This is a genomic window from Lutibacter sp., from assembly GCF_016342705.1.
Taxonomy (GTDB): Bacteria; Bacteroidota; Bacteroidia; order Flavobacteriales; family Flavobacteriaceae; genus Lutibacter.
Genome location: NZ_JAEINV010000002.1, coordinates 57,672 through 173,014, shown reverse-complemented (window position 1 = coordinate 173,014; position 115,343 = coordinate 57,672). Strand labels below are relative to the sequence as shown.

Genomic DNA, 115,343 nt, shown 5'->3' with positions numbered 1-115,343 from the left:
AGAAAAGGTGAAGGAGCTATGAGTTTAGCGAGAGGATTTTCATATGCAGGTGTTAAAAATTTGATTGTTTCTTTATGGAAAGTGAATGATAAAGCGACTGAAATATTAATGGCTGATTTTTATAAACAGTATAGGAAAATAAATAATAAAGGCGAGGCTTTACATCTTTCTAAATTGAATTATTTAAATGATGATAGTATTGCATCAAATAAAAAATCACCCTATTATTGGGCAAGTTTTGTTTCTATTGGAGAGGTAAATTCTAACTATAATCCAGTGTATAGTTATTGGTGGATTATAGGTTTTGGTTTTATTTTAATAATAGCATATTTTCTTTTTAAAAAACCTTAGTTTTGGTGCTACTTTAATATTAAATATGTTAGAGAGAATAATTTATAAAAATTACAATGAAATTAAATAGAATTCTTATAAGAAAAGGGTACGCCACTATAAAACTTAAAAAAATTAATACTAACCATTTTGAATTAACAGCTATTTTAAATGGTGTTAAAGGACGGTTTATTTTAGATACTGGCGCATCAAACTCTTGTATAGATTTAGGATTGGCTGAAAAATTTAAATTACAAGTGGAAGATTCTGATACAAAAGCCGCAGGTGCTGGGGCAATTGGAATGGAAACCAAAATTTCATCTCAAAATCATATTCAAATAAAGGATTGGAAATACCAAAATTTTAATGTTGTTTTGTTTGATTTAACGCATGTGAATACCGCTTTAACCGAGCATAATGCAAAACCTGTTGATGGGATTATTGGCGCGGATATTTTAGAAAAAGGGAAAGCAATTATAGATTACAGTAGTAAATGTTTATACTTAAAAAAGTTAGTATATAAATTTTAACTTTTTTTGGTATTTATTACATAAGTTACAATTCCGCCTACATAAAACATATGATGATTTATTCCGTTTGCGACTGATAAATCAAATGCAAAATTATTAGAAAAATTGTATCCACCACCAATATTTAGGTTGTGTGAAATTAGTTTATGATTGGTAAAATCTCCAAAATTTTCAGCAAAAAAATGAATTTTATCTGAAAGTTTGTAGGTAAAATTTGCAATATAAAATCCAGATTTAGATGCGTCTGTTTCAATTGCGTAACCAAAATTATAATTAATTGATAATTTTTCTGAGAGTGTATTTGAAAAGTTTAAAGAACAAATTTTTCCTAATTTACTTAGTTTAAATTCAGAATCTGTTGGTAAAATGGCTCTAATCATAATGGAAGCCTCGGGAAAGCTGTTTTTTTCTTTCCATAAATTTATTGAAAAACCTGCCTGAATATCATCAAACTTATTTAAAGAATGTATTAAGTGATCGTTTTCCCATAATTCTTCTTTAATTATTGGTGTGTTTATTTGAAATTCAAATCCTTTTAATAAGCCAATTCTAAAAAGAGCACTTGGGATACTCCATGATTTCATTTCCATAGTCTCTTCTTTTTGAATGGTATACAATGATTCTATTTCAAATTGCAGGGTATTTTTGTTAATTGCTGCAGATGGTTCCACTGTTTGAGAAATAGCAGTGTAATTTATTGTAATTAGGACTATAAAAACGATGCTAAATTTATTCATACTAATCATTATGTAATTTAAGTTACAAAGCTATTTATAATTAGTCTAAATAAAAATGACATTTATCATGGAAAACAAAAAAGCCTAAACATTACGTTTAGGCCTTCCATTACTATCATAAAGTTTGGTTACACTTTATAATTCTAAAGCTTTTTTAGGATTGTTATCCATTAAAATTTCTATAGGATTTTCCAATGCTTCTTTTACAGCAACTAAAAACCCAACAGATTCTCTACCATCTATTATTCTGTGGTCATAAGATAAAGCAACATACATTATTGGTCTAATTACAACTTCGCCATTTAAAGCAACTGGTCTTTCAACAATATTGTGCATCCCTAAAATACCGCTTTGAGGAGGGTTTATAATTGGAGTAGATAACATAGATCCAAAAACACCACCATTGGTTATAGTAAATGTTCCTCCAGTCATTTCATCAATTGTTATTTGTCCATCACGTGCTCTAATAGCTAAACGTTTTACTTCATTTTCAACACCTCTAAAGGTTAAATTTTCAGCATTTCTAATTACAGGAACCATTAAGCCTTTTGGACCAGAAACGGCAATAGAAATATCTTGAAAATTGTGCGCTATTTTGTAATCTCCATCTAACATGGAATTTACGTCTGGGTACATTTTTAATGCTCTTACCACTGCCAATGTAAAGAAACTCATAAAGCCTAATCCAACATTGTGTTTTGCTTTAAATGCGTCTTTAAACTCGTTACGTAAATCAAAAATTGGTTTCATATCTACTTCGTTAAAAGTAGTTAACATTGCAGTATCATTTTTTACTGAAACTAAACGTTCTGCAACTTTTCTTCGAAGCATTGAAAGTTTTGTTTTTTCAGTATTTCTAGTTCCGCCAGTTGGTGTACCCATACTTGGCACAGCTTTTACTGCATCATCTTTTGTGATTCTTCCATCTTTTCCAGTTCCAATAACTTCAGAAGGTGTAATTCCTTTTTCAGCTAATACTTTTTTAGCCGCTGGAGAAGCGCTTCCGCTTGCATATGTTTTTTCAATAGGTGCTGAAGTAACTGATTTTTCAACTTTTGAAGTTTCTGTAATTATTTCTTCTTTTTTAGGAGCAGCACCTTCAGGTCTTTTTCCATCTAAATCAATTAAACAAACAACTGAACCTACAGCAACAGCATCACCTTCTGCTGCTTTAAGAGTGATAATTCCACTTTCTTCAGCAGGTAATTCTAAAGTAGCTTTATCTGAATCAACTTCAGCAATTGGTTGATCTTTTTCTACATAATCACCATCTTGAACTAGCCAAGCTGCAATTTCTACTTCCGTAATAGATTCTCCCGGAGAGGGAACTTTCATTTCTAAAATCATCTTATTTAATTTTTTATTTCAAATTCATTCTAAAAGAAAGGATTTGAATATGCTTATTTTTATTCGTTAGTTGTTTCAAATACTTTATCAATAACACGTTGGTGTCTTCTTTTAAATCTTGCTGAAGAACCTGCCGCAGGAACCGCATAAAATGGTTGCGATGCAACTTCTAAATGCACCAATCTAAATCTTTGCAACATAAAACTCCAAGCACCCATATTTTCAGGTTCTTCTTGTGCCCAAACATAATTTTTTGCATTTGGATATGATGCAATTATAGCCTTTAATTTATCTATTTGCAACGGAAATAATTGTTCAATTCTAACCAATGCTACATCATTACGTTCTAAAGTTGTGCGTTCAGCTAATAAATCATAATAAAATTTACCGGTGCAAAATACTAATTTAGTTACATTATTTTTATCAATAGTGTCATCAATTACTTCTTGAAAACTTCCGTTCGCAAATTCATCTAATTTTGAAACTGCTAGTGGGTGACGCAATAAGCTTTTTGGTGTAAACACAATTAATGGTTTTCTATAATCACGCTTCATTTGACGGCGCAATAAATGATAGAAATTGGCTGGCGTTGTACAATCTGCAACAATCATATTGTCTATGGCGCATAATTGTAAAAAACGTTCCATACGAGCTGATGAATGTTCTGATCCTTGCCCTTCATAACCGTGCGGTAATAAAACTACCAAACCATTTTGCAATTTCCATTTATCTTCTGCAGCGGATAAATATTGGTCGAAAATAATTTGAGCTCCATTACTAAAATCACCAAATTGCGCTTCCCAGATAGTTAATGTATTTGGATTTGCCATTGCGTAACCATAATCAAAACCAAGCACTCCATATTCAGATAATAAGGAATTAAAAATGGTCATAGTTCCTTTTTTATCAGTTACGGTATTTAGTAAATTAATTCGCTCTTCAGAAATTTCATCTCTTAAAATGGCGTGTCTATGACTAAAAGTTCCTCTTTCAACATCTTGCCCAGATATACGCACATCAAAACCTTCTTGCAATAAACTTCCATAAGCTAATGTTTCTCCCATTCCCCAATCAATAGCATCACTTTCAAAAACCATGTTATTTCTATCCATTAAGATTTTTTCAGCTTTTCTTAAAAACTTAAGGCCTTTTGGAACGGTAGATACGGTTTTTGCAATATCCTCTAATTTAGATTTTGGATATGATGAATCTTCAGAAATTAGCATGTCATCTATATCTCTTCTGGTAAAACCTTCCCAAGCATCTTCCATAAATTCTCTTATATTGGAAGTTTCAGTTTCTTTAGCTTTTTGATATTCTTCTTCTAATAAATTTTTAAAATCGTCTATAGTTTTATTTAAATATGAAATATCAATAGAGCCTTCTTCAATTAATTTTTTAGCATAAATATCTCTCGGATTATCATGTTTTGCAATTGCTTTATATAAATTAGGTTGCGTAAATCGTGGTTCATCACCTTCGTTATGTCCATATTTTCTGTAACCTAGTAAATCAATAAAGATATCACGTTTAAATTTCATTCTAAAATCTAAAGCTAACTCAATTGCGTGCACCACTGCTTCAACATCATCTGCATTTACGTGTAAAACTGGTGACAAGGTTACTTTAGCAACATCTGTACAATAGGTGCTTGAACGCGCATCTAAATAATTAGTTGTAAAACCTATTTGGTTATTTACAACTACGTGGATTGTACCACCAGTTGAATAACCATTTAATTTACTCATTTGTATAACTTCATATACTAAGCCTTGTCCAGCAATAGCAGCGTCTCCATGTACAATAATTGGTAATAATTTAGCATTATTGCCTCCGTAATCTTTGTCAATTTTAGCACGAGAAATTCCTTCAACAATAGGGCCGACTGTTTCTAAATGTGAAGGGTTTGGAACTAAATTCATTTTTAGTTCTTTATTATTTCGTAGTGTTTTATAGGTGGTTAAACCTAAATGATATTTTACATCACCATCAATAGTTTCGTCTTCAAAATCTTTTCCTTCAAATTCACTTAAAAGTTCATGGATAGGTTTTCTAAATATGTTTACCAAAGTATTTAATCTTCCTCTATGTGCCATTCCTAGCACAAATTCATCTACATCATAAATTTCAGCTGCATTTCTAATCACAGCACTAATTGCCGGAATTAAAGTTTCTCCACCTTCTAATGAAAATCTTTTTTGACCAACATATTTGGTTTGTAAAAAGTTTTCAAAGGTTACTGCTTGCGTTAACTTTTTTAAGATGTATTTTTTTGATTCTGTTGAATAATTAGGATGGTTTGAGTTTTTTGTAAGCTTACTTTGAAACCATTTAATTTCTTCAGGATTACGAATATACATGTATTCAACACCAATAGAATCGCAATAAATGGTTTCTAAATGTTTAATAATATTGCGTAATGTGTTTTTGCCCGATCCAACTAACTCTCCAGCATCAAAAACTGTTTCTAAATCTTTTTCAGATAAGCCAAAGTTTTCAATTGCTAAAGTTGGTGTATATTGTCTTCTTGCCCGAACTGGATTTGTTTTTGTAAACAAATGCCCTCTAGTTCTGTAACCATTAATTAAGTCAATTACTTTAAATTCCTTTAAAACATTTTCAGGAACCTCAACATTAATAGTATTTGTTTGTGTTGCGTCTGCTTGCGAATATTTTTCGTTAGCAAAATCATATCCCTGAAAAAAGCTTCTCCAGCTAGGTTCAACAGTATCAGGATTTATTAAATACTGGTCATAAATATCGGCAATAAAGCCAGTATGCACAGCATTTAAAAATGAAAATTTATCCATAGTATTTGTTAGTAGTCTATATGTATTATTTTACTGGGTAAAAATACAATTTTTAGGATAATAACCATTTTAATTGATTTATTTTTGAAATAATTATATTTTTATCAAAAAACCACACTTGTATATAAAAATGTGTTTTTAAACGGGGTTTTTTTAAAAGAATTAATAACAAGTTACTAAAAAAAGGATAATTTTTTATTGATGTTTAAATTTAGTTTTCAATTACTTACAGATGATTTTTAAAAAAGATTAATTTTTTTATTAAAAATTGTTGCAGAAAAAAGAAAACCTTGTATATTTGCACTCGCAAAAGAGAATAAATTCCTCCTTAGCTCAGTTGGTTAGAGCATCTGACTGTTAATCAGAGGGTCCTTGGTTCGAGCCCAAGAGGGGGAGCAACTTTTGTTAAAGCCTTACTAGAAATAGTAAGGTTTTTTTTGTTTATAACAGTTACAAACACTTCATTTTACTTGTTATTATTGCATTGTATGCATTCATTGCATCTAAACTTCTCAGAATACTAAAATGCCAACTTGCCAACTTTTTTGATAAAAAAAAGGTGCCCTATAAGGTGCCCAACTTTTTTAAAAGGTGCCCCATTTTTTAATTCACCACAAAATAATACATTATGAAAATTACAATAAGATTTTATATAGATAAAACCAAGATAAATAAAAAAGGAATTTGTCCAATATTATGCAGAATCACCTACAATAAAAGTAGAAAAGAATTCTCAACAGGGTTATTTATAAAACCTGAATATTGGGATAGTGGTCATCAAATTGCTGCACCACCCAATGATGAAAATAATTACATCAATACACAACTAAGCCTTATTAAAAGTAAAATTAATAAGGCTTTTTTAATGCTCCAAATTCATGAAAACAGCTTTATTGTAGAGGATATTTACATGCTGTATAAAGGCAAGAAAATAGCCAAAGAACACAGTGTGTTAGAAGTGTTTGAAAGTTACTTAAATATGCTTAAAAAGCTTATTGGGATAGATTTAAAACAGGTAACTTGGAATAAATTCCATTATGTTAGAAACAATGTAAAATCCTTTATAAAATGGAAATATAAAATCAATGATTTCCCATTAAAAAAATTGACATTACAGTTTTTAATAGATTTTGAATATTATTTAAAAGTTCAAGAAAATCAAAAGCAAATTACTATTAATAAATCAATCCAAAGGTTTAGAAAACCAATAAAGGTTGCGTTGTCAAAAGGCTATTTGGAGAGAGACCCATTTATGTTGTATAAAACAAAAAATGTAAAAACTGAGATTGTGTTTTTATCTGTAGATGAATTAGAAACATTAGAAAAGCACCAATTTGCACAATCAAGATTACAATTGGTGAAAGACTGGTTTGTATTTAGTTGTTATACAGGTCTAGCTTACAATGAAATTAAAAATCTAAAAAAGGAGCATTTAGTGAAAGGTTTTGATGGTATGAGTTGGATAGAAATGATAAGAGAAAAAACACAAAAAAATATTGCAGTTCCAATATTGCCAAAAGCACAAGAATTAATTGACAAGTATGCTGATACTGATTCTAAGTTTGTATTTAGTGTTGTAAGTAACCAGAGGTATAATTCCTATCTGAAGGAAATTGCACCAATACTTGGGATTAACAAAAGACTGACAACTCATACAGCAAGAAAGACATTTGCCAGTACAGTATTGTTGTATAATGATGTACCAATGGAGATTGTAAGTCAACTTATGGGACATAGTAGCATCACTATAACAGAGGATAGTTATGGCAAGGTAGTCCAAAAGAAAGTTAGTGAGCAAATGAAGAAATTAAATGATAAGTTAAAATAATTTATTACATTTGAAATGCAGGTTATTTTTCCTGCAATCTTTTTCATAGCAATTTTACCACCTCCTAAATGGGGGTGGTTTTTTTATGACCTAGAGAATAAGAAGCCCTCATAGTCATTAAAGAGTATATAAACCATATAATTAGATTATTTTCTAAAAAAACTCTAGAAATTCTATAATATTCTAGCAAAGAAATTAAATTTGAAGTAAAGGATTTAATTTTAAATTAATATGGAGAATAGCCAAGGCTTTAAAGTAAAGGATTTAGATATTGTATATAGAAAATTTTCAAAAGAAGACTTTAGTGAATCTGAATTTACAGTAGTTGAAAATGAAGTTACCCCAAATAGTGAAGGATATGTTAGTGATGAAATTCTTCAAGTAGTTGAGGAAAATATAAATGAGGAAAATTCTGTTGTAATTAATGCTGCAACTGGACAAGGTAAAACTACAGCTGTTTTTAAAGCAATAAAAAAGCATTTTGAAGAAACTAATGATATCATTGTTGTTGCAGTTCCATTAAGGTCTTTAGTAAGTAAGTATGCTGAAAAAATTAGAAATGAAATTTCTGATGATGCAGTTGCTACAATATTTGATTTAGAAAATTCAACAAATATTGGTCATTTTAATTGGATTATAAGCAGAAGGATTCATATTGTTACTGTAAACTTGTTATTAAGGAATTCAGGAGATTTTTTTGAACAAAAAGAAATTAAGAAAAAATACCTTAATGATTTTATTTTGAGAGCTAATCAAAGAAATAGAAAATTAGTTTTCTTCTTTGATGAAATTCATTCAGCTATACACAATTTTACTTCTGAAAATATATTCTCTTTTTTAAAATTTCAGTCAATAACTAGAAAAATTTACTACATAAGTGCAACATATAATGAAGCTTCATTGATGGTTGTTAGGATGCTTTCAAATTTAACTAAGTTTAATATTCTCTTAATTAATTCAGACAGGAAAAGGAAACCAAAAGCTGAATTACACTTATTAATAACCCCTAAAAGATATTCAGGGAATAATACAATGGAATTAATGTTGATTTTAAAAAGTATTATTACAGAAGCAATAACTAGTAATACTCCATTAAACATATTAACTTATACAAGAACATTGGCAAAATCATTTGTTGGTGAAGGGAATAATAAGTTAGATGATTATGTTTTTTCAATTTTCAAGGAATTTAATGTTTTGGATAAATTAAAACTACATGTAAGTAAACCTTCCAATATTTTATCTCAAGATTCAACTGAAATAAATAAGAATAATATCAATATTGGTACAACATTTAATACAGGAATTGATATTACCAATGGAACTTTTATTATTGTAATGCCTGACTCAACTGTTTTAGGTGACTCACTTGGTAAATATGGAATATTTACAGATGGTGTAAATTCTATTTTTCAAGCAATTGGAAGAATGAGAGGTGAAGGCAAGATATATGTGGTGATGGGAAAAACTAAGAACCTAATATATCCAGTAAGAACAAATTATGCAATTGATTTGGAATTATCACAATATCATAGATTTAAGAATCACTATAAATCTTTTCCATATGAAAGTAATGATGATTCTAAAATTTTGAAAAAATATTATAATAAGAAGTACACTAAAACTGAAAATGAAATTAATAATTATCAAATTTTAGATTCAAATAGAGGAATGGGTCTAACATTAAGATATCCATCTTATCTTGAGTGGGTTATGGAATATGCACAAAAATATTTAACCTTAGAGTACTTATTTTATGGAAAATGTTTAACTCCAATTGTTATATGGTCAGCTATCCATAATCAGTTTCATAATTGTAATCTAAAAAGTATTAATCTATCATCTCCAAGAGTGGATTTTAACTCTCAAACCTTATTAGATGATTGCAATAGATTAATAAATGAACAATATCTAATAGAAATGGGAGAAATGGAATTGGAAGATGGTTCAGTATATACTGAAATAGTAGATGGGTTTGTTCCAGAACTCTATAGATTGCCAGATTTAGAAGTATTTAAATTGTTGAAGTACCTTTTTAATGATAGAACAATTTATATTGATGGTCAAGAATTGGGAAAAGGAGTAAATGTAAAACTTAAATCAATAATCCTTCAAATAATAGGAACCAGAAAAAAGGGTATTATTTCATATGATAGATATAATTATTTATTAGATTTAGTTAGTTTTTCAAAAGATATTAATCTACTTGATGCAAATAATTATGAATTTAGAAATGAAAATTTAGTTGTCCTTGGCAAAGAATTAGAGCTTCAAGTTGAAATGTTGTATCAATTTTTAAGGACAAGAGATTTTATTTACAAAGAATATAAATCTGATAATTTAAAGGACCAATACAGAAGTATTCTAGAAGAAATAGTTAAAATATGTAGGCTTATTAAAAATGAAGATGAATTTATTTCATTGAATGCCTTTGATTTATTCAGAAAAATTAATATTGGTTTCATATATAAACAAATCTATACTGTATTATTTAATGTTCGAGAAATAAACCCTCCTTTAAGAGGGGTAAATTTAGATGAAAATGGGACTAGGGGATTGGTTTTAAGATTAAATGGGAGAAAGGAATACAACACATTGTCAAATGGAATTAATAGTTTTTATTGTCCTATTTATATAGAGTCTTATCTTGAAACTCCATTTGGTAAAGTGAAAAAGTGAATTAATATTAAAAAAGAATCAAAACCATTTTGTGATATCCACTTATATAGGTAGATATCACAAAATGGTTTCAACCTGCTAATTTTTAGCAGGTTTTTTTATGCCTAAAAATTAATAACAATAAATATAAAAATTATGAATTTAAGACAATCAACTAGAAGTAATGCTAAGATGAAAATGGCATTACAAGCTCCTAGTGGAGCAGGAAAAAGTATGTCAGCTTTATTGTTGGCAAAAGGATTAACCAATGACAATCTATCAAAAGTAGCTGTCATAGATACAGAAAATGGAAGTGCTGATTTGTATGCTCATTTAGGCAATTATAATGTGCTATCAATGTCACCACCATTCACTCCTGAAAAGTATATTGAAGCAATTGATATTTGCTTAAAAGGAGGAATGGAAGTTATAATAGTTGACTCAATAAGCCATTGTTGGGATTACTTAATTGAATATCATTCTTCAATGCCAGGAAACAGTTTTACAAACTGGGGGAAAATTACTCCAATGCAGAATAATTTTATCAATAAGATTTTGCAATCAGATGCTCATTTTATTGCAACAATCAGAACAAAACAAGATTATGTATTGAACAATAAAAATGGAAAAATGGTTCCAGAAAAAGTTGGGTTAAAAGCTATCCAAAGGGATGGAGTTGATTATGAATTTACCTTGGTATTTGACATCAATATAAATCATCTAGCTGTTTGTTCAAAAGACAGAACTGGAATGTTTGCAGATAGACCTGAATTTATAATTACAGCTGGAACAGGAAGAAGAATTAAAGAGTGGTGTAATAATGGAACTGACCTAGAACCTATTAAAAAGCAAATTAAAGCTTGTGGTACATTGGAGCAATTGAGAGCATTATACACTGCTAATATAGCTCATAAGGATTCATTAATTAATGAGTTTCAAAACCAACAGGAGGTACTTAAAAATCAACAAATTATTAATATTAATAAATTCAGTCAAAATGGAACTTCAAGTAGTAAATAGGAATAGGGAAGTAGTAAATCAGCTCCCTCATAGTTTAAAAAAGATTATAATTGAAAGTGATACTCAAAGCCCTCATAGTGGTTTAAAGAGTAGTAATTCATCATTTATTGAGGCTAACACAATTCCTGTTAGCCTCAATCATTTAAGGCAAGATTGTACAATTCCAGTTTTTAGTAAAGACAACGAATGTACAATTAGTCATCAGGAGTTTATTGAAGCAATGTTTAACAGTGTAGGGAATGTATTTCTAGACCAACATATAGCTCACCCAGAAATTAGAGTTTCACATCAAATTAAAGGGAGAATTCCTGAAGCCATTAGAAAACCAGTAAAAGAGCTACTTCCATATGAGAAGACAATTTACTATGAAAGAATGGCTGTTACTATAGACATTCCTAGGGTAGTTAAAACCATAGGAGGGAATGATTTATCCCTATCTGTAGGGGGTGTTAGGGCATATAACCAAGAAAATCTTTATAGCAAGAAAACTATAGAAAAATTCAAGGTGTTTATTGGATTTAAAAATTCAGTTTGTACTAATTTGTGTATTTCTACTGATGGATTTTTAGAAGAAATAAGAGTTGGGAGTATTGAAGAGTTACAACAGAAAATGATAACCTTATTTTCAAGTTATGATGCTGAGAAGCATTTACATCAAATGCAAGAGTTGGAACAACAATATTTAACAGAAAAACAATTTGCTCAAATTTTGGGAAAAGCTAGATTATACAATCATTTACCCAAAAGTAAAAAGCAGGAATTACCTCAATTTACTTTTAATGATGGACAACTCAATACAGTTGCTAAAGATTACTATGAGGATGAAAGTTTTTGTAGAGATGACAATGGGAATATAAATCTCTGGAGTTTATACAACCTCTTTACAGGTGCAGTAAAGAGCAGCTACATTGATTCCTTTTTGGAAAGAAATGTGAATGCTCATACGTTTACCAATTCTGTCTCTGAAGCTTTAAAAGGTAACAGAGATTACCATTGGTTTTTGAGTTGATTGATTGAATGTCCTATATCATTTTTTGATATAGGACTTCTTTTAAAAGTATTATTTTCTTTGGGTTAATTAATATATTTTTGTAAAATTAAATTTTAAAAATGAGTAAAAAAATAAATATTAAAGTTGTTGAATTATTTGCAGGAGTTGGAGGCTTTAGATTAGGATTGGAAAATAGTAATGATAAAGTAGATGACAAAAAATTTGATATTGTTTGGAGTAATCAATGGGAGCCTTCTACTAAGATACAGCATGCCTCTATTGTTTATGAAAACAAGTTTGGAAAAGAAAACCATAGTAATAAAAACATTTCAGAAGTTAAAACTAAAGATATTCCTGACCATGATTTATTAGTTGGTGGATTTCCTTGTCAAGATTATTCAGTTGCTACAACTTTAAAAAACTCTAAAGGACTGCAAGGTAAAAAAGGTGTCCTATGGTGGGAGATATATAGAATTCTTAGTGAAAAAAAGAAAAAACCTAAATATCTTTTTTTAGAGAATGTTGATAGGTTATTAAAATCTCCTTCAAGTCAGAGAGGAAGAGATTTTGCTATTATGTTAAAATCTTTAGATGATTTAGGTTATGCTGTGGAATGGAAAGTAATCAATGCAGCTGATTATGGAATGCCTCAAAGGAGGAGAAGAATTTTTATTTTAGCTTATCTTAATACCACAAATCTTTATAAACAATTAAATAAATCTGATAAAGAGGATTGGGTTTTAAAAAATGGAGTATTAGCAGAAAGTTTTCCTGTAAGTTTTCAAAAGAACTTATCAAGGTTTAATTTAAATCAAGAGGTTCAAGAAATATCAGACAACTTTAATAAAGGTGGAAAATTATCACCTTTTGAAGTAGGAGGACTTTTTGTGAATGGAGAGGTCTTAACAATGAAAACATCAGCAGAATATGATGGTCCTTGCACCCATTTAAAGGATGTTCTTATTAATGTTAATCAAGTTCCTCAGGAATATTTTATTTCTGAAAAAGAATTTGATAAATGGGAATATTTAAAAGGGGCAAAGAAAGAGATTAGAGAAACAAAGGATGGTTTCAAATATAATTATGGAGAAGGAGGTATGATATTTCCAGACAATTTAAATAATTCTTCAAGAACAATTATAACAGGAGAAGGAGGTAAATCTGCATCAAGATTTAAACATGTGGTAAAAACTAAAAAGGGATTAAGAAGGTTATTACCTATAGAGTTAGAAAGACTCAATATGTTTCCAGATAATCACACAGAACTTGATGGAATAACTGATACTAAAAGGGCATTTTTTATGGGAAATGCTTTAGTGGTTGGAGTGATTGAAAAAATTAGTGAAGTACTTTTGAATAGAATTAATTAATTTTTGGGTAAATTGTTTTGGCTATATTTTTCTCTATTAAAAATTTTAATCTTAATTGAAGATTAATAGGTTCTTCTTTTAAATGATTTGAATAAAAAAGACAGCCTTGAGTTTTATCATTTAACTCAGCTATGGCTGTCTTTTTTAATTTTTTGTTTGAGGCTCTTATTTCAGTTTGATAGTTAAATAATTTTTCTTGGGTCAATCCAATTGAATTTAAATAGTCAATTAATTTTTTTCTGTCAACACTTGTAATTTTACATTTACTAATTCCTTTTGATAAATCTTTTTCATCATTTGCATAAATTCCTGTTATAAGGAAGTAGTGTGTTGTTATTTTATCATCATCAATTAACCAACCTAGTTTGTTATAATTATTTTTTAAATAGGATAATTCAAAAGTAAATGTAGGAAGGTCACTATTTACATAATCTAATTGTGCTTTTTCATCAATATAGAATTTTGTATCATTTTTTTCATAAATTAAATCTACACCCCTATGTTGTAGGTCTAAATCATTGATTCTTATAAGATATAAATTTAATTCTAAATAAATTTCATCCAAATATTTACCTAAAACCTGTTCTTTATTTAAATCCCTTTTAAAAAAGCTCATTTTGATTGTTTCTTACAATTTTTCCAATTTTTTTTCTTTGTGCAAATTGCTCATGTTTGACTAAAAAGGTTTTAGGAGAAGTTAGACCAATAATTAATAAAGGAACAGTCAATAGGTTTTGTAGTGGAGGAAGGTAATCCAGGAACTTTTCAAAAGTACCTATAGCTCCATCAAATCCCCCTGATGATTTCATTTCATTAGTTGCAGTGATTATTATCCCTATTTTTGTTTGAATAGCTTTTTCTACATGATTTAATTCACTTGCCAATACAGGTTTAATTAAATTCCAGGCAATTACAGTGGAATGGTTAAATGCAACTTCAATTGAAATATCTTGTTTTGCAAAATCTAATCTCCAAGTTTCACCTTGGTATTCAGTATCTTGAAAAATTCCAGATTCACTATTCCAATCTTTTTCAATAAATTTCTCTTTTAATAACTCATTAATTGCCTTTGAAATACTTTTTGGTGTTCCTTCAATATGTTCACTACCATATCCTTCATGTTTATTTATTATATCTTCTTCAGATATTCCATCAAGAACATTTAAAAATTCTGTGTATTGTTCAATAAAATCAGGTTCATTTAAAATGACTTCTGCATGTCTAAAAGAATGGGTTATATATTCCATAATTAGTATTTTAAAAGCTTTTATTTATTATCATTAAGGTCTGTTATTGCTAAAACCATAAACCCTTCTAATGTATACCTTCTGTAAAATTTCATAAAAGCCATAAAAAAAACATATGACATTGCAGCAATTATTAATAAGATTAGTATTTTAATTTTATCAAATGAGGAATATAAAATTACATGTTGTAAAAAATACCAAAATAAAAGATTTAATAATAAAGAAATAGTTCTTGTAAAACCATATAGAGCTACATAATTATTAAACTTTGATTGATGATTTATAGAGTTTTCATAAGTGTAATGCAAAACAATTCTAAAAAAATCAGCATTTTTCCCTGACCCATTTTCAAATCCATTTTTTGATGTAATTCCAATTTTTTTAGCTAATAAATTAATTTTTATTTTTATTATTTTAGCCAGATTATTATCAATATTTTTATGATAAAATGCCTTAAACCCAAACCAATTTCCAAGGAAATAATCTAAAAAAGCAATTGGAAAAATAAACAAAATCATTATTATTCTCCAAAATCCTTTTAAAAAAGAACCTTTAAAATTCCAATATTTTTCAATAGAAAAATTAAGAAGGTACTTAGAAGGGTAACCATATCTCCAAATAGAGTATTGCTCTACAGATATTGAAGAAATAAAACTTAACAAATGTCCAAGGACATATGATGTTATTAAAAATAAAATTCCAATTTCTAAATTTGGCTCATCAATAGTATTAAATAATTTTTCAAAATTTATAATATCACAATTCTTAAAGTACCTAATTATATAAAATGAATAAAGGAACAATGCTCCTGGAATAAAATAACCAAGAAAATCATATACTGAGAATGGGTTTTGTTTCATAGCATTTTTTTAAAAGTTAAATTTAATAATTTAAAATTTTAAATATTAAACTTAATGAGGTTTTGTTTAATAAATTTAGTTTTTGATTTTTAATTGATAACTACCTTTTACATTTCTATTGTAAAAACTTCCAAAAGATTCAGCTTGTTTAAAGTTTTCCCAAACTGAAATTGGAACATTTTGATAGATGTATTTAGTACTTCTAATTTTAACTAGTAAAAATCCAATCTTTGAATCACAGCTATAAAATGAAGCACTTTTAATTAATGAGCTTCTTGAGGTGTTTACTCTATCTTCAAAAGTGAAGTTTGTTGATTTAACTTCACTTACAGCTTGTTGGTAACTGTTAAATTGTGTAGGCAATTCATTGCAAGATTGAGAATTACAGGAGAGCAGATTTAGAATTACACCTATAAGAGCTGAATAAAGATGAACTTTTTTAATTTTCATTTGATAAAGTTAAATCTATACATTCTCCATATAAAGTATAACTGCCAGCATCTATCTCTGTCTCAATTTCATACTCATCAAGTTCTGCATCTTCAACAGTTTCTCCAACAATTGTATAATCTCCCATATATTTATTTATAAAAATTCCTTTTTTAATATGAGTAGGTTTACATATAAAAGTGAAATTCATATAATATTCTAGTATTATTCTATTATTCCCATTATTAGGGTGTTTTGAAATTTCTTTATCTCTATGTTCAAGTATTACATCTATTGTTTTTTTATCAGCTTTTAATGCACAAAAATAATGAGCAGGGTATTCTCCCATAGATATTTCAAGTAAGTATTGATTGTTTTCAATTTTTTCAATGTCAAGAATCTTTCCTTTTCCAATTATTAATTCTTCATTTAACACCTCTTCTAATTCAAATGAATAATAAGATGTTAATTCTCCAGCAGTTAATTCTTTAGCAGAATATTTTTTTATTAATTTTTCAACTTGAGATTTTTGAATTTCCTTTTGAATTTCATATTCTTTTTCCTTATTTTTCTTTTCTGTATTACAAGATGTAATTAATATACTAACAAGTAAAATGTATAAAATGGTTTTCTTCATATTTATTTTTTTTCTTCAAATTCAAATGTGTTCACTACTTCTTTGAAAATATCAATCCATTTATCCTTACCTTCAAGACCTGTTGTCAATGAAATAATTACTTTTTCATTTATATTAAAAAATTGATATGTTTCCATATAAGATAAATATCCATTTATTTCACCTACATAAATTGAATTAATATAAGACATTCCATTTATATTTCCTGTTGCAGAAGGAAACACTTCAATAACATCCAAACTAAAAGGTAATGTTTTCAACTCTTTAACCCCTTCTATTTTAAAATATTCATCAAATTCAACTAAGTCAGCTTTAGACATTTTAAAGTTCCTTTTAGGGAAAGAATTAGAGTCAATTTTAAAGTGTTTAACTAATATTCTAGTCACATCTTCAGTAGCAGATATTTCTTGATTATCTGTGCCCTTTGGTTGGAAAATAAGTTCTGATTTACCTATTTTTACAACCTGATTTGGGTTGTATTCATCTCTGAGTCCATCCATTAATTCATTATATACAGAATCACCACCCCTTATTTCTAAAACATTAGGAATAGATATTTCAATAGCATTGGGTATTTCATACTTTTGCCAATTACTAGTACAACTTATTAAAAAAAAAGTTAGGTTTAAGACAGCTATTATATTTTTCATTATTAATTAAGTTCTATTATTTTTGAATTTTCTATTGTTCCATCTTTATATAAAACTCTAACTTGGAGACTTGTATAACCTACTTGTTTTAATTCATTAATAGCACCTAATTCTGCATAACTATTAAACATTTCTTGGGACATACCTACTGCTTTACTTCTATAAAAGTTTTCAGCTTGAATATATGGTATATTTTCTTTTATAGCTGATTCCTCTACAGAGACTTCAATAATAAATGTATCATGATACATAGAATAGTGTATTAACTTATCACCATCTTCATTTAAATTTTTATTATAATTGTATTTAACTAGAGTATCATTAAGTTTTGAGGTCACTATAGTTTTAGTAATAGCTACTCCAATTATTAAAAGTAGCAAAGAGACAACTATAACTCTTTCAGTAATTCTATTTTTCTTTGTTCTTTCTCCTTTTGTTTTTAAAAATATTATTATCCCAATTAGACCTGGTACTCCTAGAAAGAATCCTATTGAAAAAGCTTTCCATTTAGACCTATTTCTAATTTCAGCTATTTTATATGCTGCTATTCCTGAAACTAAAAGAACCAATCCAATGATTAAATAATTATTCATAAATAAGGAATGCCCACCTATAAAGTACTGGTATATTAAGAAACTAATTGATAAAATAATTACAACAGCTACAATATAAGTGCTTGATGAATTTTTTGATAATATTTTTTGGGTTTTAATATCTCTAATTTTATTGATTATTGTAGGTTTTATTTTATTTAAAGAGAATCTATTTTCAATAGATTGAAAATTAACTTTGACATTTGATAATATATTCATTTGTGAATCTTGACTCTTACTTTTCAAAATTTTCCCAAGAAATGAAAAAGTCATATCATAATAAATAGTTCTACTAAAAAACACTAAGATTGCTAAACAACAAAGGGCTAGTATGAAATTATATTCAAAATATTCACCTAAATAGAAAAAATCCTTATTCAAGTATTCTTTAATTAATTCTGCTTGAAATGCATTATCTTTAGTAGACATTATTCCCTTTAATATGCGGCTTGGTTGTTTAAATAAATAACCAAGAAAAATACTGAATAGTATAGTTAAGATAAAAAAAAATTTATTTTTCATTTCACTTTTTTGGTTTTAAATCAAAGAGATATACTTACTAATTAAGTTATAAGGTGTGTCCATATTAAAAGGATTGAAATAGGATTTCATTTTACGTATGGATTTCATAACAGCTTTAAAATTAAGTAGTTTGGTTGAAAAGTAATATGACTTTTATCATTTACCCAAATTTACCATTTATCATTGAGTTTGCTTTACGGGAAACCATAATGCTGTAAAATAAACTACTTGTAACTCAGAAATTTTTTATAATAAAATTTTTCTAGAAGCATTATGTTTTTACAAGTGTCCTTAGTAAACAGCCCCCACCCATTTTAGGGGTTGTCATCCCCCTGCCACTTTATGGCTAAAAGCAAATTTTCAGGGCTGATAAAAAAACCTACCTAGTGCAAGACCCTAACCATTTCAAGCCCCTAATAAAGTTTAGGTAGGCAACTCAAACATAGTTCAATCAAAAAAATTCATAGCATATAAATAAATCAAGGTGATAGTTGATGACTTTAATGCTTGAAGCATCAATAAATATTAACTCAAAAATTAAATTAATTATGGTAACAGTAACAAGTTATGACAGAAGGTCATCAGAAGATGGTAGAGAATTTTTCACAATTACATTACAAGGTGGTGTTGAAATTGTAAAGTCTGCAAATGATAAAGTCTATATGACTATAAGAAAAACAAGTATTCCATCAACATTTGATGAGAATGTTTGTGCTTCATTGATAGGTACACAAATGCCTGGAGATATAGAGAGGGTAGAATGTGAAGCCTATGAGTATGAGAACAAAGAAACAGGAGAAGTTGTTGTTTTACATCACACTTACGTTTATGTGCCTGAAGTGAAGAAACAAGTTGAAAAATCTGTATCTCAATCACCTTTAGTTCCATTCTCTTTGAATGGGCAATCAGTATTTGCTGAAGCTTAAAAACCATTTTGTGATATTTAGCTATATAGGTAAGTATCACAAAAATGTACAAATGAATGTCTTATTACAAAAGTGATAAGGCATTCATTTTTTTTATGTGTACCAAGCCCTAACCTATTGATTTTAATAGGTTTTCAAAAACACTAAACTCCTATAATTTTATAATATATAGCCAAATCTAGAAACTATGAAAACAAATAATATTGCTGAAATCCAAATAAGTTATTCACCAACGATTAAAAAACAATTCAGAATTAAAATTACAAATAGTACTAATGCTTATGAATCTTTAATTCATACTTGGGATAAAAATATTATTGAGCTACAAGAAGAGTTCAAAATAGTATTGCTTAATAATTCAAATGAAATATTAGGCATTCACAACCTATGTAAAGGAAGTACAAGTGGCGTTAATGTAGATATGAAATTGCTTTTCGCAGTAGTTTTAAAATCTTGTGCAACCTCAATAATTGTATCACATAATCATCCAAGTGGTAAACTAAAACCTAGTGAATCAGATATTGCAATAACTAAAAAGATAAAAAGAGCTGGAGAGCTGTTAGACATTAAATTACTTGACCATTTAATTGTAACAAAAGATGGATTTTACAGTATGGTGGACAACAATAATTTTTAAACCGTTATTCATTTTAAACTTAAAGATTATTAAGATTGGGTGTTTAATGTGATATATATCTTATTTAATCTATGAGGAAGTATTGTTACTTGGGGTTAATTTTGTTTTACACAGATTTGGTTTATTATAATTATTCATCTTAAATTTATTATTGAACCAAAATCTCTCATAGTTTTTAAAGAGATATATAGATATTTTTCAATAAATTTATCCATAAAAATGATATGAAAATAATTATACCTCAAAAGAAATTTATGCCATTTATTTGGCTTTACTATCCATTTAAAAAGGAAGAAATTATTGAGCTAAATGAAGATGTAAATTGGAAATTACTATCAAATAATGAATCAGTAAAATGGGATTATCATTTAATAAAAGAATATGAATCATTTTGGGATTGGGATGCATTAAAGGATAATAAAGGTGTATTCAAAAGAGTTTCATTACACCTTCTTTTTACTGATAGAGTTGAGCCCATAAAATGCAATTGTGAAATGCAATTAGATAATTGTGATTGTGTTACTGAATATGATATTTGGGGTTTGTATTATAGGTCAAGAGCAGATAAGTATTTTAATGTAGGATATGAGAAATATGGGGCTGATATAAATAGATTCAAAATTGTAACTCAAAATTTCATAGGTTTTGAAAGATTAAAAATGATATTGAAAATGGAATCTAGTGGAGATGTAAGTTTTATATTTGATTAATGGTTCAAATTTGATAGAGTTGTAGATGGAGAGCTTATATATTTATGGTGTCTTATATTTGAAATCCTTTATTTATTTAATTTATTTTTTTTGTCAATTATTTTATAAAATCACCCTATTATGTGTCTAAAATTATTAAGAATGGGTAAGAAAAAGGAGTAACTAATTATTTTATAGGTATAACTAACTGTTTAGCAAAAGTATATGTAGCTTGGTTCGAGCCCAAGAGGGGGAGCAAAACAGGTCTTAACATTCATTTGTTAAGGCTTTTTTGTTTCTAAGACATTTAGTTTTGGAACATTTTTTTATGCGCAAGATTTGAGCAAGGTTTTGGTTGAAATTCCTGTTTTATTAGATTCTATGATCCCTTTTCTTACTTATGTCATCTATCAAAGCAAAAAATACTTCCCTATAATTACTGCTTATAGGGATCTCTTTATCGTCAATTACTACACAGTGCTTTTTGACCGTTTCTATATGTTTTAATGCTACAATGTAGGATCGATGTATTCTTGAAAAAAATTCTTTTGGAAGTAATTCCAATACTTCAGATAGTTTATAGCGAGCCAAAATAGGTCGTTTATCGGTATAAAAAGTCACATAATTACCGTCACTTTCTATGTATTTAATATTTTGAATAAACAATTGATGAAATTCTGATCCGCTTTTAATAAAAATTGTTTGTTCAGAGATATCATGAGAAATTTCAGAGCTTGAAGTTGTTATCGTGCTGTTTTTTTCTAAAAGCTGTTTTGCTTTCATAACTGCCTGAAGCAGCCTGTTAAATTCAATGGGTTTTAAAAGATAGTCAACTGCTTTAAGCTCATAACTTTCCAAAGCATATTCTGAATACGCTGTAGTAAATATAATAAGGGGTGAATTTTGCAAAAACTTAGGAAAGCTAATTCCTGATAATTTTGGCATATTTATGTCTAAGAAAATAAGATCAATCGTATGCTGTTGAAGATATTCAAGCGCATCCAATGGATCTCTAAAAGATTTCTTTAAGGTCACAAATGGTATGCTGCTTAAATGAAATTTAAGTACATCAATAGCAGCGGGTTCATCATCAATTATTACACAGTTCATACGAATGGTTATTCAAGTTGCAGAATAAGTAAAGATATAAAATATCCCTTTTCTTCTTTAGTTTCCAAGGTATACGTATTTGGGTAAAGAATGGAGAGTCTCTTTTTTAAATTATCAAGTCCGAAACCAGAGGGTTCATCTGTTAAACCATAAGCACCTTGATGTATGGTATTGGTTACTTTAAAATATAACTCTTTTTGCACTACCTCTAATGATATATCTATAATAGATTTTGTTTTAGGATCAATACCATGTTTAATCGCGTTTTCAACAAAAGGAATAAGCAACATGGGACTTATTTTAACAGAATTTATAGCTCCTTCAATATTAAAATTTATGAATACTTTGTCGTCTTCCGCAATTCGTAACTGATAAACCTGAATAAAATTTTTAAGGTGATGAATCTCTTTTTCCAGCGCTACCTTATCCTCATTTGTTTCATAAACCATATAACGCATCAACTCTGCAAGTTTCGCAATGCCATCAGCCAATTCCGGTACGTTATGCTTTAAGGATTTGGCATAAAAACTATTTAAAACATTAAACAAAAAATGAGGGTTGATTTTAGATTTTAAAAAAGCCATTTCTGTGGAAAGTTTTTCTTCAAGCAAAACCCTTTTCAGTTTTTCATTTTGTATCCAATATTTAATAAGCGAATAAGACAATGCAACCAATAAGATGAAAAAACCAATCACTGAATTATAAAGTAAATACACCACAAAAGATTCACTCGCAGAGGAGAAAAAATTTGCCAGATAGCTATAATCTAAAATACTTTCAAATAAATTAATAAGTATGAAGCCACCTGACAAAGAAATAATCAATGCCTTAATTTTTTTCAATCGCAAAAATTTTGGAACCAAAAAAAATGAGGTTGCATAAAAAACGACTTGGTTCATAAGCATCCCAAAAAGGAGGGCAACCCAATAAGGGCCTCTATCTTTCCTGAAATCACCAATAGTAGAAGTGTAGTTTAAAATTAAAAAGTAACCTATTCCCCATACTAAAATATGAATTATGGGTTCTATATATTTTTTCATATTCAATCGTTTCTTTGTCAAAAATAGGGATTAAAATAATCTAAAATTTTAAATGGGACAAAAGATGTCATTATTGTGGCCAAATCCCATAGTACTGTGAAGTTCGTCTTTTTTCACACAATTATGGGTTTCTATCACAGCAAAGAAGGCAACAATCACTTTCATTTTAGGGAGTCATTTATACATTCTAATATTGCTTCAAATTAATTATTAAATCATAAAAAATGAAGAAAGCAGTTGTACTATTCATCACATTAATCTTAGGAATTAATTCCTTTGGACAATCAACCTCCAACAAAGAATTAGAAAATAATATTGATGGCTTATTTGAAAGTTATTCTTATTATAATCGCTTTATTGGAAGTGTTTTAATTAGCAAAGACAACCACATCATTTATCAAAAAAGTTTTGGTTATGCTGATAAAAAGGGACATAAAAAAAATACTAAAACATCGATATTTAGCATTGCCTCACTTACAAAATCATTGACAGCTGTTGGAGTTATGAAATTGGTAGAAGAAGGCAAATTGACATTAGAAACACCTGTTTCAACCTATTTCCCAGATTTTATGCCTGACAATTCAAAAGACATAACAATTCAACACTTGTTAAATAACAGTTCTGGTATGGAGGCCAATATTGGCAGAACAGATGACAATGGAAATGGATTGATGCCAGAAGAAACTCTAATAACCTTTGATGAACTTTTGGAAAAATTTAAAGATTCTAAACTTAAATTTGAGCCAGGAACTGGTTATGATTATAATAATTTTGGATACTTACTTTTAGCTAATATCATTGAAAAAGTAAGCAAACAATCTTATGCTGACTTTATGGAACAAGCAGTCTTTAAACCTGCGGGAATGAAAAATACAAGCATTGCTTTTTTCAATTCTTTAAATCAAAAAGCACAACCGTATTTAGGTTTAGGGATGACTGAATTTGAAAAATTCAATGCACCTTTCCATCCTTCTTGGCTTGTGGGAGCAGCTGATATGAATTCAACCACTGTGGATTTATTAAAATTTATGCAAGCCTTAGATAATGGGATATTATTAAAATCAACATCCGTGAATAAAATATATACCGCTACACAAGCAATAGGCGTTAATGAAATGTTATCTGGCTTGGGCTGGGTTATTGACCATAAAGGAGATGAAAAATGGATATACAATAATGGCTTGCTTCCTGGTTATGCATCTGTAATGGGTTCGTTGTCAGAAAGAAATATTAAAGTAATCATCCTTTCCAACGCGACTTCTGTAAATCCGGTTGCAGATGAGTTTCAAGGTGAGGTTACTTTTGTCCCTGAAATTACCGATAAAATTATTGCACTGTTACAAAATAAAAGCATAGAAAATTTACCAACACCAAAAACTAATATAGTCAATAGTATCGTTGATGAAACTAAAAGCTATCAGTTGGATAATGAACACTCACTTGTCTTAAAAAATATAGGAAACACCTATTTATTAGAAACAGTTGGTGCAGCACCTTGGTCGGTTTTTACGTACGCTTTTTCAAGAAATGCAAATGAACAAGATGCCTCCAGTGAAACTGCTTTGTTTTTTGCGAATGCAATGAGCACTCAAAATTTTGAAGGACTTATTAATTATGCGAATGATCAAATGAAAGGGTTTTTAGGTACAGAAGAAGGTTTAGGCCAATTAAAAGGAATGTGGGCGAATTTTTTACAACACGCCGGTAAATTTATTTCATATAATATTTATAAAATTGAAGGAGATGAAGTTAAAAATGTTCATATCAGATTTCATTTTGAAACAGTTGATATTGGAATTGTGTTAAGTATAAATCCTGACCATAAAATACAAGGAATGTTTATGGATGATTCCGTTAAAACAAATCATATTGACAAGGTATATTTAATTCCAATAAGTAAAAATGAATTTTTTATCAATGGGCATCAAAATGCTGGGATGCAAGATTTAAAAATAACAGTATCTAATAAGGGATTAATCTTAACAGATGGTTCCATAAATTTTGAAGCTGAGGCTATAAACCCTTAGTAGAGTAACAAAACAAGCTGCAATTCGTCTTTTTTTAAACAAAAAACTTCCTTCTAATGAAAAATCTTTTTTTACTTACTATTATTCTGTCTATTAGCACATCAATCAGAGCGCAAAATGTCGGTGATTCAATTACCCTAAAGTTAAATAAAATAAGCATTAACAGTAATCTTGTTGGTTTTGCTGTTGCAATTGTCAATAAAGACAGTATCGTATATGCGAAAGGGTTTGGTTATGCTAATTTAGAAGCAAAAACACCTTATACAATAAATACAATACAACCAATTGCTTCAATTTCTAAAACTTTGCTTGGAGTTGCCTTAATGAAAGCACAAGAAATGGGTAAATTAAATCTTAATGATAACATTAACGACTACCTTCCATTTAAAATTTATAATCCAAATTTTCCAAATGAAAAAATAACAATCCAGCAACTCGCAAACCATACTTCGAGTATTATTGATGGTGATCAATATGACCGAGCATATATATTCAAAGACCAAATCCCGCCTTTTTATAATGATTTACCTGACGAAACTAAACAAGAGGTAAAAGAGGCTGTTGATCTTTTCAATATAAATGAATGGATGCCAATTTCCGATTTCATTGAAAATCAATACAGTGAAAATGGAATTTGGTACAGCAAAGAAAACTTCTCTAATAGCCTTCCGGGAAGCACCTATAAATATAGCAATATGGGCGCTAATATAGCTGCCTATATTATTGACCTTGTAAGTGGTGAGAGTTACATTGAATTTGTTCAAAAACACATACTTGACCCACTGCAAATGACTAAGTCTGGCTGGCCCTCAAAAAATTATCAACCAAGTAACGTTTCCACTTTATATTGGTATGGATACCCAACACCAGAATATGAACAAATTACTTATGGCGATGCTGGTTTTATGACCAACATTACAGATTTTAGTAAGTATCTTATTACAATGATTCAGGGCTATAACGGTGAGGATAATATTTTAAAGGCTACTAGTTATAAAGAAATGATGAAAGACCCAATTTCATCTGATTTTAGGAAAGGTATTTTCTGGAGTGTAGATTTAGAAAAGATTGGACATAGTGGAAATGATCCGGGAGTGATATCCCACGCCTATTTTTTAAGAGAAAATGGGAACGGTATAATAATTTTTGTTAATACCTCCGAGACAGAAAACGCTATGTCAGAGGTTAGGGATATATATAGAACACTTCTAAAGTATGTTGAACAAAAATAACAGTGCTAACACCTCATAAAATTGATGCTTATTGCTTGACTATAACCTGTTAAAAAAATGTTAATTTTATTTTTTTTAATTGATATATCAACTATTATTGCATCAATTATTAAGGATATGAAAACAATAATCGCAACCAAAACAGTTTTTTACACCATCGAAAGGGCAATTAAAGAATACAGAAAATTTGCTCAAAATAACATTTCTTCTAAGGCCTTAGATATAACTGTTGATCAAGCTTTAATTTTATTTTTTCTTGAGAAACATCCCGAATTATCACAGAAAGAAATTGCAATACTTGTCTTTAAGGACAAAGCTTCTGTTACTCGAATGATTAATTTGATGGTAATTAAAGGTTATCTAAAAAGGTCAATTAATGAGGGAAATAGAAGACGTTTTATTTTGAAAATAAGCGATATAGGAGCAAAAACATTATCTGATTTAGATCCTATCATTACAAAGTACAGAAAAAAAGCGCTCCAAGGAATAACAGAAGAAGAATTAATTCAAATGGAAACAACTTTAAACAAAATAATAGCAAATTGTATTTAATCTTATTGAAAAACGAACAATTTTATCTACACTTTCAATTAAAATAAAGAAATGAAAAAAGCATATTTAGTAATCATATTAAGTCTTTGTATCAGTCAAATTTTTGGACAAAGAATGAGAATTCAATCTAGGCCTTTAGAACAGCAACCTATTGAGTTGAACGAGATTCATGAACTGGTAAAAAACTTAGCCGACTCAATTGCTGTGAATTATATTATTGGTGAGAAAGCACCTATGCTAAAGAAAAATTTATTGAAAGAATTAAGAGAAGGGAAATATGACAGGTTTAAAGAAAAAAATGAGCTTGCAAATCACCTTTCTGATGAATTAGTAGCTTGGAGTAATGATAAGCATTTTAGAATAACACCATCAGAACCTGCAGGACAACGCTTTATGATGCCTACTTCTTACGACCACATTGCTAAAGATAATTATTCTTTTAAAAAAATGGAACACCTAAATGGTAATATAGCTTACATAAAGTTTAACCGTTTTATTCCTCCATCCTATTCAGGAAGTTTAATTATGGCTGCAATGCTATTCGCTGCAAATTCGGATGCTGTAATTATTGATTTGCGTGATAACATTGGTGGCTCTCCGGATACGGTTGCTATGTTGGCGGGTTTCTTTTTGAAAGAACCTACATTATTAACGGTTAATTTTACGCGTTCTACAAATGAAAAAAGAGAAGTATGGTCAACCTTGGCTGATGTGAAAATTAATTCATCTGACCCAAATAATTTTATTGTACCTATAACTGCTTTAGAAAGACTTAAAAACATACCACTTTATATTTTAACAGGTGATCAAACTTTTTCAGCAGCAGAAATGTTTAGTTTTTCTTTACAAGGACATAAACGTGCTACAATTGTTGGAAAAAACACACTTGGAGGTGGTCACGGAATACGTCCTTTTGAAATGGCACAAGGATTTACAGCTTTCATTCCTTATACGCGTTATTATCATCCTGTTACCAATGAATCTTGGGAAGTAGTTGGTGTAAAACCAGACATACCTTGTGCTGATGATGATGCTAAACGAGTTGCTCAAATTAACATTTTAAAAGAATTGCAAAAAAAACCAAAACACGATCCTAAAATACCTGGTTATTTATTAGAATTGGAAGCCGAATCACCTAAATAAATGTATTAAACACAGAATTTTTAGCAGTTACTTTATTCGTTAAAAAAGCGTAATTTAAAAAAACAAACATTTAGTACAAACTATGAAACACCTTCTAATCACCTTTTATATTATTCTTTTTGGTGTTCAATTCACATTTGGGCAGAATAACAATGATATTGTAAATGGGAAAAAAATCAACATCCATTCTGGAATTCTAAATGAAGACAGAATTTGCTTATTAAGTCTTCCTGATTCATACAATGATTCATCTGAAATAGAGAAAAAATATCCAATCATCATATTATTGGATGGTTATACACATTTTAAAACAGCCTCAGGAATAGTACATTTTATGAGTTCTAATAGAAACAGAAACCATTTAATGCCAGAAACTATTGTTGTAGCTATTGAAAACGTTGACCGTGAACGAGATTTTACTGTCACAAAAATAAAAACCAAACGCCCCAATAATATGGGAGGAGGAAGAAACTTTTTGGATTTCATTCAAAAAGAACTAGTACCATATATTGAAAAAAACTATAGGACGGAACCGACTCGAACAATCGTTGGACACTCTTTAGGAGGCCTTCTTACATTAAATTCCTATATGGATAAAAGTAGCATATTCAATGCTTACATTTCTATAGACCCAAGTATTTGGTGGAATGAAGAAATGATGAAAAACAAAGTCGATTCTATCTCCCCGATATCATTTAATAAAAAACTTTATATAGCTACTGCCAATCAAGGAGAGGATAATTACGAAAGGAATAAAAAAAGACACGACCTTCTTTTTGCCATAATGAAAGAGAAATCGGATGGGCACCTAAATGTCGAAATAGCGTATTTTGAAAAAGAGAATCATCGCTCAGTTCCATTAATAGCTCTTTACGAAGGTCTAAGATATATAAATCAAGAAAATTAATAGTGGAGAACCATCTATAAAATAGAAATATGTATAGAAACATCTGATAAAATTGATGCTTACATTTAAACTAAATAATAAACCTACAAACATTCAACTTGAGATTTTTGCCTCGCACAAATCATATAAAAACAATTACTAACAATTAATCACATACAAATGCTGAATAGAATTAAAATATTTTTAATCACAGGAGTTGTTATCTTTTCTTTACAATTGGCACACTCCCAAACAAATCAAAATAATCAGTTTTTACAAAAAGTAGGCGCTATTGATAGTCTTTACTCTAAAACTTTAGAAGAATATAGAACTATTTATGTGCAACTCCCTGCGGATTACAAACCCGATGAAAACATAAAATACCCAGTAGTTTTTGTTTTAGATGGTGAAGTATTTCTCCCAACAGTGAATGATGTACAAAACTATTATAGTGGTGGCTTTACACCCGAAATGGTTATTGTTGGCATTTCAAACGATAAAAACAGAATGCGTGACTTAACAACTTCAAAAGTAACTGAGATGTATGGAAGTCCTTTTAAACAAGAAAACGGAGAAGCTGCTAATTTTAGTAAGTTTATAGAGACTGAACTAATTCCATTTGTAGAAAATAAATATCCTGTTACTAATTTTAGAACGTTAATTGGTCATTCTTATGGAGGCTTATTTACTATTTACACCCTAATTCATCACCCACAATTATTTTCCAATTATTTGGCGATTGATCCTAGTTTGGATTGGGATAATCAACAATTAATTAAGGAAGCAAAAGATAAAGTTTCAAGTGCTGATTACAAAGGGAAGTCATTATTTATGTCGCTGGGAGGTTCAGGGATGACCTTAAATGAAATAAAAAAAGACACAACAGGCTTTACCATATTTTCACGATCTAATATTGCTTTTTCTGAAATATTGAATCAAAACAAGCAAAATCAATTAGCTTTTGAATGGAAGTTTTATCAAAGAGATTTACATGGGACTATTACCTTTCCTTCCATTATGGATGGTTTAATTTCTGTTTTTGAATGGTACCAGATGGAAAATGTTGACAAATATAATATGCCAACTACCACTGCAGATGAAATTAATAAGATTGTTAGGTATCGACAACATAAACTTGAAACGCATTTCGGCTACGCTGTACCTCCTTTTCCCGAATTCTTAATAAATATGCAGGGTTACATGAGTATGGATATGGACCAAATGGAAAGAGCTAAGATGTACTTTGAACTTACCATTGAGTATTACCCAAATAGTCCCAATAGCTACGATTCTATGGCCGATTATTATGAAAGAAATGGGGATAATGACAATGCTATAAAATTTGTAACTAAAGCTTATGAAATAAGTGGTGATGATACCTATAAAGAAAGAATTGAAGCACTAAAGAAAAAATAAGAAAGGCTATATATTTAACACTATTTTGATTCCTAAAATATTTAATAAATGAAAACTATTATAAGATTGTCAATACTGTTTATAGCATTACTTCTTAATATAAGTTTATGCAAAGCACAGGACACATCATATACTAAAGAATATAAAGAAGAGGTTATTCAAAGCATCTCGCAATTAATGAATGATTTTTATGTATTTCCTGAAGTTGCTAAGTTGACTGAAGAGCATTTAAAGGCTCAAATGTTAGATGGCTATTTTGATCAGTTTAAAAATGATGAAACTTTGGCAGTAGCCTTGACGAAGTCAGTACAAGCCATTAATAAGGACAAGCATATGCGTATATGGTCTAATCAACCTTATGTGACTCCAGAAAAATCTCAGGAAAGAATGTTTGAAGAGCATCTTGCTCGAATTGACAGATCCAGAGAGGGAAATGCAGGATTCAAATCTGTTAAAATTCTGGATGGAAATGTAGGTTATATAGACTTAAGAGGGTTTGCAGGATTAGAGAGTGGGAAGGAAGTCGCAGATGCTTATATGAAATTAATGTCAAGAACAGATGCAATTATCATCGACTTAAGTAAAAATGGAGGGGGCAGCCCTAACATGGTTCAGTACTTATGTAGTTATTTTTTTAATCAGAAATTACTTTTGAATAGCCTGTATTGGAGAGAAGGAAATACAACAGAAGAGTTTTGGACATTGGATGACGTTGGAGGACAAAAAATGCAAGATATTCCCTTATTTATTATGACAAGCGAAAGAACTTTCTCTGGAGCAGAAGAATTCTCATATAATATGCAAACTCAAAAAAGGGCAACGTTAGTAGGACAAACCACCGGAGGAGGCGCCAATCCGGGACGTAGTATGAGAATCAATGATAATTTGAGCGTTTTTATTCCAACAGGAAAAGCAATTAATCCAGTGACTAAAACTAATTGGGAAGGCGTTGGAGTCATTCCAGAAGTGGCAACAACCGTTGAAGATACTTATGATAAAACACTTGACTTAGCCCAAAAAGCTGCAGAAACTTATAGAGCCCAAAGAAATAAAAAATTCAACCAGTTGTTTACGGATTTAAGCAACCAACTTGACCACTACACAGTTGGAGAAACAGACGACATAATTTTTGAAAAATTAAAAAAATGTCAAGAAGCTAATTTGTTTGATGAAGGAGACATAAATAACATAGGTTATGAATATTTAATGACGTACGAAAAGCCAAAAATAGCTGAATCAATTTTGAGAGCAAATACAATTCTCTATCCAAACTCTGCAAATGCATTTGATAGTTATGGAGAATTATTAATGATAAATGGAGATTTAGAAGCTTCCCATAAGAACTATCAACGAGCAGTTGATATTGCTGTCGCAAATGAGGATAGAAATCTCGAATTATTTCAAAAAAATTTAGAAACAATAAAACAAAAGATTAAACACGAATAATTGAATTAGTTAAGTGTCTAAAAAGAACGCATAACAATTTATATAAGCCATTAAAATGGTTCATATATAAATGAGTTGTAGCCAATTAATCCAGCTTTAAATTACAAAATGAATAAAGATATCTCACTTTCAAAAGCAGCTATAATAGCTGGAATTGGACTGTTAATTATGACTTTAACGGTTCCATTTGCTGAATTTAAAATAATCCCAGATTTAGTAAATCCAAATAATGCATTAGAAACTGCATCTAATATCACAAATAATTCACTCTTATTTAATGTTGCCATATTTCTGATCTTTATCACAATAGTATCAGATATTGTTGTAGCCTGGGCACTTTATATATTTTTAAAGCCTGTAAATAAAAGTCTATCATTACTCACGGCTTGGTTTCGGTTACTATACACTGGAGTTTATCTTGTGGCCGTAACGAATTTGATAAAGGTGTTTACCCTAACAAAAGGGGCTTCCTACTTTCATTCGAATTCTCAGGAGCAAATTTCAGAATTCATGCTTTTTTATATTAAATCCTACAAATACGAATGGTTTTTCGGCCTAGTGTTATTTGGTTTATATCTTATTCTTCTTGGCTTTTTGGTATTAAAAGCAGGATATATACCCAAAATAATGGGTTGGTTATTAATCATCGCAGGTATAGGTTATGTTGTCGGCCATTTAAAAGTGTTTTTGTATCCCGATCTCAATACAAGCTTTACTATGTTTACCGCATTGGGCGAATTGGTATTTATGCTTTGGCTTCTCATTAAAGGTTCAAGGACAAAAGAAATACAAATAGGTTAATAAACGTGCTGCAAGCCGTATATAAAATATGTAACAAAATTGAATACAGATATACTTACTTGTCATCAATCAATCAATCAATCAATCAAAGTAAAATGAATTTATCTATTAAGGCATTAATTACCATATTATTAATCATTCCAACATTAGACTCTTTTTCTCAAAACATCAATAAAGAGTTCACCAACAAATCTCAATTAGCAAACAAAATTGACTCTTATTTAAATGCGAGTGTTACTAATGGCTTTTCCGGAGCTGTTTTAGTTTCAAGAAAAGGAGAAATTATTTTATCTAAAGGATATGGATGGGCGGATAGAAGAAATAAAATACCAAATACGTCTTCGACTGTTTTTAATATTGGTTCAGTAACCAAGCAATTTACTGCATCAGCTATTTTAAAACTTGTAGAGCAAGGAAAAATTAAAACATCAGATAAAATAAGTTCATATTTTATTCAGACACCTATTGACAAAAGGGATATAACCATTCATCAATTATTAACTCATACGTCAGGTATTTCCAATAAAACTGGTGATTTTAGATATGACGAGGCAAGTAAAGAACAGTTTTTAAAAGAATTTTTTGAATCTGAATTACAATCAAAACCTGGTACAAAGCACCAATATGCAAATGCCAATTACATCATGCTAACTGCCATTTTGGAGTCAGTTTCAGGACAAATATATAGTTCTTTTCTAAATGATTATTTATTTGAACCGTCTCAAATGAAAAGTACAGGATATAAAAGTATCAATTTTAATACAGAAAGACTCGCACACGGTTACTACTACAATATCGCTGATGAGAAATGGGTAGACTGGGGAACAACTCAACAACATCTCCCTTACAATGATAAACATTGGTATAGTATAGGGAAAGGTGATATTTATTCAACAGTTGAAGATTTATACAAATGGCAAATTGCTTTAAAAAACAATGTAGTTTTAACATCAAAAACTAGAAGAGTCCAAGAAACACCGTATGTAGCAGAAAATGATAAAATGACATCATATTATGGTTATGGTTGGGCAATATCTAAAAGTGACAGAGAGACCAAAATCGTTGCTCACAACGGCAGTAATGGAATATATTTTGCAGATTTTGTTAAATTTATAGATGACGATGTAGTTGTTATTTATTTAACAAATGCATTTTTAGGAAATGATTCAGAATATGTTGCTAGAGAAATAAGTAAAATGATTTTTGATACAAATTACAACGCTACACCAATTTCTAAAAATATTTATGAATTGATTCATGAATTTATGAGAACAAATGACCCAACGAACGCTGATGAATTACCTTCTTTTCTGAAGAAGGAACTTAAAGGTGAATTTAATGACCCTTCCATACTCAACAGAATAGGATACAGTAAATTGGAAAAAGAAAAAGAAACTGGTTGGGCATTAGAGATATTTAAACTCAATATTAAATTATTTCCGAAAGATGGTAATTTATGGGATTCCCTTGGTGAAGCTTACCTAAATTATAACCAGGAAAAGGAAGCAATAAAAAGTTATACAAGAGCAGTGGAATTAGGTAGCGAGGGATCAATAAAAGCACTAAATAACTTATTAAATAAAGACTAAAGAAAACAAAACTATTGCCAACACCTTATAAAATTTATTGCAGGTGCAAGCTTACTTACGTATATCCTTGCTGGATTTTCTATCCGCTTTGAATTTACTAAATTAGATGCTTAAACACTCAAAAAATCTTATAAGAAACCCGTTGTTGCCGCAAATTAAAAAAAACGAATTAACCATCAAAAATGGTCAACCTATTTCAGTATAATACACTTATGGAAACAAATGATGAACGCCTTTTTAAAACTTGGATTGAGCATTGGAAAGATTACACAGATTTCGAAGTTTTTCCAATAGATTAAATCATAGTTCAATGAGTCAATATGTTATGCATCACTTAAAATAAACAGGAATGGAAATCCCTAATAAAGACAATAGGTTCCCTTTAAAGGGGTATGAGAAACTTTGTTTCCTGAAAAATTGTATTACCAATCCAAATATCATTGTTGGCGATTACACCTATTGTGATGATTTTGAAAACGTTGGGAATTTCGAGAAGAATGTAAAATATCTTTTTGATTTCATAGGGGACAAATTAATCATTGGAAAATTTTGTATGATTGCTTACGATGTAACTTTCATCATGAATGGGGCAATCCATTTGTCAAATGCAATATCGGCTTACTCTTTTGCCATTTTTGGAGAGGATTGGTCAAATGCAATGGATGGAAAAACGTACCCAACAAAAGGAGACACCATTGTCGGTAATGATGTTTGGATTGGTCATAATGCGACAATCATGCCTGGAGTTAAAGTGGGAGACGGGGCGATAATTGCCACAAATTCAACAGTCACAAAAAATGTCGATCCCTATTCCTTTGTGGGTGGTAATCCCGCTAAAGAAATTAAGAAAAGATTTTCTGAACAGCAAATTTCTCAACTAATGGAAATAAAATGGTGGGATTGGGAAATTGAAAAAATAACAAGAAACGTGCAAAACTTGACTGATATTAATATTGACAAATTAATGAACGCAAAATAAGATAAACGCACTTCAAATAACAAAATAGCCAGAAGAAATATGCAAAATCAATCAACCAAGAAATTCTATAATGAATTAGCAATGGATTATCACTTAATTTTCAATGATTGGGATGTGACGATAAATGAACAAGCAAAAATATTGAACAAAGTCATTCAAGAAAATTCAATAATCGACTCAAAAACTTTACTGGATTGCTCCTGTGGAATTGGGACACAGGCGATTGGATTGGCACAATATGATTATTTAGTTACAGGAACAGATTTAAGTCCCAAAGCGATAGAAAGGGCCAAAGAAGAAGCTGAAAAAAGAAATATTGACATTAATTTTGCTGTTGCTGATTTTATGAAACTTGAATCACAAGTCGAAGGGATTTTTGACATCGTAATTTCATGTGATAATTCCCTCCCACATTTATTGACAGATGAGGATTTGTTTGTCGCATCAAAAAATATGCTTTCAAAAATGAAATCTAATGGTTTATTTATTGGCAGTATTAGAGATTACAATCAACTATTGGAAGAAAAACCCACGAGTACAAAGCCAAATATAAAAGGTTCCGAAAAAAATAGAACTATCTCTTTTCAAGTATGGGATTGGAACGATGATAATACGTACTTAGTCAATCACTTTACAATAAAAGGGGACGAAAATAATTACGAAACCTTTGATAGAAAATCACAATATAGAGCTTATAAAAGAGATGAGATGACGGCTCTTTTTAAGCGAGCAGGTTTTAGTAAGATAAAATGGTTAATGCCATTTGAGTCGGGTTATTATCAACCAATAATTCTGGCTTATAAATTATAACAACAGCTAACACTTTTTAAACGACACTAATACTACTATTTATAGCTACATTTTAAATAACAATCATGGACAGATATAAAGAGACATTTGAGACTTGGAACAAAATAGCTCAAATCTACCACGACAAGTTTATGAATTTAGACTTGTACAATGACACATATAATATTTTTCTTGATTTAATTATTAAGACAAACGCCTCAGTTCTGGAAATTGGTTGCGGACCAGGAAACATTACCAAATATCTTTTAACAAAAAATGCCAATTTAAAAATAAAAGGAATTGACATTTCAGAAAATATGGTTGAATTGGCTAGAAAGAATAATCCATTGGCTGAATTTGAAATAATGGACAGCCGAGAAATTCATAGCTTAAATGAAAAGTTTGATGCTATTGTATGTGGTTTTTGTATTCCATATTTATCTAAATTCGACTGTATAAAACTTATAACCGACTGTAACAATCTACTGAATTCTTCTGGAATACTTTACTTGAGTTTTGTTGCTGGAGATTATGAAAATTCAGGATTTATATCAGGAAGTAGCGGAGATAGAACATATTTTTATTATCATAATTTAGATAATCTCGAAAAAGAACTCAAAGCTAATTTTTTTGAAACGGAAAGATTGCTTCATAAAAACTATGCAAAAGCTGATGGAACTGAAGAAATTCATACAATAATAATAGCTAAAAAAGGAAGCACAGCACCTCATAAAATTTATGCTTAAATTGGAACTGATATTAACGGCAAACATTCAACGACCGATTTTCAAGTCGCAGAAATATTATAAAAACTCGTTATGAGCAATTTAATAAAAGTGCGCTTGCCTTAAATAGACATTATGAACAAAAAACAAACAAAACGAATACTCAGAATACTATTTATTATTGCAAGCATATCCTCCATGTACTTCGTACCTTGGATTTTGGTTAAGGCTTGGATTTTACCACTACCCGAGACAGTCCAAGAACAATTAAATGAAGGAATCAATCACGGATTTGATGGAATGATTGTTTATGTGGATCAAGCTGGGAAGCCACCGGAGTTTTATGCCGCTGGCTGGCACGACAGAAAAAACAAAATACCTGCCTACCCGCAAGCCTTATTCAAGATTGCCAGTATCACCAAGTTATACGTGGCTGTTGCTACCACAAAACTAGTTAAAGACGGACGTTTGTCTTTAGATAAAAAACTCGCTGAATACTTTCCGGAACTAGCCGGAAGAATTGAATATTCAGACACAATAACCTTGAGAATGATGCTGCAACATCGCAGTGGTATTCCCAATTTTGTAGACCATCCTGATTATTGGACAAAACCGCCAAAAAACAGACAAGAAACACTTGATTACGCACTGGATTTACCTGCTGACTTTAAACCGGATGAAGATTATGGCTATTCAAATACCAATTATATGCTGATTGAGGATCTCATTGATATAACGTTAGGTTATCCACATCAGCAATTTATAAAGGAAGAAATTTTGATTCCTCTTGAGCTGAAAAACACGTTCGGTTCGCTTAGTGAAGTAAATATAGACGATGTGATGAGTGGCTATTATGTTGGTGTTCATAAAGATTTTAAGACTGAGGATACAGGCTTAATGTTAGCTACAGCAGAAGATGTAGGTAAATTCTTGCGAGCATTAAACGATGGTTCGGTGTTTAAGGAAGGGGAACAGGAAATCTATTCTTCCATTTACGAATACGAGCATACTGGCCTGCTCCCGGGCTATCAGAGTTTTGCGAAATACTACAAAGACATAGATACTGTGGTGATTCAATTTAACAATACCACCAACTTTGATGGATATGACTGGAATTTAGCAGAAATTGTATACAATCGTATTGTAAAAATAGTGAGACGTAAAAAAAGCTCATAACAATATTAATGGGCATAAAAACAACCTTTATACCCACTGTTAGGTGCAATGTAACGAAACTCATACCTCATCGTCTTTTTTAAAACTAACCTAAAAAATAAATGTCAAAAACTGCATCGGAAATTAAAGAAACGTGGAAAACAATAATGCTGTTTTTAATGCTACTTACAGCCTTAAGTTCCATAGCATATTATGCGATTTTAAAATTAAACCCAACGAGTATTTACGTTGGTGCTTTAATGTTATCGCCAGCGCTGGCATCTTTAATTACATTGAAAATTAGAATGAGACCTATTTCAAGTTTGCCATGGCGTTTAAAAGAATTAAAATACTTAAGACACTCATACATCACACCCATATTGTATGTTTCAATTGCGTATGTCTTCATTTGGTTATTTGGTTTTGGAAATCTCATAAATACTGAAAGAATCCTACAATGGAGTAATGAATTGGGTATTGAAAGTACCAACCAAACACTTGTAATAGTTGTAATGATCTTTCTATTATTGACAGTTGGTGTTATAAAAAATTTAGGTGCTACTTTGGGAGAAGAAATTGGATGGCGTGGCTTTTTAATCTTCGAATTGAGAAAAGTAATGTCTTTTAAAGCACTTGCAATTATAAGTGGTTTAATTTGGGCCGTTTGGCATTTTCCTTTAATTAATTTAATATATGGAAGTAGCGAAAACCTTTTGCTACATATGGGAGCTTTTACTATTATGATCATTGGAATTTCTGTAATTCTGGCGTATTACACTTTTAAATCGAATAGTTTATGGCCAGCAGTTCTATATCATTCTGTTCACAATATTTACATTCAAAAAATATGTACACCTTTAACAATTTCTAATGATAAAACTACATTTTGGATTGATGAATATGGATTTATGATTCCGATTATAACGACTATTTTTGCCATTTACTTTTGGAGAAAAGCTGAAAAAGAAAGTTTATAAAAAAACCGCTTACAACACCGCATATAATTTATGCTTAAATTTAAACCGAAAAAGAATTTTTTTTAATCCGCAACTTTTCCTAGCCTAAATTGTTAACAATAATTACAATATGAAATATCTAAAACGGGTTATAAAAATAATTTTAGCATTACTATTGATGTTAACTGTTGCAGGCATCGTTTTTCTAGCTGTTGATGTTTATGATACCACATATCTCAAGATTAAAAACAACCCAAGCTTAAAACAAACTTCCTATCTAATAACCAACATCAATATTGTACCGATGTCAAAGGACACCATATTGGCACATAAAACAGTTTGGGTGAAAAACGGAATTATTGAAAAAATTGCAGATTCAATTGTTTTGGAAGGCACCGAAATTATAGATGGGGAGAACAAATTTTTGTCCCCAGGATTGATTGATATGCATATACACCTATGGGACAAACAAGAGCTTGGACTTTATCTCGCCAATGGTGTTACCACGATTAGAAATTTATGGGGATATCCAATGCATTTAAGAATAAAAAAAGACATAAACGATGAAAATATTATTGGTCCGTTATTTTTTACTTCAAGCCCAAAACTAACAGGCAAAAACGACTTAGGAGATGACAAAGTACAAATTAGCACGCCTGAAGAAGCTAAACGATTGGTTATAGCCTATAAAAAACGAGGTTTCAATTTTATTAAAACCTATGCCGGTTTACCCGAAAACATTGAAAATGCTATTATAGAGCAGTCCATAGTTTCCAATATTTCCATTGCAGCTCATCCCAGCCGGGAAATACCGTATCTAAACCAATTTCATCCTCAAATAGCAAGTATTGAACACGCAGAAGAAATTGTCCAACAACCACTTGAATACAAACTTGACAGTTTAAAACTTGAAACGATAATTCAAAAATTCGTGAGTACCAAAAAATCATTTTGCCCAACATTGACCAGTTATTACAAGATTTTTGAAATGCTTGAGCAGGGTGAAAATGTTTTGAAATCGGAACCCGTACATTATATAAATCCGTTAATTCAAATGGTAGACAGTAAAGCACAATACAATAGATGGGCAAACGAAAAAGAAAATAATAGCGCAATTAAAGCGTCTATTTATAAGCAACATCAATTTCATTTGTATATTATAAAAAGAATGAATGAAGCGGGCGTAAACATCATCTGCGGAACAGACTCAGGAATAGGTATAACTGCACCCGGGTATGCTATTCACCAGGAACTTGAATTGTACAAAGAAGCAGGGTTAAGCAACTATGAAGTTTTAAAAACGGCAACAATTAATCCTTCCAAAACCCATAAAGAATTGGCACAAATTGGCACCATTGAAAATGGTAAATGGGCAAACTTTATAGTGACTTCCAAAAATCCTCTTGAAGATTTGAGTGTGTTAAACAATCCTGAATGGGTAATGATTAAAGGACGAAAAATCAATAAAAAAATATTGAATCAATTTACTGAGAATGCTCGAGATCGCAACAATTTAGTTGTCACTGCTTTTAGATATGCTGAATATCTATTGGTTGAAAAATAAAAACTATTGGCAGCAATCAAATAGATGGAATAAGTAATAACCGACACCAAACAAATGCCATTTGCAATTAAAAAATGAAAGCAATAGTACATACTAAATATGGACCGCCAGAAGTTGTCAAATTAATGGAAGTTCCCAAACCCATACCAAAAGACAAAGAGGTATTGGTGAAAGTTTATGCATCTACAGTAAATCGGACAGATGCTGGTTTTCGCAGTGCTGAATATTTTATTTCTCGATTCTGGAGTGGACTTTTACGACCAAAATATACAGTTTTAGGTTGTGAATTCTCAGGTATCATTGAAGAAGTTGGTAAGAATGTAACAACATTCAAGAATGGGGATAAAGTTTTTGGTTATAATGACAAAACCTTTGGAGGACATGGAGAATATTTAACCATTGCTGAAAATGAAGCTATCGAATTTTTGCCCGAAAACGTAAACTTCTATGAAGCTACACCAATTACTGAAGGGGCGCATTATGCCTTGAATAATATTAGAGCCGCTAAAATTAAAAGTGGCCAAAATGTGCTGGTTTATGGAGCTACTGGAGCAATTGGTTCGGCGGCTGTTCAGCTTTTGAAATATTTTGGAACAAATGTTACCGCTGTTTGTAACACTAAAAATGTAGAACTAATAAAATCTCTTGGAGCAAATATTGTTATTGATTATCAAACACAAGATTTTACAAATACAGCAACAAAATTTGACTTCATATTTGATGCCGTAGGTAAAAGCTCATTTGGACAGTGTAAGCCGTTGCTAACTGAAAAAGGAATCTACATTTCAACAGAATTAGGAAAAAATGCTGAGAATATATTTTTTGCCCTAACAACTCCCCTTTTTGGTAGAAAAAGGGTTTTATTTCCAATTCCATCAATTAATAAAGAGGATGTTACATTCTTAAAAGAATTAGTCGAAAAAGGTATGTATAAACCTGTAATTGACAGATACTATAAATTGGAACAAATAGTGGAGGCATATAAATACGTTGAATCTGGACAAAAGACAGGTAATGTAGTTTTAAAAATAATAGAATGATAAGAATACTGGATACAAATTAATTTTTCCATTGTTGTAAATCTTCAAAAATAAGTGGACTGATTTACACTAATTCATTGAAAATCGTTCTGATTAATATAATTTTTGTGTTTTGAAAATAAGCGCTATGAAATTGTTATAATAATCGCCTTTTTTGCTGACTTTTTACAAATATAAAATTGTTCTATTATGTTAAAATAAAAATTTAAGTAACTTTAAACATTCCGAACAAACATAGATAACTTAGCCATTGATTCTAATTAAAAATAAAATGACAAAGATTAATAAATATTCAGAAGTTTCATCCCTGTGGCTCGATTATAAAAATGGATTAAAATTTTATATTCTAAAAAAAGTAAAAGATGAAGAGACCGCAAATGATTTATCTCATGAAGTATTGATGAAAATTTATAATTCTTGTTGTTCTGGTTCTGAGATTATGAATGTGAGGTCTTGGATGTTTCAAATTGCCCATAATACTACAATTGATTACTTAAAGAAAGAAAATAAATTTATACACGAAGTTCCTGAAATGTTCGAAAAGGATGAAAATAATTCTTACAAGGAGGTTGAAGATTTATTGAAGCCTCTTATCGAATTACTCCCAGAAAAATATGCAATTCCATTGCAATTATCGGATATAGAAGAGTTAAAACAGGCTGAAGTTTCAACAAAACTAAATTTGAGTTTAACAGCTACAAAAAGTAGGATTCAAAGAGCAAGAAAGTTATTAAAAGAAAAAATTATTGAATGCAGTATTTTGGAATTAGATGAAAAAGGAAATCTTCTTTCTTTAGAAATTAAACAAAGCTGTGAACCATTACAAAAGCATTTAAGCAAAAAAAAATAATCAGTAAATGATGCGTCTTTTTTAAACTTAATTAGTCTTGGTTGTGATTATAAATTTTAAAACGCACAAAATGGAAACAAAAAAATCTTCAAAAAGTACAACATTGATTACGAATAGAAACTATACAATGTATTCAGCAACACGAACATTATGCAGACAATCATCTAAAAGTATTTTTGGTGCAAGTCGTAGATATTGTTAAGTCCTTTTATTTTATTAAATAGTACCTTAAAAAGCTTCCAAAAATGGAGGCTTTTTTTAGTTAAAAAAATATTAATTCAAAAATTCGCGTCTTTTTGAACTGTAATCCGTCTTGGTTAAAAATAAATAATTTAAAGATGGAAAAAAATTCAAATAGCAAAATTAGAGAATCTGTACTAGAAAATTTCAGAAAAGTAGCCTTAAGAAATAGTTTGGAAGAAAGTAGTGATTCAAATTGTTGTGGCAGTACCAAAGATGATTTAGCCAATGTTTCTGATGCATTGGGATATTCTAGAACAGAATACGCGAATGTGCCTGAAGGGTCAAATATGGGTATTGGTTGCGGTAACCCGCAAGCTATCGCTTCACTTAAACAAGGAGAAACAGTTTTAGATCTTGGAAGTGGAGGAGGTTTTGATTGCTTTTTGGCTTCAAAAAGTGTAGGTGAAAGAGGAAAAGTTATAGGAGTTGATATGACTGCTGAAATGATTTCAAAAGCTAGAAACAATGCAAAAAAAGGCCATTACAACAATACTGAGTTTCGACTTGGAGAAATAGAACATCTACCAGTTGCCGACGCAACAATAGATGTAATTATTTCTAATTGTGTAATTAACTTATCTCCAGAAAAAGAGAAAGTGTTTGATGAAGCATATAGAGTTTTAAAACCCGGTGGGCGTCTTGCAATATCTGATATAGCTGCTACTGCTGAATTTCCTGATGAATTTAGAAATGATATATCACTTATTTGTGGTTGTATGTCTGGAGCTTCTTCAATTGAAGTAATACAAACCTTACTTAGCAATGCTGGTTTTTCAGAAATTAGAATTGAATCAAAATCTAAAAGCAGAGAATTTATTAAAGATTGGAGGCCTGAAACAGGTATTGAAAATTATATTATTTCAGCAACTATTGAAGCTGTAAAAAAGAAATAGTTAAAATTCAAGTATGTTTATATTGAATATTTAATCTGTTTATTACTGTGAATCTTCATCAAAAATGAGGAATGATTCTAATTATTTAATTTAGGTTTAAACATATTCTATTTACATCAATAAAACGCAAATTTACGAAATGTTGATCATCTTTTAGAATGATAAAAAGTTAACTCCTTAATTTTCTTATAATTGCGTATTGAATGATGGAATTCCAGCTGCAGCTTTTGTCAAGAAGGGGAGCTTATCAAAAAAGAGGTCATTTTTGACCTCTTTTTTATTTTTAGAATTTTCCAAAACCTTACTGGCATTCATTAAAATCTCTATTGATGGAGTGAATGAAGGTGCTGCAGCTTTACCATTCTCATAATATAGTTTTTTAAAATGGGAATCGTTAGTAATACAAACCTTATGACTCAGTATAATATCTGTTATGTACTAACGGTGATTATTTTAGAGCCCAGTGTGTCTATTCATTTGAAAAATCTTCCATTTTAATATTTTCTGAATAAATTGAAAATTATTAGAAAATAGTCTCAAAGAAAAGGTTATTATCAGTTCACTTTTTAGTGACGACTTAAATAATTTTTTTCAGAAATTATACTATATTTGCGATTGATGCAAAAACACAACAACATAAAAGCACTTTTCTTTTTAGGGATATTCTCTATGTTGATGCTGCATCAGGTGTTGCCACATTGGCATCACGAGCACGACGTTGAGCATACGCATAAAGCGGTTGCTCATAGCGACAATTACAGTCACGATCACGATGTTCCAGAAAAAGAAATTCCTTACAAGGGGTTTTTAGATTTGTTTTTGGAAATGCATGTGAATATAACAGTATCTAGTGAAATACTTCTAACACATACAAGTAGTGTAAAACAGTTAATTGTTAAAACGTATAAAAGTGCGCCAGCTTCGGTGAATTATTATACTGTTTTTGTAAACTATGATGAAGTTGAAAAAATAAGGGTTTATCACCCTCCTAATAATTATTTTAACTCATATCTCTCTTCCCTCGATTCACGAGGCCCACCATCTTTAGGTTAAACATTTAGGAATACTTACCTCTGTGTTAGTAGTCCTTTTTATAAATTTAGACCTGTCTGCCGACAGGCAAGATTAAACTTAAAAATCACAAACAATGAATAAACTAATAGTATTCGCAATTTGCGGATGCCTGTCTTTTGTTAGTGGCTTCTCTCAAACTAAAAATTTAGAGGAATTACTTAATGAAATTGAACAGAGCAATACAGCGTTGAAAGGCTATCAATTCTTTGTTGAAAGTCAACAACTCGAAAACAAGAGCGCTAACAATTTACCCGACCCACAGCTCTCAGGCTATTATTTGCCCTATGGCGATAATACAACAGATGCTTATACAGAATATCAAATATCACAATCTTTTGAGTTTCCTACGGTATATGCTGCGCGTGGTAAATGGAACGATTTAAAATCGATGGAAATACAAACTGCCTATGCAAAGAAAAGGCAGGAAGTTTTATTGAATGCAAAGGAGTTTCTTATAGAACTTACTTTCTTACAAAAACAAAAGACTATTGAAACCGATAGAAGATCCCAGAGCAAACAGGTTTTTGACCAAATTCAAGAACTTTTTAATAAGGAACAGGTAGGTATTTTAGATTTAAATAAAGCCAAAATTGCCTGGATTCAAGAGCAGTTTGTTGTTGAGAAGATTAAAAACGATATCCAAATTCTACTATCCAAACTTAAAACCTTAAATGGTGATAAACCTCTTGAAGGACTTTCAGAAACTATAACTTCAACAGAAATAGCAAGTATAGAAAATCTTTGGCAGGAAAAATTACTGAAGGATCCTTGGTTACAAGAATTAAACGCTAATGAAAATGCTTCCTTACAAAAAGTGAAATTGGAGAAAAATAAAGCGCTTCCTAATTTAGCACTTGGCTATAACTATCAGGGTGTAAACGGAGATAATTATTCTGGTTTTTACGGCGGAATTTCTATTCCATTATGGAGTAGTAAGAATAAAGTAAAAGCTGCACAAGCTAATTATGAGTATCAGCAATCTAATACCCAAGTTATCACTGCATCACTGTACTCGCAATTTCAAGAAACCTTTAGTCGCTATCAATTGATGCACTCAAAATACAAGGAGTATCAAAGCACAATGGGTAATTTGGAAAGTGAGAAATTACTTTTAAAAGCCTATATGTTGGGTGAGTATTCGTTTATGGATTACTATGTAGAACTTCAGTTTTACAGAAATGCTTCAGATAAAATGCTTCAAATGGAAAAGGAATTACAATTGCTTCAAGCACAATTACTAAAACATCAATTATAAATTTTAAAATATAAATTATGAAAATTTCAAAAATAATATTCGCATTAATGATAGGTTCAATGGTTACTATATCTTGTGGAGATACAAAAACAAAAACTACTGAAGATCACGGTCACGAACACGACGCTGATGGCAATCATATGAACGATGAAAAGATTGAGCAAGAAGAATTTCAAGTAGAAAAAGATTCTACAGAAATAAAGCCGGAAATCCACAAACACGAGGATGGTGCTGAACACCACGATCATTAAAATATAAATAATTAGAAAGACATGAAATATATAATAATAGTGCTTGCCTTTTTGGCAATGTCTTGTAGCAACAAGGCAGAAGATGCACACGCACATAATGCCGATGGTAGTCACGCAGGAGAAGAAATTCCTCGTTTGGATCATACCATTTGGACAGACAAAACAGAACTATTTGTAGAATTCCCAGCTTTAATTGTTGGGAATGGAAGTAGGTTCGCTGCTCATTTTACGGTACTAAATAAGCACCAACCTGTTAGAGACGGCTCGGTAACTGTTAGTTTGATAAAAGATGATAAAGGCATCAGAAATACGGTAGAAGCACCTTCATCACCTGGTATATTTTCGCCTGTCATTCAACCTAAAGAAGCAGGAAATTATCAATTGGTTTTTGAATTAACGACACCAGAATATTCAGACAAAATCACGATTGATAATGTTACTGTATATGCGAATATAGATGAAGCCATAAAAGCCTTGGGTACTGCCGAAGATGATGGTAGCATTTCGTTTTTAAAAGAGCAGGCTTGGAAAATCGACTTTCAAACAGCACCTGTAGTTAAAGGTGAAATTTATGATGTGATCAATACATCAGGTGTTTGGACGCCTGCATCAGGTTCGGTAAAAACATTGGTAGCTACATCTAATGGTGTAGTTGATTTTGCAGTAAACAATCTTACGGAAGGAACACAGGTAAAACAAGGACAGTTATTAATGAATGTTAGCAGTCAAGGTTTAGCATCTAATAATTTGAGTACAGATATTGCTTCATCGAAAGCGAAATACCAACAAGCCAAGTCCGAATATGATAGAAAGAAAGAGCTATACGAATCGAAAATTATTCCAAAGGCAGAATTTGAAAAAGTAGAAAGCAATTACAATATTGCAAAATCCAACTACCAAAGTCTTTCATCAGGAGTTTTCGGTGGTGGAAAACAAATTCGTGCACCTTTTGATGGTTTCATTACAGCAATTAATGTTGCCAATGGCGATTATGTAGACCAAGGTGTAGCATTGGTAACGGTAGGGACACTTCAATCTAGAGTATTAAAAACACAAATAGCACCTTCTTATGGTCTTACAATGGAGAACGTGCAAGGTATTTGGTTTCAAACCAAGGATGGTCAATGGCGTAATGTTGCAACGTCTGGAGGCTCCATACTTTCTATAGCTAAAGATGTAGATAATAACAGACCCCTTATTTCAGTTTTTGCACAAGTTAATGAGAATATTGATATGCCAGAAGGTAGCTTAACGCAGGTTCAAATTGCAATGGGTAATGCAACCAAAAACACAATGATTCCTGTAAATGCTTTATTGGAAGATTATGGAAGTTATTCCGTTATGGTGCAATTATCTGGAGAAAATTTTGAAAGACGACCTATAAAAATCGGAAAACGCAATGGCGAGAATGTAGAAATACTTCAAGGATTGAAAGTTGGAGAAGTGGTTGTAACTACAGGCGCATATCAAGTTAAAATGGCTTCAATGTCTGGTTCAACACCTGCACACGGTCACGAACATTAAAAAACGAAGAGAATGTTAAACAAAATATTATCAATTTCACTTCATAACAGATTGCTCATTTTATTGGGTGCGGTGGCATTGAGTTTATTGGGTGCGTATTATGCAAGTACAATGAATGTCGATGTATTCCCAGACCTAACGGCACCTACGGTAACCATTCTTACCGAAGCGCACGGAATGGAATCTGAAGAAGTAGAAAAATTAGTAACCTATCAATTGGAAACAGCCTTAAATGGCTCACCAAATGTGAGACGGATCCGTTCGTCATCAGCAGCAGGAATTTCCATTGTTTGGGTAGAATTTGAATGGGGAACAGATATTTATAGAGCCCGACAAATTGTGAGCGAACGTATCCCAATGGTAAGAGAGAATTTACCTGAAGGTATTGGAGCACCTACAATGGCACCAATTTCATCTATTATGGGAGAAATAATGCTCTTGGGTGTAACATCAGATACTTTGTCTGCAATGGAATTACGAACCTTATCCGATTGGACAATTCGACCACGAATTAAAGCGATTGGTGGTATTGCAAATGTGGTGGTCATTGGTGGCGATTACAAGCAATACCAAGTATTTGCCAATCCAGAAAAGATGAAGCATTACAACGTAAGTCTTACGGAATTGTTAAAATACGTTAAGGAGGCAAACAAAAATGCACCGGGTGGCGTTATCAATCAATATGGAAATCAATATATCATTAAAGGTAGTGGAAGAGCCTATGATTTGGAAGATTTACAGGAAGCTGTTTTAAAACAAGTCAATGGTCAAACCATTAAAATAAAAGATGTTGCAACTATTCAAATTGGTGCTGCCGATAAAATTGGCGATGGTTCTTTAAACGGAAAACCAGCGGTAATTTTAACCATTTCTAAACAACCCGATGTAAACACATTGGAATTGACAGACCGTTTGGATGAAGCTGTTGCAGATTTGGAAAAAAGCCTACCGAAAGGTGTAAACATCAAAAGTCACATTTTTAGACAATCTGATTTTATTGAAGCATCCATAAGTAATTTAAATGCAACGCTGTTAGAAGGTGCATTTTTTGTAATGATTATCCTTTTTATCTTTTTAATGAATTGGAGAACTACAGTTATTTCATTGTTAGCGATTCCTATTTCATTATTGGTATCCATTATCATTTTAAAATGGTTGGGATACACCATTAATACAATGAGTTTAGGAGGTATGGCAATTGCAATAGGCGCATTGGTTGATGACGCTATTATTGATGTTGAGAATGTGTATAAACGATTACGAGAGAACATTAAAAAACCAAAAGATGAACGTTTACCAACATTAACTGTTGTTAGAGATGCATCAGTAGAAATAAGAAGTTCCATCATTATCGCAACACTAATTATCATTGTATCATTTATTCCACTATTCTTTTTAAGTGGGATGGAAGGACGATTATTAAAACCTTTAGGAATTGCGTTTGTAACTTCAGTATTAACCTCGTTGATTGTTGCTGTAACAGTTACACCTATTTTGTGTTCTTATTTATTGAAAAACGAAAAACTACTCTTGAAACGTTCAGAAGGAACACGTGTTGAACGTTGGTTACAAAAACATTATGGAAGGCTTTTGGAACGAGCCATAACTATTCCCAAAACAATTATAGGAGCGACAATAATTGCATTTATCATTAGTATTGTAATTTTAACTCAATTGGGAAGAAGTTTTTTACCCGAATTTAATGAAGGTTCTTTGGTAATTAGTGTCGTTGGACCTCCGGGAATGTCATTGGAAGAAAGCAACAAAACAGGGATATTGATAGAGCAGATTTTATTGGATTTACCCGAAGTGGAAGTCGTTACACGAAGACAAGGAAGAGCAGAATTAGATGAACACGCACAAGGTGTAAATGCTTCAGAAATAGATGTTCCCTTTATTTTGAAAGACAAAACCAAAGAAGAATTTTTTGAAGAAGTGCGTAGTAAATTAAGCATTGCCCCAGGCGTAAATATTACATTAGGGCAACCTATTGCACACCGTATTGACCATATGCTTTCAGGTACACGTGCTAATATTGCTATTAAAATTTTTGGTTCAGATTTACAACGCTTGTTTGAAGTAGGTAAAAGCGTAGAACAGAACATCAAAGATATTGACGGATTGGCAGACGTTGCGGTAGATCAACAAATTGAAGTACCACAAATACGCATCAAACCAAAACGCCAAATTCTTTCCGCTTATGGAATGACTGTGGGTAATTTAATGGAACAAGTAGATATTGCTTTTTCTGGTGAAGAAGCGGGTGAAATTTACGAAGGACAACAGTATTTTGATTTGGTAGTACGCTATGAAAAACCATTTAGAGATGATATTGAGAACATCAACAATACCTTAATCAGTCTGCCAAATGGTGGTCAAACCATATTAGGAGAATTGGCAATCATTCAATCTGTAAGCAGTCCAAACACTATCAATCGTGAAGATGTACAACGTAAAATTGTAGTAGCAGCAAATGTTCAGGGCAGGGATATACATAGTGCGGTAAATGAAATCAAAGAAGTTGTTGCAAACAATGTGAATATGCCAGAAGGCTACCGAGTAGAATATGGCGGACAGTTTGAAAGTGAATCTAAAGCATCACTTTTACTATTAGTTACTGCAATCATTGCAATAGTTATTATTTTCCTTTTGTTATATTATGAATTTAAAGATGTGAAACTGGCTTTTGTAGTATTAATAAATCTGCCTCTAGCTCTAATTGGTGGTATCTTAATCGTGTATTTCACGTCAGGAATTATCAGTATTGCGGCAACTATTGGATTTATTAGTCTCTTTGGAATAGCTACACGTAATGGTATTTTATTGGTGTCACGTTATGAGGATTTGAGAAAAGAAGGAATGCAAGGATTTCAATTGATAAAAACTGGGGCATTAGATAGATTAAACCCAATCTTAATGACAGCTTTCACAACAGGTTTGGCGTTAATTCCATTAGCTTTAAAAGGTGGCGAACCGGGAAGTGAAATACAAAGCCCAATGGCTGTTGTTATTTTAGGTGGTTTGTTATCTGCTACGATTTTGAATCTAGTAGTGATTCCTTGTGTGTATCAACTCGTTATGATGAGACAAAAAAGTTAACATATAATGCACTTAGAAAAATTGTAAATCGTCAGCAAAAAAAGTATTACTTTAAAAATTATTTATTGTGGTTTTTAAGAACGATAACAGGGTATATTTAAATTTAAATATATTCAATCAGTTCATTTAACCTCCAGTAATTTTACGGTAAGTTAAAAACAAATTAAAAGAACAAACATTAAAAAGAAATTGTAAACTGTGGTTTTTAAGAAAACAAAAAAAGTTAATCCATTAATTTTCTTATAATTGCGTATTGAATTAGTGAATTCCAGCTGCAGCTTCTGTCAAGAAGGGGAGCAACACCAGCAAGGGTTTCAAGACATTTAGTTTTGGAACCTTTTTTTATGCGCAAGGTTTGAGCAAGGTTTTGGTTGAAATTTCTGTTTTATGATGATGATTCAGGTATAATTATTTTTGAAAACACTCTCTATGAAATTATTAAAATCAGTCCACTTTTTGCTGACGATTTACACCAGTGAGATAAATGATTTGTAGGTTGAACTTTTAGGATTCAATAGTTGATTTTCTTTATCATTCTAACTACTTCATTTTCTTTGCTGATTCAAATTCTTTAAATGCCATACTTGTATTTGCTTTCAACGGCGAGAAAGAATAAACGGTGCATCTTGACAGAATTATGCACGACCTTTAGTGGAAACAATTTTATTACCGAGTAAAACCAGCTAAATAATTAATTCAAAAAATTATAATCACGATATCCAGTTAAGTCCTGGTACCAATCAGGAAATTGTTCTCCTGCCGATTTTGCCCAATCAACAAATTTCAAATATCCTAAATTGATAGATTTTTTTTCAGCAGGAATAGCATAACTATTTGTTATATTGATAGCCCAGGGAAGATTTTGGGCTGATCGATAATATAATCCAATCGAAGGTCTGGAATAATCAGCTCCTTGCCCGAAATACGTATGATTAGAACCTGCTGTAGGTGGAAAATCAGGAAGGTGAATTTCTTTTCCTCTTATCCCGTTTACAACAAGGAATGGATTGTATGGATAACTGCCAAGAGTTAAAGGATCCACCGCTTCGATAAAAGTAACTGAAATATTTAACGTTTCTCCTACTACTCCCCATCCGTCATCAAATGGGAAAATAATGGCATTGCTCATTCCGCTTTCGACACCATTTGGAGCAATATTTAGATATGTCTTGGTGTATTTTGCCCCATTTACGCTCTCAACTGAGGCAGCAGATACTGGTAATTCAATGCCAAATCCATTTCTGAACGAACCACCTATATGTCTTATTGTCAGACCGATGTTGAGTGTTTTTACCTGGTTGTTTGCATCAGTGTCATTACTGAATTGGTAGTCTAATACCAGATCGTTAAAGTCGTAATCACCTTTGTTCGGCCAAAGATCTTCAAAAGCCAGTGATCCTGATGATCCAGCTCCTCCACCATTGTTGAATGCTTTATTGGGGTCTAGCGGATATTCATCTATACTATCAATTATTCCGTCACCATCGGTATCAACCGGGGAAATTGTATTGCTAACATTTGATAGGTCGGCAGCAGCAAGTCGGTCAAGGGTAATGTAGAACACTACATCGTTAAAATCATTGTCACAGGTTGGTAAACTTCTTAGAGAATCTTCAAATCCCAGTACAATTACTTCGTTTTGAATATCTTTCAACATGATCATATGCTGATTTAATTCTGGATTCGATTCGCTGTTAAAGTTCGGAACAGAATAATACACCCCTTGGGTGTCAGTCACTTTTTTGATACTCTTATCCCAGCCATTGGGTACAAGAAACCAACCGATAACTGTATTTGCAGGAAATTCACCAAGCAATACCTTGTCCCCGCTATGCAATGAACCTCCACTGCCAGGTGTAGAAGCATTGGGAAAAATGATTTTATGCTGTAAGTTGATGGGTTTAGAACCATCATAGATGAAATATCCAAGCGCACTTTGAAGATTGGTTCCTTCACCTGCAAAAGTGACATATACTTTTGTATTCTCTTTCAGTACCAAATTCGATTGTTTTCCACTTTCCAGAAATGATGGTTTGGTTAAAGGAACTGAGACTCCTTCAGGAAGCGTCTGATTCAAATTACTTAATAGTGACTCCCACGAATGATCATTCACCTGAAACAGGTAACTTGGATAGCCGTTTGCAGTATATGCACCCATATAGGAAAAAGCATCAACCTTTGCCGATTTTAATCCATAAATAAAATCGGTTTCGCGTGGCGCATAGGAAATAGCATCAACCTTTGCCAATTTTTTTCCATAAATAAAATCGGTTTCGCGCTCCGCATTGTAATTAGTGTTGTAATTGTAGGTGACTTTATTTTGTGTTATCGGCAAGGCTACCTGTTTTTCCAGTCCAAATGATTTGGAATTAACATAGAGCGTGTCAATTAATTTAGAAACAGTTACCTTCATCTGGTATTTGCTATTTTCATCAAAAGTTCCACGAGATATAAATACGCTTGACTTATCCTTATTCATATAACTGATCTCGAATATTGATCCAATAAATACATCTGGTGCTGAAAGATTTATATCAACAATTTGAGTTGTTGAAAAATCAAACTGATCGGGAAACTGAATCTGATCGATGGGATTCATTGAATCATTAGTTGGATCTGGCAGAGGATCCTTAAAACATTGTGTGAAAAGCAATATTGTTGTTAAAACAAATCCAATTTGAATTAATTTTTTCATTTTTAGACATTAGTGTCCCATAAAACTACAAATTTTAATTTGAAGTTACTACAGTTACTCGGACATTATTTTAAGACTGTTTAAATAAAAACAAATACCTTAGAATTATGAAAAAACGACATTATCACTATATATTCTCAGTAAATAATGTGCTGATTTTAACAATTTAATTTTGATTTAAAGATATTTAGAACCTCCTTAAATCGTAAAAATACGAAAGCTTGGTTGCAACTTCGAGTAATAGGGGGAGCTACTTTTGTTAAAGCCTTTACAGCAATGTAAAGGCTTTTTTTTGTTTTCTTCGTATGTAAAGTTTTGTTCGAAATCTCTTTTTAATTAACTTTTTTGTAAGCATATACCATTCAACTATTAAAACAACTGCATTACTAGGATTGTTTTATAATTTAGTTAAGTAAATGTGTTAATTTAATGAGGAGTTTAATATTGGTAGCTAAGCAGTTGAAGTAAAACATCTAGATGTTTTCCCTATAATATCTAGATGTTATGATGTAAACATCTAGATGTTTTGCAGTTATCCTACTATTAAAACAAATAAACTCATAAGGAAAATAAACCAGTTACTACACAAGTTAATTTTAAAGAGTTAAGCAATACTAACATCTTATCCGTGGAACCCTCTTATGGTATATTTATTTTTGAAAAATAGCCTTAAAAATAATGAGAGTATTTATGTAAGTTATTTTATAATTGAATTGTTGAGGAACAAATAACGGGTGTAATTTATTAAATTTCATATGATTAAAAATAGAATAATAATGTGTATTTTCGAAAGGCCTAATTATGGGCAACGGAAGGACTAATATATTGGTATAATGATGAAAAATAAATACGTACCCATTTTAGAATATCTAAAAAAGGAAAAATTATTTGATTTTGGGGCTTACCAAGTTGGAATGTTGGAACGGAGAATTGAAAATAGGATGATGAAAACCGGAATTAAAACTCTGGAAAATTATTTGTTTTATCTTCAAAATAATTTGGATGAACCTGCCTTATTAATTGATAATTTTAGGATTCATGTAAGTGAGTTTTTTAGAGATTCTTTATGTTTTGAAATACTTTCCAAAGAAATACTAGAAAAAATTATTTTTGAAAAGCAACAAAAGGAGGATAAATCGCTAAGAGTTTGGTCTGCGGGTTGCTCTTATGGTGAAGAAGCGTATTCGCTAGCAATGCTGTTAAATGAATTAAAGTTAAAAGAAAAAACAGCTATAAACATTCAAATTTTTGCAACAGATGTTGATAAAGAAGCAGTTAGAATTGCAGGTTTGGGAGCGTATGCTAATGAAAGTATGTATAATGTAAAAGTTGGGCTGTTTAAAAAATACTTCACAGAAAAGGACGGCAAACATTTTATTGTTCCTGAAATAAAAAAAATGGTGCAATTTTCAGTATATGATTTATTAGATTCACATAGTTATGCACCAAGTGAAAGTGTATTCGGCGATTTTGATTTAATACTTTGCAGAAATGTTCTAATTTATTTTAAGTTAGAGCATCAAACACATATTTTCTCAAAACTTTATAAATCATTAAAAACCAATGGAATACTAATGCTGGGGGAGGCAGAAACACCAATTAACCATTATGTAAATAAATTTAAAAATATTAGCAACAACTGTAAAATATTCAAAAAAATTCAATAACTTTATTCGTTTACATTTTTAATTAATTAACATTGATAGAAATGGGTATTTTCCAATATATAAATGGTTTAATACTTTCAAGTATACAAAGGATACTGTTATTTATAATAACGATGTCTTTTTTTTGTTTTAAGCAAATTAAAACTCAACTAAAGACTACAAAAAACAAATTCAATTCTTGGAGAAACTACCATACATTTAGAATTGTTGAAAAAAATGCAATATTTAAAACTATTAAAATTCACCCTAAAAATAACAATTTTATTTTGGCAAAAGAAGAGTTAGTTATGTTTAACCAATGGAATACTATTGTAATGAGGTTATATTTCAGTAATCTTTTAAAGTATTTATGCTTGAATTTAGAATTCACCTTTAAAAAGAAGTAAACAATATGACGAAGCATTTATTTTCAAAAATTCGCACAAATCTTGCCTTTTGGTTTTTAACATTGGCTATTTTGCCGTTATTAATAGGAATGTTTATTACCTACAGAAATAGCACTAAGGTTATTGAAGAAAAAACATACAGAAAGCTAGAAATTGCACGAGAAATGAAAGTTAATCAACTTCAGCAATGGATAAAAGAACGAAACGGTGATTTTCAAGTTACTTTACAAAGTATTGAAGAAAAGACCTCTGAAGGATTATTTAAGACATCTAATTCCTTTGAGAGTAATCAGCTTTTAAAAAATGAAATTAAAACCTTGTTAAAAAGAACTTTGATAAATTATGATTCATATGATGAAATTTTTATAATCAATGTAAAAACGGGCCTCATTGAAATATCAACAAATCAGGAGTTAGAAGGGCGTGATAGGTCAACAGATCCTTACTTTGTAGAGGCTATTAAAAGCAACCGTTTTTATATTAAGGATATTTATTATTCTTCAGACCTCAAAAAAAATACAATGGCTTTTTCTGAACCCATTCATAGAGGGACAGGAAATGATAAAGAAATAGTAGGAGTTTTGGTTACTAGAATTGATCTTGACAATTCATTGTATTCAATTCTTTTAAACAGAACAGGGTTGGGAGAAACAGGAGAAACTTTTATTGTGAACTCAAATTTAATGCCATTAAATGAACTTCGCTGGAAGGAAGATGCTGTATTAAAGTTAAAAATTAATGCAATGCCTGCTGTAAATGCTGCAACAGGAAAAACAGGAATTATTAGAAGTAAAGATTACCGCGGCGTAGAAGTTTTGGCTGCATACACATACATTCCCGAAATAAAATGGGGATTTATATGTAAACAAGATTGGGATGAATTAAATGAACCAATTGATGCGCTAAGTAAAATGTTAATTTTGCTACTAGCTTTAACGGTTATTGTTGTTTCAGTATTGGTTTTTTTTATTAGTAAAACTATTTCTAAACCAATTACGGAATTAAATGCCGTAAGTAAAAAAATAGCGCAAGGAGATTACACTGCTTATAGCACTATTATTTCAAGAAACGAAATAGGCGAATTAGGGAAATCTGTTAATGAAATGGTTAAAAAAATTGCATCAGAGTCAACCATTCAAGGAGGTCTTTCATTGTTAGCGGAACATATGATTGGTCATAAAACGCAACAAAACTATGTTACGGCCATTTTAAATCAGTTGATTAATAATACAGGTGCTTGCATGGGCGCATTTTACGTGTTAAATGAGATGGAAGCCGAGTATCAGCATTTTGATTCTGTTGGAGCGCACAAAAATATGATGCCATCTTTTAAAGCTGATTTTCCAGAAGGAGAATTTGGAAAAGCAATTAATTCAAAAAAAATTGAATATTTAAAAGAATTACCTAAAAACTCAAGTTTTCAATATAAAACAAGTGTTGGTGAAATTACACCTAAGGAACTTATTACAATTCCAATAATACATAATAATGTGGTTGTTGCCCTAATTTCATTGGCACATTTAAATCAATTTTCTATAGAATCATTGGAGATTTTAAAACTATCTCAAATTACCTTAAACAGTTCTTATGCCAATTTATTAGCCAGTGAAAAGACAGAAACTTTAGCAAATACCCTATTAATTTCCAATCAAAAATTGGAAATGCAAACGGAAGAATTACAAGAGCAAAGTGAAGAGCTTCAATCGCAAGCAGATGAAATGCAAATGCAAAACCAAGAATTGGAAATGCAACGCATTCAAGTGGAAGAAGCAAATCAGCTTAAAAGTGAATTTTTATCAAATATGAGTCACGAGCTGCGCACGCCTTTAAACTCTATTAATGCGCTTTCTCAGGTGTTAAGATTACAAGCCAAAGACAAACTTTCTGATGATGAAAATGAATATTTAGAAGTAGTAGAACGCAACGGAAAACGTTTATTGTCGTTAATTAATGATATTTTAGATTTATCAAAAATTGAAGCGGGCAAAATGGAAATGTACCCTGCTGCATTTTCGTTATCTAGTTTAGTAAGTGAAATTGTTGAAAATATAGCCCCATTGGCCAATCAAAAAAACATTAAGTTGGTTTATGAAGCGCCACCAACAAATATTCAAATTGAAACGGATGAAAACAGGTTGCAGCAAGTGTTATCAAATATTATTGGAAATGCTGTAAAATTTACGGAGAAAGGAAGTGTTCGCGTAAGTATTCATTCACAAGATACATGTTTACAAATTAAAATAAAAGATACCGGAATTGGAATTTCTGAAAAAGAACTTCCATATATTTTTAATGAGTTTAAGCAAGCAGATGGCTCTACCTCTAGGCCTTATGAAGGAACTGGGTTAGGATTAGCTATTGCAAAAAAAATGACAGAAGCGTTATTTGGAACCATTGCTGTAGAAAGTAGCAAAGGACAAGGTTCTGTTTTTACAATTACATTGCCTATAGAATGGGAAGGGGTACTTGATGAAGATGAATTGAACTTTGTACCTTTTAAAGGAAGTAACCATCTTAAAAAAACAATTTTGGTGGTAGATGATGATATTAAAATTGTTCAACAAATTTCGCATAGTTTAGAAGAAAATGGCTATGACACCATTGGAACTACATCTCCAAAAGAAGCTTTAAAGTTAGCTGTTAAGTTACAACCATTTGCAATAACGCTAGATCTTATGATGCCTGAAATGGATGGCTTTGAAGTGTTGCAAAATTTGAAAAAAAATCCAGAAACAGCCAATATTCCAGTAATTATAATTTCAGTTTCTGATGATAAACAAACCAGTTTTGCTTTGGGAGCTATAGGGTATGTTTCTAAACCTGTGAATAGAAAAGAATTAATTCGGGAAATCAAAAAATTAAACCCAAAACCAAAACAGCTATTAATTGTTGATGACAATTCCATAGATAGAAATCATTTGCATGCTATTTTACAAAATGAAAATATAGAAGATATTCAGGCTGAAAACGGAAATCAATGCTTAGCACTTTTAGAAACTAACAAACCTGATATTTTAATTCTTGATTTAATGATGCCAGGAATGGATGGTTTTGAAGTGTTGAATGAAATACGTAAAAATGAAAAAACACAAGATTTACCGGTTATTGTAGTCACTGCAAAAGATTTAACCAGAAAAGAGAAAGAACAACTTTCGGGAAGGGTATCATCCGTACTTAATAAAAGTATGATAGAACCTTCTACTGTTTACCAAGAAATAAACAGAATTTTAGAGCAACTAAAAACTGTTGAACACCCAATTTTACCTATTGAAACCTCAAAATCTGTAAAAAGAATTTTGATGGTTGAAGATAATGAGGTGGTGATACTACAAGTTAAAAAAATTCTCGAAAAAGAAGGAATTGAAGTAGCTGTTGCAAATAATGGAATGCAGGCATTGTCTTATACAGCCAAAACAATACCAGATGCAATCATTCTAGATTTAATGATGCCTGGAATGGATGGTTTTGAGTTACTAGAAAACTTACGAAGTACAACCGCTACAAAACAATTGCCAGTTTTAATTTTAACGGCTAAAAATGTTACAAAAAATGAATTGGCACAATTATCAAATAATAACGTGTACCAACTTATTCAAAAAGGAGATATTGATAGCAAAGGACTTTTAAATGAAGTTAAAACAATGCTAAGAATGAAATCAAATCCCATAACAAGCGGTCCTGAAATTCCTATAAAAACGGAAGAAAAAAGCAATGAACTCATAGTAAGAAAAACTCCTTCAGATCATCAAATACCTAAAATATTGGTTGTAGAAGACAATCCAGATAATCGTCTTACTGTAAAAGCTGTGTTAGGGAAGGAATATATGTTAACGGAAGCAGTGGATGGTGAAGAAGGTATTACAATGGCTATTGATGAATTGCCAGATTTAATTTTACTAGATATTTCCTTACCTAAAAAGAGTGGTTATGAAGTGATTGAAGCACTAAGAAATAATAGTGAAACCAAATTTATTCCAATAATTGCGTTAACGGCAAGAGCCATGAAAAGTGATAAAGAAAAAATAATAGCGGTTGGGTTTGATGAATATGTGACCAAACCAATTGATAATGATGAATTAAAAGCAAAAATTAAAATATTGCTTCAAAAACATTTGTAAAATAGTAGTTTATATTGATAGCGCACATGATGCTTAGCGAATTAAATACATTTTTTGATGAGCATAATTGTAAAATTATTTTCCCCTAAAACATGAGTAAAATTTTAGCAATAGACGACCAGTTAGATAATTTAATTACCATAAAAGCGGTCATTAAATCTTTTCTCCCAGGAAATGAGGTAATAACAGCAACATCAGCTAAGGAAGGAATTCGATTGGCAATTGAAGAACAACCAGACACCATATTATTAGACGTTATTATGCCGGGAATAGATGGTTATGAGGCTTGTAAAATGTTGAAATCAAATGAATTGACAAAGCACATACCAATTGCCATGGTAACTGCTATAAAAACGGATGCAGCAAGTAAGATTAAAGCTTTGGAATTGGGTGCTGATGCATTTGTTGCAAAACCAATTGAACCTGCAGAATTGATTGCTCAGATTAAAGTAATGCTGCGCATTAAATATTCTGAAGACATTCTTAGAGAGGAAAAAACAGCCATTGAAAAAATTGTTGATAAACGGACACAAGAACTTATAAGCGCCAATAAAACACTTAAAAAAGAGATTGAGGAGCGTAAAATAACGCAAGCTAAATTAGTTGAAAGTAAAATTAGATTTCAAAGCATTGCAGAGGTTGCTGGAGAATGGATTTGGGAAGTTGATAACAATGGAATGTATACCTATTCCAGTGAAATGAGTTTCACTCTTTTAGGATATACTCCGGAAGAATTGGTGGGTAAAAAATATTTTTACGATTTTTTTATACCTGAAAACAAGGAGGTTTTAAAGCAAATAGCTTTTGAAACTTTTTCAAAAAAGAAAAATTTCAAGAGGTTCCAGAACTCCAATATTCATAAAAATGGTAGTATTATTATACTTCAAACAAGTGGTTCGCCTATTTTAAATGCTCAAAATGAACTGCTTGGATATAGAGGTGTTGACCATGATATTTCTAAGCGGAAAAAAATTGAAAACAAATTACGAGCCAGTAAAGAACGATATGAAAGTTTTATTTCACAGGTGTCGGAAGGCGTTTATCGTTTTGAATTGGATACCCCAATGTCTGTTCATTTATCTGTAGAACAACAAATTGACTATTTGTACAACCATGCATTTATTGCAGAATGCAATACGGCTTTTATGAGGATGTACGGGATAAAAAATTTGAAAGATATTCTTGGAAAAAGTCAATTGGAACTTCACGGAGGAAGTGATAACCTTAAAAACAGAGAAGCAATTAAACATTTTATTGAAGCAGGCTATCGTTCAGAAAATAATGAAACGGAAGAACCAGATGAAAATGGGGAGATTAAATATTACCTAAATAGTTCTATTGGAATTGTTAAAAATGGACACTTAATAAGGCAGTGGGGAACCCAACGCGATGTCACTGATGCAAAAATATCTGAAGAACAGTTAATAAAATTATCGAGTGCGGTTGAACAAAGTCCTGCTAGTATTCTAATTACAGATTTAGATGGGAAAATTGAGTATGTTAATCAAAAATTTGTTGAAGTTACGGGCTATTCATTAGAAGAAGCTATAGGAAAAACCCCTAGAATTTTAAAATCGGGTGAGAAAACAAAAGAAGAATATCAAAAATTATGGGATACAGTAAAAGAAGGAAAATCTTGGAACGGGGAATTTCATAATAAAAGGAAAAATGGCGAATTGTATTGGGAAAGCGCTTTAATATCTCCAATACGAGATAAAAACGGCATCATAAAATATTACTTGGCTATAAAAGAAGATATTACCGAAAAAAGGGAAATGATGCAAGATTTGGTAAAGGCCAAAGAAAAAGCAGAAGAAAGCGAAAGAAAGTTGTTGGAAGCACAGGCATTATCACATGTTGGGAATTGGGAATATATGACCGCCACCGATATCGTAACATGGTCAAAAGAATTATTTAATATTTTTGAGCGGTCTTATGATTTACCAGCACCAAACTATTCAGTTCATCAATCATACTTTACCAAAGAAAGTTTTGCAATACTTGATAAATCAATTCAAGATTGCATTCAGCGTGAAATTCCTTATGAAATTGAGTTGGATATTATCACAGAAAACGGTAATGTAAAGCAAATAATTTCAAAAGGAAATATAAATAAGGATAATAACAATACAATAATAGGTGTTTATGGAACTGCACAAGATATTACTCAAAAAAAAATAATAGAGAACGAATTGATTTTAGCAAAAGAAAAAGCAGAAGAAAGCGACCGCCTAAAATCAGCATTTTTAGCCAATATGAGTCATGAAATTCGTACACCAATGAACGGAATTCTCGGGTTTTCTGGACTGTTAAAATCTCCTGACTTAAGTAATGAGAAACAGCAGAAATATATCAATATTATCGAAAAAAGTGGGAAACGATTGTTGACAACTATTAATGATATTGTGGATATTTCAAAAATAGAGTCGGGCCAAATGAAAATTGCGCTTTCTGAATTCAATTTAAACAGTCAAATGGAAGAGCTTTATGCGTTTTTTAAACCTGAAGCAGATACAAAAGGAATTCAATTTTTAATGGTTAATGCTATACCAGATTCGCTAGCCATGGTGAAAACTGATAAGGAAAAATTGTATGCTGTACTTGTAAATTTAATAAAAAATGCACTTAAATTTACGAAAAAAGGCACTGTTGAATTTGGATGCTATCATAAAGGAAATCAGGTTGAGTTTAATGTAAAGGACACAGGAATTGGAATTCCTTTAGAACGACAGCCTTTTGTTTTTGATCGTTTTGTGCAGGCTGATATTGAAGACAAAGCTGTTTACGAAGGTTCTGGTTTAGGACTTGCCATTTCCAAAGCATATGTTGAAATGTTGGGTGGTACCATTGTGTTAGAATCAAAGGAAGGAGTTGGTTCCACTTTTAGTTTTACAATAGCTAGTCAAACATTTACACAAAATACTGCACCAGCTTTTCATAAAAACTTAAATAATGTTGTATCATCAGAAATTCCTCCTTTAAAAATTTTAATTGTAGAAGATGATATGGTGACACAGTTATATTTAGAAGAATTATTAACTCCTATTGCCAAAGCGTTGCTGCTTGCAGATAATGGCTATAAAGCACTGGATACTTTAAGTGAAAATTCAGATGTTGACCTTATTTTAATGGATATTGGAATTCCAGGAATTAATGGCTATGAAGTGACACGTAAAATACGCGAATATAATAAGGAAGTAATTATCATTGCTCAAACTGCATTTGCACTATCAGGTGATAGAGAAAAAGCTCTTGAAGCTGGTTGCAATGATTATATTCCAAAACCACTTAAAAAGGATAAATTATTTATTAAAATAAATAAGTATTTCAAATAAATAATAAAAATTGAATCCAATACTATTTATATAATTGTGTTGAATTAATGAATTCCAGTAGTAGCTTCTTTAAAGAAGGAAAGAAAATTTAATTAAAGACTTTAAAGCAATGCAAAGGCTTTTTTGGTTTGTTACTTAGCCAATGTTTTGTTCGAAATTAATTTTTAATCAATTTTTTGTTTTAAAGGTTATATAATAGCATATTAAAGTTTCTTGCGCTTTATTGAGTGTTTTTCAACTATAGGAAGTTTCTAAATGCTAAGTTATAAATAGGCAATATATTAATAATGAACTAATTATATGAAAGTCTAAAAAACAAGAATAAGGGCTAACTAATAATTTTTGAATTAGAAATTATAATAAGTGCTTTTTTTTAAAATTATTAAGCAATTCTAGGGCTTAACCCAAAGATAAGTTTATTTTTGCGGTTGGTTTTAATTTGATATATCATAATTATTAAAACTGAAATAATAAAAAGTCAGCCCATTTAAATGCGTATTATAATTATATTAATTGTATTTTTCTTTTCAACTACCATTACTGTTTTTAGTCAGCAGATAGGATTTGTAAAAAGTGGCAGTCATTCACTTAAATTATTGAAAGAAAATAACAGATTTTCATTAACATATTCTGATATCCTTTCTTCGCATGAAGTTTTAACAGAAAACACCTTTCATTTTACGTTTAAAGAAAGTATTTACAGTATTATTGCAGATGGTTTTAAAAAAAATAGAAGCCATCAAATAATTATTAAAGCGGGTGATGAAACCATTGTAAAATTTGAATATCATCAAATTAATGGGCAAAGTTTGGTTAAAATCAGACAAAATAATCTATTGCTAAATACTTTTGGTTCTAGTGCTTTCTTTAAAAAAGATGAAATTGATACCCTTTTTGGAAATAGTTTTAAAGGATAATTAATTATCCGTAATTTTATACTGTTTTTTAAAGGCTCCATAGTTCAAGGGATAGAATAGAAGTTTCCTAAACTTTTGATCCAGGTTCGAGTCCTGGTGGAGCTACGAATAATTATTTTAAACCCCTATAAACATTAAGAGTTTGAGTAGGCATTTTAAAAGTGTGTCGTTTTTTGTGTCGTTTATTCTGTAAAAGTTCTTTAAAACGCATTTAAATACGTTTTAACATTATATACTAACGTTGTTAATGGTTGAATAATTTGTTTTGAAGTTTTTTAATACAGTAACTTTTGTAAACTCAAATATTATGTTATTTTTACAATTGAAAATTTGAGGGTTCACCTCAAAAATCTTTTTCATAGCAATTTTTTTACCCTCCTAGTTTTAAATTAGGAGGGTTATTTTTTACAATAATGTTTTATAAGTATTTAATATATTAATATTTAACCCCCCCCTTTGTATAAATTTACAGTAAGTAAAATTCTAACTAGCAGTCGATGTAGGTATATTGTTTTGTGTATGGATTTGACCCCATACCGGGTATTTTATTTTTAATATTTTCTTAATCAATAATACACTAAATAAAAAAGAGAGTGTATATCTCTCTTTTATTTTTAATATTATTTATATTATTATATATATTAAACCTCTAGGTGTATTGCACTTAACCTCTAGGTGTATTGTATTAAACCTCTAGGTGTATTGTATTTAACCTTTAGGTGCATTGCACTAAACTTATTGAAATATTGAGTAGTTACAATTTTTCAAGGTCATTAATACTTAAAAGGTGTGCATCATCTTTAGAGTATTTATATGCACCTTTTTGTGTAATTACTGTTATTTCTTTTTTTTCTCCAAAACAAACCAATACTTGACCCTCCTTTATATTGTTATATAATTCAATATACCTTTTATTATTTTGGTGAACTCTTTTAATCAATTCGTAATACTCTAGTTTATTCATACTTTTATTGACGTGTTTAGTGCTGACTTTAAAAATTTTACGAAAATAGTTATCATTGGCATAACACTTACCCGAATTACACAAACCTCTTATTAACAAGTATAGTTGTTGTTCAAATGGAGTTAAGTAAAATGGTGTATTTTTGTTAGATGACATTTGTATAAACCATATTGGTAGTTTGATATAATTTGTTTTATCGTTCATATTATTGATGTATTATTTTAGCCTTTAAATTCATTATTTTGTATATTTGACGTGTGTATGACTTTAGCCAGTAACACATTTTTTGTATAAAAACGGTGCCAATTATAGCACCGTTTTTTATTTTATAATTATGCTGATTTTAAGTATTTTAATGAATTATTATAAATGAAAGGGTGTTCTTGAAGTATGTTAAAAGTTTCCTTATTATTCTTTGGTATAAACCCTTTAAAAACATCTAAAACAATAGTTTTCCAGTCGTCAGAAAATTGTATTACTATTAAATGTTTTTTTATGTATTTTGAAGTTTCAAAATTAATTTCGGGAATATCTCCAAAAAAAGAACGTTTATTTTGGCTAGGTAGTAAACCAGTCCATAAATAGCACCTTTCCCAATTTGTGTCTGTTCTTAACCTCAATATAATTTTAAAATCTTTTCTTTTTGTGTTTTTATAACCTTTTCCTAGATATTTTTCAATTCTTATTTTGCGTGTGAAAACATCATTTTTCTTTGGCTCTTTAGAGAATGTAATTAAGTAATCTTTTTTAAATTCAATTTCATTGCACACTCTATAAAATTTACGTTCAAATCTTTGTTTAGCCGGAGGAATTACATTTTTTGCATTCATAATTACAAAGTATTTGAGTTGTTTAAATTAGTTTCAATCTCACTTAATTTGTAATAGGTACGGTTTCCATATTTATAACTTTTGCAAAGTCCTTTATTACTCCAGTCGTTTAATGTTGTTAAACTAATAGAGAGCATTTTTGCAGTTTGTAACCTCGTTAAATAGGTTTCTTTACTGTTTGGCTCTAATTCCTTTTTAAACTCGTTTAACTTGTTTTGTACTCCTTGAAGTATTTGTTCTGTTAGTTGTTCCGGAGTGCAGTTGTGTAATTGTGTAATACTGTTGTTTACTACCATAATATTAAATTTTTTATTAAACTATGGTGTAAAATTACATTCGAAGTATTTCAGACTATTTCATTCTATTTCTGAAATATTTCATTTCTTTTTTAATCGTTTTTATATGGTATGTTATTACTTTCAATAAATTCTTTTTTGAGGTCGTTTAAATATTTATTTAAACCTTTTTCGTTTTTCGAATTACCTATTTTTGAAAATTTAGTTCCGTTATAGGTTAATAAAAATTTTTGAAAATCAGTTTTATAGCAATTAATTTTAAAATCATCTATGCCATATAAAAAATGATATATTTCAGAATATTTAGTTGGTTTTTTATTTTCAAAATAAGCCTTATCAATATGCTGAAATAATTCAAAACCGTAAGGAGTGAAATATTTTGTGTAATTTTTAGAATAATTCTCACTAACATTAAATTGAATTTCAATTTCATTTTTATAATCAATCTCAATCATTCTTTCAATTGTTTTAACTCTTAAAATGTTTTTTAAAACTCTTTCAGCTCTTGAAGTGTCGATTAAAATTTGATAACTATTAGCGAAATAAAGAAAATCCGTTGTATTGTTAAATTCAACTTTTCCAGTATTAATACTAAATACATTTTGAAATTGGTCGTTATAATCTAAATCTCGTATTATATGACCTCTAATGTTATGCAGTTCAGCAATTTTATGACTATTTAATAAATGTGGTGCCAGTTGAATGTCAATTTCTTCTCTTTCATTTATCATATAATCATTAAGGAGGTTTGTAAAATAAATTTTTAATTTATTAAGTTCCTTTTTTTCTGAATTACTAATAATATATTCAAATATATTATTGCCTTTGTATTCCAATTTCATAATGTATAAATAGCCAGTAAAGGAGGTTTTACCCTCCTTTTAATTTGTAACAATAAATTTAGTGTTTTTTACTTAAAAGCAATTCTCTTAAAGTCTTTAAGCGGTTAAATTCTGTTTGAAATTGTTTTAATTGGTTTGCGTTTTCTTTTTGTGTTGTTGTCATAATTAAGCTAGTTTTAAATTATTATTAGTAAAAAATTTATTTAATCTTATTTTTTCAGCACGTTCAATATTATTCACTTTTATATAGTTATAAAATACCTTTTCAGTTTTGTGTCCACTAATAGCCATAATATCAATTGTAGGCATTCCGGATTTATAGGCATTGGTACAAAACGAACGTCTTGCAGTATGACTACTTATTAAATCGTATTTAAAATATTTTATAGTTGATTTTTTACCCCCTTTTGTAACTGTTTTGGTTTCTATTGTATTTATTTTGGCAATGGATCCAATTTGTTTAATGGCATAGTTTAAATGTTGTTCCGGCATTGTTTGAGGTGGTGTACCGTTTCTTTTTTTTAGAATAGCGTTAACCATTGGATTTATTGGTATGGTTAAATTTGCACCGGTTTTAGTAGTGGTAACGTTTAAATACTGAATACCATTAGCAGTAATAATATTGTTTTTAGATAGGTTGTTAAAATCTGAAATTCTCAAACCCGTATTTGCACCAATTAAAAATAAATCTCTTGCATTTTCTAACATTGTTTTAGTCAGTTTCAAAGTTTTGTTTTTTATAACTGTTTTGTAGTCTGTTAAATCGGCATTATAAATTTTTAAAAGTTCATTTTCTGTTAAATAAATATTGTTTATCTCTTCAGTAGGTTTTGTAAAATAGCGTTTTTTAAAATCTGTATTGTTGTGAAAATCTTTTTCGAATGCAGCATTCAAAATAGTTTTTAAAATCTTTATTTGAGTGCCTATATAATTTGTGGAGTAATTTGAATTATATAAGTACTTTAAAAAATCATCGTAAAAATCTAAAGTAAGTTTGTCATACTTCAATGTATAAACAGTATCATTAAACTTTTTAAATATATTATAGCTATTGGAGTAAGTTTTTGAGGTGTTTTTTGCTAAAGGTTTTTTAGTTTGTGGTAAGGCATTTATTTTATAATGCTCAATGTACCATTTGAAAAAAGGTAAAAACTCCAGGTGTTTAATATTATTTTGTTGCCTGGTTTTCTTTTTAAAAAATATATCGAGCTCATTAGTTAGTAATAGGTTTGTAACGGTTAAACCTCTATTAATTGTTAGGTCTGAATATAAACCCTCTAAAAATGTTTTTGTTTTATTTAGTTGGTTATTAATATTAGTTTTGTTTACCTCTTCATTAACATTTTTAACGTTTTGATATTTTACACTCCAATTTTTAGAGTTAATAATTTTCAACCCGGTTGAATACCGTATTCTATTTTCAGTACCGTAACTGTAATTAATGTAAATAAGTGCTGAGGTTTCTTTTCCTTTTCGGAGTGTAAATTTGAATGTTGCCATAATATAAGACTTTAACCATATCAAAGATATTAAAAAAACGACACACTTTAACTAATAATTAAAAGTGTGTCGTTTTTTGTGTCGTTTATTTTCGTTTGTATCTGTTTTTAATCGGTTTTAGGTGTTCGGTTGTCTCTATTGTTAAATAAGGGTTTAGAGTGCGTTATATTTAGTATTCCCGTAGTTTTAAGGTTTTTTTAAAGTCTGTTAATAAATAAATTTGTAGCCCTGGTGGAGCTACTACTTAAAAGTAGCTTAATTTGAAGCTACAATTTAGCTACACTTTTTAATTTTTACAAATAGGTAGATTAATTAAATGTTTTTTATATCTTTATAAATGTATAATATACAATTATAAGTTTTATTCAATGAAAAGCCTTTATAAAATAGTACATCTTACCTTGCTAATTTGCTGTTTCTCCTGTGGAGATTCTAACGTTGCCCAAAGTGATGATGAAATTATTGAAACTCCAGAAAAAGTGATTAGTTTTTATTATGGTGCGGATTTATCTTACGTAAACGAAATGTTAGATTGCGGAGCTACGTATAAAAATAGTGATGGAATTGTAAAAAACCCTTATAAAATATTTAGTGAAGCTGGTACAAATTTGGTTCGTGTTCGTTTATGGCATAATCCTACTTGGACTAATTATTCTAATTTTGAAGATGTTAAACTAACGATTACCAAAGCAAAAGCTGAAGGAATGAGCGTGTTGTTGGATTTTCATTATTCAGATACTTGGGCAGATCCTGCAAATCAAGAAATTCCAGCCGCTTGGCTTACTAATATTAATAACACTACGGTTTTATCAGAATTAGTATACAACTATACGTATGAAACTTTAAATAATTTGGCAAGTGCCAATTTATTGCCTGATATTGTTCAAGTAGGAAATGAAATTAACCCAATGATTTTGCAACATGGAGAATTAAAATGGCCTATTGATTGGGTAAGAAATTCCATATTAATAAATAAAGGAATTAAAGCTATTAGAGCTGTTTCAAAAGAAAAAAATAAAAATATTGAAGTGATGTTGCATATTGCTCAACCAGAAAATGGTTTGTGGTGGTTTAAAGATGCCACCCAAAATGGAATTACAGATTTTGATTGGATAGGATTATCCTATTACCCAATTTGGTCAGAATATAAGTTAAATAACCTTTTAACTCCTTTAAAAACTTTAGTAGATACTTATAAAAAAAGGTTAATGATTGTAGAAACAGCGTATCCGTTTACGTTAGAAAATGCAGATAGTGCAAATAATATTTTAGATAGCAATGCTTTAGTTACAGGGTATCCAGCTTCGGAAATTGGTCAACTTAATTATTTAAATAAATTAAAAGAAATAGTTAAAAATGCTGGCGGTGAAGGGATTGTTTATTGGGAGCCAGCTTGGGTTTCTACTAGTTGTAGTACACTTTGGGGGAATGGTTCTCATTGGGATAATGCTACATTATTTGATCATAATAATAAGGCAACGTTGGGAATGAGTTTTTACAATGCTTCATTTAAAGAATAAATTAAATGGAAGTAAATGGTGTTTTAATTTCATTTACTCCCATTTTAAAAATTAAAATTTAATAGTAGTTCCTATTAAAAAATTTCTTGTTGCTTGTGGATAATAAAACAACTCAGTAATTGCGGGGGCATTTGAATTTGTTGGTCGGTAATAATAACTATAGGTATAGCCGTTTGAAACATATTCCTTATTAAAAATATTATTTACCAATAAATTTAACGAGATTTCTTTTACCCAACTTGGGTTAAGTTTTAGTGAAGCATTGAAGTTATTAGTAAAATAAGCATCCATACTTTTAAAATTACTTGTAGTATTGTCTAAATATTGTTTTCCAACATATTTAGAAATAAAACCAAGTATCAACTTTTTAGTTGGCGCATAAGAAATGGTGCTTCCAGCAACAATACTTGGTGAAAATGAAATGTCTGTATTTTTAAAAGTGGTTGAAATTGCATTATAAGCAGTGTCTTCCCATGTAATTGGATCGTATTGGCTATCATAAACAATATACTCAAATTGTTTAATTTTATTTTCGCTTAATGTGGCGTTTGCATCAATCCTAAATTTGTCAGAAAACTTATATCCAGCTTGTATTTCAATTCCAGCTCTATAACTTTTATCTACATTTTGTCTAATAGCATCACCAACATCATCAAGTTCACCAGTTAAAACTAATTGATCTTTATAATTCATATAATAAAGATTGGTAATTACGTATGAATTTGAGGTTTTAAATTTATAACCAAACTCAAAATCTTGTAATTGTTCTGATTTTGGTGTTACTGGATTTTTAATTAAATCGTCTCTATTTGGTTCTCTATTTGCAATTGAAAAAGATCCATACACAGAATTTTTAGCATCAAAAGTATAGCTCAATCCAAATTTAGGATTGAAAAACTGGTAGTCTTTTTTCACATTAATCCCCAATAAATCTGATGTTGTTCCTTTAGATTTGTAATCAATAGTTCTGTATTGTAAGTCAACAAATGCCAAGGTTTTTTCATTAATATCGTACTCAGTTTTTAAGTACGTATTAAACTCTTTTTTTTCGCCATTGCTAAAATAATATTGAGCTTCAGAATTAATTTCAACGGGAAAAGAATCCCAAATTAATTCGCCAAAATGATCACCGTCATATTTGTTGAAACCACCACCTAAGGTAATATTCAAACTTTCTTTTTTGTAATTTAAATTATATACCAACGCATAAAAACCATTGTCTAGCCATCTACGTCTAATTACAGCTCCTTCTTCATCAACATTTGAGTTGTTTGGAAAATAATCTCCAACTTCTTCAAAAGGTTTAAATTGTTCAAAATACCCTTTTCCTGAAGTGTAATTCCCGGCAATATTTAGGTTTAAATAATCATTAATTGTTTGGTCAAAAAGTAATTGATAATGCGTTTGTTTATAATTATCAACTTCATTTTTATAGGTGTAATGGTTGTATGTTCTACCAGGATTACTTAATAAGTTAGCAATTTGTTCGTCTGAAAAACCATACCCTTCGTGATCTATAAATGTTTGAATACCATCTACATCTTTTTCTATCACAGCTTTTGGAGTTCCATACCAAGCTTGTTGGGTAATTTCCTGACCACCAAAAACGATGGCTTTTAATGAAGTTTTTTCAGTGATATAACCTAATTCTGTATAATAAGATGACAGGTCCGAAGCAGATCTATCTACATAGCCATCACTTGAAATTTTAGACAATCTAGCAGCTGCGTAAAAGTTGTTTCTAATACCTGAGCCAATACTTAAATTGTGTTTTCTTGTTCCGTATGAACCTACTGAATTTGAGGTTTCTGCGTATGCTTCTTTTTGTGCTGATTGTGTTTTAATATTTAAACTTGCTCCAAAAGCACCTGAACCATTTGTGGAAGTTCCAACACCTCGTTGTAATTGAATATCTTCTACAGAAGATGAGAAATCAGGCATATTTACCCAATATGTTCCGTGACTTTCACTGTCATTGTAAGGAATTCCGTTAATGGTAACATTTACTCTTGTGGCATCTGAACCACGAACACGAATACCTGTATAACCAACACCTGCACCAGCATCAGTAGTTGTAACAACTGAAGGTAATTGGTCTAATAAAATAGGTAAATCTTGTCCTAAGTTAGAAGCTTCCATTTCTTTTTTAGAAATGTTTGTAAACGCAATTGGCGTTTTTTCATTGGCACGTGTTGCTGAAACCAGTACTTCATTTAAGTTTACAAAACTATCAGCCATATCAATAGTAATAAATGTGTTTTTGTTTAAATTTACAGATACTTCTTTTGGCTGACTAATGGCACTTACCACTAAAATGTAGGTTCCTTTTTTTAAGGAAATAGTAAAATTTCCTTCAAAATCTGTTGAAACTCCAGTGGAAGTTCCTTTAATTAAAATACTTGCTCCGGGTAAAGGAGTTGTTCCATCTGTAACTCTACCAGATAGTTTAAATAATTCTTGGGCATTTATTTGAATGCTAAATACCATAAATACTAAAGCTACTAATACCTTCGCTTTTTGAAAATAATAATTTGATTTTTGTTTCATTTTTTTAAAATAAAACGATTTAAAAAGAGGTAATTAATCGATGGTTTGAATAATTAACTGTTTGCCATTAAACACGTTGTGTGTTTAGTTTTTCCCTTAACAGCATTACCTGTTCAGGTTCATTGGGTTTGATCTCAGCCGTTTTAGGCACCCCTTTTTGAGACGATGCAAACTTAACTATAATAATTGTATTATAGAATAATTTGTTTGAATTTTTAATTACTAAAAATTAGGCTTTTGTCTTAAAACCTTTTTTATAGCAACATTTTTCTTTTTATCTATTCGTTTTTGAATACTAGATTTGGTTGGTTTTGTTGCTTTTCTTTTTTTGGGAACTTTTAAGCCGTTTTCAATAATAGAAAAAAAACGCTTTATAACTAGTTCTTTGTTTTTATGCTGACTTCTGCTTTCATCACAATTTAATAAAAGCATATTTTCCTTGGTTAATTTTGATTGTAAATTTTTTATAAGAAGTATTTTTTCATCATCAGAAAATTCAGAAGAATTTTGAAGGTCAAAAATTAATTCCACTTTTGAAGAAACTTTGTTTACATGTTGTCCGCCAGCACCACCACTTCTAACTGCTTTAAAATTTAATTCTTTTATTATGGCTTCTTTATTCATTATTTTTTACTTGGATAGCTTTGTAAATTAGGTAAAGCTTTTAATATTTTATCTATCTCAGCAATGGCTGTTTCTAATCGTTCTTTTTTTTCGCCTTTTAAAATAATATATGGACGGTTGTGTTTTTTCAATCCAGCTTCAAAAGCATTAAACATTTCTAAACGTTGATTTGGTCTATCTCGCAAATCGTCTTCTTCCCAAGGCGTATCAATATATGTTAAAAGATATAAATCATATTTGTTTGAAATTGCCGCTTTTTCTAAATCTGGATGCACATAACCTCCGTAATATTCTTCAGAATAAATTTTTGTCACCAATAAATCAGTATCACAAATCAATAGCTTATCAGCTTTTTGCGCCAATTCATTTTCTAATTTCATTTGCCCAACAGCAATTGGTAATAGATCTGAATTTTCACAAGTTTCACGATTGTTGTTCCATTTATCTTGTAAGTATTCACGCGCATATTCGGGTGCCCAAACGGTATTGTAGTGCCTGGCTAAATGTTTTGCAAGTGTTGTTTTTCCAGAACTTTCAGGTCCGTATAAAACAACTTTAGCAATGTTTATATTTTTTTGTTTAAGAGCTTCTTCCATTCTAAATATCCAAAAATTGCAATAAAAGTAAATATAAGGTATTGAAAACTTGTAAAGGTAAATCCTTTATAAAAATATAATGGTACAGAAATTATATCCCCAATAATCCAATAAATCCAGTTTTCTATTTTTTTTCGAGCCATTAACCACATTCCAACAAAGAAAATAGCCGTTGTAATTGTATCAACATAGGCAACCCAACTGGTCCATTTATCAAAACTTTTGTACACTATAAATACAAAAAACAAGGTTAAAATAAATATAATTGCTGAAGTTATGTTCTCTTTTTTTGTTGTTGATGTAATTGGAGTGTGATGCGTTTCATCTACTTTTCGTGTCCAAATATACCAACCATAAACGCTCATAATAAAGTAATAACCGTTTATCATCATATCACCTAATAATCCCCATTTTAGCAATAAATACACAAAAATACTGGTGCTGATCATTCCAGTTGGATATACCCAAATATTATTATTTTTAGAACTCCAAACAGATAAAAAACCAAAAATTACTGCAATAATTTCTAGTGAAATATCAATGGTTTCATAATTGCTGTATTGGCCAAAAAGAATATTAAATAGTTCTGTCATATATTTTGAAATGTATTATTTTCAAAAGCGGTTCCAATAACAACTACGTCGGCCCCATTTTCATAAGCATTTGTCAATTGTTCCTTAGAACGAATGCCGCCACCTACTATTAATGGAATTGATATGTTTTTTTTAACTTCTGAAATAATATTAGAATTCACCACCATTTTTGCTCCGCTACCAGCTTCCAAATAAATAAGTTGTTTGCCTTTATACATCCCTGCAACCGCTGTTGTTACTGCTAAATTAATATTATTTTGAGGTATTGGTGTTGTTTTACTAACTTTTAAAACGGATGAATTTGTGCCTCCATCAATTAAAATGTAACCTGTTGGAATAATTTCTAAGGTTGAATTTTTTAAAAACGGAACAGCTTTAATTTGTTGTTCAATTAAATATTCAGGATTTCTACCAGAAAGCAATGATAAAAATAACAATGCATCAGCTTTATTGCTTACTTGTGAGTAATCTCCTGGAAAAAGCACTACAGGAATTTGAGTATTTTTTTTTAATATTTCAACAAAGGTGTCAGTTAATCCGTTTTCAACAGTGCTTCCACCAACAAAAATAAAGTTGGCTTTTAAAGTTTCAATTTTTTTTGAAATTGAAGGAATCTCTTCTAAACTAGTTTTATCAGGGTCTAATAAAATGGCTAATAATTTTTCACCTTTTTTTGAAGCTTCTTGTATGTGAGAAAGAATTGAATCAATCATTGTTATTAGTATCTAAGGCATACACCAAGGTAAAATCATTTAATTGCTCAAAACCAATGTCGTAAAATTTATCCCAATCATACGTTCTAATATGTCCTTTGGTTTTTCCGTCTTTCATTTTAAAAGATTCAATATCTATATCGTTTTTAAAAGTTAATCCACCGTGCGGATAAATCTTGTACAAACTTTCTTTTCCTCCCCAAATAACCGTTAATTGTTCAATATAATCATCATCTTCGCTAATAAACCAACGTTCAAAATTCACAAACTTATGTTGAATTATTTTTATTTTTTCTCTGTTTTTTTCAATATCAATGCCAACTTCAACATCACTAACAATTATTGCCGAAAAAGTAAAGGAATGTGTGATAGAAATATGTTTACCATCCTTTAAATGAGGTTTTCCGTTATCATTATAATATAAGTCAGCATCGCTATAACCAGCAGCTTTTAATAAATGTCGAACACTTAAAAAGCCACGCTGATGCAATTCAGATTTCATAGAAAAAAGACGTTCTTTACTACTGTCAGTCAACTCTATAGTTGAATTTAGCGCATCAAAAGTTTCCTCAATTTTCCAAACAAAAATTGAAGTAAATGAATTTGGTGTAATTGTTTTATATAAAGGCATTTAGTTTCTCAAATGGATTTTGTACTTTTGCAAAATCTAAAAAAATTATAAACTTTTAATTGTTTTTAATAAACAAGCAAATTTAATAAATATGAGTACAGAAACATCAACTTACGTAAAATATAAAGTAAAAGACATCAATCTTGCAGATTGGGGACGTAAAGAAATTCAATTAGCGGAAGCAGAAATGCCAGGTCTAATGAGTTTAAGAGAAGAGTTTAAAGGACAAAAACCATTAGCTGGTGCAAGAATTGCTGGTTGTTTGCATATGACAATACAAACGGCTGTGTTAATTGAAACGTTAGTAGATTTAGGTGCTGAGGTTACTTGGAGTTCTTGTAATATTTTTTCAACCCAAGATCAAGCTGCTGCTGCAATTGCTGCTGCTGGAGTTTCTGTGTATGCTTGGAAAGGATTAAATGAAGAAGAATTTGACTGGTGTATTGAACAAACCTTATTTTTTGGCGAAGACAGAAAACCGTTGAACTTAATTTTAGATGATGGTGGAGATTTAACCAATATGGTGTTAGATCGTTACCCAGAATTAGCTGCAGGAATTAATGGTTTATCTGAAGAAACTACAACCGGTGTTCACCGTTTATATGATAGAGTGAAAGCTGGAACATTGCCAATGCCAGCAATTAATGTAAACGATTCTGTTACTAAATCTAAATTTGATAATAAATACGGATGTAGAGAAAGCGCTGTAGATGCAATTAGAAGAGCAACAGATGTTATGTTGGCTGGTAAAAGAGTTGTAGTTTGTGGATATGGAGATGTTGGAAAAGGAACAGCAGCTTCATTTAAAGGAGCAGGTTCTATTGTTACAGTTACAGAAATTGATCCAATTTGTGCGTTACAAGCTGCAATGGATGGTTTTGAAGTGAAACGTTTAGATACTGTTGTTGGAAATGCAGATATTGTAATTACAACTACAGGAAATAAAGACATTGTACAATCGCGTCATTTTGAAGCAATGAAAGACAAAACAATTGTTTGTAACATTGGACATTTTGATAATGAAATTGATATGGCTTGGTTGAACAAAACATACGGAAATACCAAAGTTGAAATTAAACCTCAGGTTGATAAATACACCATTGGTAACAATGAAATTATTTTGTTGGCAGAAGGACGTTTAGTTAACTTAGGTTGTGCAACTGGTCATCCAAGTTTTGTGATGAGTAATTCATTTACAAACCAAACATTAGCACAATTAGAATTATGGAATAACCGCGATGCTTATAAAAATGAAGTGTATATGTTACCAAAACATTTAGATGAAAAAGTAGCACGTTTACATTTAGCTAAAATTGGTGTTGAATTGGAAACCTTACGTGAAGATCAAGCAAAATATATTGGTGTTGAGGTTGAAGGACCATTTAAGCCAGAATACTACAGATATTAATAGCTGAAATTAATTATAAAAAAAGCTTCGTAAATATATTTTTACGAAGCTTTTTTAGTTATTTTTGAAAAATCTAACTTGGGGATGTAGCTCATCTGGCTAGAGCGTTTGACTGGCAGTCAAAAGGTAGTGGGTTCGACTCCCATCTTCTCCACTTTTAAAAACACAAAAAACAACAAAACCCTATAAACACTATGTTTATAGGGTTTTTTAATTTTACTTATTCTTCAAAATAACCAATAAAACGCAATAAAAACTAAATAAAAGGGGGCTTATTCGGGGTCACTAAAAAATTAGACATCAACTGACCCCGAATAGCGCTGTATAGCTTGAAAAATATAGGTCTTCAAAATATTTTTTGATTTATTTTTTGTATATTTATACTTTAAAATTGCAAAAAAAACTATGAATAATTCCTTCTCACTACTATTTTATATCAAAAAAAGCAAAGCAGACTTTAATGCAAAAGCTAACATTTACCTTAGAATTACTGTCAATGGTAAGCGTTCGGAATTCAGTATTAAAAGAAAAGTTCCAGTTGATAAATGGAATCAATCCGCGAATAGAGTAAGAGGTTTTTCTAAAGAGGCACAAGAAATAAATCAATATATTGATGTGATTTCGAACAAAATCAATAAAATACACCAGCAGTTTATTGAGCAGAATAGTACTTTTTCGGCAATTCAAATACGAGATACGTATCTGGGAAAAAACGAAAATAACAAAATGGTGTTGAAGTTGTTCCAGGAGCACAATGACCAAGTTGAAAATTTAGTAGGTAAAGATTTTGCACCACTCACAGCGGTAAGATATAAAACTGCTAAGATGAGGTTAGAAGAGTACATTCAAAAAGAATATAAGATGGATGATATACCTATTAAGGATGTGGACCATAAATTTATTACAGGTTATGAATATTTTTTAAAAACAGAAAGAAACTGCGGCCATAATTCTGCAGTAAAATATATCACAAATTTCAAAAAGATTGTTCGTATAGCGTATGCAAATGATTGGATTGGGAAGGATCCATTCTTTAACTGGAAGGCAAAATTAAAAATTGTAGATAGAGAGTTTTTATCTGAGGAAGAGATTCAAAAGATTATAGAAAAAGAGGTGCATATTCCAAGGTTGGCATTAGTAAGGGATATTTTTATTTTTAGTTGTTATACTGGTTTATCGTATGTGGATGTTAAAAAGTTATCCAAAGACAATATTGTTCGTGGAATTGATGGGAATTATTGGATTAAAACAAAAAGAACTAAAACGGATACAAGAAGTAATATACCAATTTTATCCAATGCTCAAGTAGTAATAGACAAGTACAGCAATCATCCCGACATAGTTAATAGTAATGCTATTATACCAATTTTAAGCAATCAACGAATGAATTCCTATTTAAAAGAAATAGCAGACCTATGTGGAATCACAAAAAACTTAACATTTCATTTAGCGCGTCATACATTTGCAACAACCGTAACGTTAACAAACGGAGTGCCTATTGAGTCTGTAAGTAAAATGCTTGGTCATAAATCTTTAAAAACAACGCAACACTACGCTAAAATTTTGGACAGAAAGGTAAGTGATGATATGGCAATTTTAAAAGGAAAATTGGCGATTAAAAATTCTAAAGCAGCTGAAAACAGTACTTCTACAAATTCTAAAAAATCAGTTTAAATAGTAAATTTTAATTTTTTATAAGGTTATTTTAAGGGAAAATGATTTGTGCTTTTCATTATTTTTATGCTATTTTGCTATTAAAAATAATTGCAAATTTCTTTAAATCAATATAATTGTTATGATATCTATATTTTTAATAAATATGGATAATGATGCATTGATTTAAGTTATTACATCTCAAAAAATACTTAAAAAGATTGTGAATAAACTATGCGTTAAAATCGTAAAAGATTTAGAAAAAGAATTAAAACATATTGAAATTGAAAACGATGATATTTTAATAACTTCAGAAAAATGTATCACTAAAATTCGACAGGCTTTAAAAGAAACAAGAAAAATTGTTTTAACAAATGAGTTTAAGTCTAAATCCGATGAAATTGAATTCTTTAAAATAATAAAGCCAAGATTAGTTTCAAAATTTATTTATTATGCCAAAATATTTAAGGTCATAAGTAAAGTACCGAAAGGGAATGTAAAAGTTCAAAAGAAATATTTGGAAAATGAATTAAGGGTGATGCAGACATATTTTAATGATCATCTATTATTCTATCACTATTATCAAAAAAATGGCCATCATTCAGATGAATTATTTTTTTTAAGAAAAAACAAAAACATCAATATTCAATTTGATTTTGAAGAGTCTTATTCAGATGATGAGTTTACAACAAATCTAGATACAACATTTTCAAAATTCAAAGCCTTTGAAAAAGCAATCATATATTTTAATGCTGAAATTGTAAAGCTCGATTCGAATCAAAATAATAATTCCTATTATTTAAATAATAAAAAATCAAACTTAACCTGGACAGCTAAAAAAGTTTATTTAGTGGAATTGATTTACGCCTTATTTGGAACTAAAGCAATAAATAATGGTCAAATTGAGATAAAAGAAATTGCTGAAACCTTTGAAATTATGTTTAATATTAAATTGGGAGATTATTACAGGACTTTCCAAGAAATTAAGAGGCGTAAATTAAGTAACACTAAGTTTTTGAGACAGTTAAGTGCTAACTTAGAAAAACAAATAGCAGAATCTGAAAAATAATTCCCCAACTTGGGAAATTATTCCAAAAAATTTTCTCTCATAAAATTTGATGCTTCAGAAATTTTAATTCTAAAATTGGAGCATTAAAGAGTATGAAATAAGTTCAAATAAAATGTTTTAAAATTTCATAGTAACCTTGGGAAATTAGGAAAAATATCTTGCACATCTTTGCTTTATAAAGAGAAACAAATAACCTCTTTAATTATTAATAACTTAAAAATTGTAAAAGATGGCAGCAAAAATTATTACTCCAGAAGATTTAAATGAATTCAAAGTAGACTTGTTAAATGACATTAAATTGTTAATTACAAATCAAACAGAACCACAAGCTAAAAAATGGTTAAAATCTCCAGAAGTAAGAAAACTTTTAGGTATTTCAACCGGAACATTACAAAACCTCAGAATAAACGGAACAATTCCATACACAAAAATGGGAGGTGTTATCTACTACGATTATGTTGAAATAATGAAAGTACTAGACCAAAATACTGTAAATAAATCAGAAGATTAATTTATGTTTTTTTGGCAAATTTACAGAAGTACAAAAGTTTTTAAACTTCAAATTCAACCCTATGAATTACATCAAACACCTCAACGGTGTATTAGATCAATTTTCAAAAGATAACCGCTTAAATCCAACACATATAAGCTTATACATTGCTTTATTCCAGTTTTGGAACTACAACCGATTTCCTAATGAATTTTATATAAATCGAGAAGAAATAATGAAGTTTTCTAAAATTGGTTCTAATACAACATATCATCGCTGTATTAAAGAGTTAAGTCATTGGAAATATATTCTTTACAGCCCATCGCACAATCCTTTTAAAGGCAGCAAAGTGAAGTTGTTTAATTTCAGTACAAGCGATAAGCAAGACTTGTATTTAGACTCTACCATAAATGGACAAGCGCTGGTATCTAATACAAACATGTTTAAACATAATATAAACTTTATTAAACTAGAGGCAATCGCAAAAGAAAAATTGATTTTAGAATTTTTTAAAAAAGAAAATTATCCAGAATTGGAAGCCAAAAAATTCTTCAATCATTACCAGGGAATTGGATGGAAAGTTGGAGGAAAAACAAAAATGGTCGATTGGCAAGCTACGGCCAGAAGTTGGATGCTAAAAGCAAAAGAAATGAATTTGTCAGTTCGAGCGCAGTCGAGAACAAACAATGAAAACAATTTACCACTTGACCATTTTCAAGACAACCTCCACACCAACCAAAACAAAAATTACGATGAACCTTTGTAAAAATAAAAAACGTCATTCTCAGCTTGACTGGGAATCTTATCTAATGAACCTAAATCAAACCCGACCTATTTGAATTTTTGTAGAAATTCAAAATTGTGAAGCGTTTGAGCAAACCAAAGAGCGAAGCGGTCTGGTGGCGAAAGCAAAACAATTGTAGAATTCAAAGAAATTAAAATCAGTCTTGATTTTTTGTTTCGTTTTGCATCAAGGCAAAATGAAAAGAACACCAAGGAAACCTAAAAATAAGTTTTTATACGCCAAAAAAATTCAAAAACTAAAAATGACCACTATGAACCCAACACCTCATATCAAAACCGAAGGAACCTCAAAATTCCAAATAGGAGAAATTAGAGATAATGTAATTCACTACGATTTTGAAAAAATAAAAACCTACCTTAACATCAAAGGACATTTGCTATTTGGCAAAAACTTCAAAATCTACAAAGAAGACGAACCGCTAATTTTTAAATTATGCTGCTATTACATTCAAGACCATTACAGTTGTGCTCAAATGGGAATCGACACCAACAAAGGAATATTATTGACAGGTCCAGTAGGTTGTGGAAAAACCTCTTTAATGAAATTATTGTTACACTTGGCGCCACACAAAACAAGCTATGAAATTATTCCAACCAGGAATATTGTATTCAGCTTCAACTCATCCGGTTTTGAAACCCTGGAGCAATACAACCAATCAAAAAATTACTGTTTTGACGATTTAGGAGTGGAGCCAAAAGGAAGCCATTACGGAAAGGACCTCAACGTATTAGGAGAAATTTTACTATCGCGCTATGACCTTTTTACACGTCATCCTCAGATTATTGAAAATCGCTCACTGAGCGAAGTCGAAGTGAAAGCCAACAGCCAACAACCAATCACTAACAACCATAGTAAAACCCACATCACCACCAACCTCAACGCACAAGAAATTGAAAAACGTTACGGTAATAGGGTTAGAAGCAGATTAAGAGCAATGTTTAATTTAATAAGCTTTAGCCAAAATTCTATTGATAAAAGAACTTAAAAATTATTTCATAATTTTAATAGGTTTAAAATGAATAAATTATGGAATCAAAATCAACTATTTTACTACACAACATCACGCCTGATGAATTTAAAGAAGCATTAATCTTAAGTTTAAAAGAAGTTATTCAGGAATTACTTCTTGAAACAAAAAAAGAAAAACCATTAGAATACTTAACCCGGAAACAAGTAGCTGAAATTTTTAAAATTTCTATGGTAACTATATCCGACTGGAATAAGAAAGGAATTCTAAAACCGTACCGTATTGGAAATTTAATCAGATATAAAAGCAATGAAATAGAAGAAGCTCTTACCGAAATTCCATTTCGTCGTTACAATTAATGGAAATTCCATAAAGCATAAATAAAAAAGCTCCTAGAAAGGAGCTTTTTAAAAAAAAATTGCTATGAAAAAGATGTAGGCCTATGAAAACCTACGCTTCAAATATAGAATAATTTATTAAAATAAGTTTCTAAAAACTTCACATTTTAAATGGCATCAACCAACCAAAAACAAACAGTATAAAAATTAACATTTATCATTTAAAGCTTAAATTATTTTAAGTACTTTTAACCTTGTTTGATAAACAAGGCTTTGCCCATTATCAAGTAAAAACAAATGTTATGAAGATATTTACCACAATTCTCCAGGCTAATAGTCAATTACTATCAGTATGTCAATGTATTTTTAATAGTTTCTATTCTAAAAAACAAATGACAAGCATTAACAAAAACTCATAAAAATTAGCAGAATTTAAAAACTATAATGGCAAAACAAAATACTCCAAATCCAAAATCAAAAAATATAGAAGAAACACTTTGGCAATCTTGCGACAAATTAAGAGGTTCAGTAGAGCCTTCAGAATACAAGCACGTTGTTTTAGGATTGATATTCCTAAAATTTGCAAGCGATAAATTTGAAGAACGCAAAGCTGAATTAATTGCTGAAGGGAAAGAGAAATATGTAGAAATGAAAGAATTCTACAATATGAATAACGTGTTCTTTTTAGAAGAAATTTCAAGATGGAGTTTTATAAGCAAGAATGCAAAGCAAAATGACATTGCATTAAAAATCGACACAGCCTTACATACCATAGAAAAAGACAACCCAGCTTTAAAAGGTGCTTTACCCGATAATTATTTTTCTCGTTTAGGACTAGACAAATCCAAACTAGCTTCCTTAATCGATAAAGTGAATGAGATAAATACCCTGGAAGATGAAGAGCAAGATATTGTTGGGCGTGTTTATGAATATTTCTTAAGAAAATTTGCCATTAAAGAAGGGAAAGGAAAGGGAGAATTCTACACTCCGAAAACCATTGTAAACCTAATTGCAGAATTAATTGAGCCGTATAAAGGTATTATTTACGATCCAGCTTGTGGTTCTGGAGGAATGTTTGTGCAATCTATAAAGTTTATTGAGAACCATCAAGGGAACAAACAAGAAGTTTCTATTTACGGTCAGGAATACACAAAAACAACCTATAAACTGGCAAAAATGAACTTGGCAATTCGTGGGATTTCAGCCAATTTAGGAGAAAAAGATGCAGATACTTTTGCAAACGACCAACATAAAGACTTAAAAGCCGACTTTATTATGGCAAATCCTCCCTTTAACCAAAAAGACTGGAGAGCTGAAAACGAATTATTAGACGATCCACGTTGGAGAGGGTATGATGTACCTCCAAAAAGCAATGCTAATTATGGTTGGATTTTGAATATGGTTTCTAAACTATCCGAAAATGGTGTAGCAGGTTTTATATTGGCTAACGGAGCCTTATCTGGTGGTGGTGAAGAATATAAAATTAGAAGAAAATTAATTGAGAATAACCTAGTAGAAGCAATCATTATTATTCCAAGAAATACGTTTTATACTACTGATATTAGCGTTACGCTGTGGATTCTCAATAAAAATAAAAAAGAAAGAACGACCGAAATTAACGGTAAACAAAAAAGCTACCGAAATCGTGAAAAAGAAATCTTATTTATGGATTTACGCCGTTGGGGTAGCGAATACGAAAAGAAATTTATTGAATTATCAACCGATGATATTGAAAAAATAGCTGAAAATTATCACAATTGGCAACAAACCGATTATAATACGACCTACAAAGACATTCCTGAATTTTGTAAATCTGCTAGTTTTAAGGATTTGGAAGCAAATGACTTTTCTTTAGTACCAAGTAAATACATAGAGTTTGTAGATGGTGATAGCGGTATTGACTTTGATACCGAAATGAAACGCATACAAAAAGAATTTAAAGTATTAATCCAGGAAGAAAAGGAGTCACAGGAGCAATTGATTAATGCGTTCAAAACCCTTGGATACGAATTATGAGTAAGAAAAATATAAAAATAGAAGTTCAGGGAAGTGAAATAACCGTAATCAACACCAATGAACAAGATTATATTTCGTTGACTGATATTGCTAAACATAAAACGGATGATACAAGTGCTGTTATTGCAAATTGGATGCGTAACCGTAATACTATTGAATTTTTAGGTATTTGGGAAACACTTTATAACCCAGATTTTAAACCCCTCGAATTCGAGGGGTTTAGAAATAAAGCGGGTTTAAATGCCTTTACACTTTCTCCACAAAAATGGGTAAATACAACCAACGCCAAAGGATTTATTGTTAAAGCAGGAAGATATGGTGGAACGTATGCCCATAAAGACATAGCTTTTAAATTTGCTAGTTGGATTTCCGTTGAATTCGAACTGTATATTATAAAAGAATTTCAACGATTAAAAGAAGAAGAAAAAAAACTTGTTGGCTGGTCAGCCAAAAGAGAGTTGGCAAAAATCAATTACCGCATTCATACTGATGCAATAAAAGAAAACCTAATTCCTCAAAACCTGAGTAAAATACAAATCTCATTTGTGTATGCCAATGAAGCAGATATTTTAAATATGGCACTTTTTGGAAAAACAGCAAAACAATGGAAAGACGAAAACCCAAATGAAAAAGGAAATATGCGTGATTATGCCAATATTAGCCAATTGGTATGTCTAGCCAATCTCGAAAATTTAAATGCAGTATTTATCAATGATGGTTTGCCGCAAAACAAACGTTTACTAAAACTTAACCAAATAGCCATTTCGCAAATGAAAATTCTGTTACAGGATAAATCTACAAATCTTTTGTCTAACATAAATGAGGAAGTAGATGAGTAATTTTAAACAGTTGGGCGCCTACATACAATTGGTTGATAATCGCAACAAAGATTTAGCGGTTACTAATTTGTTGGGAATAAATATCACCAAAAACTTTATGACTTCTGTTGCCAATGTTTCTGGAACTGATTTATCAAAGTATAAAATCATTCAGAAAGGCCAGTTTGCTTATTCTGCTATGCAAGTTGGAAGAGATGAAACCATTCGTTTAGCTCTTTATACTGAAAATGAACCTGCAATTATTTCACCGGCTTATTTAGTTATTGAATCAAAAGATGAAAACGAGTTGTTATCAGAATATATGATGATGTGGTTTCAACGACCAGAATCTGACAGATATGGTTGGTTTATTAGCGATAGTAGTGTGCGTGCCAGTTTAGATTATGATAGACTTTGCGAAATTGAAATTCCAATCCCAAATATAAATGAACAACGTAAATATGTTGCGCTATACAATGGCTTACTTACCAACCAAAAAACCTATGAAAACAGTTTAGAGGATTTGCAATTGATTTGCGACACCTATATTGAAGATTTAATAAAAAAAGAAGAACCAAAATTACTTGGAGAATATATTCAACAATCTGATGAAAGAAATTCAGATTTGAAGGTTTCGTTTTTGCAAGGTGTATCAACCTCTAAAGTTTTAATAGAATCAAAAGCAAACATCTCAGGTGTTAGTTTTCATAACTATAAAATTGTCCGTAATGGTCAATTTGTTTATGTTGCCGATACTTCAAGAAGAGGTGATAAAATAGCCTTAGCAATGAATAGTTCTGAAGATTGTATTGTTTCCGCAATTTATACAGTTTTTGAAGTTAAAAATACTAAAGATTTACTACCCGAATATTTATATTTATTTTTCCAACGTACCGAGTTCGACCGCTATGCACGTTTTAACTCTTGGGGAAGCGCTAGAGAAACTTTTGATTGGGTAGATATGTGTAATGTGAAATTGCCCATTCCAAGTATTAAAATACAAGAAGCCATTGTTACCATTTATCATACCTTAGAAACACGCAAACGTATCAACGAGCAGTTAAAAAACACCATAAAACCATTGTGTCCTGTTTTAATGCGTGGGGTGGTGGAGAGTATGACAAATTTAAGAATTAAAAAATAAAACATTATGACTAAAACAAAAATTGCATTCATTTATGATTTTGACAAAACGCTCTCTCCAAAAGATATGCAGGAATACTCTTTCCTCCCGGATATTGGAATCTCAGCAAAAGAATTTTGGAAAGAAGTCAATAGTGAATCGAAAGAGCAAAAGTCCGACAACATTATTACTTATATGCAGTTGATGATTGAGAAAGCTACGTCTAATAATAAAGAAAACGAGTTAACGAGAAATGCATTAAAGGAAAAGGGCAGAAATATAGAATTATTTGAAGGTGTAGAAAATTGGTTTGAGTTAATAAATCAATATTCCAAAGAGAAAAACGCTACCATTGAACATTATATAATATCAGCAGGTAATAAGGAAATACTTGAAGGTACATCAATAGCCAATAATTTTAAAAAAATATATGGTTGTTCTTTTAGGTTTGATAAAAATAATGTTGCGAAATCAGCTGGTTTAGCCATAAACTATACTAATAAAACTCAATTTATTTTTAGAATTAATAAAGGTCTTTTAGATGAGTCTGATAATTCAAAAATAAATAAGTATACGCCTGAAGATGAAAGACCTATACCTTTCAGTAATATGGTCTACTTTGGAGATGGAGATACAGATATACCTTGTATGAAGCTCGTTAAAGACAAAGGAGGTTATTCTATTGCTGTTTATAAACCTAATTCATCAAGAGCGAAAGCTTCAGAATTATTGAAGGAAGAACGTGTTAACTTTTTTTTCCCTGCTGATTATTCAAAAGGGAAAGAATTAATGAAGAACTGTAAATTAATCATCAACAAGATAGTTGCTCAAACTGAGTTAAAAGAGCTCGAAAAAAAACAATTCAAAGCTGTCAATACGAAATAAAATGCAAGAAACCAACCGTATAGAATACAAACAAATACTAACCGATGCATTAGAAAAAGAAGTAATCGCTTTTTTAAACTATAAAGAAGGTGGTATTATTTATATTGGTATTGATAAAAACGGGAATGTTACAGGTGTTACAGATACTGATGGCGATATGTTAAAAATAAAGGACCGCCTTAAAACCAATATTTCGCCATCTTGTATTGGTTTGTTTGATATTATAAGTGAACAAAAAAACGGGTTGGATATAATTAAAGTTATTATAGCTAGTGGACCAGAGAAACCTTATTTTTTAAAAAAATACGGAATGTCTGAAAAAGGTTGTTTCTTAAGAATAGGAACAGCTTCAGAACCAATGCCTCAAAAAAATATAGACCAATTATATGCTAAAAGAACGCGTAATTCAATAAGTAAAATTAAATCCAACCAACAAAATTTAACTTTTGAGCAATTACATATTTATTACCTAGCTACAGAGGTTAAGTTAAATGGAAAATTTACAACCAATTTAGAATTGCTTACTGTTGAAGGGGCTTTTAACTATGTTGCTTACTTGTTAGCAGATAAAAATGCAGTTTCAATAAAATTAGCAAAATACAAAGGGCTTAACCGTGTTAATTTAATTGAAAATAATGAGTATGGTTACGAATCATTGATAAAAGCAACAAAACAAGTTTTAGATAAAATTGACCTGGAAAATAAAACAAGCGCAGAGATAACATCAAAAGAACGTAAAGAAAATCGTTTATGGAATCCTATTGCATTGAGAGAAGCTATTATCAATGCTTTTGTTCATAACGATTATGCAACTGAAGTACCTCCAAAATTTGAAATTTTTGATGACCGTTTAGAAATCACATCTTCAGGTGGTTTGCCTGAAGGTTTAAGTCAGGAGGAATTTTTTGATGGTTTTTCGGTACCAAGAAATAAACAAATTATGAGGATTTTCAAAGATCTAGATTTAGTGGAGCAACTGGGTTCTGGTATTCCTCGTATTTTGGAGTTCTACTCAAAAGACTGTTTCAAATTCTCAGACAATTTTTTAAGAATGTCTTTTCCTAAAGCGATCACTAGTAATCAAGTTAGTAACCAAGTTAGTAACCAAGTTAGTAACCAAGATAGTAACCAAGTAGATGAATCTAAATATGTCTTAACATATAAGGAATTAACAGAAGCAGTAAACGAACTTGCAAAGGCCATAAATATTGATGTTAATAAAGGTTCTAAATATAGTGACAAAGTAATTGAGAAATATTCCGCAATTGCAAAACAACTTACAAATGAAGAAATTAAGATTCTTAAATATGCATACGCTCCAAAAAAGAAAAAAGAAATATTAGAAGATTGTTTAGGTATAAGTAACCAAACTAAAAATTTTAAACACCATACAGATAGGTTATTAGAGCAAGAATTAATAAGACAAACAATTCCGAACAAGCCTACCAGTAAATTGCAAAAGTATTATACCACTGAAGGTGGAAAAATATGTTTACATCTGTTAGAAAAAAAATAATTGCAAACAAATGAAATTCACAGAAGCCAAATTAGAAGCAGCATTTATAGAACTCTTAGAAAATGAAAGTTTTCCGCACGCTGTTGGAAATTCAATTACTAGAGCTGAAGATGAGGTTTTAATCGAGGAAGACTTACGTCAATTTTTATTAAATCAATATAAAAAAGAAGGCTTAACTCAACTAGAAGTTGATACCATAATATTGCAGTTAAAAACACTTTCTAGTGCCGATTTATACGAAAGTAATAAAACAATAATGCAATGGCTATCCGATGGTTTTATTTTTAAAAGAGAAAATCGCAACCAAAAGGATATTTGGATATATTTAATTGACTATTCTAAACAAAATAAGAATACTTATAAATTTGTAAATCAGTTAGAAATTGTAGGTACTGAAAAAAGAATTCCTGATGGAATCCTATACATTAATGGATTACCTGTTGTAGTGTTCGAATTTAAAACAGCAATTCAAGAAAACTGTACCATTCACAATGCGTATGTACAACTAACAAACCGATATAAAAGAGACATTCCAGAACTCTTTAAATACAATGCTTTTTGTGTAATTAGCGATGGTGTAAACAACAAATCAGGTTCGTTTTTTGCACCGTATGAATTTTATTATGCCTGGAGAAGAGTGGCTGGTTTAGCAAAAGAAGTTGATGGTATTGATAGTATGTTTACGTTAGTTCAAGGAATGCTACAGCAAAACAGGTTACGGGATATTATCCAAAATTTCATTTACATTCCCGATAGTTCTAAAAAAGATGAAAAAATAGTTTGTCGTTATCCACAATACTATGCTGCACGTGCACTATATGATAACATCAAAATTGCACAAAAACCAGAAGGAGATGGAAAAGGTGGTACCTATTTTGGTGCTACAGGATGTGGAAAAAGTTTTACAATGCTTTTTTTAACGCGCTTATTAATGAAAAGCGAGCACTTTGAAAACCCAACAATTGTCCTTATTACCGATAGAACAGATTTAGACGACCAACTTTCAGGTCAATTTACAAATGCAAAAAATTATATAGGAGATAATACAATAATAAGTGTTGAAAGCAGAGCTGAATTAAGAGAATTAGTTCAGGGTAGACAAAGCGGTGGTGTTTTTTTAACAACCATACATAAGTTTACCGAAGATACTGAATTACTTACGAACAGAACAAATGTTATTTGTATTTCTGATGAAGCCCATAGAAGTCAAACAAACCTCGATCAAAAAATTCAAGTAACAGAAAAAGGAGTGAAAAAATCATTTGGTTTTGCAAAATACCTCCACGATTCCTTACCAAATGCTACTTATGTAGGTTTTACAGGTACACCCATTGATGCTACATTAGATGTTTTTGGAAAAGTAGTTGATGCCTATACAATGACTGAATCTGTAAAAGATGAAATTACAGTAAGAATTGTATATGAAGGTCGTGCAGCAAAAATTGCACTTCAAAATAGCGAATTAGAAAAAATTGAAGAATACTACATAGCTGCAGAAGAAGATGGTGCCAACGAATATCAAATAGAAGAAAGTAAAAAGCAATCAGCCAATATGAATGCCATTTTGGGAGATCCTGATAGGTTACAAGCTTTAGCTGAAGATTTTGTAAAGCATTATGAAAACAGAGTAGATGAAGGTGCTACTGTAAAAGGAAAAGCAATGTTTGTTTGTAGTAGCAGAGAAATTGGTTATGAGTTTTATAAGAACTTAATTAAGTTAAGGCCAGAATGGGCAGTTGTAAAAATAGCAGAAGAAGGTGTTGTCTTAACGGATAAAGACAAAAGAGAAATCAAACCTATGGAACGTCTTAAAATGATCATGACTAGAGGAAAAGATGATCCTAAGGAAATGTACGATTTGTTAGGCACTAAAGAATATAGAAAAGAATTAGACAGACAATTTAAAAATGAAAAATCCAATTTTAAAATTGCAATTGTAGTGGATATGTGGCTTACAGGTTTTGATGTCCCATTTTTAGATAGTATGTATATCGATAAGCCTATTCAACAACACAATTTAATTCAAACAATTTCTAGAGTAAATAGAAAATTTAAAGACAAAAATAAAGGCTTAGTTGTTGATTATATTGGGATTAAAAAACAAATGAACCTCGCATTAGCTAAGTATAATAAAGGTGAAGAAGAGAATTTTGAGGATATCCAACAATCTATAGTAGTCGTACGGAATCATTTAGACCTATTGGCTAAAATATTTCACAAATTCAATGGTGAAAAATATTTCAATGGTTCTCCTTTAGAGCAATTGAATACCTTAAATATGGCTTCCGAATATGCGCAACTAACAAAAGAAGTCGAAACACGTTTTATGGGTTTGGTAAAAAGACTCAAAGCGGCATATGATATTTGTGCAGGTAGCGAACAATTAGCTCAAATTGAAAGAGATTACATTCACTTTTATTTAGCAGTAAGGTCTATTGTATTCAAATTAACTAGAGGTGATGCTCCAGATACAGCACAAATGAATGCCAAGGTTAGAGAAATGATTAAAGAGGCACTTCAAAGTGATGGCGTACAGGAGATATTTAAATTAGGAGAAGATAATGAAAAGGAACAAGATATTTTTGATGAAGATTATTTAGCTAAAATTGATAAAATTAAACTACCAAATACCAAGATTAAATTATTACAACAATTACTAGCCAAAGTAATTGGTGAAATGAAAAAAGTGAATAAAATTAAAGGAATTGATTTCACTAAAAAAATGGAAGTATTGGTACAACGTTACAATGAAAGAAAAGAAGATGATGTATTAAGAAGTGAGGTATATGAAGAAATGGCAGAACAGCTCACTAACTTAATTTGGGAGGTTCATAAAGAATTTTCAGCTGGTGATGAATTAGGCATTGACTTTGAAGAAAAAGCATTTTATGATATTTTAAAGGAGCTATGTGTTAAATACGATTTTAGATACCCTGAAGATAAATTAATAGAATTAGCTAAAGCTGTTAAGGATTTAGTTGATGCCCAAGCCAAATTTCCTGATTGGAGCAAAAGAGATGATATAAAAGCAGCCTTAAAAGTTGGTTTGATTTTATTATTAGATGAATTCGGTTACCCACCAGTTGAACGAGATGAGGTGTATCACGATATTTTTGAACAAGCAGAGAATTTTAAAAAGAATAGAAGTTAACCGAATAATTGTGGTATAAATAAGAATTCAAAAATTGCTACGCTATGGCAAACGAAGAAAAAAATTATAAATTTCTCTATTAAGAATCTTAAACCACAACCAAAAGGAACTTTAAAAATTGAACAAACTTTAACCTTGGAAAAAACAGGTATATTAACAATTCATTGTCGCGAATTAAATGGCTTCGGCAGAACAATAATTGAAAAAGTAGATATTAATAATTGGTTAGACTAAACCGCCTTAAATAAATATAACCTTCTATTTTAATTTGGGAAATGATTAATAATTTCGAAATAATTTTTAAGCAAAAAATAAAATATGCAAATATTCTATTTTCTATTTTTTTAGGTCTTAGGAATTATTGTCTTTAATTCTAATATTGCTAAAATAAGTAAAATAAAAAAAGAATTATTGTATTGTATAAAATTATATGTAATATGGAAAGAACAATTGCAGCATTTTCAAGCATTAAAAAGAAAATTCAACTTTTAAATTATGTTAAATTATTATAAGCCGTCAGGTAAGATATCTAGTAAAACTTTTTTTCAATTAATTTTAGGGGTCTTTGTCATTATTCCTTTTATAACAATCCCGTATAGTTTATTACTCTCAAACTTAACAAATATTTTTTTGAAAGGTTTAGTTATTGCTGTTTTTTGCGTTTTTTATATAATTTTCGCAAGTTTTAATAGCTACTTTAGTTATAATAGAAATGTTAAATATGCCTTTTTTGCATCACTTTTTTTAGGTCTATGCCATATATATGTATTTTATGTGGGCTTCTTAAATTACGAACTGTTTATAAATCTTTTTTCTAGTTATGATATTGCTCCAGCACTAAAATCTGGGTATATTTTACTATTCAATTTTCAAAACAATTTTGAAATCTTCCTACAAGCGTATATAGATAACTCTTGGCTCGTTTTCAATGGATACTATAACCTTATTTTCCTTGCATTAGAAGTTGTTTTTATTTTTATATTGGGTGCTTATATGCTAATTGATAGGGCCCGTTCTCCTTATTCTGAATTAAAGGCTGATTGGTATGATGATGAAAAAGAGCTGAAGCCCTTTACTTTTATAGAAAACGTTGACGATTTTACTAAAATGCTCTCATACGGTGCAAATTTTGCATTAAAAAACATTAAAAGGTTATCAGATCCATTGACCCCGCACAGTGTTTTCAAAATTTCGACTTTAAATAATGAACCTTTTTACCTTACAGTTGTGAATGTTAGTAAAGCTCCAGATGAAAAAGAGTATACAATAGTTAAATATGTTTTAATTGACAAAATGTTTATTGAAACGTTATTTTCTATTTTTAAAGGTGAAGTTATTGAAATTAGTGAAATTCCTGCCTTGTTTAATCATTCTAATAGAGTAACTCCAAAAAACTATAATCAAGAAGAGTATGAATCATTTATTAACCTGCAGCTTAATAATTTAAGAAAAAAAGAAACCAGAATATTTTGGGTTGGTGATGAACATCGGACTCATCCGTGGAGTTTAATGGAAGGTGGTTGTACATTGGTGGTTTTATATCAAGATTCAGGTTGTAGAGGCTATGACAAAGTTAAAAGACCAGATGCATACGGTCAAAAAATAACTAGAGATTATATCTCAAATAATTATAATGGCAATAAATTTGGTGATTTAGAAACTTATATTGATGAAATTTTCATAGCTGAAGAAAATTCATTTGTTCTTAAAAGAGTATGGTCTTCTAATTCAGGGTTATCCCCTTGGGAAATTTTGGAGAAATATAGAATTAATTAACTCCCAATTTCCAGCAGTATTCCATTCCGTTGCACTTCATTGCATACAGCTTCCAATTCCGTACAGTAAGAACTTGCTGAAAAAAGCAAGCACTTACTTTTTGCCTTTGCGCATTTGATACGTCATCCTGAACTTGTTTCAGGATCTCATCATAATTCGAACAACTAACAATTCCGTTTCCATAAGAATAGACACAACAATCTACAAACATTCGTGCAGGTAATAAGGTGTTCGTCAATTACTCCATTTAGTTCCATAAAATGCAATTACAAGGGCATCCTATAAAAATCATGATTACGACTGCAGGGAAGCAATCTGTTCCTTATTTAACTAAAAATTTAATCCCTTAACAAAACCATAGGCTCAAAGTTTTTTTGCAACACCATTGCACATATAATTTAACTATATTTGCATTCATAATGAAATTTTCAGCAACCATACTAGCATTATTTATACTCTCATTGTCTGCATTACCTTGCGACGATGTAAGCTATAACAAACAACAATCAGAAACAGTATCTGAAATTGTCAATCTAGACAATCATTCTCATTCAGATATGTGTTCTCCTTTTTGTATGTGTAGTTGTTGTTCTGTTAACATTATCGAACCTTTAAATCATATTGACTATGTGGTGTATGCTGAAATACCTTCAAAAGAATTAGCTACCTTTTATAGCACATCATTCTCCAATAACTATTACTCCAAAATTTACCTCCCTCCCCAAGTTTAAGTTATAAATACAATTTAATCTACTTTCATTTTCGAAGGTTGATTTTAAATATTAACAACTTAATCTTAAAAAACAATGATCGATAAAATCATTCGCTTTTCAATTAATAATAAATTAATTGTAGGCCTATTTATTTTAGTTCTTATAGGGGCTGGAATATATTCAATGTTAACCATAAAACTGGGTTCAGTACCCGATATTACCAATAATCAAGTTCAAATAATTACAGTAGCTCCCAATTTAGGAACGGAAGATATTGAACAATTTGTGACCTATCCTGTAGAGTTGGCAGTTGCCAATTTACCTAGTGTTACAGAATTACGCTCCGTTTCTCGTTTTGGACTTTCAGTAGTAACTATTGTCTTTTCTGATGATATGGGCACTTACCTACCGCGTCAATTGGTTCAAGAAAAATTAACAGCCATTCAAGAAAGTATCCCTGCTGGTTTTGGAAAACCTTTTATGGCACCAATCGCTACTGGCTTAGGCGAAATTTACCAATACTCTATTGTTCCAAAAAAAGGGTACGAAACTAAATACTCACCGTCTGATTTAAGAACCATTCAAGATTGGATTATCAAACGTCAAATGGCATTAGTGCCTGGTGTAGTAGAAATAAACTCTTTTGGAGGAAATGTGAAACAATATGAAATTGCTTTAGACCCAAACAAATTAAACAGTATGGGTATTAGTATCAATGAGGTTTTTGAAGCATTGGAAACCAATAATTCAAATACAGGTGGCGCATATATCGAAAAAAATCACCAAGCAAGCTTTATTCGTGGTGAAGGTCTTGCAAGAAGTTTAACAGACATTGAAAATATTGTTGTAAAAAATGTAGAAAACACCCCTATTTTAATAAAAGATGTGGCTGATGAAGTGCGTTTTGGATCAGCGGTACGTTATGGTGCTTTTACAGAAGACGGACAAGAATCTGTGGGTGGGCAAGTGTTAATGTTAAAAGGCGAAAACCCAAATGAGGTTATAAAAAATGTTCAGAAAAGAATTGCGAATATTCAAAAATCCTTACCAGAAGGTTTAGAAATAAAACCGTTTTTAGACAGGAGCGATTTAATTGCACGTACTACAAGTACCGTTTCTAAAAACTTGATTGAAGGTGCCTTAATTGTAATTTTTGTACTAGTTCTTCTTTTAGGAAGTTTAAGAGGTGGTTTATTAACCGCATCAATTATTCCGCTGTCATTATTATTTGCCTTTATTTTAATGAAAGCAACAGGCGTTTGGGCAAATTTAATGTCCTTAGGAGCTATTGATTTCGGGATTATTGTTGATGGCGCGGTAATTATTGTTGAAGGAACTGTGCATCATATTGAGCAACGTCTCAAGAAAAACAAAAACAACATCACTACTGCTGAAATGGATGAGTTAACCTATAAATCTAGTAGTATGATGATGAATGCTGCTTTTTTCGGACAACTTATCATTCTAATTGTATTTACCCCAATTTTATTTTTAACAGGTGTTGAAGGTAAAATGTTTACACCAATGGCATATACATTTGGATTCGCAGTTTTAGGTGCTTTATTATTGTGTTTAACCTATGTGCCTGTAATGGTTTCTTTATTTATGAAACCAACCCCGCAAGACAAAAATAATATATTTACGCGTACTGAAACTTGGCTAAACAACATTAGCAATAAAGTAATGGCGGCTATTTTTAAAGTGTATAAACCTTTAATACAAGGTGCTTTAAAATTTAAAAAAACCACCATTGCAATAGCTGGCGGACTCTTTATAATTGCAGCATTTATCTTTTCAAATATGGGAGGCGAATTTATTCCAAAATTAGATGAAGGAGACATTGCAATGCAAATTATTATGAAACCTGGTAGTTCATTATCAGAATCTATAAAAGTATCTGAAGAGGTAGAAAAAATTATAAACAATAATTTTCCTGAAGTTATAACTGTTGTTGGTAGAATAGGTGTTGCTGAAATCCCTACCGACCCAATGCCAATGGATATTGCCGATTGCTTTATAATATTAGAAAAAGATATAAATAAATGGACTTCTGCAGAAAGTAAAGCAGAACTAATAGCACTAATGCAAGAAAAATTAAAAACAATTGTGGGTGTGAATTTTATATTTAGCCAACCTGTTGAATTGCGTTTTAATGAACTACTTACTGGTGTTCGTGAAGATGTAGCTATTAAATTATATGGAAATGATTTAGATGTTTTAGCTATAAAAGCAGAAGAAATGGCAAAAATCATACAGACGGTGGATGGCGCTGCTGATGTTCGTGCTGAAGCTACTGAAGGTTTACCGCAAATCACAGTAATTTATCAACGTGAAAAATTAGCCAAATACGGTTTAAACGTCGATAAATTAAATAAATATGTAAGTACCGCTTTTGCCGGTGCAAATGCAGGAATTATTTTTGAAGGAGAAAAACGTTTCGACTTAGTAGTGCGTTTCGCAGCGAATAGCAGAGAGAGTATTGAAGATTTAAAAAATCTCTTTGTAGACCTTCCAAATACAAATACTCAAATACCTTTAAAAGAATTAGCCTATATTAGTTACAAGCCTGGTCCTATGCAAATTTCACGTGACAATACGTATAGAAGAGTTTCTGTAGGTGTAAATGTAAGAGGAAGAGATGTAGCATCTATGGTAGGAGATATTCAGCTAAAACTAGATAAAGAATTGAACTTACCTGAAGGTTATTTTATTGAATATGGTGGGTCTTTTGAAAACTTATTAAGAGCAAAAGAGCGCCTTTCTATTGTTGTTCCTATTGCTTTATTCTTAATATTTATACTACTATACTTTGCATTAAACTCAATAAAACAGGCGGCTATGATCTATATGGCAGTGCCTTTGGCTGCCATTGGTGGTATTTTAAGTTTATCCTTACGTGGTATGCCTTTTAGTATTTCAGCAGGTGTAGGATTTGTAGTTTTGTTCGGTGTAGCGGTTTTAAATGGACTTGTTTTAATAAGTAGATTTAACAGTTTAAAACTGGAAGGAATGACTGACATAAAACTCCGAATATTTACAGCTACTGAAGAAAGGTTAAGACCAATTTTATTGACTGCAATTGCAGCTATTATGGGATTTTTACCAATGGCAATTTCAGCATCAGCAGGTGCAGAAGTACAACGTCCTTTAGCAACAGTTGTTATAGGTGGTTTAATTTCATCAACGCTATTAACCCTTTTAGTAGTGCCAATTCTGTATTACTTTGTTGAAAATGGTACTTCTTTTAAATCAAAACTTAAAATGAAAGATTCTAAAACAACACTTTTAATTATTGGAATGGTGTTTAGTATGGCGTTAAATAAAACCTATGCTCAAACTGCTCCTATAACTATTTCTATTAATGATGCCGTTAAAATAGCAATGGAAAACAATCCTACAATAAAAGGTGCTCATTTAGAAATTGAAAAACAACAAAACTTAAAAAAATCAGCTTTTGATTTAGATAAAACGGCAATTTCCTATACAAAAGGACAATTAAACGGACTTCAACAAGATTATAATGTAAGTATTTCACAAGATTTTAAATTTCCAACACTGTATGGAACGCAAGCTAAATTACAAGCTGATAAAATTAAACTGAGTGAAACCAATTTAAGTGTTGAAAAAAATAAGTTAGAAAGTGCTGTAAGGGCTGCCTATTTAGAGTTGTGGTTTGTGCAAAACAAAGCTAATTTAATTGCTAATCTGGAAAAAGAGTATGAAAATTTCGCCTTAATTGCTGAAAAAAAATACGCACTTGGAGAAACGAATTTAATAGAAAAAATTGCTGCAGAGGGTAAAAAAGAAGGCATTAGATTATTAAAATCTAATGTAGAGTTAGACATTAAAAGTGTAACCAAGCGATTGCAATCATTAATGAATAGCGATGCTTCCTTTGAAATTTCAAACAAAAATTTAGAAAAAATCCCTTTTGAAGCTACCATCGAAGAAAATTCAGATAATCCAATGCTTTTATCGCTTCAAAATGAAATAGCAGTGAAAGAAAGAGAACATAAATTAGAGAATGCAAAATTTCTTCCAGACCTATCTGCAGGTTATTTCAATCAACAAATTGAGGGTGTTAAAAATTTCTCAGGATTTGAAATAGGTATTAAAATCCCTTTGTTTTTTAGAGCACAACAAGGTAAATCTCAGGCAGCCAAAAAAGATGCTGAAATAGCTTCATTAAACTATCAGCAATCTAAATTAGATTTAAATGCGCTCCTGAAAACAAAACTCAATGAATATGATAAGCAAAAAGCTGCTTTAGCCTATTATAATTCAACAGGTATTTTATTAGCCGATAAGCTATTTTCATCTGCTATTAAAGCATACAAAGAAGGAGAAATTGGCTATGTAGAATATATGGCTCTTTTAGAACAATCGATGGAAATAAGAAGCAATTATTTAAACGCTCTTAATCTTTACAATCAAACAGTTAACGAAATTAATTACCTAACAGGAAAATACAATTAAGATGAAAAATATTTTAAAAATAAGCACGCTTTTGATACTTATTCTAACCATTATAAGTTGTGGAAATAACGAGTCAAAACATACAGAAGGAGACGACCATAAAAATGAACATTCCGAAGAGGAAGGTCATAATGAAGGAGAAGAAACCCCTAATAAAGTAGCCTTAAAATTAAACCAGTTAGAAATAATGGGCATAGAGTTAGGCAATCTTAGTCAATTAAATTTAGGTGCTTCATTAAAGGTAAATGGTCAATTAGAATTACCTCCTCAAAATATGGCAAGTGTTAGTGCTATAATAGGCGGTCGCGTACAAAGTGTTGCAGTAGTTGAAGGAGATTTTGTGAAAAAAGGTCAAATAATTGCAACATTAAACAATCCCGAAATTATTTCAATGCAACGTGCCTATCTAGCTGCTAAAAGTAATTTAACCTATTTAGAAAAAGATTATGGAAGAAAAAAAGAATTAGAAAAAGATGGAATTACTTCTGCACGCGCATTTCAAGAAGCTGAGGCTGCTTATTTGAACGCCAAAGCCGATTTAAATGCCGCTAAAGCTACGCTAAATCTTATGGGTATGAACATTGCTGCTATTGAAAAAGGAGTCATTGTTGCATCAATTCCTGTAATCGCACCAATTCAAGGTTTTATTCAAAAAATTGAAATTAATATTGGAAAATCTGTTGCGCCTGAACAAGAAATGTTTGAAATTGTAGATAATAATTTCTTACACTTAGGTTTAAATGTTTTTGAAAAAGACATTGAAAAATTAAGCATCGGTCAAAAAATTGCGTTTACACTTTCAACCAGACCTAATAAAATGTATGAAGCTGAAATTTTTGCTTTAGGAAAAGCTTTTGATTTAGATACCAGATCTGTTAAAGTACACGCTAAAATTATTGGTACACACGAAGGCTTGCTAACAGGTATGTTTGTAGAAGCCAGAATTTCAACAGATAGCAAATTAGTTGCCGCGCTACCCGATGAAGCATTTGTAAATGAAAAGGGATTGGATTATATTTTTGTTCAAATAGAAAAGGATGAAGATGATCTTGTACTTGAAAAAATTCAAGTAATTAAGGGCGTTTCGGATTTAGGATTTTCAGAAGTACAGTTTTCCAATCCTATGGAGAAAAACATCTTAATAGTTACAAAAGGTGCATATTATGTAAATTCTGAGCTTAACAAGGGCGAATTTGAGGGACACGACCATTAAAATATTTTAAAATGAAAGAAATTAAAGCATTTATAAAACCTACAAAATTAGAAAATGTTGTAGAAGCTCTTAAAGAGAATGGATTTGAAAGTGTTACATTATCTGAATGTGAAGGAACAGGCGCTTATAAAAGAGAAGATTCAGTACCTTCGTTAAAATTTCATTTTGCAGACAGCAAGGTGATTAAATTAGAATTGATTTGTCAAAATGAAGAAGTTAAAAAAGCAGTTAAAATAATTTGTGAAAACGCAAAAACCCCTTATCCAGCCGATGGTATTATTTATGTCTCTGATGTGAATGATGCTTATAAGATAAAAACAGGGAAGTCAATAAAAAAAATTGATTTTTAATATGATTGAATTAGAACAAATATTAAAGAAAAATAACGTAAAACCAACAGCAATGCGACTGTTGGTTTTACAATTTCTTTTAAATAAAAAATCCGCTATTAGCCTTACCGATGTTGAAGAGTATTTTGTTAAATCCGACAGAACTACATTGTACCGCACCTTAAAAACATTTGTTGAAAGTGAATTAGCTCATAAAATTGACGATGGAACAGGCGTTACAAAATACGCTTTATGCGAAGAAAATTGTCATTGTGAAATTGACACTGATTTACATCTGCACTTTCATTGCAAATTATGTAATGAAACTAGTTGTTTAACAGACCACAAAATACCAAACATAAGTTTACCTAAAAATTTTATTGCTGAAGATGTAAATCTCGTTGTAAAAGGCATTTGCAACAAATGCAATTCAAATTAATGCACTTCCATTGCATACACTATTTACTTAATTTTGACTTAAATAGTTCAAATGATGAGTAAAGACAACGAATGCCAAGATGGCGCCTGTGCAATAGATTATACAAAAGATACCACTGTATCTAATAAGACTTTAGCCATAAACAAAGCGTATATAATTCCAATAATTAGTTTGCTTTTTCTTGTGTTGGGTATTGGTTTTGATTTTTTTGAAGTTCCTTTTTTTAGAGCACCTATTCCTTTAATTTGGTTTGGTGTAATTTATATGCTTATTGGTGGTCCTGTTCTTTTAAAAGCTGTAAAATTAATCGTTAAAGGATCAATATACAATGAGTTTGTTCTAATGTCGGTTGCAACCTTAGGTGCATTTTTAATTGGCTCCTATGAAGAAGGTGTTGCTGTTATGCTGTTTTATGTAGTAGGAGAACTATTTCAAGAAAGTGCAGTCAACAAAGCCAAACGATCTATTGAAGCCTTGTTAAAAGTTCAGGTTGAAGAAGTAACAATTATTGAGAATGAATTAACCTTCGTAAAACATCCCAAAGATGTTAAAATTGGTCAAATAATAAGGGTTAAAGCAGGCGAAAAAATAGCTTTAGATGGCGAATTAATTTCAAATGATGCCATTTTAAATACAGCTGCATTAACAGGAGAATCCGTTCCTAAAAACAGTAAGAAAGGAGAGCAAGTGCTAGCAGGAATGGTAAATCTTACCAAAGTCATAGAAATAAAAGTTACCAGTAAATTTGAAGACACCAAACTCTCTAAAATTCTTAAATTGGTGCAAGAGGCAGTTGGTAAAAAAGCAAAGACCCAACTTTTAATTAGTCGTTTAGCTAAAATTTATACCCCAATTGTTTTTTGGTTGGCAATTGCATTAGTTATAGTACCCTACTTTTTTCTTGGGGATAATTATATATTTCAAGTTTGGTTACAACGTGCCTTAATATTCCTAGTAATATCGTGTCCTTGTGCCTTGGTAATTTCTATACCACTTGGATATTTTGGTGGAATAGGTGCAGCATCACAAAATGGTATTTTATTTAAAGGTTCTAATTATTTGGATTTAATAACCAAAGTAGATACTGTGGTTATGGATAAAACAGGCACTTTAACAAAAGGTGTTTTTGAAGTTCAGGAAATTGTAACCTCAAACATTGATAAGAATTTATTTTTAGAATTAGTAGCTGTCTTAGAATCCAATTCTACACATCCCATTGCACAAGCAATTGTCAATTATGTAAAAATTGATAACTCAAAATTAAAAGCAACGGCTATTGAAGAAATTTCAGGGTATGGAATGAAAGGGCAAATTGGGGAGTATGAAGTTTTGGCTGGTAATTCTAAATTGTTACAAAAATTCAAGATTCCTTTTGATGAAGCCATAGATTCAAATGATAAAACAATTGTTGTTGTTGCCATAAACCAGCTATATGCAGGATATATTACTATTTCTGATACCTTAAAAGAGGATGCTCTAAAGGCAATTATCAATTTACATAAAATCCCAAAAATAATTGAAGTAGTAATGCTTTCGGGCGATAAACAAGCAGTTGTTGACACCATTGCAAATAAATTAGGAATTGATAAGGCAATAGGAGATTTACTTCCTGAAGATAAAATTTCAGAAGTAGAAAAATTAAAAGCAATGGGAAGAACAATTGCTTTTATAGGCGATGGAATTAATGATGCTCCTGTAATTACAATAGCTGATGTAGGTATGGCAATGGGAGGTTTAGGAAGTGATGCAGCCATTGAAACTGCCGACGTTGTAATACAAACCGATCAACCTTCAAAAATTGTAACTGCTATTCAAATCGGAAATGCAACCAACAAAATTATATGGCAAAACATCTGGTTGGCGTTGAGTGTAAAAATACTGGTACTAATTCTTGGTGCTTGGGGAATGGCAACAATGTGGGAAGCTGTTATTGCCGATGTAGGAGTTGCATTATTAGCCATTTTAAATGCAGTTCGTATTCAAAAAATGAAGTGGAATTAAATAAATCAATTTACTTTTAGAGAATAAATATCTCTGCAAATTATAAAGGAAAACGATATAAGAAATGATAGAAAAAATATATTTAGGGCTCATACTTGTGTTTTTTATTCTTGCTTTTGCAATTAGAAATATAAAGACATATTTAGCTACAAAGCAATCCATAAGAGGAAAATCATTAAAATTATCAATGTCGATTTTAATTTCGTCAATTATGTACGTATTAATAATACTCCGTTTAACATTACTTGAACCTAAATGGTTTATTGAAATTGACATATCAGAATACGCTTGGGTTAAAACATTAGGGTTTGGACTTGTTTTTATTGGTTTTATGGTAGGTGTTTTTGCACTAATTGAAATGAAAAATTCTTGGAGAGTAGGTATAAAATATGATCAAGAAACCAAATTAATTACAACAGGAATTTATAGCATTAGTCGAAACCCTTATTTTTTATCTTATAACATTCTTTTTTTAGGATACATTCTAATTTTTCCTTCTATTATCTTAATCGTTTTATATGTGCTACTCGTAGCCATTTTTCATAAAATGATTTTGGAGGAAGAGGGATATTTACAGTCTGTGCATAAAATAAATTACATAGAATACAAAAGAAAAGTCAACCGATATTTAACAATAAACTTAAAATAATTTAAGATTCATTTCAACGTTTTTGTTGCCATTGTGTTATAAATAAAATCCCCATTTCCAGCAGTATTCCGTTCCGTTGCACTTCACTAAATACAGCTTCCAATTCCGCTTATAAAAGCTTTCCGATGGTCAGCATTTATCTTTGCCTTTGCGCTTTTTAAATCCATTTTCATAAGAATAGACACAACAAACTACAAACATTCGTGCAGGTAATAAGGTGTTCGTCAATTGCTCCATTTTGTTCCATAAAATACAATTAAAAACGCTCCTTTGTCGCATTTGTACTTGTCGTTCATTGCACTACAATTTGTGCTCCAGTGGGTGCTCATTGTAGCGCATTCACTTATTTTATTGCACACATTCCACGCATTCCTCACCCACAGCTATTTTTTGCACCCAAACCCTTTAATGTTTTGCTTCGCAAGTCATTTTATTGGGTACAACCGCTGTTTCATAATTTTGGCTCGCCTGCTGCTCACTCCGGGCTAATCGGGTTGTCACAGTTTTTGCAGTACCTACTTCAGAATGAGAAAATCCATTTTGCATATAATTTAATCACTCCTTATCACTCGCGATTAAACCATATTGCAAACACACACAAGAGCAAGATATTTCGTTCATCATTTCTCGTTTTGGCACTTCGCTAATCCAACAGAATTAATAATTAGCATTCTATCAAACCAACAACTTAAAACAATCAGTTCTCAACCAAAAGCGAAGTACACAGCACGCTGCATTCTTCACTTCATATCTTGCACTTGCCTTTTCCACCTCATACATTTGATTGTAAAAAAAGTAGGCAAAAACAGCGCCAACCCTGCGTGTGCCACGTAGTTGTTGCACGCACTTATGCTGAAAAAGCAACGTGCTTTTGCCCCAACACCCTTCGTTCAACTCGCCTGGCGGCTCGCCTAAATGCTATCGCATTTGTCGTGCGATTACCTGCGATTGAAACATCTTAAATAAACATAGCAACAATAATTCAAGTATAAAAAAATAAAAAAGATAGCAAAAATCGGTTGTTCCCATCTCCTGCCGCACAACACCTTTCAAGGTCAAGCCCTACGGGTTTTGAAAAAAATATTTTCTTGAATACAAAAAAACTTTTTCTAAAAACCTCATCACCCTCTACCCATCATTCATCCTCAAAATATTTTTCTCAAAAACCTTGACAGGCTACCCCTCACAACCAGTAACATTGCTTTCTTTTTCCTTTTTGTTTCAAAATTTATGTGTGCGGAACGCAGTGAAGCATAACTTTAATTGCGTACCTATGTCTAATTTTGAAATCAAAACTCATCAACTAGGAAGAACCTACAACACACCGCACTTTTTTATCTTATCGAAAGGCCTAAACAGCGGCAGGCCGATGAACCAGCCTTGTCCAAACTGTTTTGTGATTACAACAGCTGCAGAACCTACCCGGGAATCCTTGTATTACTTGTGCTTATCACTTAAAACAGGTCAATACTTCAGTTATTATCTAAAAGGAAGTGTGATTCCATTTATATGTATTTCAGATGCTAAAAAAGTAATAAATGAAGCACTTCAAAATAACCAGAAACAACAATGGAAAATCAAAGTTGAAAAATTGAAGAAAATCAATGCTTTTGAAGAAAATCTCAAGCTACAATTGTCAGTAATCAAGCAATTAAAAATTGCGTTGTTGAGGTCTTAAAATGTTATAAACAAAATGCCTGGCTTTACAGCTAGGTATTTAATAAGTGCTGAACAGTCATCCTGAACTCGGTCACTGAGCGGAGTCGAAGTGTGATTCAGGATCTCACCATCATAAAACAAAAACAATCTATGAAAATTATTATTGCCGGAAGCCGAAGCTTCACCGACTACAAAAAACTATGTGAAATTTGTGACAACATTCTCCAGGATCAAACCGATGTTGAAATTGTAAGTGGAGCTTATTACAAAGGAGCTGACTTACTTGGAGAAAAATACGCAGCTGAAAAAGGATTTCGATTAACAAAATTCCCTGCAGATTGGAATAGATTTGGAAAAGCAGCAGGGCCAAAACGCAACGAACAAATGGTAAATTATGCCAATGCCTTAATTGCCTTCTGGGATGGGAAAAGTAAAGGAACTAAACACATGATTGAGGTAGCCAAAAAAGAAAATTTAATAGTCAAGATTATTAATTTTGAAACGTCATCCTGAATTCGGTCACAGAGCGAAGTCTTAGTGTAATTCAGGGCATCCTAAGAAACACGTCACCCTGAACTTGTTTCAGGGTCTCAACTAAATTTCTAAAATATCAATAATTCCAAATGAAGACATATTTTATTTAAAAATCAACAACAACCATATTTTTTAATCACTTTTTTACTAAATTAGTACATTGAAAAAATTGCAATTTCAACAAATGATAAAATTATCTAAAATTAGTTTTAACTTTTATTTCTTAAGGGATAAAAGAGAAAATAGAATGCATATAACCAGTTAGCAACCATTAAAAACCAATGTCCAGAACAAGATTTACAAATACCGAAAGAATCGGAGTTAACAAAGTTGAAAGTATTTTCCTAAAAGATTTTGAATGGATACCTAGAACAATTTTCCAATCGGATGTTGGAATTGATATGACAGTTGAAGTCGCTGAAAATGGAAACCCAATAGGACAGTATTTAGCAATTCAGATAAAAACGGGAGAAAGCTACTTTCAGGAAGATCAATTAGGAGATATTATTTACAGAGGTTCTTTAGACCATTTGGATTATTGGCTGAATCATAGTTTACCTGTTATAATAATCTTACATAATCCAAAAACGGATTTAACAATTTGGCAAGAAATAAAAAATGACAAAATTACAAGGACAGCCAAAGGTTGGAAAGTTGAGATACCAAAAACTAAAACATTAGATATAAATCATAAAATAAAATTATTAAACACCAATAAACTACCGTTATACTTACAAAGGTTTCAAAAAATTGCGTCAGATAAGAATTTAATCAAATTCATTAATGATGACGGATTACTTATTTTAGAAATCGACGAATGGATAAACAAAACAAGTGGAAAAGCGGAATTTAGAATAATTAAATCTATTGACTCTGAAGATGTTTTAATTAGTAAAACTGGTTATTATCATTTTAATAATTCAACTTCATTACAAATATTATTTCCTTGGGCAGAATTTGAAGTAGATGAAGAATATTATGAACAGCAGGAAGAAGATGAGTTTATGGAAAATTATGGAATTTGGGATCCAGAAGATAAATGTTATATTGGAACTTATGAAGATTTTCACAAAATGAGAAAAGATTACCCGAAAATAAGACCATTAGAAGATGGTAGTGGAGAAATACATTTTTATAGATTATTTTTCAATTTAAATTCGTTAGGAAAATCATTTTTAGAAATGGATAATTTTATGAATTTTGGAACACAACTTAAATTATTTAATATATAACGGTTGCTAACACCTCATATAATTTATGCTTACAATTAAACTAACACAAACTACAAACATTCAACAAACGATTTGCTACAACCGAAAAATCTTCGATTTTCCAGTCGCACAAATCATATTCAAACTCGTCGTTACCAGCAAGGTAAAAGAAACATTGAACATCAAAGAAATTAGAGAATGATTAATAAAATCGAGAGACTTGTATCAATTGGGAAGTATCGTGATTATACAGCTTCAGGACAAGTTAATTTTAATAAACTAACTTTAATTTATGGAGATAATGGTGGCGGAAAAACAACTTTAACCTCAGTGTTAAGGTCACTTACCTCAGATAATCCTTCTATAATCAGAAGTAGAATTTCTACTGCACATACACAACCTCAAGCTGCTCAAATAACGCAAACTGGAACACCAATTATCCATCATACTTTTGGAGCCTCTGGATGGACTAGACCATTTCCAAACATTGAGATTTTTGACATTCATTTTGTTAATGATAATATATACTCAGGATTTGACTTTAATGAAGAGCACAAAAAGCAACTTCATCAATTTGTAATTGGTGCTCAAGGCATTGCTATCCAAAACCAAATTGAACAAAACAAATTAGATAAAGCTAATTCAAAACAAAATCTAACTGCTTTAGAGTTACAATTAATACAGCAAGTTGGAAACAATTTGACTTCTGAACTAATTACTAGTTTTTTAGCAATACCATCAGCGGACGCTAATGGTATTGACCAAGCTATTACCGTTGCAGAATTAAGGCTGACAAATGCAAATGCGAATTCTATAATCCAAACTTTACAATTAACGATACCAATTGCTCCTTTTAGTTCAAATATCAATTTTACAACCTTACTAACAGATTTACAGACAACAATACAATCCATACAAAATCAAACATTAGAACAATTATTCTCAAGTCACTGTCAAGACTTAAATAAAAATACCATTCAGTCACCAGAAAATTGGCTTCAATCTGGTTTTAACTATGTTACTTCCAAGGAATCTACGGATGGAACGGAATTAAACTGTCCTTTCTGCAAGCAGAATATTGATAATAATATGGATATTATTAATGCATACACAAGTAAGTTTAATGAAGAATTTAATGCTTTTCTATTAAGACTTAGAACTCATTTGACTTCACTTCAAAATTTCAATTTGACGGCTTTAATTCAAGCTGTAAATACTGGTTGTACTGCAAATAATAGCAAAATTGCCCTTTGGGCAAATCATTTACCAAATACAGTTCAAGCACCAATAAGTTCTTTGATTTCAGATGGAAATACTTTACAGACCGAACTACAAACACTGATTGCATTAGTTGAGCAAAAAATACAAAACCCAACAAGTACCATAAGTACAACTTCATTACTTGCATTTCAAACTTCATTACAGAATTTAACGTCAAATATTACCTCATATAATCAAAGTGTTACAGTGTACAATGGTGCAATAACTACCTTCAAAAGTGGAATTCAAACAATTCAAAATGCTCAATTAGAAGTTGACAGACTGAAAAGAATTAAGAAAAGATTTGAGACGCCTATTGTTCAAATTTGTGATAATCTAATAGCAGAGAAACAACGATTAAGAACTTTAACAGTAGCATACCCAATTTTAATACAACAACAGAATACGGCAGCAACTGCTTTTTTTAGTGGTTACCAAACCCGTATTAATCATTATTTAGGAACTATTTTTAAAACACCTTTTAGAATTGACAGTGTAGAACATATTGCACCACAAGGAAGAGCTACGCAAAGTAAAATAAATTATACCCTTACAATTGATGGTAATCCAATATCATTTGACACAAATCAACCACTTAGTGCAAAAGAATGTTTGAGCGAAGGAGACAAAAGTACAATTGCACTGGCATTCTTTTTGTCGAAACTAGATATCGACCCAAATCGCTCAGACAAAATATTGGTTTTTGATGACCCCTTATCTAGCCTAGACACCAATAGACGTACTTATACCATTGGAATTATAAAATCTGCCTTGCAAGACCTTAAACAAGTAGTTGTATTAAGTCATAATGAATATTTCTTACACTCAATTGGCAAAGACATTCCTAATGCAAATAAAAGTTCTTTAAGCATTAAACAAAATTTTGCAGCTAATGCATCAGAATTAGAACCTTGCAATCTTGACGAATTAGTAAAAAATGATTATTTCAAACATCTTGAAGCAGTAGAAGATTTTAGAGCTAATCCCGACCACTCAAAAAAAGATACTGTTTTTGGATGGTTAAGGAACGTTTTAGAGTCGTATCTAAGATTTAAATTTTATAGAGAACTGAGAGCAATGACCAGACAGCGTACTTTTGGAAACTTAATTTTATTTTTAGATACATCAGGTGTTGTTTTTAGGGATAATGCAAACCGTGTTGATATTATAAATACTTTAAATCTTATTAATAGCGTTTCTTGGATGCCACACCATGGTAATCCTTTGCCAAACTATACATCAATAGGAATAAACCCACATACAATTACTGCTAGTGAGTTAGACAATTTAATACAAGACACTTTGCGACTAATTGATTTAAGACTTTAAGTGAAATAACGAATAAAACCCAGCTGGTAACAATATATAAAAAATAGGCGAAACAGCAGTAAGTTCAAGACTTTCAGCTCGTATCAAAGTTTGTGCTTAACCGAAAGTTTAGTGCTTCGAAATCGCCTACTTTTCATATACTAACCGTAAATAAAAGTCTAGCTAAAAAATAGCTAGGCTTTATTTTTTTGTAAACAACCTCCGCAACAAACAAGAAACAAAAAAACTTACAACTGCTCCAATTCCAGCCATAATTATTGTAAAAACAATATCATTAAAAGTGATATTAAAAATAGTGGATAGAAAAGTACCACCAACAATTCCAGAGCGCAGTTGTATGTCATTATTCGCCATTGGTATCATTTTCATTGTCAGAAACCACCGCCTGACTTACAGCAGTCGCCACAGTTCCGGCAACAGTTAAATAAGTTGCAATGGTTATAATGGTTGCAGGCAATGCGATGGGAGCTGCAATAATTGCACCTCCAGCAGTTGCTAAAGCAATACCAATATTTCTTAATGTTCTAAAAAAGGAAGGTGTTGGTTTTTGATATCGTTCTATTAGTTTCATCTTTTATGATTTTATGGTTAAGGTTACTTTTTCTTTTCGCTCAAAAGCTTGGTAACAAACGGAAAGTATTTTCTGAAATACAATCCGAGATTGCAATCCTTTGGCAATTCCTGTAAGAGAACTTACAGGCGCCAAACAGCCCTGTAATTCTTTGTTGGCATCATTGGCTGGGTGTATCAAAATCAAACTTCTTTTAGGTACATTCTGCAGCACTAAATGATGTTTAAACTTTTCAGAATACCTTGGTTTTAATTCATAGTTACCTTCAGGAATACACGACACTCGTTTTGTGTTTTCTCTCCAGGGCAATTCAATGCAAAAACCCACAAAGCTGTCATTCATAAAAAGGGCACCATTGGTACCCTTTTTAAAATACGTGCGTTGTAATACCAGGTTCATTAGGCTACAGTGGCATCAATAACGGCAAGCGCATTGTAAGAACCATTTTTCAACGGATACATTTGCCCATTCACTTCTTGATAAAACTCAATGCCCATTACTTGAATAACCGGTTTGGTAGAAGCCGCAGCAATACCAACAAGCAAATCAATATTACTTGTGTCCGCAGAATCATACGGTAAAATAGCAGTTTCATCACTTTCAAATTTTGAAGTTTCAGCTTCAAAATTTAGTTCCGCCAAGCCCATCAATACTTTAAAATGAGTTGTTCCTGCAGGAGCTGCAATTCTTACTTTTGGTGAAAAAGGAGGAATCACCAACACTGCTTCACCAGAAGTTCTTTCAAAATCAGCTCTGTAATCCGCAAATAAGGTAGCACCCAATTTTCCGTTCACATTAAACTCAAAACCTTTCAATAAGGTGAAATTTCCATTTTCAATGGTTCTTAAACCTCTTTCATTGGTTGCGTCTGTTTTAACTACTTTCAATAAGTCAGTAGTTAATCTGCTCACCACACGTTTATCTTTTGCATTTTGCAACAATAAACGAATGGCATTTCTGATAACCTTGCCACCTTTACCAGCTCTTCCAAATTCAGAGCCATTTTCACGCGTTCTTTGAAACGCAGGATCATTTGCAATTCTTGAAGCATCCACACCGCCTTTTTCACGAGCAAGGTGTCCATCACTTGTTTTGTAAAAAGAAATATCTCCGATAGTTCCTTTTAATTTGATAATGCCTTTTTGTCTAGCCATAATTACTTAAATTTTTAATTCTCAACAAATGAACCTATCTTTAAATAAAAATTAAAAAACCAACAACCATCCATTCCGAAACAATCTTTTTGTTCCGAATAAAGGCATATAGATAAAGTATACATACCGGTAGGATAAAGTATGGATAGAGTATCAGATGAAAATAATTAGAGCTTGCATATACCCAAAAGATATTCAGTGTATCACTGGCAGAAGTGAACGCTATGGAAGGAAACTACTCAATGAAATAAAAGCGCATTTTGGGAAGGAGCCACATCAATTTGTAACTATCAATGAATTTTCAGAATATTCTGGAATAGAGGTAGATATCATAAACGAATACATATCGAATTAAATAAAAAGGGACTAATTCGGTGTCAGTACAAAAACGGTACTTCTGGAGCTCCTATATTATAAGGGTTTAAAAAAATAGTTCTAGTCCCATCTTCTCCACTTTTAAAAACACAAAAAGCAACAAAACCCTATAAACTCAATGTTTATAGGGTTTTTTGTATTATAAATTTATTTTGAAATATTGGATGGATTCGTATAGTTTGTAAACTAATTGTTTAAAATGCATTGTTTAACTTCATCAATATAAGATCTTCCAATGGTATATCGTATGTTTGCTATTTCTACACTATTTCCTTCAATTGTATCAATTTTATCAATAGCAACTGTATAAGATCTATGAATTCTAATGAAATTATTTGAAGGTAGTTGTTCTGTAAAGCTACTTAGTGTTTGGTGAATTATAAACTTATTCGACAAAGTACTTATTTTTAAATAATCTTTTAAACTTTCAATTACAAGTATTTCATCTAAGTAAATTTTTTTCATTTTCTTTTTATCAATTTTAACAAAAATACTTAGTCTTTCTGCCGTTACCATAGTTTTGTTTGGATTGCTGAAAATTCTAAAAACTTTATTGATAGATTTTACAAAACGTTGAAAAGGAATTGGTTTTACTAAATAGTCTAAAACATCTAAATTGTATGATTCTACTGCAAATTCAGTATGAGCTGTTGTAATAATAATTAAGGGTTTTTTTTCTAAACTTTTAATAAAGCTAAAACCATCAAGCAATGGCATATTTATGTCTAAAAAAATTAAATCAACTTTATTTTCTTTTAAAAAAGACAATCCATCAATGGCATTATTAAAAGTATTCACTAAATGTAGGTCTTGAAATTCTTTTAAATGACTTTTAATTACGTTTATCGCTAATGGTTCGTCGTCAATTATTATACAATTTATATTCATTATACTTTAATTTTTAGTTCTACAATAAATAAACTATCTATTGTTTTTATATCTAAATTATATTCATCAATTTTATAACCTAGCGCTAATCTTTTTTTAACATTTTGCAATCCAATTCCGCTAGATTTATTAAGTTGTTGTTCATATTTTGTTTCTGTTGGAATAGGATTTGCTATGCGAAAATAAAGAAAATTTTCAATGATATTAAAATCAATATTAATTCTAATTTTTCCAATATTTTTATTTGCTCCATGTTTAAAAGCATTTTCTATAAATGACAATAATAGAATTGGTGCAATTTTTTTATTTTTAATATCTCCAGAAATAGTCATATTAACCTCTAATTTTTCATCAAAACGAATCCGTTCTAAATCTAAATAATTTTGAATGCAAATGATTTCTTTTTCTAAACTTTGTTTCTTTTTTTTAGTTTCATATAAAAGATAACGCATTAACTCTGATAGTTTTATAATTATTTTTGGAGTTTTACTTGAGTTTTCTAATGAAAGTGCATAAATATTATTTAATGTATTAAAAAAGAAGTGTGGGGAAATTTGACTTCTTAAAAAGAGTAGCTCTGTTTCTAATTGTAACTTTTCTAAATCGGTTAATCGCTTATGCTCTTTTAACCAATCCATTGTAATTTTTATAGCTGTAACAAATGTAATTACATATAGTTCGCCAATCATCATATCAATAGAATAGTTCAGCGTTAATTTACTAATAACTTCAGTTCCTTCGGGCCAAACATTTTCACTTACCAAATAGTATGTTAGGTTAAACTTTACTAATAACATAATAAATAGTGAAAGTATAAGAAAGCTAACGTAGGTTACATATTTCTTTTTAAATACAAACTTTGGCATAAACACATAAATATTTAAATAACACAAAGTCATATGAATAGGAAATCCTATTAGGTTTGTTTTTATGGAATAAGAATAATCATTAAAATAACTTCCCCACCGGAGTGTATTAAAAATGAAATAAATGGACCAAAAAATGATATGATGTTTTAGTTTAATCTCCCTAATTGTATTTGAATTTATTGAAGACTGTTTGTTTAGAAACAACATTATTTTTTGTTTTTTTATTGTTTAACGTAGTTTAGATGTTATACGTCTAAATATTTTTTTAATAGGGCGAATTTAAGTAATATTTATATTTAAATTAGAGTACCCAACAAATATTAGGAAAAATTAAACCTAAAGTTTAAAAATGAAAAAAATATTTTTTTACCTATTTCTAGCCGTTATTGTAAGTTTTTATTCTTGTAAAAAAGAGAATTCAGCTCAAAATATTGAATCCAGTTTTTTACCAGCTAATTTCGTAAACCCATTTATTGGAACAGGCGGTCATGGCCATACGTATCCTGGAGCTACAGTTCCTTTTGGAATGTTACAAGTAAGTCCAGATAATGGAATTTCCAGTTGGGATTGGTGCTCAGGATATCATTATTCAGATTCCATTATGATAGGATTCAGTCATTTACATTTAAGTGGAACTGGAATTGGTGATTTAACGGATATTCGTTTAATGCCAATAAATAAAAAAGTAGATTTAACGGTAAAAGTGAATTCAAGAGATGATTTGCCTTATAAATCAGCATATTCACATAATGATGAGAAAGCCTCACCAGGATATTATAGCGTTCACTTAAAAGATTACAAGGTAAAAGTTGAATTAACCTCTAATTTAAGAACAGCGTTTCATAAATATACATTTGCAGAAAATGATATGCAATCAGTAATATTAGATTTAGGCTTTGCAATAAATTGGGACAAAACAACGGCTTCTAAAATTAATATTATTGATGCAAATACAATTTCAGGGTATAGATTTAGTGAAGGTTGGGCAAAAAATCAAAAAGTTTTTTTTGTGGCTAAATTTTCAAAACCAATTGAAAAATTTGAGTTGGTGACTGATGGGAATTATAAAAACGATGTAAATTCAGTTACTGGCGAAAAATCATTTGCACAATTTTATTTCAAATCAGAAAACACACAAGAACTTTTTGTAAAAGTAGCACTGTCTTCCGTAAGTGAAGAAAATGCTTTAGAAAATTTATCAAAAGAAGATATTCAATTTGAAAAAGTTAAAGAAGAAGCAACTGAAATCTGGAATCAAAATTTATCAAAAATAACTATTGAAACGGATAATAAAGAGCTAGAAACTACTTTTTATACAGCACTATATCATACACAAGTAGCACCTGTTACTTTTAGCGATGTTAACGGTGAATTTAGAAAAGAAGACGATAGTATTGTGAAAGCAGCTAATTATACAGCATATTCAACATTGTCTTTATGGGACACTTTTAGAGCCGAACAACCTTTGTTAACAATTACACATCCAGAAAAAGTTTCTGACATAATAAACTCTATGCTAGTGTATTATGAGGCTAATAAGAAGTTGCCAGTTTGGACTTTATACGGAAATGAAACAAATACAATGACAGGCTATCATTCAATTCCAGTTATTGTGGAGGCTTATAAGAAAGGGATTAAAGGATTTAATATTAAAAAAGCTTATGAAGCAATGAAAACCACTATGATGCAAGATGATAGAGGACTAAATTTCTATAAAAAATACGGGTATATTCCTTATAATTTATTAGATGAATCCGTAACTATAACTCTAGAATATGCTTATAATGATTGGTGTGTGGCTCAAATAGCCAAAGAACTTGGAAAAAATGATGATTATAATTATTTTATAAAAAGATCAAAAGCCTATGAGCATATATTTGATGCTGAAACAGGTTTTATGAGAGGTAAAAATGAAACAGGGACAGGCTGGAAAGAGCCATTTGATCCTAAATATTCTGCGCATAGAGTTGGTGCAGAGTATACGGAAGGAAATGCATGGCAGCATAGTTGGTTTGTATTGCATGAACCTAAAAATTTGATTAAAATGCACGGAGGAAATGAAAAGTTTACCTCAAAATTAGAGCAACTTTTTACAGAATCTTCTGAAATTACAGGCGAAAATGTATCTGCTGATATCTCAGGATTAATTGGTCAATATGCGCATGGTAATGAGCCAAGTCATCATATTGCTTATATGTTTAATATTGCTAAAAAGCCTTGGAAAACCCAATTCTGGGTGCATGAAATATTAAAGTCACAATACAATGCTACACCTGAAGGATTGAGCGGAAATGAGGATTGCGGGCAAATGTCAGCTTGGTATGTATTTAGCGCTATGGGTATATATCCATATAGTCCAGCTTCTGGAGAATATCAAATAGGAAGTCCATTATTTAAGAAATCAACGATTAAAATTTCTGAAAAAATAACATTT

The 115,343-nt window shown here is 30.7% G+C and carries 96 protein-coding genes and 3 tRNA genes (2 of these 99 cut by a window edge); 69 read left to right on the top strand and 30 right to left on the bottom strand.

Annotated elements, in window-relative coordinates; translation table 11 throughout:
* Both JEY78_RS02725 and JEY78_RS02720 read left to right on the top strand, forming a co-directional pair.
* Nucleotides 1-351, top strand: partial view of a CHAT domain-containing protein gene (locus tag JEY78_RS02725; protein ID WP_291846577.1) — the 3' end only. Its footprint begins 2,319 nt before the window's first position; the window shows 351 of its 2,670 coding nt (coding positions 2,320-2,670); the start codon falls outside the window, past its left edge; it ends in the stop codon at nt 349-351.
* 56 nt (nt 352-407) lie between these two features.
* On the top strand, nt 408-860 hold the full coding sequence (locus tag JEY78_RS02720; protein ID WP_291846575.1) for a retropepsin-like aspartic protease: 453 nt from the start codon (nt 408-410) through the stop codon (nt 858-860).
* Here the strand turns inward: JEY78_RS02720 and JEY78_RS02715 are convergent.
* The 3 genes from JEY78_RS02715 to JEY78_RS02705 form a co-directional block, all read right to left on the bottom strand.
* Nucleotides 857-1,597: a transporter gene (locus JEY78_RS02715; protein WP_291846573.1), complete on the bottom strand. Its 741-nt coding sequence runs from the start codon at nt 1,595-1,597 to the stop codon at nt 857-859. The two genes, JEY78_RS02720 and JEY78_RS02715, sit on opposite strands and share 4 nt — an antisense overlap.
* Nucleotides 1,598-1,732: 135 nt before the next feature.
* Nucleotides 1,733-2,944: a 2-oxoglutarate dehydrogenase complex dihydrolipoyllysine-residue succinyltransferase gene (gene odhB / locus JEY78_RS02710; protein WP_291846571.1), complete on the bottom strand. Its 1,212-nt coding sequence runs from the start codon at nt 2,942-2,944 to the stop codon at nt 1,733-1,735.
* 59 nt (nt 2,945-3,003) lie between these two features.
* Nucleotides 3,004-5,754: a 2-oxoglutarate dehydrogenase E1 component gene (locus JEY78_RS02705; RefSeq protein ID WP_291846569.1), complete on the bottom strand. Its 2,751-nt coding sequence runs from the start codon at nt 5,752-5,754 to the stop codon at nt 3,004-3,006.
* Between the two features lie 322 nt (nt 5,755-6,076).
* Between JEY78_RS02705 and JEY78_RS02700 the strand changes: the two genes are divergently transcribed.
* From JEY78_RS02700 to dcm, 6 genes are all read left to right on the top strand, one after another.
* A tRNA-Asn gene (locus JEY78_RS02700) sits at nt 6,077-6,150 on the top strand.
* A gap of 232 nt (nt 6,151-6,382) precedes the next feature.
* Complete coding sequence (locus JEY78_RS02695; protein WP_291846568.1) at nt 6,383-7,582, top strand: site-specific integrase; 1,200 nt, start codon at nt 6,383-6,385, stop codon at nt 7,580-7,582.
* A 231-nt stretch (nt 7,583-7,813) separates the two neighbouring features.
* Complete coding sequence (locus JEY78_RS02690) at nt 7,814-10,261, top strand: DEAD/DEAH box helicase family protein (RefSeq protein ID WP_291846566.1); 2,448 nt, start codon at nt 7,814-7,816, stop codon at nt 10,259-10,261.
* A gap of 135 nt (nt 10,262-10,396) precedes the next feature.
* Nucleotides 10,397-11,260, top strand: coding sequence for an AAA family ATPase (locus JEY78_RS02685; protein ID WP_291846564.1), 864 nt, complete (start codon nt 10,397-10,399; stop codon nt 11,258-11,260).
* On the top strand, nt 11,238-12,269 hold the full coding sequence (locus JEY78_RS02680; protein WP_291846562.1) for a DUF3871 family protein: 1,032 nt from the start codon (nt 11,238-11,240) through the stop codon (nt 12,267-12,269). Before JEY78_RS02685 ends, JEY78_RS02680 begins: the two co-directional genes overlap by 23 nt.
* Before the next feature lie 101 nt (nt 12,270-12,370).
* Entirely contained in the window at nt 12,371-13,621 is a 1,251-nt protein-coding gene (gene dcm / locus JEY78_RS02675) for a DNA (cytosine-5-)-methyltransferase (RefSeq protein WP_291846561.1), read from the top strand.
* Here dcm and JEY78_RS02670 read toward each other — a convergent pair.
* The 7 genes from JEY78_RS02670 to JEY78_RS02640 all read right to left on the bottom strand — a co-directional run bounded on the left by JEY78_RS02670 (nt 13,614) and on the right by JEY78_RS02640 (nt 18,559).
* Entirely contained in the window at nt 13,614-14,237 is a 624-nt protein-coding gene (locus JEY78_RS02670) for a hypothetical protein (RefSeq protein WP_291846559.1), read from the bottom strand. The genes dcm and JEY78_RS02670 overlap by 8 nt on opposite strands.
* Nucleotides 14,224-14,868 (bottom strand): BglII/BstYI family type II restriction endonuclease, encoded by a 645-nt coding sequence (locus JEY78_RS02665; RefSeq protein ID WP_291846558.1) that lies wholly within the window; start codon nt 14,866-14,868, stop codon nt 14,224-14,226. Before JEY78_RS02665 ends, JEY78_RS02670 begins: the two co-directional genes overlap by 14 nt.
* 20 nt (nt 14,869-14,888) lie before the next feature.
* Nucleotides 14,889-15,728 carry a hypothetical protein gene (locus JEY78_RS02660; protein ID WP_291846556.1) on the bottom strand — a complete coding sequence of 280 codons (840 nt, stop codon included), beginning with the start codon at nt 15,726-15,728 and terminating at the stop codon, nt 14,889-14,891.
* Between the two features lie 75 nt (nt 15,729-15,803).
* Nucleotides 15,804-16,178, bottom strand: coding sequence for a KTSC domain-containing protein (locus JEY78_RS02655; protein ID WP_291846554.1), 375 nt, complete (start codon nt 16,176-16,178; stop codon nt 15,804-15,806).
* Nucleotides 16,168-16,794, bottom strand: coding sequence for a hypothetical protein (locus JEY78_RS02650; RefSeq protein WP_291846553.1), 627 nt, complete (start codon nt 16,792-16,794; stop codon nt 16,168-16,170). The genes JEY78_RS02655 and JEY78_RS02650 overlap by 11 nt, the downstream gene beginning before the upstream one ends.
* 2 nt (nt 16,795-16,796) lie before the next feature.
* Nucleotides 16,797-17,444 carry a hypothetical protein gene (locus JEY78_RS02645; RefSeq protein WP_291846552.1) on the bottom strand — a complete coding sequence of 216 codons (648 nt, stop codon included), beginning with the start codon at nt 17,442-17,444 and terminating at the stop codon, nt 16,797-16,799.
* A 2-nt stretch (nt 17,445-17,446) separates the two neighbouring features.
* A complete protein-coding gene (locus JEY78_RS02640) occupies nt 17,447-18,559 on the bottom strand; it encodes a hypothetical protein (RefSeq protein WP_291846551.1) in 1,113 nt (370 codons plus the stop codon).
* A gap of 548 nt (nt 18,560-19,107) precedes the next feature.
* Between JEY78_RS02640 and JEY78_RS02635 the strand changes: the two genes are divergently transcribed.
* From JEY78_RS02635 to JEY78_RS02625, 3 genes are all read left to right on the top strand, one after another.
* Nucleotides 19,108-19,485 carry a hypothetical protein gene (locus JEY78_RS02635; RefSeq protein ID WP_291846549.1) on the top strand — a complete coding sequence of 126 codons (378 nt, stop codon included), beginning with the start codon at nt 19,108-19,110 and terminating at the stop codon, nt 19,483-19,485.
* A gap of 187 nt (nt 19,486-19,672) precedes the next feature.
* A complete protein-coding gene (locus JEY78_RS02630) occupies nt 19,673-20,122 on the top strand; it encodes a JAB domain-containing protein (protein WP_291846548.1) in 450 nt (149 codons plus the stop codon).
* Nucleotides 20,123-20,346: 224 nt separating this feature from the next.
* Nucleotides 20,347-20,832 carry a hypothetical protein gene (locus tag JEY78_RS02625; protein WP_291846547.1) on the top strand — a complete coding sequence of 162 codons (486 nt, stop codon included), beginning with the start codon at nt 20,347-20,349 and terminating at the stop codon, nt 20,830-20,832.
* 351 nt (nt 20,833-21,183) lie between these two features.
* On the opposite strand, the gene JEY78_RS02620 is transcribed toward JEY78_RS02625, so the two are convergent.
* Together JEY78_RS02620 and JEY78_RS02615 are read right to left on the bottom strand one after the other, a co-directional pair.
* The gene (locus JEY78_RS02620; protein ID WP_291846546.1) at nt 21,184-21,921 is read right to left on the bottom strand and encodes a LytTR family DNA-binding domain-containing protein; all 738 of its coding nucleotides are present in this window, start codon (nt 21,919-21,921) and stop codon (nt 21,184-21,186) included.
* Nucleotides 21,922-21,929: 8 nt separating this feature from the next.
* Nucleotides 21,930-22,961, bottom strand: a complete 1,032-nt coding sequence (locus tag JEY78_RS02615) for a sensor histidine kinase (RefSeq protein WP_291846544.1) — start codon at nt 22,959-22,961, stop codon at nt 21,930-21,932.
* Nucleotides 22,962-23,185: 224 nt separating this feature from the next.
* Here JEY78_RS02615 and JEY78_RS02610 point away from each other — a divergent pair, with 224 nt between their 5' ends.
* The 24 genes from JEY78_RS02610 to JEY78_RS02500 all read left to right on the top strand — a co-directional run bounded on the left by JEY78_RS02610 (nt 23,186) and on the right by JEY78_RS02500 (nt 50,450).
* The gene (locus tag JEY78_RS02610) at nt 23,186-24,988 is read left to right on the top strand and encodes a serine hydrolase (protein WP_291846543.1); all 1,803 of its coding nucleotides are present in this window, start codon (nt 23,186-23,188) and stop codon (nt 24,986-24,988) included.
* A gap of 56 nt (nt 24,989-25,044) precedes the next feature.
* The gene (locus JEY78_RS02605; protein ID WP_291846541.1) at nt 25,045-26,220 is read left to right on the top strand and encodes a serine hydrolase; all 1,176 of its coding nucleotides are present in this window, start codon (nt 25,045-25,047) and stop codon (nt 26,218-26,220) included.
* Between the two features lie 57 nt (nt 26,221-26,277).
* The gene (locus JEY78_RS02600; RefSeq protein WP_291846540.1) at nt 26,278-26,772 is read left to right on the top strand and encodes a MarR family winged helix-turn-helix transcriptional regulator; all 495 of its coding nucleotides are present in this window, start codon (nt 26,278-26,280) and stop codon (nt 26,770-26,772) included.
* Nucleotides 26,773-26,823: 51 nt separating this feature from the next.
* Nucleotides 26,824-27,915, top strand: coding sequence for a S41 family peptidase (locus JEY78_RS02595; protein WP_291846539.1), 1,092 nt, complete (start codon nt 26,824-26,826; stop codon nt 27,913-27,915).
* An 82-nt stretch (nt 27,916-27,997) separates the two neighbouring features.
* Complete coding sequence (locus JEY78_RS02590; RefSeq protein ID WP_291846538.1) at nt 27,998-28,822, top strand: alpha/beta hydrolase-fold protein; 825 nt, start codon at nt 27,998-28,000, stop codon at nt 28,820-28,822.
* Nucleotides 28,823-28,981: 159 nt separating this feature from the next.
* Nucleotides 28,982-30,217 carry an alpha/beta hydrolase-fold protein gene (locus JEY78_RS02585; protein ID WP_291846537.1) on the top strand — a complete coding sequence of 412 codons (1,236 nt, stop codon included), beginning with the start codon at nt 28,982-28,984 and terminating at the stop codon, nt 30,215-30,217.
* 48 nt (nt 30,218-30,265) lie between these two features.
* Complete coding sequence (locus JEY78_RS02580; protein ID WP_291846534.1) at nt 30,266-31,663, top strand: S41 family peptidase; 1,398 nt, start codon at nt 30,266-30,268, stop codon at nt 31,661-31,663.
* Nucleotides 31,664-31,771: 108 nt separating this feature from the next.
* Nucleotides 31,772-32,464: a DUF4386 domain-containing protein gene (locus JEY78_RS02575; protein ID WP_291846533.1), complete on the top strand. Its 693-nt coding sequence runs from the start codon at nt 31,772-31,774 to the stop codon at nt 32,462-32,464.
* Between the two features lie 95 nt (nt 32,465-32,559).
* Nucleotides 32,560-34,053, top strand: a complete 1,494-nt coding sequence (locus JEY78_RS02570) for a serine hydrolase domain-containing protein (protein WP_291846532.1) — start codon at nt 32,560-32,562, stop codon at nt 34,051-34,053.
* 182 nt (nt 34,054-34,235) lie between these two features.
* The gene (locus tag JEY78_RS15755; RefSeq protein WP_367158760.1) at nt 34,236-34,352 is read left to right on the top strand and encodes a DUF3303 family protein; all 117 of its coding nucleotides are present in this window, start codon (nt 34,236-34,238) and stop codon (nt 34,350-34,352) included.
* 50 nt (nt 34,353-34,402) lie between these two features.
* Nucleotides 34,403-35,032, top strand: a complete 630-nt coding sequence (locus tag JEY78_RS02565) for a CatB-related O-acetyltransferase (protein WP_291846530.1) — start codon at nt 34,403-34,405, stop codon at nt 35,030-35,032.
* A 39-nt stretch (nt 35,033-35,071) separates the two neighbouring features.
* A complete protein-coding gene (locus tag JEY78_RS02560; protein WP_291846528.1) occupies nt 35,072-35,842 on the top strand; it encodes a bifunctional 2-polyprenyl-6-hydroxyphenol methylase/3-demethylubiquinol 3-O-methyltransferase UbiG in 771 nt (256 codons plus the stop codon).
* A gap of 65 nt (nt 35,843-35,907) precedes the next feature.
* Nucleotides 35,908-36,567, top strand: a complete 660-nt coding sequence (locus JEY78_RS02555) for a class I SAM-dependent methyltransferase (protein WP_291846526.1) — start codon at nt 35,908-35,910, stop codon at nt 36,565-36,567.
* A gap of 114 nt (nt 36,568-36,681) precedes the next feature.
* Nucleotides 36,682-37,722 carry a serine hydrolase gene (locus JEY78_RS02550; RefSeq protein WP_291846525.1) on the top strand — a complete coding sequence of 347 codons (1,041 nt, stop codon included), beginning with the start codon at nt 36,682-36,684 and terminating at the stop codon, nt 37,720-37,722.
* A gap of 101 nt (nt 37,723-37,823) precedes the next feature.
* Complete coding sequence (locus JEY78_RS02545) at nt 37,824-38,678, top strand: type II CAAX endopeptidase family protein (RefSeq protein WP_291846524.1); 855 nt, start codon at nt 37,824-37,826, stop codon at nt 38,676-38,678.
* Nucleotides 38,679-38,979: 301 nt separating this feature from the next.
* Nucleotides 38,980-40,221 (top strand): amidohydrolase family protein, encoded by a 1,242-nt coding sequence (locus JEY78_RS02540; protein WP_291846523.1) that lies wholly within the window; start codon nt 38,980-38,982, stop codon nt 40,219-40,221.
* A gap of 74 nt (nt 40,222-40,295) precedes the next feature.
* Nucleotides 40,296-41,261, top strand: a complete 966-nt coding sequence (locus tag JEY78_RS02535; protein ID WP_291846522.1) for an NAD(P)-dependent alcohol dehydrogenase — start codon at nt 40,296-40,298, stop codon at nt 41,259-41,261.
* A 271-nt stretch (nt 41,262-41,532) separates the two neighbouring features.
* Nucleotides 41,533-42,111 (top strand): sigma-70 family RNA polymerase sigma factor, encoded by a 579-nt coding sequence (locus JEY78_RS02530; protein WP_291846521.1) that lies wholly within the window; start codon nt 41,533-41,535, stop codon nt 42,109-42,111.
* A 338-nt stretch (nt 42,112-42,449) separates the two neighbouring features.
* Nucleotides 42,450-43,247 carry an arsenite methyltransferase gene (locus tag JEY78_RS02525; RefSeq protein ID WP_291846520.1) on the top strand — a complete coding sequence of 266 codons (798 nt, stop codon included), beginning with the start codon at nt 42,450-42,452 and terminating at the stop codon, nt 43,245-43,247.
* A gap of 618 nt (nt 43,248-43,865) precedes the next feature.
* Nucleotides 43,866-44,300: a hypothetical protein gene (locus JEY78_RS02520; RefSeq protein ID WP_291846519.1), complete on the top strand. Its 435-nt coding sequence runs from the start codon at nt 43,866-43,868 to the stop codon at nt 44,298-44,300.
* Between the two features lie 94 nt (nt 44,301-44,394).
* Nucleotides 44,395-45,576 (top strand): TolC family protein, encoded by a 1,182-nt coding sequence (locus tag JEY78_RS02515; protein ID WP_291846517.1) that lies wholly within the window; start codon nt 44,395-44,397, stop codon nt 45,574-45,576.
* A 47-nt stretch (nt 45,577-45,623) separates the two neighbouring features.
* The gene (locus JEY78_RS02510; RefSeq protein WP_291846516.1) at nt 45,624-45,827 is read left to right on the top strand and encodes a hypothetical protein; all 204 of its coding nucleotides are present in this window, start codon (nt 45,624-45,626) and stop codon (nt 45,825-45,827) included.
* 21 nt (nt 45,828-45,848) lie between these two features.
* Nucleotides 45,849-47,351: an efflux RND transporter periplasmic adaptor subunit gene (locus JEY78_RS02505; RefSeq protein ID WP_291846515.1), complete on the top strand. Its 1,503-nt coding sequence runs from the start codon at nt 45,849-45,851 to the stop codon at nt 47,349-47,351.
* A 12-nt stretch (nt 47,352-47,363) separates the two neighbouring features.
* Nucleotides 47,364-50,450, top strand: a complete 3,087-nt coding sequence (locus tag JEY78_RS02500; RefSeq protein ID WP_291846514.1) for an efflux RND transporter permease subunit — start codon at nt 47,364-47,366, stop codon at nt 50,448-50,450.
* Between the two features lie 691 nt (nt 50,451-51,141).
* Here the strand turns inward: JEY78_RS02500 and JEY78_RS02495 are convergent.
* Nucleotides 51,142-53,145 carry an LruC domain-containing protein gene (locus JEY78_RS02495; RefSeq protein WP_291846513.1) on the bottom strand — a complete coding sequence of 668 codons (2,004 nt, stop codon included), beginning with the start codon at nt 53,143-53,145 and terminating at the stop codon, nt 51,142-51,144.
* A gap of 833 nt (nt 53,146-53,978) precedes the next feature.
* Here JEY78_RS02495 and JEY78_RS02490 point away from each other — a divergent pair.
* The 5 genes from JEY78_RS02490 (at nt 53,979) to JEY78_RS02470 (ending at nt 63,673) form a co-directional block, all read left to right on the top strand.
* On the top strand, nt 53,979-54,812 hold the full coding sequence (locus JEY78_RS02490) for a protein-glutamate O-methyltransferase CheR (protein ID WP_291846512.1): 834 nt from the start codon (nt 53,979-53,981) through the stop codon (nt 54,810-54,812).
* 391 nt (nt 54,813-55,203) lie between these two features.
* Complete coding sequence (locus JEY78_RS02485) at nt 55,204-59,316, top strand: response regulator (protein WP_291846511.1); 4,113 nt, start codon at nt 55,204-55,206, stop codon at nt 59,314-59,316.
* Between the two features lie 92 nt (nt 59,317-59,408).
* Nucleotides 59,409-62,651, top strand: coding sequence for a PAS domain S-box protein (locus tag JEY78_RS02480; RefSeq protein ID WP_291846510.1), 3,243 nt, complete (start codon nt 59,409-59,411; stop codon nt 62,649-62,651).
* A 491-nt stretch (nt 62,652-63,142) separates the two neighbouring features.
* The gene (locus JEY78_RS02475; RefSeq protein ID WP_291846509.1) at nt 63,143-63,568 is read left to right on the top strand and encodes a hypothetical protein; all 426 of its coding nucleotides are present in this window, start codon (nt 63,143-63,145) and stop codon (nt 63,566-63,568) included.
* A 33-nt stretch (nt 63,569-63,601) separates the two neighbouring features.
* A tRNA-Arg gene (locus tag JEY78_RS02470) sits at nt 63,602-63,673 on the top strand.
* 649 nt (nt 63,674-64,322) lie between these two features.
* Here JEY78_RS02470 and JEY78_RS02465 read toward each other — a convergent pair.
* From JEY78_RS02465 to JEY78_RS02445, 5 genes are all read right to left on the bottom strand, one after another.
* A complete protein-coding gene (locus JEY78_RS02465) occupies nt 64,323-64,532 on the bottom strand; it encodes a hypothetical protein (RefSeq protein ID WP_291846508.1) in 210 nt (69 codons plus the stop codon).
* A 332-nt stretch (nt 64,533-64,864) separates the two neighbouring features.
* Complete coding sequence (locus JEY78_RS02460) at nt 64,865-65,362, bottom strand: hypothetical protein (RefSeq protein WP_291846507.1); 498 nt, start codon at nt 65,360-65,362, stop codon at nt 64,865-64,867.
* 2 nt (nt 65,363-65,364) lie between these two features.
* Nucleotides 65,365-65,658 carry a helix-turn-helix domain-containing protein gene (locus tag JEY78_RS02455; RefSeq protein WP_291846506.1) on the bottom strand — a complete coding sequence of 98 codons (294 nt, stop codon included), beginning with the start codon at nt 65,656-65,658 and terminating at the stop codon, nt 65,365-65,367.
* A 92-nt stretch (nt 65,659-65,750) separates the two neighbouring features.
* Nucleotides 65,751-66,500 carry a hypothetical protein gene (locus JEY78_RS02450; protein WP_291846505.1) on the bottom strand — a complete coding sequence of 250 codons (750 nt, stop codon included), beginning with the start codon at nt 66,498-66,500 and terminating at the stop codon, nt 65,751-65,753.
* Nucleotides 66,501-66,665: 165 nt separating this feature from the next.
* Nucleotides 66,666-68,000 (bottom strand): tyrosine-type recombinase/integrase, encoded by a 1,335-nt coding sequence (locus JEY78_RS02445; RefSeq protein ID WP_291846504.1) that lies wholly within the window; start codon nt 67,998-68,000, stop codon nt 66,666-66,668.
* Between the two features lie 368 nt (nt 68,001-68,368).
* Between JEY78_RS02445 and JEY78_RS02440 the strand changes: the two genes are divergently transcribed.
* Nucleotides 68,369-69,520 (top strand): glycosyl hydrolase 53 family protein, encoded by a 1,152-nt coding sequence (locus tag JEY78_RS02440; RefSeq protein WP_291846503.1) that lies wholly within the window; start codon nt 68,369-68,371, stop codon nt 69,518-69,520.
* 51 nt (nt 69,521-69,571) lie between these two features.
* Here JEY78_RS02440 and JEY78_RS02435 read toward each other — a convergent pair whose 3' ends face one another.
* From JEY78_RS02435 to JEY78_RS02410, 6 genes are all read right to left on the bottom strand, one after another.
* Nucleotides 69,572-72,067, bottom strand: coding sequence for a TonB-dependent receptor (locus tag JEY78_RS02435; RefSeq protein ID WP_291846502.1), 2,496 nt, complete (start codon nt 72,065-72,067; stop codon nt 69,572-69,574).
* A gap of 222 nt (nt 72,068-72,289) precedes the next feature.
* On the bottom strand, nt 72,290-72,691 hold the full coding sequence (gene arfB, locus JEY78_RS02430; RefSeq protein ID WP_291846501.1) for an alternative ribosome rescue aminoacyl-tRNA hydrolase ArfB: 402 nt from the start codon (nt 72,689-72,691) through the stop codon (nt 72,290-72,292).
* Nucleotides 72,691-73,287, bottom strand: coding sequence for an ATP-binding protein (locus JEY78_RS02425; RefSeq protein ID WP_291846499.1), 597 nt, complete (start codon nt 73,285-73,287; stop codon nt 72,691-72,693). The genes arfB and JEY78_RS02425 overlap by 1 nt, the downstream gene beginning before the upstream one ends.
* Nucleotides 73,257-73,880 carry a nicotinamide riboside transporter PnuC gene (gene pnuC / locus JEY78_RS02420; protein ID WP_291846498.1) on the bottom strand — a complete coding sequence of 208 codons (624 nt, stop codon included), beginning with the start codon at nt 73,878-73,880 and terminating at the stop codon, nt 73,257-73,259. The genes JEY78_RS02425 and pnuC overlap by 31 nt, the downstream gene beginning before the upstream one ends.
* Nucleotides 73,877-74,593, bottom strand: coding sequence for a geranylgeranylglyceryl/heptaprenylglyceryl phosphate synthase (locus JEY78_RS02415; RefSeq protein ID WP_291846497.1), 717 nt, complete (start codon nt 74,591-74,593; stop codon nt 73,877-73,879). Before JEY78_RS02415 ends, pnuC begins: the two co-directional genes overlap by 4 nt.
* Complete coding sequence (locus JEY78_RS02410; RefSeq protein WP_291846495.1) at nt 74,586-75,224, bottom strand: 4'-phosphopantetheinyl transferase superfamily protein; 639 nt, start codon at nt 75,222-75,224, stop codon at nt 74,586-74,588. Before JEY78_RS02410 ends, JEY78_RS02415 begins: the two co-directional genes overlap by 8 nt.
* 91 nt (nt 75,225-75,315) lie before the next feature.
* On the opposite strand from JEY78_RS02410, the gene ahcY reads away from it, so the two are divergent.
* The 26 genes from ahcY (at nt 75,316) to JEY78_RS02285 (ending at nt 109,052) form a co-directional block, all read left to right on the top strand.
* Entirely contained in the window at nt 75,316-76,632 is a 1,317-nt protein-coding gene (ahcY, locus tag JEY78_RS02405) for an adenosylhomocysteinase (protein WP_291846494.1), read from the top strand.
* An 80-nt stretch (nt 76,633-76,712) separates the two neighbouring features.
* Nucleotides 76,713-76,786, top strand: a tRNA-Ala gene (locus tag JEY78_RS02400).
* A gap of 251 nt (nt 76,787-77,037) precedes the next feature.
* Entirely contained in the window at nt 77,038-78,306 is a 1,269-nt protein-coding gene (locus tag JEY78_RS02395; protein ID WP_291846492.1) for a site-specific integrase, read from the top strand.
* Between the two features lie 202 nt (nt 78,307-78,508).
* Nucleotides 78,509-79,354 carry an RteC domain-containing protein gene (locus JEY78_RS02390; RefSeq protein ID WP_291846490.1) on the top strand — a complete coding sequence of 282 codons (846 nt, stop codon included), beginning with the start codon at nt 78,509-78,511 and terminating at the stop codon, nt 79,352-79,354.
* Nucleotides 79,355-79,583: 229 nt separating this feature from the next.
* Nucleotides 79,584-79,865, top strand: coding sequence for a helix-turn-helix domain-containing protein (locus JEY78_RS02385; protein ID WP_291846488.1), 282 nt, complete (start codon nt 79,584-79,586; stop codon nt 79,863-79,865).
* 61 nt (nt 79,866-79,926) lie between these two features.
* A complete protein-coding gene (locus tag JEY78_RS02380; protein WP_291846486.1) occupies nt 79,927-80,610 on the top strand; it encodes a hypothetical protein in 684 nt (227 codons plus the stop codon).
* 289 nt (nt 80,611-80,899) lie between these two features.
* Nucleotides 80,900-81,634, top strand: coding sequence for an ATPase (locus tag JEY78_RS02375; protein WP_291846814.1), 735 nt, complete (start codon nt 80,900-80,902; stop codon nt 81,632-81,634).
* A 41-nt stretch (nt 81,635-81,675) separates the two neighbouring features.
* Nucleotides 81,676-81,975: a helix-turn-helix domain-containing protein gene (locus JEY78_RS02370; protein ID WP_291846484.1), complete on the top strand. Its 300-nt coding sequence runs from the start codon at nt 81,676-81,678 to the stop codon at nt 81,973-81,975.
* Between the two features lie 423 nt (nt 81,976-82,398).
* Nucleotides 82,399-83,970 (top strand): class I SAM-dependent DNA methyltransferase, encoded by a 1,572-nt coding sequence (locus JEY78_RS02365; RefSeq protein ID WP_291846482.1) that lies wholly within the window; start codon nt 82,399-82,401, stop codon nt 83,968-83,970.
* Nucleotides 83,967-84,809: a KilA-N domain-containing protein gene (locus JEY78_RS02360; protein WP_291846480.1), complete on the top strand. Its 843-nt coding sequence runs from the start codon at nt 83,967-83,969 to the stop codon at nt 84,807-84,809. Before JEY78_RS02365 ends, JEY78_RS02360 begins: the two co-directional genes overlap by 4 nt.
* The gene (locus JEY78_RS02355) at nt 84,802-85,932 is read left to right on the top strand and encodes a restriction endonuclease subunit S (protein WP_291846478.1); all 1,131 of its coding nucleotides are present in this window, start codon (nt 84,802-84,804) and stop codon (nt 85,930-85,932) included. The genes JEY78_RS02360 and JEY78_RS02355 overlap by 8 nt, the downstream gene beginning before the upstream one ends.
* A gap of 6 nt (nt 85,933-85,938) precedes the next feature.
* Complete coding sequence (locus tag JEY78_RS02350) at nt 85,939-86,796, top strand: HAD family hydrolase (RefSeq protein WP_291846476.1); 858 nt, start codon at nt 85,939-85,941, stop codon at nt 86,794-86,796.
* A gap of 1 nt (nt 86,797) precedes the next feature.
* A complete protein-coding gene (locus tag JEY78_RS02345) occupies nt 86,798-88,312 on the top strand; it encodes an RNA-binding domain-containing protein (protein WP_291846474.1) in 1,515 nt (504 codons plus the stop codon).
* Nucleotides 88,313-88,322: 10 nt separating this feature from the next.
* Nucleotides 88,323-91,463 (top strand): type I restriction endonuclease subunit R, encoded by a 3,141-nt coding sequence (locus tag JEY78_RS02340; protein ID WP_291846473.1) that lies wholly within the window; start codon nt 88,323-88,325, stop codon nt 91,461-91,463.
* Nucleotides 91,464-92,093: 630 nt separating this feature from the next.
* A complete protein-coding gene (locus tag JEY78_RS02335; RefSeq protein ID WP_291846471.1) occupies nt 92,094-93,239 on the top strand; it encodes a hypothetical protein in 1,146 nt (381 codons plus the stop codon).
* Nucleotides 93,240-93,658: 419 nt separating this feature from the next.
* Nucleotides 93,659-93,970: a DUF6660 family protein gene (locus JEY78_RS15750; protein ID WP_367158763.1), complete on the top strand. Its 312-nt coding sequence runs from the start codon at nt 93,659-93,661 to the stop codon at nt 93,968-93,970.
* 75 nt (nt 93,971-94,045) lie between these two features.
* The gene (locus tag JEY78_RS02330) at nt 94,046-98,428 is read left to right on the top strand and encodes a CusA/CzcA family heavy metal efflux RND transporter (RefSeq protein WP_291846469.1); all 4,383 of its coding nucleotides are present in this window, start codon (nt 94,046-94,048) and stop codon (nt 98,426-98,428) included.
* Between the two features lies 1 nt (nt 98,429).
* The gene (locus JEY78_RS02325) at nt 98,430-99,641 is read left to right on the top strand and encodes an efflux RND transporter periplasmic adaptor subunit (RefSeq protein WP_291846467.1); all 1,212 of its coding nucleotides are present in this window, start codon (nt 98,430-98,432) and stop codon (nt 99,639-99,641) included.
* Nucleotides 99,642-99,652: 11 nt separating this feature from the next.
* Entirely contained in the window at nt 99,653-99,991 is a 339-nt protein-coding gene (locus tag JEY78_RS02320) for a P-II family nitrogen regulator (protein ID WP_134248645.1), read from the top strand.
* A gap of 1 nt (nt 99,992) precedes the next feature.
* Complete coding sequence (locus JEY78_RS02315) at nt 99,993-100,409, top strand: Fur family transcriptional regulator (RefSeq protein ID WP_291846466.1); 417 nt, start codon at nt 99,993-99,995, stop codon at nt 100,407-100,409.
* Nucleotides 100,410-100,460: 51 nt separating this feature from the next.
* Nucleotides 100,461-102,410, top strand: a complete 1,950-nt coding sequence (locus JEY78_RS02310) for a heavy metal translocating P-type ATPase (protein ID WP_291846465.1) — start codon at nt 100,461-100,463, stop codon at nt 102,408-102,410.
* Nucleotides 102,411-102,474: 64 nt separating this feature from the next.
* Complete coding sequence (locus JEY78_RS02305) at nt 102,475-103,059, top strand: isoprenylcysteine carboxylmethyltransferase family protein (RefSeq protein WP_291846464.1); 585 nt, start codon at nt 102,475-102,477, stop codon at nt 103,057-103,059.
* 1,273 nt (nt 103,060-104,332) lie between these two features.
* Nucleotides 104,333-104,737, top strand: a complete 405-nt coding sequence (locus JEY78_RS02300; RefSeq protein ID WP_291846462.1) for a hypothetical protein — start codon at nt 104,333-104,335, stop codon at nt 104,735-104,737.
* A 92-nt stretch (nt 104,738-104,829) separates the two neighbouring features.
* Nucleotides 104,830-105,231: a DUF2493 domain-containing protein gene (locus JEY78_RS02295; protein WP_291846460.1), complete on the top strand. Its 402-nt coding sequence runs from the start codon at nt 104,830-104,832 to the stop codon at nt 105,229-105,231.
* Between the two features lie 302 nt (nt 105,232-105,533).
* Entirely contained in the window at nt 105,534-106,484 is a 951-nt protein-coding gene (locus JEY78_RS02290; protein ID WP_291846458.1) for a DUF4365 domain-containing protein, read from the top strand.
* Between the two features lie 177 nt (nt 106,485-106,661).
* On the top strand, nt 106,662-109,052 hold the full coding sequence (locus JEY78_RS02285; RefSeq protein WP_291846456.1) for an AAA family ATPase: 2,391 nt from the start codon (nt 106,662-106,664) through the stop codon (nt 109,050-109,052).
* Nucleotides 109,053-109,232: 180 nt separating this feature from the next.
* Here the strand turns inward: JEY78_RS02285 and JEY78_RS02280 are convergent, their stop codons facing one another.
* From JEY78_RS02280 to JEY78_RS02265, 4 genes are read right to left on the bottom strand one after another with little or no spacing between them, the layout of a single operon-like run.
* The gene (locus JEY78_RS02280) at nt 109,233-109,406 is read right to left on the bottom strand and encodes a hypothetical protein (RefSeq protein ID WP_291846454.1); all 174 of its coding nucleotides are present in this window, start codon (nt 109,404-109,406) and stop codon (nt 109,233-109,235) included.
* Nucleotides 109,396-109,623, bottom strand: a complete 228-nt coding sequence (locus JEY78_RS02275) for a hypothetical protein (protein WP_291846453.1) — start codon at nt 109,621-109,623, stop codon at nt 109,396-109,398. The genes JEY78_RS02280 and JEY78_RS02275 overlap by 11 nt, the downstream gene beginning before the upstream one ends.
* 3 nt (nt 109,624-109,626) lie before the next feature.
* On the bottom strand, nt 109,627-110,022 hold the full coding sequence (locus tag JEY78_RS02270) for a DUF5675 family protein (RefSeq protein ID WP_291846451.1): 396 nt from the start codon (nt 110,020-110,022) through the stop codon (nt 109,627-109,629).
* Entirely contained in the window at nt 110,022-110,777 is a 756-nt protein-coding gene (locus JEY78_RS02265) for a hypothetical protein (RefSeq protein WP_291846450.1), read from the bottom strand. Before JEY78_RS02265 ends, JEY78_RS02270 begins: the two co-directional genes overlap by 1 nt.
* A gap of 157 nt (nt 110,778-110,934) precedes the next feature.
* On the opposite strand from JEY78_RS02265, the gene JEY78_RS02260 reads away from it, so the two are divergent.
* Nucleotides 110,935-111,132: a hypothetical protein gene (locus JEY78_RS02260; protein WP_291846448.1), complete on the top strand. Its 198-nt coding sequence runs from the start codon at nt 110,935-110,937 to the stop codon at nt 111,130-111,132.
* Nucleotides 111,133-111,338: 206 nt separating this feature from the next.
* Here the strand turns inward: JEY78_RS02260 and JEY78_RS02255 are convergent, their stop codons facing one another.
* Nucleotides 111,339-112,040, bottom strand: a complete 702-nt coding sequence (locus JEY78_RS02255) for a LytTR family DNA-binding domain-containing protein (protein ID WP_291846446.1) — start codon at nt 112,038-112,040, stop codon at nt 111,339-111,341.
* Complete coding sequence (locus tag JEY78_RS02250) at nt 112,040-112,837, bottom strand: sensor histidine kinase (RefSeq protein WP_367158757.1); 798 nt, start codon at nt 112,835-112,837, stop codon at nt 112,040-112,042. Before JEY78_RS02250 ends, JEY78_RS02255 begins: the two co-directional genes overlap by 1 nt.
* A gap of 421 nt (nt 112,838-113,258) precedes the next feature.
* On the opposite strand from JEY78_RS02250, the gene JEY78_RS02245 reads away from it, so the two are divergent.
* Nucleotides 113,259-115,343, top strand: the 5' portion of a protein-coding gene (locus JEY78_RS02245; RefSeq protein ID WP_291846443.1) for a GH92 family glycosyl hydrolase. 180 nt of this gene lie beyond the right edge of the window; only the first 2,085 of its 2,265 coding nucleotides appear in the window; it begins with the start codon at nt 113,259-113,261; its stop codon lies off the right edge, out of view.

Bases quoted from the DNA above. Each gene is read 5' to 3' on its own strand.
- JEY78_RS02720 (WP_291846575.1), top strand. From the start codon at position 408: ATGAAATTAAATAGAATTCTTATAAGAAAAGGGTACGCCACTATAAAA.
- JEY78_RS02715 (WP_291846573.1), bottom strand. From the start codon at position 1,597: ATGAATAAATTTAGCATCGTTTTTATAGTCCTAATTACAATAAATTAC.
- odhB (WP_291846571.1), bottom strand. From the start codon at position 2,944: ATGATTTTAGAAATGAAAGTTCCCTCTCCGGGAGAATCTATTACGGAA.
- JEY78_RS02705 (WP_291846569.1), bottom strand. From the start codon at position 5,754: ATGGATAAATTTTCATTTTTAAATGCTGTGCATACTGGCTTTATTGCC.
- JEY78_RS02695 (WP_291846568.1), top strand. From the start codon at position 6,383: ATGAAAATTACAATAAGATTTTATATAGATAAAACCAAGATAAATAAA.
- JEY78_RS02690 (WP_291846566.1), top strand. From the start codon at position 7,814: ATGGAGAATAGCCAAGGCTTTAAAGTAAAGGATTTAGATATTGTATAT.
- JEY78_RS02685 (WP_291846564.1), top strand. From the start codon at position 10,397: ATGAATTTAAGACAATCAACTAGAAGTAATGCTAAGATGAAAATGGCA.
- JEY78_RS02680 (WP_291846562.1), top strand. From the start codon at position 11,238: ATGGAACTTCAAGTAGTAAATAGGAATAGGGAAGTAGTAAATCAGCTC.
- dcm (WP_291846561.1), top strand. From the start codon at position 12,371: ATGAGTAAAAAAATAAATATTAAAGTTGTTGAATTATTTGCAGGAGTT.
- JEY78_RS02670 (WP_291846559.1), bottom strand. From the start codon at position 14,237: ATGAGCTTTTTTAAAAGGGATTTAAATAAAGAACAGGTTTTAGGTAAA.
- JEY78_RS02665 (WP_291846558.1), bottom strand. From the start codon at position 14,868: ATGGAATATATAACCCATTCTTTTAGACATGCAGAAGTCATTTTAAAT.
- JEY78_RS02660 (WP_291846556.1), bottom strand. From the start codon at position 15,728: ATGAAACAAAACCCATTCTCAGTATATGATTTTCTTGGTTATTTTATT.
- JEY78_RS02655 (WP_291846554.1), bottom strand. From the start codon at position 16,178: ATGAAAATTAAAAAAGTTCATCTTTATTCAGCTCTTATAGGTGTAATT.
- JEY78_RS02650 (WP_291846553.1), bottom strand. From the start codon at position 16,794: ATGAAGAAAACCATTTTATACATTTTACTTGTTAGTATATTAATTACA.
- JEY78_RS02645 (WP_291846552.1), bottom strand. From the start codon at position 17,444: ATGAAAAATATAATAGCTGTCTTAAACCTAACTTTTTTTTTAATAAGT.
- JEY78_RS02640 (WP_291846551.1), bottom strand. From the start codon at position 18,559: ATGAAAAATAAATTTTTTTTTATCTTAACTATACTATTCAGTATTTTT.
- JEY78_RS02635 (WP_291846549.1), top strand. From the start codon at position 19,108: ATGGTAACAGTAACAAGTTATGACAGAAGGTCATCAGAAGATGGTAGA.
- JEY78_RS02630 (WP_291846548.1), top strand. From the start codon at position 19,673: ATGAAAACAAATAATATTGCTGAAATCCAAATAAGTTATTCACCAACG.
- JEY78_RS02625 (WP_291846547.1), top strand. From the start codon at position 20,347: ATGAAAATAATTATACCTCAAAAGAAATTTATGCCATTTATTTGGCTT.
- JEY78_RS02620 (WP_291846546.1), bottom strand. From the start codon at position 21,921: ATGAACTGTGTAATAATTGATGATGAACCCGCTGCTATTGATGTACTT.
- JEY78_RS02615 (WP_291846544.1), bottom strand. From the start codon at position 22,961: ATGAAAAAATATATAGAACCCATAATTCATATTTTAGTATGGGGAATA.
- JEY78_RS02610 (WP_291846543.1), top strand. From the start codon at position 23,186: ATGAAGAAAGCAGTTGTACTATTCATCACATTAATCTTAGGAATTAAT.
- JEY78_RS02605 (WP_291846541.1), top strand. From the start codon at position 25,045: ATGAAAAATCTTTTTTTACTTACTATTATTCTGTCTATTAGCACATCA.
- JEY78_RS02600 (WP_291846540.1), top strand. From the start codon at position 26,278: ATGTTAATTTTATTTTTTTTAATTGATATATCAACTATTATTGCATCA.
- JEY78_RS02595 (WP_291846539.1), top strand. From the start codon at position 26,824: ATGAAAAAAGCATATTTAGTAATCATATTAAGTCTTTGTATCAGTCAA.
- JEY78_RS02590 (WP_291846538.1), top strand. From the start codon at position 27,998: ATGAAACACCTTCTAATCACCTTTTATATTATTCTTTTTGGTGTTCAA.
- JEY78_RS02585 (WP_291846537.1), top strand. From the start codon at position 28,982: ATGCTGAATAGAATTAAAATATTTTTAATCACAGGAGTTGTTATCTTT.
- JEY78_RS02580 (WP_291846534.1), top strand. From the start codon at position 30,266: ATGAAAACTATTATAAGATTGTCAATACTGTTTATAGCATTACTTCTT.
- JEY78_RS02575 (WP_291846533.1), top strand. From the start codon at position 31,772: ATGAATAAAGATATCTCACTTTCAAAAGCAGCTATAATAGCTGGAATT.
- JEY78_RS02570 (WP_291846532.1), top strand. From the start codon at position 32,560: ATGAATTTATCTATTAAGGCATTAATTACCATATTATTAATCATTCCA.
- JEY78_RS15755 (WP_367158760.1), top strand. From the start codon at position 34,236: ATGGTCAACCTATTTCAGTATAATACACTTATGGAAACAAATGATGAA.
- JEY78_RS02565 (WP_291846530.1), top strand. From the start codon at position 34,403: ATGGAAATCCCTAATAAAGACAATAGGTTCCCTTTAAAGGGGTATGAG.
- JEY78_RS02560 (WP_291846528.1), top strand. From the start codon at position 35,072: ATGCAAAATCAATCAACCAAGAAATTCTATAATGAATTAGCAATGGAT.
- JEY78_RS02555 (WP_291846526.1), top strand. From the start codon at position 35,908: ATGGACAGATATAAAGAGACATTTGAGACTTGGAACAAAATAGCTCAA.
- JEY78_RS02550 (WP_291846525.1), top strand. From the start codon at position 36,682: ATGAACAAAAAACAAACAAAACGAATACTCAGAATACTATTTATTATT.
- JEY78_RS02545 (WP_291846524.1), top strand. From the start codon at position 37,824: ATGTCAAAAACTGCATCGGAAATTAAAGAAACGTGGAAAACAATAATG.
- JEY78_RS02535 (WP_291846522.1), top strand. From the start codon at position 40,296: ATGAAAGCAATAGTACATACTAAATATGGACCGCCAGAAGTTGTCAAA.
- JEY78_RS02530 (WP_291846521.1), top strand. From the start codon at position 41,533: ATGACAAAGATTAATAAATATTCAGAAGTTTCATCCCTGTGGCTCGAT.
- JEY78_RS02525 (WP_291846520.1), top strand. From the start codon at position 42,450: ATGGAAAAAAATTCAAATAGCAAAATTAGAGAATCTGTACTAGAAAAT.
- JEY78_RS02520 (WP_291846519.1), top strand. From the start codon at position 43,866: ATGCAAAAACACAACAACATAAAAGCACTTTTCTTTTTAGGGATATTC.
- JEY78_RS02515 (WP_291846517.1), top strand. From the start codon at position 44,395: ATGAATAAACTAATAGTATTCGCAATTTGCGGATGCCTGTCTTTTGTT.
- JEY78_RS02510 (WP_291846516.1), top strand. From the start codon at position 45,624: ATGATAGGTTCAATGGTTACTATATCTTGTGGAGATACAAAAACAAAA.
- JEY78_RS02505 (WP_291846515.1), top strand. From the start codon at position 45,849: ATGAAATATATAATAATAGTGCTTGCCTTTTTGGCAATGTCTTGTAGC.
- JEY78_RS02500 (WP_291846514.1), top strand. From the start codon at position 47,364: ATGTTAAACAAAATATTATCAATTTCACTTCATAACAGATTGCTCATT.
- JEY78_RS02495 (WP_291846513.1), bottom strand. From the start codon at position 53,145: ATGAAAAAATTAATTCAAATTGGATTTGTTTTAACAACAATATTGCTT.
- JEY78_RS02490 (WP_291846512.1), top strand. From the start codon at position 53,979: ATGATGAAAAATAAATACGTACCCATTTTAGAATATCTAAAAAAGGAA.
- JEY78_RS02485 (WP_291846511.1), top strand. From the start codon at position 55,204: ATGACGAAGCATTTATTTTCAAAAATTCGCACAAATCTTGCCTTTTGG.
- JEY78_RS02480 (WP_291846510.1), top strand. From the start codon at position 59,409: ATGAGTAAAATTTTAGCAATAGACGACCAGTTAGATAATTTAATTACC.
- JEY78_RS02475 (WP_291846509.1), top strand. From the start codon at position 63,143: ATGCGTATTATAATTATATTAATTGTATTTTTCTTTTCAACTACCATT.
- JEY78_RS02465 (WP_291846508.1), bottom strand. From the start codon at position 64,532: ATGAATAAACTAGAGTATTACGAATTGATTAAAAGAGTTCACCAAAAT.
- JEY78_RS02460 (WP_291846507.1), bottom strand. From the start codon at position 65,362: ATGAATGCAAAAAATGTAATTCCTCCGGCTAAACAAAGATTTGAACGT.
- JEY78_RS02455 (WP_291846506.1), bottom strand. From the start codon at position 65,658: ATGGTAGTAAACAACAGTATTACACAATTACACAACTGCACTCCGGAA.
- JEY78_RS02450 (WP_291846505.1), bottom strand. From the start codon at position 66,500: ATGAAATTGGAATACAAAGGCAATAATATATTTGAATATATTATTAGT.
- JEY78_RS02445 (WP_291846504.1), bottom strand. From the start codon at position 68,000: ATGGCAACATTCAAATTTACACTCCGAAAAGGAAAAGAAACCTCAGCA.
- JEY78_RS02440 (WP_291846503.1), top strand. From the start codon at position 68,369: ATGAAAAGCCTTTATAAAATAGTACATCTTACCTTGCTAATTTGCTGT.
- JEY78_RS02435 (WP_291846502.1), bottom strand. From the start codon at position 72,067: ATGAAACAAAAATCAAATTATTATTTTCAAAAAGCGAAGGTATTAGTA.
- arfB (WP_291846501.1), bottom strand. From the start codon at position 72,691: ATGAATAAAGAAGCCATAATAAAAGAATTAAATTTTAAAGCAGTTAGA.
- JEY78_RS02425 (WP_291846499.1), bottom strand. From the start codon at position 73,287: ATGGAAGAAGCTCTTAAACAAAAAAATATAAACATTGCTAAAGTTGTT.
- pnuC (WP_291846498.1), bottom strand. From the start codon at position 73,880: ATGACAGAACTATTTAATATTCTTTTTGGCCAATACAGCAATTATGAA.
- JEY78_RS02415 (WP_291846497.1), bottom strand. From the start codon at position 74,593: ATGATTGATTCAATTCTTTCTCACATACAAGAAGCTTCAAAAAAAGGT.
- JEY78_RS02410 (WP_291846495.1), bottom strand. From the start codon at position 75,224: ATGCCTTTATATAAAACAATTACACCAAATTCATTTACTTCAATTTTT.
- ahcY (WP_291846494.1), top strand. From the start codon at position 75,316: ATGAGTACAGAAACATCAACTTACGTAAAATATAAAGTAAAAGACATC.
- JEY78_RS02395 (WP_291846492.1), top strand. From the start codon at position 77,038: ATGAATAATTCCTTCTCACTACTATTTTATATCAAAAAAAGCAAAGCA.
- JEY78_RS02385 (WP_291846488.1), top strand. From the start codon at position 79,584: ATGGCAGCAAAAATTATTACTCCAGAAGATTTAAATGAATTCAAAGTA.
- JEY78_RS02380 (WP_291846486.1), top strand. From the start codon at position 79,927: ATGAATTACATCAAACACCTCAACGGTGTATTAGATCAATTTTCAAAA.
- JEY78_RS02375 (WP_291846814.1), top strand. From the start codon at position 80,900: ATGAACCCAACACCTCATATCAAAACCGAAGGAACCTCAAAATTCCAA.
- JEY78_RS02370 (WP_291846484.1), top strand. From the start codon at position 81,676: ATGGAATCAAAATCAACTATTTTACTACACAACATCACGCCTGATGAA.
- JEY78_RS02365 (WP_291846482.1), top strand. From the start codon at position 82,399: ATGGCAAAACAAAATACTCCAAATCCAAAATCAAAAAATATAGAAGAA.
- JEY78_RS02360 (WP_291846480.1), top strand. From the start codon at position 83,967: ATGAGTAAGAAAAATATAAAAATAGAAGTTCAGGGAAGTGAAATAACC.
- JEY78_RS02355 (WP_291846478.1), top strand. From the start codon at position 84,802: ATGAGTAATTTTAAACAGTTGGGCGCCTACATACAATTGGTTGATAAT.
- JEY78_RS02350 (WP_291846476.1), top strand. From the start codon at position 85,939: ATGACTAAAACAAAAATTGCATTCATTTATGATTTTGACAAAACGCTC.
- JEY78_RS02345 (WP_291846474.1), top strand. From the start codon at position 86,798: ATGCAAGAAACCAACCGTATAGAATACAAACAAATACTAACCGATGCA.
- JEY78_RS02340 (WP_291846473.1), top strand. From the start codon at position 88,323: ATGAAATTCACAGAAGCCAAATTAGAAGCAGCATTTATAGAACTCTTA.
- JEY78_RS15750 (WP_367158763.1), top strand. From the start codon at position 93,659: ATGAAATTTTCAGCAACCATACTAGCATTATTTATACTCTCATTGTCT.
- JEY78_RS02330 (WP_291846469.1), top strand. From the start codon at position 94,046: ATGATCGATAAAATCATTCGCTTTTCAATTAATAATAAATTAATTGTA.
- JEY78_RS02325 (WP_291846467.1), top strand. From the start codon at position 98,430: ATGAAAAATATTTTAAAAATAAGCACGCTTTTGATACTTATTCTAACC.
- JEY78_RS02320 (WP_134248645.1), top strand. From the start codon at position 99,653: ATGAAAGAAATTAAAGCATTTATAAAACCTACAAAATTAGAAAATGTT.
- JEY78_RS02315 (WP_291846466.1), top strand. From the start codon at position 99,993: ATGATTGAATTAGAACAAATATTAAAGAAAAATAACGTAAAACCAACA.
- JEY78_RS02310 (WP_291846465.1), top strand. From the start codon at position 100,461: ATGATGAGTAAAGACAACGAATGCCAAGATGGCGCCTGTGCAATAGAT.
- JEY78_RS02305 (WP_291846464.1), top strand. From the start codon at position 102,475: ATGATAGAAAAAATATATTTAGGGCTCATACTTGTGTTTTTTATTCTT.
- JEY78_RS02300 (WP_291846462.1), top strand. From the start codon at position 104,333: ATGTCTAATTTTGAAATCAAAACTCATCAACTAGGAAGAACCTACAAC.
- JEY78_RS02290 (WP_291846458.1), top strand. From the start codon at position 105,534: ATGTCCAGAACAAGATTTACAAATACCGAAAGAATCGGAGTTAACAAA.
- JEY78_RS02285 (WP_291846456.1), top strand. From the start codon at position 106,662: ATGATTAATAAAATCGAGAGACTTGTATCAATTGGGAAGTATCGTGAT.
- JEY78_RS02280 (WP_291846454.1), bottom strand. From the start codon at position 109,406: ATGGCGAATAATGACATACAACTGCGCTCTGGAATTGTTGGTGGTACT.
- JEY78_RS02275 (WP_291846453.1), bottom strand. From the start codon at position 109,623: ATGAAACTAATAGAACGATATCAAAAACCAACACCTTCCTTTTTTAGA.
- JEY78_RS02270 (WP_291846451.1), bottom strand. From the start codon at position 110,022: ATGAACCTGGTATTACAACGCACGTATTTTAAAAAGGGTACCAATGGT.
- JEY78_RS02265 (WP_291846450.1), bottom strand. From the start codon at position 110,777: ATGGCTAGACAAAAAGGCATTATCAAATTAAAAGGAACTATCGGAGAT.
- JEY78_RS02260 (WP_291846448.1), top strand. From the start codon at position 110,935: ATGAAAATAATTAGAGCTTGCATATACCCAAAAGATATTCAGTGTATC.
- JEY78_RS02255 (WP_291846446.1), bottom strand. From the start codon at position 112,040: ATGAATATAAATTGTATAATAATTGACGACGAACCATTAGCGATAAAC.
- JEY78_RS02250 (WP_367158757.1), bottom strand. From the start codon at position 112,837: ATGTTATTAGTAAAGTTTAACCTAACATACTATTTGGTAAGTGAAAAT.